Source organism: Tardiphaga sp. 42S5, from assembly GCF_034044155.1.
GTDB classification, from domain to species: Bacteria; Pseudomonadota; Alphaproteobacteria; order Rhizobiales; family Xanthobacteraceae; genus Tardiphaga; species Tardiphaga robiniae.
Genome location: NZ_CP139027.1, coordinates 4,057,359 through 4,167,401, shown reverse-complemented (window position 1 = coordinate 4,167,401; position 110,043 = coordinate 4,057,359). Strand labels below are relative to the sequence as shown.

116 protein-coding genes and 4 tRNA genes (2 of these 120 running past the window's edge) are annotated in these 110,043 nt (G+C 61.8%); 71 read left to right on the top strand and 49 right to left on the bottom strand.

Going from position 1 to position 110,043, the window contains the following annotated elements; genetic code table 11:
- On the top strand, positions 1–286 hold the 3' portion of the coding sequence (locus SFY93_RS19425; RefSeq protein WP_320444245.1) for a caspase family protein. 1,214 nt of this gene lie to the left of the window's left edge; the window shows 286 of its 1,500 coding nt (coding positions 1,215–1,500); its start codon lies beyond the left edge, outside the window; its stop codon occupies positions 284–286.
- A gap of 94 nt (positions 287–380) precedes the next feature.
- Entirely contained in the window at positions 381–1,613 is a 1,233-nt protein-coding gene (locus tag SFY93_RS19420) for an FAD-dependent oxidoreductase (RefSeq protein ID WP_320444244.1), read from the top strand.
- 6 nt (positions 1,614–1,619) lie between these two features.
- Here the strand turns inward: SFY93_RS19420 and SFY93_RS19415 are convergent, their stop codons facing one another.
- From SFY93_RS19415 to SFY93_RS19400, 4 genes are all read right to left on the bottom strand, one after another.
- Positions 1,620–2,390: an SDR family NAD(P)-dependent oxidoreductase gene (locus tag SFY93_RS19415; RefSeq protein WP_320444243.1), complete on the bottom strand. Its 771-nt coding sequence runs from the start codon at positions 2,388–2,390 to the stop codon at positions 1,620–1,622.
- 18 nt (positions 2,391–2,408) lie between these two features.
- On the bottom strand, positions 2,409–3,179 hold the full coding sequence (locus SFY93_RS19410) for an SDR family NAD(P)-dependent oxidoreductase (protein WP_320444242.1): 771 nt from the start codon (positions 3,177–3,179) through the stop codon (positions 2,409–2,411).
- Between the two features lie 92 nt (positions 3,180–3,271).
- Positions 3,272–3,463 carry a hypothetical protein gene (locus tag SFY93_RS19405; RefSeq protein WP_093759084.1) on the bottom strand — a complete coding sequence of 64 codons (192 nt, stop codon included), beginning with the start codon at positions 3,461–3,463 and terminating at the stop codon, positions 3,272–3,274.
- A 102-nt stretch (positions 3,464–3,565) separates the two neighbouring features.
- Positions 3,566–4,534, bottom strand: coding sequence for an SDR family NAD(P)-dependent oxidoreductase (locus SFY93_RS19400; protein ID WP_320444241.1), 969 nt, complete (start codon positions 4,532–4,534; stop codon positions 3,566–3,568).
- A gap of 136 nt (positions 4,535–4,670) precedes the next feature.
- Between SFY93_RS19400 and SFY93_RS19395 the strand changes: the two genes are divergently transcribed.
- Positions 4,671–5,267, top strand: coding sequence for a TetR/AcrR family transcriptional regulator (locus tag SFY93_RS19395; RefSeq protein WP_320444240.1), 597 nt, complete (start codon positions 4,671–4,673; stop codon positions 5,265–5,267).
- Between the two features lie 135 nt (positions 5,268–5,402).
- On the opposite strand, the gene parE is transcribed toward SFY93_RS19395, so the two are convergent.
- The gene (gene parE / locus SFY93_RS19390) at positions 5,403–7,451 is read right to left on the bottom strand and encodes a DNA topoisomerase IV subunit B (RefSeq protein WP_309946110.1); all 2,049 of its coding nucleotides are present in this window, start codon (positions 7,449–7,451) and stop codon (positions 5,403–5,405) included.
- A 102-nt stretch (positions 7,452–7,553) separates the two neighbouring features.
- Positions 7,554–7,934 carry a hypothetical protein gene (locus SFY93_RS19385; RefSeq protein ID WP_093758435.1) on the bottom strand — a complete coding sequence of 127 codons (381 nt, stop codon included), beginning with the start codon at positions 7,932–7,934 and terminating at the stop codon, positions 7,554–7,556.
- Between the two features lie 277 nt (positions 7,935–8,211).
- Between SFY93_RS19385 and SFY93_RS19380 the strand changes: the two genes are divergently transcribed.
- The 5 genes from SFY93_RS19380 (at position 8,212) to argC (ending at position 12,986) form a co-directional block, all read left to right on the top strand.
- A complete protein-coding gene (locus SFY93_RS19380; RefSeq protein WP_093758436.1) occupies positions 8,212–8,742 on the top strand; it encodes a DedA family protein in 531 nt (176 codons plus the stop codon).
- A 148-nt stretch (positions 8,743–8,890) separates the two neighbouring features.
- Positions 8,891–9,880, top strand: coding sequence for an MBL fold metallo-hydrolase (locus SFY93_RS19375; protein WP_120289450.1), 990 nt, complete (start codon positions 8,891–8,893; stop codon positions 9,878–9,880).
- A 142-nt stretch (positions 9,881–10,022) separates the two neighbouring features.
- Entirely contained in the window at positions 10,023–11,012 is a 990-nt protein-coding gene (locus SFY93_RS19370) for an MBL fold metallo-hydrolase (protein ID WP_320444239.1), read from the top strand.
- A gap of 232 nt (positions 11,013–11,244) precedes the next feature.
- Entirely contained in the window at positions 11,245–11,931 is a 687-nt protein-coding gene (locus SFY93_RS19365) for an FMN-binding negative transcriptional regulator (protein ID WP_320444238.1), read from the top strand.
- Complete coding sequence (gene argC / locus SFY93_RS19360; RefSeq protein WP_320444237.1) at positions 11,928–12,986, top strand: N-acetyl-gamma-glutamyl-phosphate reductase; 1,059 nt, start codon at positions 11,928–11,930, stop codon at positions 12,984–12,986. Before SFY93_RS19365 ends, argC begins: the two co-directional genes overlap by 4 nt.
- Before the next feature lie 103 nt (positions 12,987–13,089).
- On the opposite strand, the gene SFY93_RS19355 is transcribed toward argC, so the two are convergent.
- Positions 13,090–13,554, bottom strand: coding sequence for a carboxymuconolactone decarboxylase family protein (locus SFY93_RS19355; protein WP_320444236.1), 465 nt, complete (start codon positions 13,552–13,554; stop codon positions 13,090–13,092).
- A 196-nt stretch (positions 13,555–13,750) separates the two neighbouring features.
- Positions 13,751–14,785: a glutamine synthetase beta-grasp domain-containing protein gene (locus tag SFY93_RS19350; protein WP_089264165.1), complete on the bottom strand. Its 1,035-nt coding sequence runs from the start codon at positions 14,783–14,785 to the stop codon at positions 13,751–13,753.
- A gap of 500 nt (positions 14,786–15,285) precedes the next feature.
- On the opposite strand from SFY93_RS19350, the gene SFY93_RS19345 reads away from it, so the two are divergent.
- Positions 15,286–15,486 carry a DUF2735 domain-containing protein gene (locus tag SFY93_RS19345; RefSeq protein WP_089264166.1) on the top strand — a complete coding sequence of 67 codons (201 nt, stop codon included), beginning with the start codon at positions 15,286–15,288 and terminating at the stop codon, positions 15,484–15,486.
- A 113-nt stretch (positions 15,487–15,599) separates the two neighbouring features.
- Here the strand turns inward: SFY93_RS19345 and SFY93_RS19340 are convergent, their stop codons facing one another.
- The 3 genes from SFY93_RS19340 to SFY93_RS19330 form a co-directional block, all read right to left on the bottom strand.
- Positions 15,600–16,541 carry a glutaminase gene (locus tag SFY93_RS19340; RefSeq protein WP_320444235.1) on the bottom strand — a complete coding sequence of 314 codons (942 nt, stop codon included), beginning with the start codon at positions 16,539–16,541 and terminating at the stop codon, positions 15,600–15,602.
- Between the two features lie 27 nt (positions 16,542–16,568).
- A complete protein-coding gene (locus SFY93_RS19335; protein ID WP_089264168.1) occupies positions 16,569–16,970 on the bottom strand; it encodes an MAPEG family protein in 402 nt (133 codons plus the stop codon).
- A gap of 146 nt (positions 16,971–17,116) precedes the next feature.
- Complete coding sequence (locus tag SFY93_RS19330) at positions 17,117–18,856, bottom strand: PHA/PHB synthase family protein (RefSeq protein ID WP_320447804.1); 1,740 nt, start codon at positions 18,854–18,856, stop codon at positions 17,117–17,119.
- Positions 18,857–19,207: 351 nt separating this feature from the next.
- Between SFY93_RS19330 and SFY93_RS19325 the strand changes: the two genes are divergently transcribed.
- The 7 genes from SFY93_RS19325 to recJ all read left to right on the top strand — a co-directional run bounded on the left by SFY93_RS19325 (position 19,208) and on the right by recJ (position 26,446).
- The gene (locus tag SFY93_RS19325; protein ID WP_414716883.1) at positions 19,208–19,528 is read left to right on the top strand and encodes a hypothetical protein; all 321 of its coding nucleotides are present in this window, start codon (positions 19,208–19,210) and stop codon (positions 19,526–19,528) included.
- A 93-nt stretch (positions 19,529–19,621) separates the two neighbouring features.
- On the top strand, positions 19,622–20,842 hold the full coding sequence (locus SFY93_RS19320) for an LL-diaminopimelate aminotransferase (RefSeq protein WP_089264170.1): 1,221 nt from the start codon (positions 19,622–19,624) through the stop codon (positions 20,840–20,842).
- 77 nt (positions 20,843–20,919) lie between these two features.
- A complete protein-coding gene (locus SFY93_RS19315) occupies positions 20,920–22,242 on the top strand; it encodes a homoserine dehydrogenase (protein ID WP_320444234.1) in 1,323 nt (440 codons plus the stop codon).
- 57 nt (positions 22,243–22,299) lie between these two features.
- Positions 22,300–23,298 carry a class II fructose-bisphosphatase gene (glpX, locus tag SFY93_RS19310; protein ID WP_320444233.1) on the top strand — a complete coding sequence of 333 codons (999 nt, stop codon included), beginning with the start codon at positions 22,300–22,302 and terminating at the stop codon, positions 23,296–23,298.
- Positions 23,299–23,308: 10 nt separating this feature from the next.
- Positions 23,309–23,761, top strand: a complete 453-nt coding sequence (locus tag SFY93_RS19305) for a GNAT family N-acetyltransferase (protein WP_320444232.1) — start codon at positions 23,309–23,311, stop codon at positions 23,759–23,761.
- A gap of 79 nt (positions 23,762–23,840) precedes the next feature.
- Positions 23,841–24,560 carry a haloacid dehalogenase type II gene (locus SFY93_RS19300; protein ID WP_320444231.1) on the top strand — a complete coding sequence of 240 codons (720 nt, stop codon included), beginning with the start codon at positions 23,841–23,843 and terminating at the stop codon, positions 24,558–24,560.
- A gap of 47 nt (positions 24,561–24,607) precedes the next feature.
- Positions 24,608–26,446: a single-stranded-DNA-specific exonuclease RecJ gene (recJ, locus tag SFY93_RS19295; protein WP_320444230.1), complete on the top strand. Its 1,839-nt coding sequence runs from the start codon at positions 24,608–24,610 to the stop codon at positions 26,444–26,446.
- Positions 26,447–26,490: 44 nt separating this feature from the next.
- Here recJ and SFY93_RS19290 read toward each other — a convergent pair whose 3' ends face one another.
- Entirely contained in the window at positions 26,491–27,240 is a 750-nt protein-coding gene (locus tag SFY93_RS19290; protein WP_320444229.1) for a GntR family transcriptional regulator, read from the bottom strand.
- A gap of 134 nt (positions 27,241–27,374) precedes the next feature.
- Here SFY93_RS19290 and SFY93_RS19285 point away from each other — a divergent pair, with 134 nt between their 5' ends.
- The 3 genes from SFY93_RS19285 to SFY93_RS19275 are packed head-to-tail and all read left to right on the top strand — an operon-like array spanning position 27,375 to position 31,132.
- The gene (locus SFY93_RS19285; RefSeq protein WP_320444228.1) at positions 27,375–28,724 is read left to right on the top strand and encodes a class-II fumarase/aspartase family protein; all 1,350 of its coding nucleotides are present in this window, start codon (positions 27,375–27,377) and stop codon (positions 28,722–28,724) included.
- 29 nt (positions 28,725–28,753) lie between these two features.
- Positions 28,754–29,734: a tripartite tricarboxylate transporter substrate-binding protein gene (locus SFY93_RS19280; protein ID WP_320444227.1), complete on the top strand. Its 981-nt coding sequence runs from the start codon at positions 28,754–28,756 to the stop codon at positions 29,732–29,734.
- A 9-nt stretch (positions 29,735–29,743) separates the two neighbouring features.
- Positions 29,744–31,132 carry a class II fumarate hydratase gene (locus SFY93_RS19275; protein ID WP_320444226.1) on the top strand — a complete coding sequence of 463 codons (1,389 nt, stop codon included), beginning with the start codon at positions 29,744–29,746 and terminating at the stop codon, positions 31,130–31,132.
- 9 nt (positions 31,133–31,141) lie between these two features.
- Here the strand turns inward: SFY93_RS19275 and SFY93_RS19270 are convergent, their stop codons facing one another.
- Together SFY93_RS19270 and efp are read right to left on the bottom strand one after the other, a co-directional pair.
- Complete coding sequence (locus SFY93_RS19270) at positions 31,142–32,371, bottom strand: lytic murein transglycosylase (RefSeq protein ID WP_320447803.1); 1,230 nt, start codon at positions 32,369–32,371, stop codon at positions 31,142–31,144.
- 179 nt (positions 32,372–32,550) lie between these two features.
- Complete coding sequence (gene efp, locus SFY93_RS19265) at positions 32,551–33,117, bottom strand: elongation factor P (RefSeq protein ID WP_068736546.1); 567 nt, start codon at positions 33,115–33,117, stop codon at positions 32,551–32,553.
- 138 nt (positions 33,118–33,255) lie between these two features.
- On the opposite strand from efp, the gene epmA reads away from it, so the two are divergent.
- From epmA to SFY93_RS19250, 3 genes are read left to right on the top strand one after another with little or no spacing between them, the layout of a single operon-like run.
- Complete coding sequence (gene epmA, locus SFY93_RS19260; RefSeq protein WP_320444225.1) at positions 33,256–34,308, top strand: EF-P lysine aminoacylase EpmA; 1,053 nt, start codon at positions 33,256–33,258, stop codon at positions 34,306–34,308.
- On the top strand, positions 34,305–35,405 hold the full coding sequence (locus SFY93_RS19255) for a lysine-2,3-aminomutase-like protein (protein ID WP_320444224.1): 1,101 nt from the start codon (positions 34,305–34,307) through the stop codon (positions 35,403–35,405). The genes epmA and SFY93_RS19255 overlap by 4 nt, the downstream gene beginning before the upstream one ends.
- Before the next feature lie 40 nt (positions 35,406–35,445).
- Positions 35,446–35,724: a hypothetical protein gene (locus SFY93_RS19250; RefSeq protein WP_081422013.1), complete on the top strand. Its 279-nt coding sequence runs from the start codon at positions 35,446–35,448 to the stop codon at positions 35,722–35,724.
- A 23-nt stretch (positions 35,725–35,747) separates the two neighbouring features.
- Here the strand turns inward: SFY93_RS19250 and SFY93_RS19245 are convergent, their stop codons facing one another.
- Positions 35,748–36,323 (bottom strand): HdeD family acid-resistance protein, encoded by a 576-nt coding sequence (locus SFY93_RS19245; RefSeq protein WP_089264182.1) that lies wholly within the window; start codon positions 36,321–36,323, stop codon positions 35,748–35,750.
- A 122-nt stretch (positions 36,324–36,445) separates the two neighbouring features.
- On the bottom strand, positions 36,446–37,471 hold the full coding sequence (locus SFY93_RS19240; RefSeq protein WP_320444223.1) for a PrsW family glutamic-type intramembrane protease: 1,026 nt from the start codon (positions 37,469–37,471) through the stop codon (positions 36,446–36,448).
- Between the two features lie 156 nt (positions 37,472–37,627).
- On the opposite strand from SFY93_RS19240, the gene SFY93_RS19235 reads away from it, so the two are divergent.
- The gene (locus tag SFY93_RS19235) at positions 37,628–37,888 is read left to right on the top strand and encodes a hypothetical protein (protein WP_068736902.1); all 261 of its coding nucleotides are present in this window, start codon (positions 37,628–37,630) and stop codon (positions 37,886–37,888) included.
- A gap of 3 nt (positions 37,889–37,891) precedes the next feature.
- Here the strand turns inward: SFY93_RS19235 and SFY93_RS19230 are convergent, their stop codons facing one another.
- Entirely contained in the window at positions 37,892–38,182 is a 291-nt protein-coding gene (locus SFY93_RS19230; RefSeq protein ID WP_320444222.1) for a hypothetical protein, read from the bottom strand.
- A 195-nt stretch (positions 38,183–38,377) separates the two neighbouring features.
- On the opposite strand from SFY93_RS19230, the gene SFY93_RS19225 reads away from it, so the two are divergent.
- The gene (locus tag SFY93_RS19225) at positions 38,378–38,971 is read left to right on the top strand and encodes a DedA family protein (RefSeq protein WP_320444221.1); all 594 of its coding nucleotides are present in this window, start codon (positions 38,378–38,380) and stop codon (positions 38,969–38,971) included.
- A gap of 21 nt (positions 38,972–38,992) precedes the next feature.
- Here the strand turns inward: SFY93_RS19225 and SFY93_RS19220 are convergent, their stop codons facing one another.
- From SFY93_RS19220 to SFY93_RS19210, 3 genes are all read right to left on the bottom strand, one after another.
- Positions 38,993–39,229 carry a hypothetical protein gene (locus SFY93_RS19220; RefSeq protein ID WP_068736536.1) on the bottom strand — a complete coding sequence of 79 codons (237 nt, stop codon included), beginning with the start codon at positions 39,227–39,229 and terminating at the stop codon, positions 38,993–38,995.
- Positions 39,230–39,364: 135 nt separating this feature from the next.
- The gene (locus SFY93_RS19215) at positions 39,365–39,904 is read right to left on the bottom strand and encodes a hypothetical protein (protein ID WP_120290300.1); all 540 of its coding nucleotides are present in this window, start codon (positions 39,902–39,904) and stop codon (positions 39,365–39,367) included.
- A 158-nt stretch (positions 39,905–40,062) separates the two neighbouring features.
- Positions 40,063–40,137 (bottom strand) — tRNA-Glu (locus SFY93_RS19210).
- A 329-nt stretch (positions 40,138–40,466) separates the two neighbouring features.
- Here SFY93_RS19210 and SFY93_RS19205 point away from each other — a divergent pair.
- Together SFY93_RS19205 and SFY93_RS19200 are read left to right on the top strand one after the other, a co-directional pair.
- Positions 40,467–40,721, top strand: a complete 255-nt coding sequence (locus SFY93_RS19205; RefSeq protein ID WP_175368958.1) for a PilZ domain-containing protein — start codon at positions 40,467–40,469, stop codon at positions 40,719–40,721.
- A 12-nt stretch (positions 40,722–40,733) separates the two neighbouring features.
- The gene (locus tag SFY93_RS19200; RefSeq protein ID WP_089264231.1) at positions 40,734–40,886 is read left to right on the top strand and encodes a hypothetical protein; all 153 of its coding nucleotides are present in this window, start codon (positions 40,734–40,736) and stop codon (positions 40,884–40,886) included.
- Between the two features lie 21 nt (positions 40,887–40,907).
- Here the strand turns inward: SFY93_RS19200 and SFY93_RS19195 are convergent, their stop codons facing one another.
- From SFY93_RS19195 to SFY93_RS19180, 4 genes are all read right to left on the bottom strand, one after another.
- A complete protein-coding gene (locus SFY93_RS19195) occupies positions 40,908–41,555 on the bottom strand; it encodes a glutathione S-transferase family protein (protein ID WP_320444220.1) in 648 nt (215 codons plus the stop codon).
- 330 nt (positions 41,556–41,885) lie between these two features.
- Positions 41,886–42,335: a VOC family protein gene (locus SFY93_RS19190; protein WP_089264233.1), complete on the bottom strand. Its 450-nt coding sequence runs from the start codon at positions 42,333–42,335 to the stop codon at positions 41,886–41,888.
- Between the two features lie 138 nt (positions 42,336–42,473).
- Positions 42,474–42,641: a hypothetical protein gene (locus tag SFY93_RS19185; protein ID WP_244558297.1), complete on the bottom strand. Its 168-nt coding sequence runs from the start codon at positions 42,639–42,641 to the stop codon at positions 42,474–42,476.
- Between the two features lie 163 nt (positions 42,642–42,804).
- On the bottom strand, positions 42,805–43,329 hold the full coding sequence (locus tag SFY93_RS19180; protein WP_320444219.1) for a PAS domain-containing protein: 525 nt from the start codon (positions 43,327–43,329) through the stop codon (positions 42,805–42,807).
- Between the two features lie 161 nt (positions 43,330–43,490).
- Here SFY93_RS19180 and SFY93_RS19175 point away from each other — a divergent pair, with 161 nt between their 5' ends.
- Entirely contained in the window at positions 43,491–43,616 is a 126-nt protein-coding gene (locus SFY93_RS19175) for a hypothetical protein (protein ID WP_283805494.1), read from the top strand.
- A gap of 209 nt (positions 43,617–43,825) precedes the next feature.
- Complete coding sequence (locus SFY93_RS19170) at positions 43,826–44,011, top strand: hypothetical protein (protein ID WP_320444218.1); 186 nt, start codon at positions 43,826–43,828, stop codon at positions 44,009–44,011.
- Positions 44,012–44,023: 12 nt separating this feature from the next.
- On the opposite strand, the gene SFY93_RS19165 is transcribed toward SFY93_RS19170, so the two are convergent.
- The gene (locus SFY93_RS19165; protein WP_320444217.1) at positions 44,024–44,236 is read right to left on the bottom strand and encodes a hypothetical protein; all 213 of its coding nucleotides are present in this window, start codon (positions 44,234–44,236) and stop codon (positions 44,024–44,026) included.
- Positions 44,237–44,305: 69 nt separating this feature from the next.
- Here SFY93_RS19165 and SFY93_RS19160 point away from each other — a divergent pair, with 69 nt between their 5' ends.
- Positions 44,306–44,527, top strand: a complete 222-nt coding sequence (locus SFY93_RS19160) for a hypothetical protein (protein WP_320444216.1) — start codon at positions 44,306–44,308, stop codon at positions 44,525–44,527.
- 30 nt (positions 44,528–44,557) lie between these two features.
- Here the strand turns inward: SFY93_RS19160 and SFY93_RS19155 are convergent, their stop codons facing one another.
- Positions 44,558–44,725: a hypothetical protein gene (locus tag SFY93_RS19155; protein ID WP_170849665.1), complete on the bottom strand. Its 168-nt coding sequence runs from the start codon at positions 44,723–44,725 to the stop codon at positions 44,558–44,560.
- A 255-nt stretch (positions 44,726–44,980) separates the two neighbouring features.
- Between SFY93_RS19155 and SFY93_RS19150 the strand changes: the two genes are divergently transcribed.
- Complete coding sequence (locus tag SFY93_RS19150; RefSeq protein ID WP_081422012.1) at positions 44,981–45,154, top strand: DUF3606 domain-containing protein; 174 nt, start codon at positions 44,981–44,983, stop codon at positions 45,152–45,154.
- An 80-nt stretch (positions 45,155–45,234) separates the two neighbouring features.
- On the opposite strand, the gene SFY93_RS19145 is transcribed toward SFY93_RS19150, so the two are convergent.
- The 3 genes from SFY93_RS19145 to SFY93_RS19135 form a co-directional block, all read right to left on the bottom strand.
- On the bottom strand, positions 45,235–45,600 hold the full coding sequence (locus tag SFY93_RS19145; protein WP_089264240.1) for a PRC-barrel domain-containing protein: 366 nt from the start codon (positions 45,598–45,600) through the stop codon (positions 45,235–45,237).
- A 62-nt stretch (positions 45,601–45,662) separates the two neighbouring features.
- Positions 45,663–45,908 (bottom strand): hypothetical protein, encoded by a 246-nt coding sequence (locus SFY93_RS19140; RefSeq protein WP_081422011.1) that lies wholly within the window; start codon positions 45,906–45,908, stop codon positions 45,663–45,665.
- A gap of 145 nt (positions 45,909–46,053) precedes the next feature.
- The gene (locus SFY93_RS19135; RefSeq protein WP_089264242.1) at positions 46,054–46,272 is read right to left on the bottom strand and encodes a hypothetical protein; all 219 of its coding nucleotides are present in this window, start codon (positions 46,270–46,272) and stop codon (positions 46,054–46,056) included.
- 104 nt (positions 46,273–46,376) lie between these two features.
- Here SFY93_RS19135 and SFY93_RS19130 point away from each other — a divergent pair, with 104 nt between their 5' ends.
- Positions 46,377–46,706: a hypothetical protein gene (locus tag SFY93_RS19130; protein ID WP_320444215.1), complete on the top strand. Its 330-nt coding sequence runs from the start codon at positions 46,377–46,379 to the stop codon at positions 46,704–46,706.
- A 122-nt stretch (positions 46,707–46,828) separates the two neighbouring features.
- On the opposite strand, the gene SFY93_RS19125 is transcribed toward SFY93_RS19130, so the two are convergent.
- Both SFY93_RS19125 and SFY93_RS19120 read right to left on the bottom strand, forming a co-directional pair.
- A complete protein-coding gene (locus SFY93_RS19125) occupies positions 46,829–47,014 on the bottom strand; it encodes a hypothetical protein (RefSeq protein WP_139069921.1) in 186 nt (61 codons plus the stop codon).
- A gap of 223 nt (positions 47,015–47,237) precedes the next feature.
- Positions 47,238–47,405 (bottom strand): hypothetical protein, encoded by a 168-nt coding sequence (locus tag SFY93_RS19120; RefSeq protein WP_158550333.1) that lies wholly within the window; start codon positions 47,403–47,405, stop codon positions 47,238–47,240.
- Between the two features lie 282 nt (positions 47,406–47,687).
- Here SFY93_RS19120 and SFY93_RS19115 point away from each other — a divergent pair, with 282 nt between their 5' ends.
- From SFY93_RS19115 to SFY93_RS19105, 3 genes are all read left to right on the top strand, one after another.
- Positions 47,688–47,894, top strand: coding sequence for a hypothetical protein (locus SFY93_RS19115; protein ID WP_089264246.1), 207 nt, complete (start codon positions 47,688–47,690; stop codon positions 47,892–47,894).
- Between the two features lie 160 nt (positions 47,895–48,054).
- A complete protein-coding gene (locus SFY93_RS19110; RefSeq protein WP_320444214.1) occupies positions 48,055–48,303 on the top strand; it encodes a DUF6719 family protein in 249 nt (82 codons plus the stop codon).
- 116 nt (positions 48,304–48,419) lie between these two features.
- A complete protein-coding gene (locus SFY93_RS19105; protein WP_089264248.1) occupies positions 48,420–48,617 on the top strand; it encodes a DUF3606 domain-containing protein in 198 nt (65 codons plus the stop codon).
- 122 nt (positions 48,618–48,739) lie between these two features.
- Here the strand turns inward: SFY93_RS19105 and SFY93_RS19100 are convergent, their stop codons facing one another.
- Positions 48,740–49,213 carry a hypothetical protein gene (locus tag SFY93_RS19100; RefSeq protein ID WP_320444213.1) on the bottom strand — a complete coding sequence of 158 codons (474 nt, stop codon included), beginning with the start codon at positions 49,211–49,213 and terminating at the stop codon, positions 48,740–48,742.
- Between the two features lie 153 nt (positions 49,214–49,366).
- On the opposite strand from SFY93_RS19100, the gene SFY93_RS19095 reads away from it, so the two are divergent.
- From SFY93_RS19095 to SFY93_RS19075, 5 genes are all read left to right on the top strand, one after another.
- Positions 49,367–49,606: a hypothetical protein gene (locus SFY93_RS19095; RefSeq protein ID WP_093758515.1), complete on the top strand. Its 240-nt coding sequence runs from the start codon at positions 49,367–49,369 to the stop codon at positions 49,604–49,606.
- Positions 49,607–49,784: 178 nt separating this feature from the next.
- Positions 49,785–50,099, top strand: a complete 315-nt coding sequence (locus tag SFY93_RS19090) for an H-NS histone family protein (RefSeq protein ID WP_320444212.1) — start codon at positions 49,785–49,787, stop codon at positions 50,097–50,099.
- A gap of 104 nt (positions 50,100–50,203) precedes the next feature.
- Entirely contained in the window at positions 50,204–50,965 is a 762-nt protein-coding gene (locus SFY93_RS19085) for an SIR2 family NAD-dependent protein deacylase (RefSeq protein WP_320444211.1), read from the top strand.
- Between the two features lie 193 nt (positions 50,966–51,158).
- On the top strand, positions 51,159–51,818 hold the full coding sequence (locus tag SFY93_RS19080) for a cold-shock protein (RefSeq protein ID WP_170849667.1): 660 nt from the start codon (positions 51,159–51,161) through the stop codon (positions 51,816–51,818).
- A gap of 164 nt (positions 51,819–51,982) precedes the next feature.
- Positions 51,983–52,462: a DUF192 domain-containing protein gene (locus SFY93_RS19075; protein WP_093758517.1), complete on the top strand. Its 480-nt coding sequence runs from the start codon at positions 51,983–51,985 to the stop codon at positions 52,460–52,462.
- A gap of 20 nt (positions 52,463–52,482) precedes the next feature.
- Here the strand turns inward: SFY93_RS19075 and SFY93_RS19070 are convergent.
- Positions 52,483–52,559, bottom strand: a tRNA-Pro gene (locus tag SFY93_RS19070).
- A 91-nt stretch (positions 52,560–52,650) separates the two neighbouring features.
- Positions 52,651–53,835, bottom strand: coding sequence for an OpgC domain-containing protein (locus tag SFY93_RS19065; RefSeq protein ID WP_320444210.1), 1,185 nt, complete (start codon positions 53,833–53,835; stop codon positions 52,651–52,653).
- A gap of 263 nt (positions 53,836–54,098) precedes the next feature.
- Here SFY93_RS19065 and SFY93_RS19060 point away from each other — a divergent pair, with 263 nt between their 5' ends.
- The 4 genes from SFY93_RS19060 to SFY93_RS19045 all read left to right on the top strand — a co-directional run bounded on the left by SFY93_RS19060 (position 54,099) and on the right by SFY93_RS19045 (position 59,119).
- A complete protein-coding gene (locus SFY93_RS19060) occupies positions 54,099–54,404 on the top strand; it encodes an ETC complex I subunit (RefSeq protein WP_089264254.1) in 306 nt (101 codons plus the stop codon).
- 166 nt (positions 54,405–54,570) lie between these two features.
- Positions 54,571–56,175, top strand: a complete 1,605-nt coding sequence (locus tag SFY93_RS19055; RefSeq protein WP_320444209.1) for a carboxyl transferase domain-containing protein — start codon at positions 54,571–54,573, stop codon at positions 56,173–56,175.
- A gap of 2 nt (positions 56,176–56,177) precedes the next feature.
- Positions 56,178–58,190, top strand: coding sequence for an acetyl/propionyl/methylcrotonyl-CoA carboxylase subunit alpha (locus SFY93_RS19050; protein ID WP_320444208.1), 2,013 nt, complete (start codon positions 56,178–56,180; stop codon positions 58,188–58,190).
- Positions 58,191–58,222: 32 nt separating this feature from the next.
- A complete protein-coding gene (locus SFY93_RS19045) occupies positions 58,223–59,119 on the top strand; it encodes a hydroxymethylglutaryl-CoA lyase (RefSeq protein ID WP_320444207.1) in 897 nt (298 codons plus the stop codon).
- Positions 59,120–59,146: 27 nt separating this feature from the next.
- Here SFY93_RS19045 and dctP read toward each other — a convergent pair whose 3' ends face one another.
- Positions 59,147–60,169: a TRAP transporter substrate-binding protein DctP gene (gene dctP / locus SFY93_RS19040; RefSeq protein WP_320444206.1), complete on the bottom strand. Its 1,023-nt coding sequence runs from the start codon at positions 60,167–60,169 to the stop codon at positions 59,147–59,149.
- A gap of 250 nt (positions 60,170–60,419) precedes the next feature.
- Between dctP and SFY93_RS19035 the strand changes: the two genes are divergently transcribed.
- Both SFY93_RS19035 and SFY93_RS19030 read left to right on the top strand, forming a co-directional pair.
- Complete coding sequence (locus tag SFY93_RS19035; RefSeq protein ID WP_320444205.1) at positions 60,420–60,662, top strand: pentapeptide MXKDX repeat protein; 243 nt, start codon at positions 60,420–60,422, stop codon at positions 60,660–60,662.
- 125 nt (positions 60,663–60,787) lie between these two features.
- Entirely contained in the window at positions 60,788–61,276 is a 489-nt protein-coding gene (locus tag SFY93_RS19030; protein ID WP_320444204.1) for a cupin domain-containing protein, read from the top strand.
- Between the two features lie 57 nt (positions 61,277–61,333).
- Here SFY93_RS19030 and SFY93_RS19025 read toward each other — a convergent pair whose 3' ends face one another.
- Positions 61,334–61,675, bottom strand: a complete 342-nt coding sequence (locus tag SFY93_RS19025) for a DUF6481 family protein (protein ID WP_093758522.1) — start codon at positions 61,673–61,675, stop codon at positions 61,334–61,336.
- Positions 61,676–61,984: 309 nt separating this feature from the next.
- Between SFY93_RS19025 and SFY93_RS19020 the strand changes: the two genes are divergently transcribed.
- From SFY93_RS19020 to SFY93_RS19010, 3 genes are all read left to right on the top strand, one after another.
- Positions 61,985–62,146 carry a hypothetical protein gene (locus tag SFY93_RS19020; RefSeq protein WP_170849668.1) on the top strand — a complete coding sequence of 54 codons (162 nt, stop codon included), beginning with the start codon at positions 61,985–61,987 and terminating at the stop codon, positions 62,144–62,146.
- A gap of 137 nt (positions 62,147–62,283) precedes the next feature.
- A complete protein-coding gene (locus tag SFY93_RS19015) occupies positions 62,284–62,463 on the top strand; it encodes a hypothetical protein (RefSeq protein ID WP_089264262.1) in 180 nt (59 codons plus the stop codon).
- A 136-nt stretch (positions 62,464–62,599) separates the two neighbouring features.
- Entirely contained in the window at positions 62,600–63,100 is a 501-nt protein-coding gene (locus SFY93_RS19010; RefSeq protein WP_320444203.1) for an FKBP-type peptidyl-prolyl cis-trans isomerase, read from the top strand.
- Positions 63,101–63,115: 15 nt separating this feature from the next.
- On the opposite strand, the gene SFY93_RS19005 is transcribed toward SFY93_RS19010, so the two are convergent.
- The 3 genes from SFY93_RS19005 to SFY93_RS18995 form a co-directional block, all read right to left on the bottom strand.
- Positions 63,116–64,051, bottom strand: coding sequence for a TRAP transporter substrate-binding protein (locus SFY93_RS19005; RefSeq protein ID WP_320444202.1), 936 nt, complete (start codon positions 64,049–64,051; stop codon positions 63,116–63,118).
- 124 nt (positions 64,052–64,175) lie between these two features.
- On the bottom strand, positions 64,176–65,006 hold the full coding sequence (locus SFY93_RS19000; protein ID WP_320444201.1) for an FkbM family methyltransferase: 831 nt from the start codon (positions 65,004–65,006) through the stop codon (positions 64,176–64,178).
- Positions 65,007–65,334: 328 nt separating this feature from the next.
- Positions 65,335–65,763, bottom strand: a complete 429-nt coding sequence (locus tag SFY93_RS18995; RefSeq protein WP_320444200.1) for a DUF1801 domain-containing protein — start codon at positions 65,761–65,763, stop codon at positions 65,335–65,337.
- A gap of 383 nt (positions 65,764–66,146) precedes the next feature.
- Here SFY93_RS18995 and SFY93_RS18990 point away from each other — a divergent pair, with 383 nt between their 5' ends.
- From SFY93_RS18990 to SFY93_RS18955, 8 genes are all read left to right on the top strand, one after another.
- Positions 66,147–67,235, top strand: a complete 1,089-nt coding sequence (locus SFY93_RS18990) for a hypothetical protein (protein WP_320444199.1) — start codon at positions 66,147–66,149, stop codon at positions 67,233–67,235.
- 40 nt (positions 67,236–67,275) lie between these two features.
- Positions 67,276–70,050, top strand: a complete 2,775-nt coding sequence (locus tag SFY93_RS18985) for a xanthine dehydrogenase family protein molybdopterin-binding subunit (protein ID WP_320444198.1) — start codon at positions 67,276–67,278, stop codon at positions 70,048–70,050.
- On the top strand, positions 70,047–70,577 hold the full coding sequence (locus tag SFY93_RS18980) for a (2Fe-2S)-binding protein (protein ID WP_089264269.1): 531 nt from the start codon (positions 70,047–70,049) through the stop codon (positions 70,575–70,577). Before SFY93_RS18985 ends, SFY93_RS18980 begins: the two co-directional genes overlap by 4 nt.
- Positions 70,574–71,188 carry an Isoquinoline 1-oxidoreductase subunit gene (locus SFY93_RS18975; RefSeq protein ID WP_320444197.1) on the top strand — a complete coding sequence of 205 codons (615 nt, stop codon included), beginning with the start codon at positions 70,574–70,576 and terminating at the stop codon, positions 71,186–71,188. Before SFY93_RS18980 ends, SFY93_RS18975 begins: the two co-directional genes overlap by 4 nt.
- Before the next feature lie 224 nt (positions 71,189–71,412).
- Positions 71,413–72,141 (top strand): hypothetical protein, encoded by a 729-nt coding sequence (locus SFY93_RS18970; protein WP_320444196.1) that lies wholly within the window; start codon positions 71,413–71,415, stop codon positions 72,139–72,141.
- Positions 72,141–73,055 carry a ChaN family lipoprotein gene (locus tag SFY93_RS18965; RefSeq protein WP_320444195.1) on the top strand — a complete coding sequence of 305 codons (915 nt, stop codon included), beginning with the start codon at positions 72,141–72,143 and terminating at the stop codon, positions 73,053–73,055. The genes SFY93_RS18970 and SFY93_RS18965 overlap by 1 nt, the downstream gene beginning before the upstream one ends.
- A 189-nt stretch (positions 73,056–73,244) precedes the next feature.
- Complete coding sequence (locus tag SFY93_RS18960; protein ID WP_320444194.1) at positions 73,245–75,518, top strand: TonB-dependent hemoglobin/transferrin/lactoferrin family receptor; 2,274 nt, start codon at positions 73,245–73,247, stop codon at positions 75,516–75,518.
- Positions 75,519–75,607: 89 nt separating this feature from the next.
- Positions 75,608–77,356 carry an ABC transporter ATP-binding protein/permease gene (locus tag SFY93_RS18955; protein ID WP_320444193.1) on the top strand — a complete coding sequence of 583 codons (1,749 nt, stop codon included), beginning with the start codon at positions 75,608–75,610 and terminating at the stop codon, positions 77,354–77,356.
- A gap of 32 nt (positions 77,357–77,388) precedes the next feature.
- Here SFY93_RS18955 and SFY93_RS18950 read toward each other — a convergent pair.
- Both SFY93_RS18950 and SFY93_RS18945 read right to left on the bottom strand, forming a co-directional pair.
- A tRNA-Arg gene (locus SFY93_RS18950) sits at positions 77,389–77,465 on the bottom strand.
- 270 nt (positions 77,466–77,735) lie between these two features.
- Positions 77,736–78,089 carry a hypothetical protein gene (locus tag SFY93_RS18945; RefSeq protein ID WP_320444192.1) on the bottom strand — a complete coding sequence of 118 codons (354 nt, stop codon included), beginning with the start codon at positions 78,087–78,089 and terminating at the stop codon, positions 77,736–77,738.
- A gap of 509 nt (positions 78,090–78,598) precedes the next feature.
- Here SFY93_RS18945 and SFY93_RS18940 point away from each other — a divergent pair.
- Genes SFY93_RS18940 through SFY93_RS18915 form a run of 6 tightly spaced genes read left to right on the top strand, consistent with a single transcriptional unit; the run spans position 78,599 to position 89,808 of the window.
- The gene (locus SFY93_RS18940) at positions 78,599–83,818 is read left to right on the top strand and encodes an alpha-2-macroglobulin family protein (protein WP_320444191.1); all 5,220 of its coding nucleotides are present in this window, start codon (positions 78,599–78,601) and stop codon (positions 83,816–83,818) included.
- Positions 83,815–86,022, top strand: coding sequence for a penicillin-binding protein 1C (gene pbpC, locus SFY93_RS18935; protein ID WP_414716932.1), 2,208 nt, complete (start codon positions 83,815–83,817; stop codon positions 86,020–86,022). Before SFY93_RS18940 ends, pbpC begins: the two co-directional genes overlap by 4 nt.
- Positions 86,023–86,072: 50 nt before the next feature.
- The gene (locus SFY93_RS18930; protein ID WP_320444189.1) at positions 86,073–87,815 is read left to right on the top strand and encodes an ArnT family glycosyltransferase; all 1,743 of its coding nucleotides are present in this window, start codon (positions 86,073–86,075) and stop codon (positions 87,813–87,815) included.
- A complete protein-coding gene (locus SFY93_RS18925) occupies positions 87,815–88,657 on the top strand; it encodes a phosphatase PAP2 family protein (RefSeq protein WP_175368988.1) in 843 nt (280 codons plus the stop codon). The genes SFY93_RS18930 and SFY93_RS18925 overlap by 1 nt, the downstream gene beginning before the upstream one ends.
- Before the next feature lie 56 nt (positions 88,658–88,713).
- Positions 88,714–89,469 carry a glycosyltransferase family 2 protein gene (locus SFY93_RS18920; protein WP_120289651.1) on the top strand — a complete coding sequence of 252 codons (756 nt, stop codon included), beginning with the start codon at positions 88,714–88,716 and terminating at the stop codon, positions 89,467–89,469.
- Positions 89,470–89,808: a lipid-A-disaccharide synthase N-terminal domain-containing protein gene (locus SFY93_RS18915; protein WP_068736456.1), complete on the top strand. Its 339-nt coding sequence runs from the start codon at positions 89,470–89,472 to the stop codon at positions 89,806–89,808.
- A 26-nt stretch (positions 89,809–89,834) separates the two neighbouring features.
- Here SFY93_RS18915 and metC read toward each other — a convergent pair whose 3' ends face one another.
- Positions 89,835–91,031: a cystathionine beta-lyase gene (metC, locus tag SFY93_RS18910; RefSeq protein ID WP_320444188.1), complete on the bottom strand. Its 1,197-nt coding sequence runs from the start codon at positions 91,029–91,031 to the stop codon at positions 89,835–89,837.
- Positions 91,032–91,367: 336 nt separating this feature from the next.
- Here metC and SFY93_RS18905 point away from each other — a divergent pair, with 336 nt between their 5' ends.
- From SFY93_RS18905 to SFY93_RS18890, 4 genes are read left to right on the top strand one after another with little or no spacing between them, the layout of a single operon-like run.
- The gene (locus SFY93_RS18905) at positions 91,368–92,384 is read left to right on the top strand and encodes an amino acid ABC transporter substrate-binding protein (protein ID WP_093758538.1); all 1,017 of its coding nucleotides are present in this window, start codon (positions 91,368–91,370) and stop codon (positions 92,382–92,384) included.
- 14 nt (positions 92,385–92,398) lie between these two features.
- Complete coding sequence (locus SFY93_RS18900; RefSeq protein ID WP_320444187.1) at positions 92,399–93,610, top strand: amino acid ABC transporter permease; 1,212 nt, start codon at positions 92,399–92,401, stop codon at positions 93,608–93,610.
- Entirely contained in the window at positions 93,607–95,127 is a 1,521-nt protein-coding gene (locus SFY93_RS18895) for an amino acid ABC transporter permease (RefSeq protein ID WP_320444186.1), read from the top strand. Before SFY93_RS18900 ends, SFY93_RS18895 begins: the two co-directional genes overlap by 4 nt.
- A 6-nt stretch (positions 95,128–95,133) precedes the next feature.
- Positions 95,134–95,880: an amino acid ABC transporter ATP-binding protein gene (locus SFY93_RS18890; RefSeq protein WP_320444185.1), complete on the top strand. Its 747-nt coding sequence runs from the start codon at positions 95,134–95,136 to the stop codon at positions 95,878–95,880.
- Between the two features lie 137 nt (positions 95,881–96,017).
- Here the strand turns inward: SFY93_RS18890 and SFY93_RS18885 are convergent, their stop codons facing one another.
- From SFY93_RS18885 to SFY93_RS18875, 3 genes are all read right to left on the bottom strand, one after another.
- Positions 96,018–97,058 (bottom strand): cysteine synthase A, encoded by a 1,041-nt coding sequence (locus SFY93_RS18885; RefSeq protein WP_320444184.1) that lies wholly within the window; start codon positions 97,056–97,058, stop codon positions 96,018–96,020.
- Between the two features lie 125 nt (positions 97,059–97,183).
- Positions 97,184–98,413: an SAM-dependent methyltransferase gene (locus SFY93_RS18880; RefSeq protein WP_093758543.1), complete on the bottom strand. Its 1,230-nt coding sequence runs from the start codon at positions 98,411–98,413 to the stop codon at positions 97,184–97,186.
- Between the two features lie 38 nt (positions 98,414–98,451).
- On the bottom strand, positions 98,452–98,763 hold the full coding sequence (locus tag SFY93_RS18875) for a hypothetical protein (protein WP_320444183.1): 312 nt from the start codon (positions 98,761–98,763) through the stop codon (positions 98,452–98,454).
- A 368-nt stretch (positions 98,764–99,131) separates the two neighbouring features.
- Between SFY93_RS18875 and SFY93_RS18870 the strand changes: the two genes are divergently transcribed.
- The 5 genes from SFY93_RS18870 to SFY93_RS18850 all read left to right on the top strand — a co-directional run bounded on the left by SFY93_RS18870 (position 99,132) and on the right by SFY93_RS18850 (position 109,041).
- The gene (locus tag SFY93_RS18870) at positions 99,132–100,577 is read left to right on the top strand and encodes an efflux transporter outer membrane subunit (RefSeq protein WP_175368993.1); all 1,446 of its coding nucleotides are present in this window, start codon (positions 99,132–99,134) and stop codon (positions 100,575–100,577) included.
- Positions 100,567–101,955: an efflux RND transporter periplasmic adaptor subunit gene (locus SFY93_RS18865; protein WP_184516709.1), complete on the top strand. Its 1,389-nt coding sequence runs from the start codon at positions 100,567–100,569 to the stop codon at positions 101,953–101,955. The genes SFY93_RS18870 and SFY93_RS18865 overlap by 11 nt, the downstream gene beginning before the upstream one ends.
- A 62-nt stretch (positions 101,956–102,017) precedes the next feature.
- Positions 102,018–105,140 carry an efflux RND transporter permease subunit gene (locus SFY93_RS18860; protein WP_320444182.1) on the top strand — a complete coding sequence of 1,041 codons (3,123 nt, stop codon included), beginning with the start codon at positions 102,018–102,020 and terminating at the stop codon, positions 105,138–105,140.
- Between the two features lie 32 nt (positions 105,141–105,172).
- Positions 105,173–108,250 carry an efflux RND transporter permease subunit gene (locus SFY93_RS18855; RefSeq protein ID WP_320447802.1) on the top strand — a complete coding sequence of 1,026 codons (3,078 nt, stop codon included), beginning with the start codon at positions 105,173–105,175 and terminating at the stop codon, positions 108,248–108,250.
- Positions 108,251–108,306: 56 nt separating this feature from the next.
- Positions 108,307–109,041, top strand: coding sequence for a tRNA-uridine aminocarboxypropyltransferase (locus SFY93_RS18850; RefSeq protein WP_089264291.1), 735 nt, complete (start codon positions 108,307–108,309; stop codon positions 109,039–109,041).
- A 29-nt stretch (positions 109,042–109,070) separates the two neighbouring features.
- Here the strand turns inward: SFY93_RS18850 and SFY93_RS18845 are convergent, their stop codons facing one another.
- The 4 genes from SFY93_RS18845 to SFY93_RS18830 all read right to left on the bottom strand — a co-directional run.
- Complete coding sequence (locus SFY93_RS18845) at positions 109,071–109,394, bottom strand: hypothetical protein (RefSeq protein WP_320444181.1); 324 nt, start codon at positions 109,392–109,394, stop codon at positions 109,071–109,073.
- Positions 109,395–109,525: 131 nt separating this feature from the next.
- Positions 109,526–109,599 (bottom strand) — tRNA-Cys (locus SFY93_RS18840).
- A gap of 85 nt (positions 109,600–109,684) precedes the next feature.
- A complete protein-coding gene (locus tag SFY93_RS18835; RefSeq protein WP_068736432.1) occupies positions 109,685–109,864 on the bottom strand; it encodes a hypothetical protein in 180 nt (59 codons plus the stop codon).
- A gap of 175 nt (positions 109,865–110,039) precedes the next feature.
- A protein-coding gene (locus tag SFY93_RS18830; protein WP_320444180.1) for a LysR family transcriptional regulator crosses the window boundary here: on the bottom strand, positions 110,040–110,043 show its 3' portion. Its footprint extends 968 nt past the window's final position; 4 of the gene's 972 nt are visible here — the last part of the coding sequence; its start codon lies off the right edge, out of view; the stop codon is at positions 110,040–110,042.

Here is a 110,043-nt window from a genome sequence, read left to right as displayed (position 1 = left end):
AAGCTGGCTTGCCTTCGGTGGCTACAACACGCCCCTGATGTATTATACGCATCTGATGTCGTATCGCTGTGCCATTCGCGAGGCCCGCGTCGGGATCGATAGCGCCGTGCCGGACAAGCTGCTGAAATTCCCGCCCTGCGACCTGCGCGACCCCATTGCGACGCCGTCGGATGCCGAGACCTACGTCAAAATCCCGGCCTCGACGAAGTTCGTGTCGGTCGAATTGACGTTCCGGGACGGCAGCATCTCCGAAACCAAGAGCTTCCGACGTTCGGGAAATCGATGAGCATGATCGACACCGCCCTGCGAACCACGGCATTTCGACTATCGCAAGCTCGCATTCCTTGATCAAGAAATTCGACTCGCCGGAGGAGTAGCGAATGGCTGCAGGCGCGAACGAGAACTCGCTGACCGCGCGCTGCTGCATCGTTGGCGGTGGCCCTGCCGGAATGATGCTCGGCTATCTGCTCGGCCGCGCCGGCGTCGATACGATCGTTATCGAGAAACACGCCGACTTCTTCCGCGATTTCCGCGGCGACACCGTGCATCCATCGACGCTGCAGGTGATGGACGAGCTTGGCCTGATCGACGACTTCCTGAAGATCAAGCACGATCGTATCCAGAAGATGGATGGCTTCTTCGGAACGCATAAGCTGCGCATTGCGGATATCAGCCGCACCAGCGCGAAGTATCCGTTTATCGCCTTCATGCCGCAGTGGGATTTCCTCAATTTCCTGCGCGACAAAGCGCAGCGCTATCCGCATCTCAAGGTGATGATGAACACCGAGGCGACCGATCTCATCTGGTCGGGCGAGCAAGTGGTCGGCGTCAAGGCCATCACGCAGCAGGGGCCGGTCGAGATCCATGCCGATCTGACAGTGGCCTGCGATGGCCGGCATTCGATCGTGCGGCCGGCGGCGAAGCTGGAGGTCGAAGACATCGGTGCGCCCATGGACATCTTGTGGTTTCGCGTTGCCAAGGGCGCGGAGACCGAGAGCGTGTTCGCGCGGCTCGAGCCCGGCAAGATGATGGTGACCATCGATCGCGGGGACTACTGGCAATGCGCTTATGTGATCGCCAAGGGGCACTATGAGGAGATCAAGGTGCGTGGCCTTGAGGCTTTCCGTGCCGAAACGTCACGTCTGGCGCCGATCCTGAGCGCGCATATCGAAGAGCTGAAGAGCTGGGACGACGTCAAACTACTGACCGTCGCGATCAATCGGCTCAAGGGCTGGACCCGGCCGGGGCTGTTGTGCATCGGCGACGCCGCGCATGCGATGTCCCCGGTTGGCGGCGTCGGTGTGAATATCGCGGTGCAGGACGCCGTCGCGACCGCTAACCTGCTGGCGGCGAAGCTAGCGAAGGGACCGGTGACCGAGGACGACCTCGGCGCGGTGCGTCGCCGCCGCGAATTCCCGATGCGCGCAACACAGGGCATGCAGGTCGTGATGCAAAACAACATCATCAGCCGTGCACTGGCCAAGGGCGGCGAGCCGCTGACGCCGCCGCTGATCATGCGCCTGGTCAGCGCGTTTCCGCCGCTGCAGGGATTAACCGCGCGTTTCCTGGCCATTGGCGTACGACCGGAGCACGTGCAGTCGCCGGAAGCGTAGGAGAGGCTATCCCTGCACCGAGAAGCCGCCGTCGACGGGGATTGCCGTTCCGGTGACGAAGTCCGACGCGCGCGACGACAGGAACACGGCAATGCCCGCGAAATCTCCCGACGCGCCCCAGCGGCCGGCGGGCGTTCGTGCCAGTACTTTGTCATGCAGGCCGTCGATTTCACGGCGCGCATTCTGTGTCAGTTCGGTATCGATCCAGCCCGGCAGAACGGCGTTGCATTGGATGTTGTGCGGCGCCCATGCGACCGCGCAGGAGCGGGTGAACTGCACGATGCCGCCTTTGCTGGCGGCATAGGCTGGCGCGAAAGACGCGCCAAAGATCGACAGCATCGACCCGATATTGATGATCTTGCCACCGCCCGCGGCCTTCATCGCCGGATGCGCCGCCTGCGAACATACAAAGGCGCTGGTGAGATTGGTCTTGATCACGCTGTCCCATTCGTCGAGTGCGATCTCGTGCGGCGGCTTGCGGATGTTGATGCCGGCATTGTTGATGAGGATATCGATGCGGCCCAGTTCTTTCAGCACGCGTGCGATCATTCCATCGACAGCGGTCCTGTCGGTCACATCGGCCGCAATGGCGACCGCCCTGGCGCCGCTCTCAGTCAATTCCGCGACGGCATCCTTGGATTTCGTCTGGTTGCGTCCGACCACGGCGATGGCGGCGCCGGCCTGCACCAGACCCCGCGCCATGCCGAGCCCGATGCCGCCATTGCCGCCGGTGACGATGGCCACTTTGCCGGAGAGATCGAACAGTCCTGCAGTCATGGTGTTGTCCTCATTGCATCAGCCTTGAATTGAAAAGCCACCATCGACCGTGAGCGCGGCACCGTTGACGAAGTTGGAAGCCCCGCTGGCCAAGAACACGGCCGCGCCCGCAAGATCATCAGGCCTGCCCCAGCGCTGCGCCGGCACGCGCCCGAGAATGCGATCGTGCAGTTCGGGTCGGATGTCCTTGGCGCGCTTGGTCAGGTCGGTGTCGATCCAGCCTGGCAGAATGGCGTTAGACTGGATGTTGTCCGCAGCCCAGGCAGTCGCCAGCGCGCGGGTGAATTGCAGGATGCCGCCTTTGCTTGAGGTGTAGTTCGCCGCGCCGCCGGCGCCGAGCGTGGCCAACACCGAGGCGATATTGATGATCTTGCCGCGGCCTGCGGCTTTCATCGTCGGGTAGACAGCCTGCGCGCAGATGAAAGGCGCGGTCATGTTGACGTCGATGACCTTCTGCCAGTCGGCCAGCGTCATTTCTTCGATTGGCGCGGACATGCTGATGCCGGCATTGTTGACGAGGATGTCAATGCGGCCGAACGCGTTCAACGTTGCGGACACCATCTGCGCGATCGAGTTCGGGGCGGTAACATCGGTCGTCAATGCGAGTACCGGATGTCCGGACGTCTCCACTTCGGCTTTTGCTGAAGCGGCATTATCGCGGTTGCGATCGGCGATCACGAGGGTCGCACCGGCATTCGCCAGCCCGCGCGCCATGCCGAGGCCAATTCCGGTGTTGCCGCCGGTGACAATGGCGACCCTGCCGGTGAGATCGAAGAGATTACTGGTCAAAGATTGTCCGCCCCGCATGATTGTTCCTTACGCGTTCTACGGCGCGTCTGGGACGGATCATCGCAAGACTGGCGGGAAGATGGAAGGGGGCGTCAGCGCCGCACGAGCGCCAGTCCCATCAGTCCGACGCCAAGCGCGGCGAGGGCAGCGCCGTAATAGGCCCACTGCATCTGGCTGATCATGAAACTGGATTTCGGCCAGTTCACGAGCCCGGTGCCCTGGCCGATCCAGAGGGTGCCGATCAGAAAAGCGAGAATGCCGAGGGTAAGGAATGGTGCGCGCATGGGATAGATACAATGAACGGAGCCAAAGGTTTCAAGCGCCAGCTGTGGCGGTGACGAACCAACTGTTTGGTTCATCACCGCAGTTTCATTTCGGCAGGGCGATCAGAAGCGCTCACCAACCATTTCCTCACTCTTGGCCCATAGCGCCTTGGCGCGTTCGGCATCGAGCGCGTAAGCGCGCACGCCTTCGCTGGCCGGATTGATCAGCCCGTCGACGATCTCCGAGACGTGGCAGTTCTCGCAATAGCGGCCGCCGATCTCGTCCGCGCTGGCGACCACGCCGGCCCACACCGAAGTTGCAGCGCCTTGCGGAATGGTCTTCCATTGAAACAGCGGTTTACCCTCGGCAGCGAGCTCGGCATTGATGCCGTCGAGCATGGCATCGATCGTTGCTTCGCCCATATGGCGGCCGAGTTCTGTCTTGATGCCGCCGGGATGCAGCGCGGTGGCGCGCACGCCACGTGCCCGATGCCGCCGGTCGAACTCGACGGCGAACAGTATGTTGGCGGTCTTCGAGCGGCCATAGCCGATGAACGGCTCGTAGGAGCCCTTGGTGAAGTTGGGATCATCGAGATCAACATCGGCGAAGCGATGGCCGGACGAAGCGACGTTGACCAGTCGCGCGGTGGGAGACAGTAGCGACGCGATGCGATTCACCAACAAGAAGTGACCGAGATGGTTCGTGCCGAACTGGGTCTCGAAGCCGTCTACAGTGAGGCCGAACGGCGGCGCCATCACACCGGCATTGGCGATCACCAGGTCGAATGGGCGGCCCGCCGCGACCAGCGCATCGGCGCAGGCGCGGACACTGGCCAGCGAGCCGAGATCGAGTGCGATCAGTTCGAGGCCACCGCCGCCGGTGGCATCGGCGCGCACTTGCGTGGTCGCGGTTTGCGCCTTGGCGAGATCGCGGGCGGCTCCGACCACCTGCGCGCCCCTCGCAGCAAGACTGCGTGCCGTCTCGACGCCGAGCCCGGCCGAGACGCCGGTTACCAGAATGCGCTTGCCGCGGAGGTCGACGCCAACGAGCACGTCGTCGGTGGCGGAAGTGGCGCTGAAAGGTGAAGCCATGAGGAACTCCTTGTGTTGGGCACGACGCGCCTCCGAGCCGATCGAGCCTTGTCGAACCGCGCTTTGAGAGTATAAGTGGAGGCCGTCTCCGTTTAAATGCGGAGGCTTCCTCCGTTTATCAAGGGGAGACCGTAAAATGGCACAGGAGGCCAAACCGAAAGTCGTTCGCGGACCCCGGATCGACGCACAGCGGAACCGTCAGCGGCTGTTGGAAACGGCAAAGGCGACATTTGCCGAAAAGGGGGAGGCCGCGGGTCTTGAGGAGATCGCTCGGCTCGCGGGCGTTGGAATCGGGACGCTATATCGCCACTTCCCCACCCGCGACGCATTGGTCGAGGCGGTCTATCGCAACGAGACACAGCAGCTTGCCGAGGCCGCTGCGGAACTTGCGACCACACATCCTCCGGTGGAGGCCTTGCGCGCCTGGATGCGAATCTTCGTCGATCACATTGCGACGAAGCAACTGATGGCGGGTGTGCTGGGTTCGATTGTCGGCGGCTGTTCGGACCTCTATGCCGATGCTGGCACGCAGATCAAAACTGCGATGGCAATGCTGGTCGACCGCGCCGTTGCCAATGGCGACATCCGCCTCGATCTCGATCCGCTCGACATGTTGCGCGCACTGGCCGGCGTGGCCAGTGTCAGCGCAGGTCCGAATTGGGAAGCCAGCGCCAAGCGGCTCGTCGATATCCTGATCGCCGGCGTTCGCACGCCGGGCGGCGAGGGGCGATGAGTATCACAGGGAATAAAGATCGCTCCCTGGCGCTCCCCGGACGATTTTTGAAGCTTGCTCGATTCCCGCAAACCCGGCGGCGATCGCCCGGCGTTCGACTTCAGCGTAGCCCGGGCGTGTCCGAGAAATGAGCTTTTAGACGTCCAGCAATTCCTCGTTGGCGAATTCCGCCTTGTCCGAGATGAACGCAAAGCGCGCTTCGGCCTTGGTGCCCATCAGGCGCTCAACGGAGTCAGCAGTGCCGTCGCGGTCTTCCGGCAGCAGCTGCACGCGTAGCAAGGTGCGGCGCGCCGGGTCCATGGTGGTTTCCTTCAGCTGCGCCGGCATCATTTCGCCGAGACCTTTGAAGCGACCGACATCGACCTTGGCATTGGCGTTGAATTCGCTCTTCAGCAACGCGTCCTTGTGCGCATCGTCGCGCGCATAGACGGTCTTGCTGCCATGGGTCAGGCGGTAGAGTGGGGGGACTGCGAGATAGAGATGCCCTTCATCGATCATCTTTGGCATCTGCCGGTAGAAGAAGGTGATCAGCAATGACGCGATGTGGGCGCCGTCGACATCGGCGTCGGTCATGATGATGATGCGTGAATAGCGCAGGTCTTCTTCGCGGTAATGCGCGCCGGTGCCGGCGCCGATCGCCTGCATGAGGTCTGATATCTGCGCGTTGGCCGTCAGCTTTTCCTTGGTCGCCGAGGCGACGTTGAGGATCTTGCCGCGCAGCGGCAGGATGGCCTGGGTCTTGCGATCGCGCGCCTGCTTGGCGCTGCCGCCTGCCGAATCGCCCTCGACGATGAACAGTTCGGAGCCTTCGGTCGCGGTATTGGTGCAGTCGGCGAGCTTGCCGGGCAGGCGCAGCTTCTTCACCGCGGTCTTGCGCGAAGTCTCCTTTTCGGCGCGGCGGCGCAGACGCTCGTCGGCGCGCTCGAGCACGAATTCGAGCAGCTTGTTGGCCTGGACGGGATTGCCGGACAGCCAGTGGTCGAACGGATCCTTGATGGCCTGTTCGACGATCTTTTGGGCTTCGGCGGTCGCGAGACGATCCTTGGTCTGGCCCTGGAATTCCGGTTCGCGCACGAATACCGAGAGCATCACGGCGGCGCCGACCATCACGTCTTCCGAAGTGATGGTGCCAGAGCGCTTGCCCTGGCCGACGCGTTCGGCGTGGTCCTTCAACCCGCGCAGCATGGCGCTGCGCATGCCGGCTTCATGGGTGCCGCCGTCTGGCGTCGGCACGGTGTTGGTATAGGACGACATGAAGCCGTCGGCATCCGCGGTCCAGGCGACAGCCCATTCGCAGGCGCCATGGGCGCCATTGCGGCCGGATTTGCCAGAGAAGATCTCCGGATGCACCAGCGTATCGGCATGGATCGCCGCGGCGAGATAGTCCTTGAGGCCGCCGGGGAAGTGGAATTCGTCCTCGGCCGGAGTGTCCTCGAGGCCCTTGAGCAGTTCCGGATCGCACTTCCAGCGGATCTTCACGCCGCCAAACAGATAGGCCTTGGAGCGCGCCATCTTGAACAGACGCTGCGGCTTGAAGGCTGCCTTGGCGCCGAAGATGTCGGTATCCGGCTTGAAGCGCACGCGGGTGCCGCGGCGGTTATGAACCTTGCCGAGATCCTCAAGCTTGCCTTGGGGAATGCCGCGGGCGAACGTCATCTTGTAGAGCTGTTGGTTACGCGCGACCTCGACCTCGAGCAGCGAGGAGAGGGCGTTGACCACGGAGACACCGACACCGTGCAGACCGCCCGAAGTCTCGTAGACCTTGGAGTCGAATTTGCCGCCGGCATGCAGCGTGCACATGATGACTTCGAGGGCGGATTTCTTCGGATGTTTCGGATGCGGGTCGACCGGGATGCCGCGGCCGTTGTCCGACACCGACAGGAAGCCGTCGGCGGTGAGTTCCACCTCGATGAAGGTCGCATGGCCAGCCAGCGCCTCGTCCATCGAGTTGTCGATCACTTCGGCGAACAGGTGATGCAGCGCCTTTTCATCGGTGCCACCGATATACATGCCCGGGCGACGCCGGACCGGCTCGAGGCCTTCGAGGACCTCGATGTCCGCGGCCGTATAGCCGTCTTCGGCATTGGCGGAGCGGGTGGACGCCTTCGGTGCCGCAGCCGATTTTGGCGCGTTGGCGCCACCAAAAAGATCAGCTTTTGCGTTTGATTTCTGTGCCTTGGCCATATGTCTTAAAGTTTTGTCTCGGTTGGCGCCGCGGGCGGCGCGGCGAATCGTTGCTGTGACTATGCCACGTTCAGGTTGGCAATGTGGCTGCGACCTCGGGGCTCATGCGGCCGTGCCAGAGCGCTCGGTGCGTAGCACAATCACAACGAAGAGGGCCATGGCCGCGAGCATGATCAGTGAACCGATGATCGGAATGGCCATATAGGCGTGGTTGGCGAGCAGGGTGATGCCGATGCCGACAGGGAACATGATGCCGCCGACGATGTGCAGCGTGCCCTGGACCTTGGCCAGTAGCGAGCGTCCGGCCAGGGGAATCAGGCGGTAATACAACCCGAACAGGAACAGCAGCACGCCGCCGACGAGGTTGAGATGCGCATGCGCGGGGCTCAGCAGGAAGTCCTGGCGTATGCCCATCACGATGCCGGCGACCATGCCGATCAGCAATACCAGCGCACTCACGCACATCATCAGCGATCCGATCATCTTCAGTCCTTTGCGTTCTTGATTTTTGACAACCGGCGGGAAGTCAGCCGAACGGCGGTACAGAGTTGCCATTGGGTAAGCCGGTCTCTGACCTTGGACGCAGAGGCCTGGAAAAGGTTCAAATTTACCGGTGGGCACCCGCACCGCGGCTATCGGCCCTCAGATGTTGTGACTTGATGTGATCGGCGCCGCCGGATTACCTGTCGCGGGCGTTTGAAGGTTAAAGCGGTTCGCGGCCAATCCGGCCGGGCCAGAGCCGTAAAGGGACACTCTCCATATGGAAGGCTGGATGCACGGGCTGATCGAATTCGTGCGCCAGAACCAGGTCTGGGCGGCGCCGATCGTCCTGCTGCTGGCCTTCGGGGAATCGCTCGCTTTCATCTCCCTGCTGCTGCCGGCCTGGGGCGCGCTGGTGGCCATCGGCGCACTGGTCGGCGCGAGCGGCATCAGCTTCTGGCCGGTGTTGATTGCCGGCGCTCTCGGCGCGGCGCTCGGCGACTGGCTCTCCTATTGGTTCGGCTTCAGATACAAGGACCAGGTGGCGCAGATCTGGCCGCTGTCCAAATTTCCCGACCTGCTTCCGCGCGGCGAAGCCTTCGTCAAGAAATGGGGCGTGCCCAGCATTTACATCGGCCGCTTCTTCGGCCCATTGCGGGCCTCGGTGCCGCTGGCCGCCGGCATTTTCGAAATGCCCTATTGGCGCTTTCAGGTCGCCAACTTCACTTCGGCCTTTATCTGGGCGGGCGTGCTTCTGCTATTCGGCGACGGCCTGTCCGTCGCTGTCGAATGGCTCTGGAAGCTGAAGTAGTCCGGCGGGGAATAACCGCTGCGCCCGGGTGTTCAACGGGCTGACATGTCGCGGTGTCTGAATGCCGCGACATCTCGCAGAAGTCATCGAACGCTGGTAGATAGTTCCGCCAGTCCCCGCCTGTCACTGCTTCACCCCGGAGAACATCATGGACTTGTCACGCCGCCACGCCCTTGCCGGAGCCGCCGCGCTCGCCGCATCTCCATTGCTCACCGCAGGCTCTGCCAAAGCCTCCGCTCCGCCGGCCGACAAGCAGGCGCCGAGCTTCTATCGCTACAAGGTCGGCGATGCGCAGGTGAACGCGATTTCCGACGGCGCCAACACTTTCCCGCTGGCTGACACTTTCGTGCTCAACGCCAAGAAGGATGAGGTCAACGCCGCGCTCGACAAGGCCTTCCTGCCGAAGGATAAGATGACCATCCACTTTGCGCCGCTGGTCATCAACACTGGCGGCAAGCTGGTGGTGATCGATACGGGCAACGGCCCCGGAGCCCTCGCGGCGACCAAGGGCAATGTCGGCCAGTTCGCCAACAACATGGCCGCCGCTGGTATCGACGCCAAGAACGTCGACATGGTCGTGATCTCGCATTTCCACGGCGATCACGTGAACGGGCTTCTGGCCGCCGATGGCACGCCGGCTTTTCCGAATGCCGAAGTCCTCGTTCCGGCCGCGGAGTGGAAGTACTGGAACGACGATGGCGAGATGGCCAAGGCCGCCAATGACCGCATGAAGGGTCTGTTCGCCAGCAACCGCAAGCTCTTTAACGATGGGCTGAAGAAGAAGGTCACGCCCTATGAATGGGGCAAGGACGTCGCGCCAGGCCTGCTCGCCGTGGAGTCGGTCGGCCATACGCCTGGCCACACCTCGTTCGTGCTGTCGTCCGGCAGCGACAAGCTGTTCATTCAGTCCGACGTCACCAACCATCCGTCGCTGTTCGTCACCAATCCCGGCTGGCATCTGATGTTCGACCAGGACCCGGCGCAGGCGGAAACCACGCGCCGCAAGGTCTATGACATGCTGGTGGCCGAGAAGATGCGTGTGCAGGGCTTCCACTATCCATTCCCGGCCAACGGTTTCGTCGAGAAGGATGGCAGTGGTTATCGACTGGTGCCGGCGCCATGGAGCCCGGTGATCTAACGAAGCCCGACAATTCCCGGCCTGCGGTGCAGCGCAGGCCGGTTGCCCTCGCAAAGACCCGTCGCCTCCGCCGGCGTGTCGTGCCAGTCTCTGCGCCGGAGTCGCGCCAACAGCGACCATGCAAAGCAAGGGAGAAGACTTCATGGATCTGTCACGACGACACGCACTGGCGGGTGCCGCCGCGCTCGCAGCGACGCCACTGCTTTCATCGGCCCCGGCAAAGGCATCCGCACCGCCGGCCGATAAGCAGGCGCCGAGTTTCTATCGCTACAAGGTCGGCGATATCCAGGTGAACGCCATTTCCGATGGTGCGGCGACGTTTCCGCTGGCCGATACCTATATTTCCAACGCCAAACGCGATGATATCAATGCCGTGCTCGCCACGGCATTTCTGCCGAAAGATCAGATCACCAACTTCTATGCGCCGTTGGTGATCAACACCGGTGGCAAGCTGGTGGTGATCGACACCGGCAACGGGCCGGGCGCCTATGCCAGTAGCAAGGGCAATGTCGGTCAGTTCATTACCAACATGACGGCTGCAGGGATCGATCCAAAGATGATCGACATGGTCGTGATCTCGCACTTCCATGGCGATCATGTGAACGGCCTGCTGACGGCGGACGGCGTGCTGGCGTTTCCCAATGCCGAAGTGCTGGTGCCGGCAGTAGAGTGGAAGTTCTGGATGGACGACGGCGAGATGAGCCGTGCCACCGGCGATCGCATGACCGGTCTGTTCAAGAACAATCGGCGGGTGTTCGAGGCCGGGTTGAAGAAGAAGGTTACGCCCTATGAATGGGGCAAGGACGTCGCGCCCGGGCTGCTGGCTGTCGCCTCGATTGGGCACACGCCGGGCCACACGTCCTATGTGCTGTCGTCCGGATCGGACAAGGTCTTCATCCAGTCGGACGTCACCAACCTTCCGGCGCTATTCGCCGCCAATCCCGGCTGGCACGTGAATTTCGACCAGGATCCGGTGCAGGCCGAAGCCACCCGCCGCAAGGTCTATGACATGCTGGTCGCCGACAGGATGCGGGTGCAAGGCTTCCACTATCCGTTCCCGGCCAACGGTTTCGTCGAGAAGGATGGCAACGGCTACCGCGTCGTGCCGGCACCGTGGAGCCCAGTTCTCTGAGGTCTGCGCTCTGGTGATCTTGACGGATCGCGGGCGCGGCCCTATGACCGCGCCCATGATCAACCTTGCGACCAGCATCATCGCCCGCCGCCGCCGCATTCTCGCGGCAGGTGGAGATATGCGCGCATAAGCGTTTCGATCTCTCACTGCCGCCGGATATGGTCCGCGGCAGTCTTTCTCCCAAACAGCAGCGCGACCCATCCGGCGGCCTTCACTCAGGAAGGAGCCCGTCATGTATACGCCGCCCAAATTTCAGACCGACCGGACCGACGCACTTGCGTTTGCGGACGCTCGCGGCTTCGGCACGGTCTGCGCCTTCGATGGCAGGAAGCCGATCGCCTCCGCGGTGCCTTTCTGCCTCGACTACGGCAATGACGGCACGCCGCGTCTGGCCTTTCACCTTGCGCGACAAAATCCGCTGCTCAAGCTTGCAGACGGCGTGACGCCATGGGCCATGGCCATCCTGGGCGCTGATGCCTATGTGTCGGCCGACTGGTACGTATCGCCCGATCAGGTGCCGACCTGGCTCTATCAGGCGGTCCATCTCACCGGACCGGTGCGCATCCTGTCGGGTGGTGAACTGGGCGCGCATCTTGACGCGCTGAGCGCAAGGTTCGAAACACGGCTGGCGCCGAAGAAGCCCTGGACCTCCGATAAGATGGCGGCGGGGCGGCTTGAGGCGATGAAGAAGGCGATCGTCGGTGTGGTGATGACAGTGGACGAGGTGGAGGGTAGCTCCAAGCTCAACCAGCACAAGTCAGATGCCGATCATCTGGCTGTCATGAGCGCACTGGCGCTGCGGCCGCAGCCTGCCGCGTTCGAGATTTCAAATGCGATGCGCAAATTGCGGCCGCATTTGTTTGCGGAAGAGGCGACACAATTGACTGCTATGGCTGAGGCCGAAGGATTTATGGGATGAGCACGAAGAAGAAAATCGGCATTCTCGGTGCGTCCGGTTACACCGGAGCCGAACTGGTGCGGCTGCTGCTGCGCCATCCCAAGGTCGAGCTCGTGCTGCTGACGGCCGACCGGCGCGCCGGCCAGGCGATGGGCGATGTGTTCCCGCAATTCGCACCCTATGAACTGCCGACGCTCGTAAGCATCGACTCCGTCGACTGGACGACCATTGGCCTCGATCTGGTGTTCTGCGCGCTGCCGCATGCGACCACGCAGAAGGTGCTGCAGGATCTTCTGGCCAAGGCGCCCGAGACCAAGGTGGTGGATCTCTCTGCCGATTTCCGGCTTGAGGATGCGGCAGCCTATGCCAAGTGGTACGGCCACGAGCATCATGCGCTGGAGCTGCAAAAGGAAGCCGTCTACGGCCTCGTTGAGATCTATCGGCGCGACATCAAGAAGGCGCGGCTCATCGCCAATCCCGGCTGCTACACCTCATGCGCGATCCTGCCTTTGGTGCCGCTCTTGAAGGCGCGCTCCATCGAGACCGATGAGATCGTGATCGATGCCAAGTCCGGCATGACGGGCGCAGGGCGTTCGGCCAAGGAAGAGATGCTGTTCTCCGAAGTGTCCGAAGGCTTCAACGCCTATGGTGTCGGCCATCACCGGCACATGGCGGAGCTCGATCAGGAGTTCTCCAAGGCTGCCGGCAAGGAGGTTGTTGTTAGCTTCACGCCGCATCTCTTGCCGCAGAACCGCGGCATTCTCTCGACCATTTATGTGCGTGGCCGGCGGGGCAAGACGGCGCAGGATCTCCACGAGGTGCTGGTGAAGCAGTATGAGAAAGAGCCGTTCGTGCACATCCTGCCATTCGGCAAGACGCCGCATTCGCGGCATGTGCGCGGCTCCAACATGACCTTCATCGGCGTTGCCGCGGACCGTATCCCGGGCCGTGCGATCATCGTCTCGACCTTGGACAACCTCACCAAGGGCGCATCGGGGCAGGCGGTGCAGAACATGAATCTGGTGCTTGGCTTTGCCGAGACGCTGGGCATCGATCAGCCCGCGATGTTCCCGTAGAGAGCGCGCATACACCTTGGCCCGCATTGCAGGCCGGGTGACGACAGCGAGAGACAACAGAAAAGGCCCGAATTTGCGTTCGGGCCTTTTTTCTATGCTCTTGTCACCTCGCCGCTCGCGGCTTCGGTGCGCGCTCCTTGAACAGTTCACTCAGTGTCTGCGCCGCCTCAATGGCGCGCGGGAAACCGGCATGGACGGTCGTCAGATAGACGATCTCCTTCAGCTCTTCCTCTTTCACGCCGGCGTTGAGCGCGTAGTTCGCATGGATCTTCATGAACGGCCGATGCCCCAGCGCCGCGAAAGCGGCGACGGCTGCCAGCTGTCGCGTGCGTGCGTCGAGAACCGGCCGGGCCCAGACGTCGCCGAGGGCGTAGCCCGTGATCGCATCGGCGAGAAATGGAAATTCGGCGCGCAGGTCTTCGAGGGTCGGCTGGCTGCTGCCGGCATTGAGTGATCGAACAACCTCGTCGCCGCGTCGCAGGCGTTCTTCCGTCGTCTCCGCGCGAAGGCTTGCCGTGGATGCCAGCACGCAGAAAGCCGCAACGAAAGCGGTCGTTCGATATGACATGATCGCTTCTCCTTGTTTTTCTCGCCGCGTGAATGTTGCGACAGCGGACAAGCATTGGGGCATGTCGCACGGCCGGCGTTAGACCGATCCTGCCGATCTCTTGTCCAATCCTCTAAGGCGACGAAAGGACGCAGGGGCCAAACAAAACGGCCCGAACTTGCGTTCGGGCCGTTCGCTTTTGATCTGTAAGTGACGTTTACGCGGCTGCCGACTTGGCGGTCGGGACTTCCGAGATGGTCTTCAGGATCTGCGAAGCGATCTGGTAGGGGTCACCCTGGGAGTTCGGACGACGGTCTTCCAGATAGCCCTTGTACTCATTCTTGACGAAGGAGTGCGGGACGCGGATCGAGGCGCCGCGGTCCGCGATGCCGTAGCTGAACTTGTTCCACGGAGCCGTTTCGTGCTTGCCGGTCAGACGCTTGTCGTTGTCCGGGCCGTAGACGTTGATGTGGTCCATCAGGTTCTTGTCGAACTGGGCCATCAAAGCTTCGAAGTAAGCCTTGCCGCCGACCGTACGCATGTATTCGGTCGAGAAGTTGGCGTGCATGCCCGAGCCGTTCCAGTCGGTGTCGCCGAGCGGCTTGCAGTGGAATTCGATGTCGATGCCGTACTTCTCCGTCAGGCGGAGCAGCAGGTAACGCGCGATCCACATTTCGTCAGCGGCCTTCTTGGAGCCCTTGCCGAAGATCTGGAATTCCCACTGGCCCTTCGCCACTTCGGCGTTGATGCCTTCGTGGTTGATGCCGGCTTCGAGGCAAAGGTCGAGATGTTCTTCGACGATCTCGCGGGCAATTGAGCCGACGTTCTTGAAGCCGACGCCGGTGTAGTAGGGGCCCTGCGGCGCGGGATAGCCATCCTCGGGGAAACCGAGCGGACGGCCGTTCTCGTAGAAGAAGTATTCCTGTTCGAAACCGAACCAGGCGCCGGCATCGTCGAGAATGGTGGCGCGCTTGTTGGTCGAGTGCGGGGTGACGCCATCCGGCATCATGACTTCGCACATCACCAGGGCGCCGTTCTCACGGGCCGCGTCCGGATAGATCGCAACCGGCTTCAGCACGCAATCGGAGCTGTGGCCTTCGGCCTGCATGGTCGACGAACCGTCGAAGCCCCACAGCGGGAGCTGTTCGAGGGTCGGGAAATCTTCGAATTCCTTGATCTGCGTCTTGCCACGCAGGTTCGGAACCGGCGTGTAACCGTCGAGCCAAATATACTCGAGCTTATACTTTGTCATGCGGGTCTCTCATGAGTTGGCGATGCGTAGGGCGTGAGCCCTGAGCTTGCCGGCGGGCGGACGCAAATCCGCCCCCAGCGGCGCTGCATATAAAGCACGTAGTATGCCAACTTGCCGCGGTGCAACGTTTTTGTGACGAAAAGTGCGGCGCGTCCCCAACGGGGCTGTCATTCGCTGTCGGGAGAGGGCATCGGAGGCCGGGAATTGGTCCAGATTCGCGAATTTTCAGAGGAATTCGGCCGCGCGCGAAAATGCCGGCTGCCCAATTCCCTTGCAGACTATTTTTGACCGGAACTTTTCTGCCTTTCAGACGCTCAAATGAGAGGTCAGGCGCTGCGTAGTTGGCTTCAAAACCTGCGCGCCCAAAGCGCATGTCCATCGAGTGCGCATATTGTAGCCATTTAGATGCTTCTTACGATGCAGTCGGCACAAAAGAAGGGCGCCTCTGTTACAATGATGATCCGAAAGGAAAAAACAGATCAGAGGAAGGAATAGAAGCGATGCCGACGTCTCAAACGCATCACCCCCATACCGCTAAAATCTACCAATTCCCGGTTGGCGGCCGTGCATCGGTCGGACCGCGGGGACGGCTCAGCAAGCCGCTGGACCTGCGCGCCTCGACCGTAAAAACCGTGGCTGACTATGACAGCTGGTACCACGAGGCCGCCATCCAGGAAGCCAACCGGACCTACGAACATTGACGGTGCCTGGCCGGACGCAAGGTTCACCGCCCCGGGCGCGGTTTATCGACGACGATCAAGGGCTGAAACAGCGATGTTTCAGCCCTTTTTCATGACCGGAAACCGGGTTGGCGTCAGACGCCGAAGATCGACCAGCCGAGCCGCTTCGTGAGCGCTTCGAGCGCAATGCGGCCGAGATGCGAATTGCCGTGCTTGTCGAGACCCGGCGCCCAGACTGCGATCGAAGCCTTGCCGGGCGCGACCGCGATAATGCCGCCGCCGACACCGCTTTTGCCGGGCAGGCCGACGCGATAGGCGAACTCACCCGAACCGTCATAATGGCCGCACATCAGCATCAGCGCGTTGATACGGCGCGCGCGCTCCGACGACACCACCGAGAGTCCGGTCGACGGATTGCGGCCCGAATAAGCGAGGTAGCGCGTCGCCATGGCCAACTGCCGACACGACATCGCGATCGCGCAGTGGTGGAAATAGACGCCGAGCGTGAAGTCGACGGGATTTTCGACCACGCCGAACGACTTCATATAGTTCGCCAGCGCGGTGTTGCGAAAGCCGGTGCGTTTCTCGGACGAGGCGACGGTTTCATCGATCACGATGGAGCTGTCGCCGGACAGAAACTGCATGAAACGCAGGATTTCGCCGATCGCCTCGCGCGGCTGATGGCCGGACAGGATGACGTCGGTGACGGCGATGGCGCCGGCATTGATGAAGGGATTGCGCGGCACGCCGCGCTCGCGTTCGAGTTGGACGATGGAGTTGAACGGATTGCCCGATGGCTCGCGGCCGACATGTTTCCAGAGCCGGTCGCCGACCATGCCGAGCGCCAGCGTCAGCGTGAAGACTTTCGAGATGCTCTGGATCGAGAACGGCACATCGGCATCGCCGCCCGTCGCAACCTGGCCATCGGCATCGATGACCACAAGGCCGAACTGGTTGGGATCGACACCCGCCAGTTCCGGAATATAGCTCGCGACGTCGCCGCGGTCCGTTCGCTGCGCCATCTCGTCGGCAATTTCCTTGACGACGAGATCGAGACTTGGGGCAGCGTGGTTCATTGCAGATCAATCTGGCGAGAAGAAGCGTTAGTACGGAATCCGCAGGATCGCGATGGCGAGGACCGCCTGGGCGATGAAGCCGACCACGAAGGCCAGCGTGCGGAAAATCGGCAGGCCGAGTGTGTAGACGATCAGATGCACCACGCGCGACCAAAAATAGACCGCGCAGGCCAGAACAGTAGTCGGGGTCGAAACGTCCGCAGCATTCAGGATCAGCACCAGCGGCGCGAAGATGATGAGATTCTCGACGGCGTTGTCATGGGCGAACATCATCCGGTTAGCCCATTCAGCCTGCGGCCTGTCGGTGCGCGTCGGATTGGCCATGACGCCGGTGACACCGCGGACCATGATGCGGTTCAGCATATAAGGCACCCAGAGCAGGCCGGTGAGAATCACGGTCAGCGTCAGCCAGAACAATTCGCGCGTCATCCGGGTATCCTTTCAGTCGAAATTCCCGCGGAAAACGCGGAGATGGTCATGCAAAACACACGCGCCGCAAGCGGATGCGACGCGTCCTTACTGAAATCATAGACGTTTGCTGTGACGACGCCAAGCAAGCGCGGAGAGGCGGGCCGTTACGCCCGCACCCGCACATAACTGCCGGGGGCGTCTTCCAGCGCGGGGAATGCGTCGGTGCCGACATGGCGGGCAGGAACTTCCTCACCATCGATGCCGGAGAGCCACTCCCGCCAGTTCGGCCACCACGAGCCAGGATGTTCCTGCGCGGTCTTCATCCAGTCGGCAAGATCGGTGGCGTGGGCATTGTCGTTGGTCCAGTACTGGTACTTGCCGGAGGCTGGCGGATTGACCACGCCGGCGATATGGCCGGAGCCGGACAACACGTATTTCACCGGGCCGCCGAAGAATTGCGAGCCGTACAGCACCGATTGCGCCGGCGCGATGTGGTCCTCGCGGGTGGCGAGATTGTAGACGGGCACCTTGACCTTGGAGAGATCGAGCCGGGTGTTGTCGAGGATCATGTTGCCGGTCGAGAGCTTGTTCTCCAGATAGCAGTTGCGCAAATAGAACGAGTGGTTCGCCGCCGGCATCCGTGTCGCATCCGAATTCCAGTGCAGTAGATCGAAGGCCGAAGGCGGCTTGCCCTTGAGGTAGTTGTTGACCACGTAGGACCAGATCAGATCGTTCGAGCGCAGCATGTTGAAGGCCATGGCCATCTTGCTGCCTTCCAGCACGCCTGCCGCCTGCATGTCCTTTTCCAGCGCCGATATCTGATCCTCGTCGACGAACACCATCAGGTCGCCGGCATGGGTGAAGTCGACTTGCGCGGCCAGGAATGTTGCCGATGCCACGCGGACGCGGCGCTTCTCGGCCAGCCACGCCAGCGTCGAGGCGAGCAGGGTGCCGCCGACGCAATAGCCGATGGTATGCATGGTCATCTCGCCGGTGACCTTCTCGATGACGTCCATCGCGGTCAGCGGGCCTTCCTTCATATAGTCATCGAAGGTCTTGGCGCCGAGGCGCTTGTCGGGGTTGACCCAGGAGATCACGAACACCGAGACGCCCTGATCGACAGCCCACTTGATGAAGGATTTCTCGGGCTTGAGATCGAGGATGTAGAACTTGTTGATCCAGGGCGGCACGATCAGGAGCGGCGTGCGCAGCACGTTTTCGGTTGCCGGCTGATACTGGATCAGCTGCATCACCTCGTTCTGGAAAATCACCTTGCCCGGCGTCGTCGCCATGTTGACGCCGACTTCGAGGTTTTTTGGATCGGATTGGCGGATGCGGATCGAGCCGTGGCCGGCCTCGATATCTTCGGCCAGCATGGTCATGCCGCGCATCAGGTTGCTGCCGTTCGACATCACGGTCTCGCGCAGCACTTCCGGATTGGTCAGCACGAAGTTCGACGGCGCCATCGCATTGGTGATCTGCTGGACATAGAACTCCGCTTTCTTGCGGGTATGCGCATCCAGACCTTCGGCATTCTTGACGAGGTCGTGGGCCCATTGCGTGGTCAGCAGATAGGCCTGCATGACGAAGTCGAAGAACTGGTTCGATTTCCATTCGGGATCGCTGAAGCGCTTGTCGCGCGGCGCTGCCTCGATGGCGGGCAAGCTGGCTTCGCCGACCATCCGGCGCATCGCTGAGCCCCAGAGGTCGAGATAGGCCTTGCCAAGCTTCATCTGCAATTCGGCGGCGCGCTTGTCGTCGGACAGCCAGTAATTGGCGACGATGCTGAAGGTCTTGATCAGCTCCGTCAGCTCGTTCGGCGGCTTGTCGACGGTCTCGCCGGTCTGGCGTGGCTGCAGATAGGCGGCCAGCGCCTTGCCGCCATTCTCCATCGCCTTGGCCATATTGAGCGCAAAAGCTTCGGGATTGAACGGTTTGGCGGACGCGTCGCCCGAGATTTTGTCGTTAGCAGCTTTGGCGTCGGCGGCAACTTCGGTCATGGCGCAACAACAGCTTCATTCCAGTCGGGCAACGGTACGTCGCCACGCAAATCGATGATGGCACAGTTCGCGGATTGCCGCAGGATTCGATGTGCTGCACCGCGTCATGTATTCGGCTTTGGGTCTTGCTTCCGTCATATTGAAGATCCAAGCCTTTAGCGTCTTCTCCCGGAATTAATCGTTTGTGACCAGATTGGTTGGATGGTGCGCTGCGATAGGGATGAAATCGATTCTAATGCGATGTAGGGTTGTGGCGTGACGCGTAGAGGCACATTCAGGGCAATTGGTGGTCGCAGCGGGCGGGCGGCGACAGCGGCCGCCTTGCTGGTGCTGGGGCTTGGCTTGCCTCTGGGCGGCTGCGCCTCGACCATCGCCGACATGCCCATGGTGGGGACGCCGGCGGGCGCTCCGGCGCGTCCGGCCGAGGTGGGCACCTATCTGCCGGTTCATGATCTGCCGACCACCCGCGAAGGCACCGCCATGGCGCCGGCGGATCAGGCCAAGATGCAGGCCGAACTGACTGCCGCCCGCGATCGCCAGGCCGTCGTGCTGCCGGCCAAACCGGCGGCCAAATAGTCAAAACTGCCCGTCGTGACTGGTGTCACCGGGCTTCCGTGATAAAAAGAAGCGATTCAACCGCATGATGAAGCGGTTCTGGAGCCCGATCCCATGGAAGAATTCTACCGCATCCGCCGATTGCCGCCCTATGTGTTCGAACAGGTCAACCGGGCCAAGGCCGCCGCGCGAAACGCTGGCGCCGATATCATCGACCTCGGCATGGGCAATCCGGATCTTGCGACCCCGCCGCATGTGATCGAGAAGCTCAAGGAGACCCTGGGCAAGCCGCGCACCGATCGTTACTCGGCCTCGAAGGGCATCACCGGCCTGCGCAAGGCCCAGGCCGGCTATTACGAGCGCCGCTTTGGCGTGAAGCTCAATCCTGACACCCAGGTGGTGGCGACGCTGGGCTCCAAGGAAGGCTTCGCCAACGTCGCTCAGGCGATCACCGCGCCTGGCGATGTCGTGCTGTGCCCGAATCCGAGCTACCCGATCCATGCCTTCGGCTTCCTGATGGCTGGCGGCGTGATCCGCTCGGTGCCGTCTGAGCCAACGCCGGATTTCTTCGCGGCCGTCGAGCGCGCCATCATCCATTCGATCCCGAAGCCGATCGCGCTGATCGTCTGCTATCCGTCGAATCCGACGGCGCAGGTGGCGAGCCTCGACTTCTACAAGGACCTCGTGGCCTTCGCGAAGAAGCATGAGATCTACATTCTTTCGGACCTCGCTTATGCCGAGGTCTATTTCGACGACAAGAACCCGCCACCCTCGGTGCTGCAGGTACCGGGCGCGATGGACGTCACCGTCGAATTCACCTCGATGTCGAAGACATTCTCGATGGCCGGCTGGCGCATGGGCTTTGCGGTCGGCAACGAGCGCATCATTGCCGCGCTGACGCGGGTGAAATCCTATCTCGACTACGGCGCGTTCACGCCCGTGCAGGTCGCAGCGACTGCCGCGCTGAACGGACCGGACGATTGCATCCGCGAGATGCGCGATACCTATCGCAAGCGCCGCGATGCCATGGTGGAGTCTTTCGGCCGTGCCGGCTGGGACATTCCGCCGCCATCGGCGTCGATGTTCGCCTGGGCGCCGCTGCCGGAGAAATTCCGCGAAGTCGGCAGCATGCAGTTTGCAACGCTTCTCGTTGAAAAGTCCGGCGTGGTGGTATCTCCCGGCGTCGCCTTCGGCGAGCATGGCGAAGGCTATGTCCGCATCGCGATGGTCGAGAACGAACAGCGCATTCGCCAGGCTGCCCGCGGCATTCGCCGCTTCCTTGAAAGCGGTCTCGAAACGTTGCACAACGTGGTTCCTCTCGCCAACCGGCGATAGGCGTGATCCCCGAAAACCGGCAACCGGTTTTCGGACCGGTCATCGCTCAACAAGAATTCCGACAGGTCTGAAGCTTAATGGTCGCACCCCTCAAAGTGGGTATCGCGGGACTCGGCACCGTTGGTGCCGAAGTTGTCCGTCTCATCGAACAGCAGAACTCGATTTTGGCCGCGCGCTGCGGTCGTGGCGTCAAGGTGGTTGCTGTCACCGCGCGCTCCAAGACCAAGAAGCGCGGCGTTGATCTGCGCGGCATCGACTGGATGAAGGATCCGCTCGCGGTTGCGCAGCATCCGGATGTCGAGTGCTTCGTCGAATTGATGGGCGGCGTTGGCGATCCCGCGCTGTCGTCGATCGAGGCGGCGCTACGCACCGGCAAGTCGGTCGTGACCGCGAACAAGGCACTGATCGCCAAGCATGGCCTGAAGCTAGCCGCATCGGCTGAGAAGCATGGCGGCGCTCTGAACTACGAGGCCGCCGTCGCCGGCGCCATTCCGATCATCAAGACCATCCGCGAAGGTCTCGCCGGCACCGATATCAATCGCGTTTACGGTATCCTCAACGGCACCTGCAACTACATCCTGTCCCGGATGGAGCTGGAGGGCCTGTCCTTCGAGGAATGCCTTAAAGACGCGCAGCGGCTTGGCTATGCCGAGGCAGAGCCGTCCTTTGACGTCGATGGCCACGACACCGCGCAGAAGCTGGCCATTCTCGCCAGCCTCGCGTTCGGGACCAAGGTCGCGCAGAGCGCTGTTTCGGTCGAGGGCATTTCGTCCATCGCGGCGGAAGATCTGCGCGCCGCTGCAGAGCTCGGCTATCGCGTGAAGCTGTTGGGCGTTGCCATGCGCACCGCGACTGGCATTGAACAGCGCGTGCATCCAACCATGGTGCCGCTGTCATCCTCCATTGCGCAGGTCATGGGCGTCACCAACGCTGTCACGGTTGATGGCGCAGGCATTGCGCCGATCACGCTGGTCGGTCCCGGCGCTGGTGGCGCGGCGACGGCGTCTGCCGTTCTGGCGGATATCGCCGATGTCGCACGCAACGTTCGCGCGCTGCCTTTCGGGCGGCCGGTTGAGAAGCTCAAGACTACCACCAAGGCGCCGATGGAACGCCATGAAGGTGGTTATTATATCCGCCTGATGGCGCGCGATCTCGCCGGTACGGCGGCGCGTATCGCAACGCGGCTGGCCGAGCAGAAGATCTCGCTGGAGTCGATCGTGCAGCGCCATCCGAATGGCGGCATCGAGCCCGTCGGTAAGGGCACGAAATCGTCACCTGTGCCTGTTATCCTGATTACCTATGCGACCGCCGAGGATGCCATGCGCCGCGCCCTGCAGGCCGTGCAGAGTGACAAGGTAATATCAGGCAGGCCGCAGGTCATTCGGATCGAGAAGAACTAAATCCACGCGTTGAGAGTTGTACGGGGACATTCGTCCCGCCGTAGAAGGAGCCAGCCGATGTCGACCCATATTACCGTCCCGCCGCAGCAACTGCTCGAGCGCATTCTGACGCTGGAGATCGTTCGCGTGACCGAGCGCGCGGCAGTGTCGGCAGCGCGGTTACGTGGTCATGGGCAGGAGAAGGCGGCCGATCAGGCCGCCGTGGACGCGATGCGCCGCGAGCTCAACAAGATGCCGATCGACGGCACCATCGTGATCGGCGAGGGCGAGCGCGACGAAGCGCCGATGCTCTATATCGGCGAGAAGGTCGGCATCAATGCCGGCCCGAAGGTCGACATTGCCGTTGACCCGCTGGAAGGCACGACGCTGTGCGCCAAGGACATGCCGGGCTCGATCGCCACCATGGCGATGGCTGACGGCGGCACGCTGCTGCATGCCCCCGACGTCTATATGGACAAGATCGCTATCGGCCCCGGTTACGACAAGAACGTGATCAATATCGATGCGTCGCCTGAAGAAAACATCAGGCGCCTCGCCAAGGCTAAGGGCGTGCCGGTATCGGAGATCACCGCCCTGGTGCTCGAGCGGCCGCGGCACGAAGCATTGATTGCCGCGATCCGCTCGACCGGGGCGGCGCTGCGTCTCATTCCGGATGGCGACGTTGCCGGCGTCATCCACACCACCGATCCCGCCAAATCTGGCATCGACATCTATCTCGGCATTGGCGGCGCACCGGAAGGCGTGCTGGCGGCCGCAGCACTGCGCTGCATCGGCGGCCAGATGCAGACCCGATTGATCCTCGATACCGACGAGAAGCGCGAGCGCGCGCTGAAGATGGGTGTCACCGATCCGAAGATGATCTATGGCATCGAGGACATGGCGAAGGGCGACTGCCTGTTTGCCGCCACCGGTGTCACCGACGGCGCATTGCTGTCGGGCGTCAAGTTCCGCGGCGACGTCATTGAGACCGAGACCATCGTGATGCGTTCGGTGACCGGCACCGTGCGCATCATCAAGGGCGAGCATCGCCAGCTCGAAAAATTCCACCTGGATTGAGTTCGGTCACATGGCGAAGGCGAATGTTGAGATCCGCCCGGTCGGCCCCGATGAACGGGCTGCCTGGGAGCCGCTGTGGCAGGGCTATCTGACCTTCTACAAAGCGACGCTGCCACAGATCGCGACCGATACCGCGTGGAAGCGTTTCCACGACGCCAACGAGCAGATGTTTCTGCTCGGTGCCTATGTGGACGGCAAGCTCACCGGTATCGTGCAGTTCCTGTATCACCGCTCATCCTGGACGCCGGGCAACTACTGTTACCTGCAGGACCTGTTCGTCGACAACAACGCGCGGGGACATGGCGTCGGTCGCGCTCTGATCGAGGCGGTCTATGCGAAGGCCAAGGCCGATGGCTGCAGCCGCGTGCATTGGCTGACACAGAACGAGAATGCGCAGGCGCGCATTCTGTATGATCAGGTCGCGGACAATTCCGGATTTATGCAATATCGGAAGATACTCTAATTAAAGGCAATCCAAGCGCGCCAATATGCGCTCGGATTAATCGAACTAAAAACCAAGAAAACAAAATGGGGATGAGACCATGAGCGAGACCGATAACGTCAAGGCTCTGGTGTTCGACGTGTTCGGCACCGTGGTTGATTGGCGTTCCAGCCTGATTGCTGACTGTACCGCGTTCGGCAAAGCGCGCGGCATGACCGCAGACTGGACTGCGCTCGTCGATGCCTGGCGGCAGGCCTATATGCCGTCGATGGATGTCGTGCGCCATCATCCCGAGCGCGGCTTCGTCAAGCTCGACACGCTGCATCGGCAGTCACTCGATGTGTTGGTCGCCAAGTTCGGCATCAACGGGCTCTCGGACAACGATCTGCATTACATGACACTCGGCTGGCACCGGCTGCATCCGTGGGCGGATTCGGTGAGCGGCTTGACTAGGCTGAAGACAAAATACGTCATCAGCCCGTTGTCGAACGGCAATGTCGCGCTGCTGACCAACATGGCGAAATTCGCCGGCCTGCCATGGGACCTGATCATGAGCGCGGAACTGTTCGAACACTACAAGCCAGATCCGCAGGCCTATCTCGGCGCGGCCGCACTGCTCAATCTGAAGCCTGCGGAAGTCATGATGGTCGCCGCCCATAACAGCGATCTCGATGCCGCACACAAACTCGGCCTCAAGACCGCCTTCGTGCCGCGGGTCACTGAATACGGCCCGCACCAGAACCGCGATTTCAAGGTCGAGGGCCCGTGGGACGTGGTGGCCGATGATTTCAACGATCTGGCGAAGCGGATGGGCTGCTGACGGCCTGAGATTTGCCGAAAGCGGCTGCGCGGCCTATTGCTGATCCCATGACGCCACCGACCATCATTCCCGTCGAATCCCAGCAGGCCTTTCTCGGCGTTACCGAATCCGCCACCGGGCGGATCTGGCGCGACCGGGTCGACCAGCGTGGGGCGGCGCGGGCGCTCGCCATGGTGCAACGTTTTCAATTGCCGGAAATGCTGGCGCGGGTCATCGCCGGCCGCAATATCGAACTCGACGCGGTCGAAGACTTCCTCGATCCCACCATCCGCAAGCTGATGCCGGACCCGTTCACCATCACGCAGATGGAAGCAGCGGCGAAGCGCATCGCGGATGCCGCACAGCGCCGGGAGAAAGTGGCAATCTTCGGCGACTACGACGTCGACGGCGCGACGTCGTCGGCGCTGCTGGCCTGGCACCTCCGCCATTGCGGGCTCGATCCGCAGATCCACATTCCCGATCGCATCTTCGAGGGCTACGGGCCCAATGTGGATGCCATCAGGATGCTGGCCGGCAAGGGCGCGACGCTGCTCGTGACTGTCGATTGCGGCACGACCAGTTTTGAGCCGCTGGCTGAGGCCAAGAAGCTCGGCATGTCCGTGGTCGTCATCGATCACCATCAGACCGGCGAGGAACTACCTGACGTCGATGCCGTGGTGAATCCCAACCGGCTCGACGATATTTCCGGCCTTGGTCATCTCGCCGCCGTCGGCCTCGTGCTGATCACGCTCGTCGCGGTCAATCGCGAATTGCGCAAGCGCGGCTTCTGGACCGCCGAGATGCCGGAGCCGGATCTGCTCGGCATGCTGCATCACGTGGCCCTGGGCACCGTGGCCGACGTGGCACCACTGATCGGTCTGAACCGCGCCTTCGTCGCCAAGGGTCTCATCGCATTGCGCCGCCGCGATCACATCGGGCACACCGCGCTGATGGATGTGGCGCGTTTGAACGGTCCGCCGGAAGCGTGGCATCTCGGTTTCATGCTGGGACCGCGCATCAATGCCGGCGGCCGGATCGGGCGCGCAGACCTGGGCGTGCGGCTGCTGCTCGAAGGCGATATTTCCGAGGCTGCGAAGATCGCTGCCGAACTTGATCGGCTGAACATCGAACGACGCGTGATCGAGCAGGCCGCGGAAGCGCAGGCCGAAGCGGAGGCGCTGGCGTCACTCGGGCTGGAAGACAAAGGCTCGGTGATCGTGACGGCCAGCGAAGGCTGGCATCCGGGCGTGGTCGGGCTCGTCGCATCCCGGCTCAAAGAGAAATTTGCGCGGCCTGCTTTTGCCATCGCGCTGGAGCCCGGCGGAATCGGTACGGGGTCTGGCCGCTCGATCTCCGGCGTCGATCTCGGCAAAGCCGTGCGGCAAGCTGTTGCCGATGGGCTTCTGATGAAAGGTGGCGGGCATGCCATGGCCGCCGGTGTCACGCTGCGCAAGGAACGTCTCGGCGAATTCCGGGCCTATATCGAAAGCGCGCTGGCTGCCGACGTCGGCAAGTCGCGCAACGAGAAGGAGCTGTTCATAGACGGCGCCGTCACTGCGCGCGGTGTGACGACGGATCTCGTCAACACGCTCAATCGCGCCGGCCCGTTCGGGCAGGCCAATCCCGAGCCGGTGATTGCGCTGCCGGCGCATCAGCTCGTCTATGTCGATGAAGTCGGGCAGGCGCATCTGCGGCTGCGCTTCAAGGCGTCGGACGGCGCCATGGTCAACGGTATCGCGTTTCGTTCAGTAGGACAGAAGCTTGGCAATGCATTGCAGGAGCTGCGCGGTCAGCCCGTCCACGTAGCAGGCTCGCTGACCGTCGATCGTTGGCAGGGTGCCGAGCGCGTGCAGATGCGCGTGATCGATGTGGCGGCGCCGGATGCCGGGCCGAAGATGATCAGGTAGTCTCACCGCTCTCAACTTGTCGCCACCAGGCCTGGCCGGCGCACTCATCCATTTGTGTCCTGCCGGCGCAGCAATCTCGTCGAATATCGATACCGGTCCGCCGGATGAATGCTGAGCGAGACTTCAGCCAGATCGTTTGAGGCGAACAGATACTGCCGCCGAATGGACAGCGCATGCGCGCCAGCCGTTGCTTTCAGTGGCTCCGCCATCGCGTCCGACACGCCAACCGCAGAGATGTCCTGACGGATCTCGACAAAGCGTCGTCCCGAGATTTTCTCGACGAGCGTGCCGAAGATCTCGTGATGGCCGCCCATCTTCGCGCGCACCTCGTCGGCGAAGGCGCCGTCGATATAGACATCCGTCCAGCAGATCGGCGTCTGTGTGACGTCGCCGGGAATCGTGCGCAGACTCGAGATGCACAGCCAGCGGCGGCCGGCCCGGCATCCGAGCTGGGTGGCCAACTGGCTGTCCGCGACGATGTCGGTGACACGCTGCACGTGTCGTTCGGTCTCGGTGCCGAACTGCTGGACCGCCTCGATCGTATTGAGTGCCTGCGTAAAGCCATCACCGCCCTTGGCCGGAGAGGCCGCCTCGACACGCGTCCCGGCATTGCGCTTCCGGCTGACCAAGCCGGACGCTTGCAGTTCCTGCATCGCCGCGCGCACGGTTGATCGGCTCACGGCGAACTGGTCCGCCAGCTCGAACTCTGTCGGCAGCACGGACCCGACCGGATGCCGTCCGTCTGCGATGGCCTCGGTAAGTGCTCGGGCCACGAACGCGTAACGCTTTTCCACCGTCGTCCCTCGACCCTAAGTCCCTGATCGCAAGATGGAAGCCTGATTGGCGACCATCTCGTCAAGGAAGGAGATTGACACAAGGTTTATGTTCGGACAATTTAATATGTACGAACATAATAAGAGGAAGCGTTATGGGCAGCACGGTTTTCGATTCGGTCCTGTTTCGGGACATGTTCGGCACCGCGGAAATGCGGGCGGTCTTCGCCGACGAAGCCCTGGTCGGCCGCTATATCGAGGCCGAAGTCGCGCTGGCCCGCGCCCAGGTCCGTCTCGGCGTTGTCCCCAAGGAAGCCGCGCAGGCCATCGAGGCCGCCGCCAAATCGATCCGGATCGATTTCGACAAGCTCCGAGCTGAGACCGAAATCGTCGGCTACCCGATCTTGCCGCTGGTCCATCAGCTCTCCGAAGCCGCAGGAGAGGCGGGCCGCTACGTCCACTGGGGGGCGACCACCCAGGACATCATGGACACAGCCAACGTCCTGCAGATCCGCGCGGCGCTACAGATCGTTGCACGCGATCTGCGCGAGGTCCGCGACATCCTCGCTAACATGGCGAAAAAATATCGCGACACGCCAATGGCCGGGCGCACCCATCTGCAGCAGGCGCTGCCGGTGACCTTCGGCTACAAAGCCGCCGTCTGGCTGTCTTCCGTCGATCGCCACATCGAACGCGTCGATCAGGCGCTGCCGCGCATCCTGCTCGGCGAGTTCTCCGGCGCCGCGGGGACGCTCGCGTCGGTGGGCGAGGGCGGTCTCGAGATGCAAAAGCTGTTCTGCGAGGAGCTCGGCCTGCATCAGCCCTCGATCACCTGGCATGTCGCCCGCGACGGCATCGCCGAAGCGGTCACGCTGCTCGGCCTGATCACCGGTACGCTCGGCAAGATCGCCACCGACGTGATGCTGTTGTCATCGTCCGAATTCGGCGAAGTGTCAGAGCCTTTCGTGCCCGGTCGCGGCGCGTCATCGACGATGCCGCAAAAGCGTAACGCGATTTCAAGCGAACTGATGCTCGCCGCTGCCAAGGCGGTGCGCCAGCATGTCGCGACCATGCTCGACGGCATGATCCATGACCTGGAACGTGCAACCGGGCCGTGGCATCTCGAATGGGTGTCGTTGCCGGAGAGCTTCCTGCTCACGGCATCATCACTGGCCAATGCAAAGTTCATGCTGGCCGGCCTTGTCGTCCACGAGAAGCGCATGCTGGACAATCTCGATCTGACTCGCGGCTTGATCGTCGCCGAAGCCGTGATGATGGCGGCTGCGCCAAAACTCGGCCGTCAGCACGCGCATGACGTCGTCTACGACGCTTGCCGCAAGGCCATCGAAGGCGGCGGCAAGCTCGCCGATATCCTCGCCGAAGTGCCGGAGATTGTCGAAGCACTCGGCAGCAAGGACGCGATCCGCAAGCATTGCGATCCCACGAATTATCTCGGCCTGTGCGGCCCGATGGTTGATCGCGTGCTGAGCCCGTCCAAGAGTTGAAACAACAGACACACCAAGGGAGGATTTCAATGACCAGGATGATTTTGAAGACAGCAGTCGTACTCGCCGGTGCGTTGCTCGCCGGTCCCGTGATGGCGCAGGAATTTCCGACCCGCACCATCACCATGAACATGCCGTATTCGGCAGGTGGCCCCGGTGACACCATCGCGCGGCTGTTGGCGCAGGGCATGAGCGGCCCGCTGAAGCAGCAGGTCATCGTCGAGAACACGACGGGTGCCGGAGGCTCCATCGGCAGCGCCAAGGTCGCCGCCTCGCCGCCGGATGGCTACAATCTGCTGCTGATCCATATCAGCCACGCGACCAATCCGGCGCTGTATCCAAAACTCAAATACGATCCGATTAAGGACTACGAGCCGATCGGTCTCGCCGTCGATCTGCCGTCGGTGTTCGTGGCACGCAAGGATCTCCCGGCCGCCAATCTCGCCGAGCTCATCGCCTGGATGAAGACGAACAAGGAGAAAGTGAACTACGCGCATGCCGGCATCGGATCGGCGTCGCATCTGTGCGGTCTGCTGCTCAATGCAGCGACCGGTACGCAGCCGACCCAGATCGCCTATCGCGGCGCTGGTCCGGCGATGAACGACATGATGAGCGGACAGGTCGATGTCATGTGCGACCAGATCGTCAACGTGGTCGGCAATGTCGACGGCGGCACAATCAAGGGCTACGCCGTCACCAGCACCGAGAAGGCGCCGGCGCTGCCAAAACTGCCCACGACAGCCGAAGCCGGCTTGCCGGGCTTTACCTACACCGTCTGGTACGGCCTGTTCGCGCCGAAGGGCACACCCAAGCCGATCATCGACAAACTCGTTGCGGCGTTGAACGTGGCGCTGAAGGACGAGACTGTGAAGAGCCGGCTTGCCGGGCTCGGCGTGCAGCCAGTGGCGCCGGAACGGGCGACGCCCGATGCGCTGGCCGCGCATCTGAAATCCGAGATCGACAAGTGGACGCCGATCATCAAGGCAGCGGGCGTTGTCGGTGCGCAGTGAGCGAGACTCGTGAGTGACGTTCGCACGGAACATGACGCCTTCGGTGCCATCGCGGTGCCGAAGGATCGCTATTGGGGCGCGCAGACCCAACGCGCGCTTGAGGTCTTCCAGGTTAGCGATGAGCGTTTCCCGGTCGCGCTGATCCGTGCATTCGCCCTGCAGAAGATCGCGGCCGTTCGCGCCAATCTGCAACTCGGGACGATCGCGCCGGAGATCGCGGCGCCGATCGAAACAGCGGCACTGGAACTTCAGCAGGGCCGTTTCGACGATCATTTCCCGTTGCCGATCTGGCAGACGGGCTCCGGCACCCAGACCAACATGAACGCTAACGAGGTGATCGCGAACCGCGCCAATGAATTGCTGGGCCAGCCGCTCGGGACCAAATCGCCCATTCATCCCAACGATCACGTCAATTGTTCGCAGTCATCGAACGACAGCTTTCCGACCGTGATGCATGTGGCAACAACGCGGGAGTTGCGCGGGCGCTTGCTCCCGGCCTTGCAGACGCTGCGCGATGATCTTCGCGCCAAGGCGGACGCGTTCTCCGACGTCGTGAAGATCGGACGCACGCACCTGATGGATGCCGTGCCGATGACCATGGGGCAGGCATTCGATGCCTTCGCCCGCCAGATCGGCCATGCGATCGACCGCATCGAAGCCGTCTTCCCGCGCCTGCTGATGCTGCCCCAGGGCGGCACGGCCGTCGGCTCGGGGCTCAATGCACCCGCGGGATTCGACAGCGCCTTTTGCAGGCACTTGAAGGCCCTGACCGGCGTTGCGTTTGTCCCGAATCTGAGCAAGTTCGAAGGCATGGGCGCGCATGACGCGCTGGTCGAAGTGTCCGGCGCGCTCAACGGCCTTGCCGTCACGCTGCTGAAGATCGTCAACGATGTGCGCTTCCTCGGCTCGGGTCCGCGCTGCGGGTTCGGTGAGCTTGTCATCCCGCATGACGGGCTGACGTCGTCGATCATGCCTGGCAAGCGCAATCCCACCATCGCCGAAATGCTTGCGCAGGTCTGTTTTCAGGTGACGGGCAACAACGCCGTCGTCACCGCAGCCAGTGCGTCCGGCAATTTCGAGCTCAACGTTGCCAAGCCGGTCATCATCTACAACGTCTTGCAGTCAATCCGCATCCTCGCCGATGGCATCGATGTCTTTACGTCCCGATTGATCCGCGATCTCGACGTCGATCGACGACAGCTCGCTGCGAATGTCGCCAATGCACCGCTGCTCGCAACCGCGCTCAATCCGGTGATCGGCTATGACAAAGTCGCGCTCATCACAGCCAGAGCTTTGGATGAAGCTATCACACCGCGCGAAGCAGCGATCGCACTGGGGCTACTCTCGGGTGAAGACTATGATCGTTACGTCGATCCGCAGCGGATGGCGGGGATTTGACGGAGCGGCTCAGCCGCCTTGCCGCAACCGCGCGAGTACCTTCAGCCCGCCATAGCCATCCGCCGGCAGCAGCCCTGCCTTCGTCTGGAAATCACGCACCGCTTTCATCGTGTCATTTCCGACGCGGCCGTCGGTGCCGCCGGTGTCGAAGCCGGCGCGGGTGAGGCGGGTCTGCACTTCCTGCACTTCGGCGAGTGTGAGCGCGCGTTCCGAGCCGGGGAACGGCTGGATGAAAGGCGGCGCGCCGAGAATGCGATCGCCGAGATGGCAGATCGCCAGCGCATAATTCATCGACGGGTTATAGCTGCGCACGGCGTAGAAGCCCTGGCCGAGCAGGAAGGCCGGACCGCCCTGCACAGGCACCCAGAGCTTGGCATTGGCAGTGGCCTGCGGGAACGGCTGTCCATCGGCGCGCGTAACGCCGGCTGCGGACCATGCTGCAAAACTGCGATTGCTATCCGATGAGCCGGCGCCATTGGCGCGGACTTCATAGCCCCAGTGTTCGCCGCGCGGATATTTGCCGCGATTGACGAGGAAGCGTGCGCTTGAGCCCAGCGCATCGTCAGGCTTGCCGAACGGCGAGACTCGGCCGTCGCGGTCATAGTCGATGCCGACATTGAGCCAGACTTCCGGCATCCATTGCGTGTGGCCCATTGCACCGGCCCAGGAGCCGCGCATCTCGTCGGGCGTGCCCCAGCCCTTATCGACGATCTTCAGCGCGTTGATGAGTTCGGTTTCCCAATAGGCGCGGCGGCGCGGCTCGTTCCACGCCAGTGCGGCCAGCGACGGAAACACCGGGCGCATATGGTTCTGCTGCACGATGGGATCGCCATAGGCGGACTCGACGCCCCACAGCGCCAGCAGCGTGCCGCGCTCGACGCCGAAGTCGCGCTCTATGCGGTCGAACACGCCGTCATACTTGCGCAGCGCTTCCTTACCGGCGGCGATGCGCCAGTCGGAGGCGCGGCGATTGATGTATTGCCAGAGCTGCTCGTGAAATTCCGGCTGCTTTTGCATCTTGGTGAACACGGACATGTCCGGCTCGATGCGGCCCATCACGCGCGAATAGGTCGCGTCGGAGACGCCTTTGGCAGTTGCCTTTGCACGAAAGCCGTCGCGCCACGCGTCGAAGCCGGCGGGGGCCGCAAAGGCGGTCCCGGGCAGGGCCAGCAGCGCGCCGGCACCGAGGGCGGAGCGGAGCAGGCTGCGTCGGTCGATCAGGGAATCGCGCGTGGTCATGCCCCCATTGTAGCCGCATGACTTGCGCGGCGGCAGGGGCAATGCGTCGCGGCGCGGGGAGACAGTCAACATATTGAAGTCACGCATGAAAAAGACCGCCGGGGGCCTTTTTGGGCTTCCGGCGGTCTTGCGAAAAAGGTTGAGGCCGACTTGCGGCAATCTTGCGACGGCGGGAGCTTTTAGTCCTTGGCGCGTTCGATGTAGGAGCCGTCTTCGATCAGCACCACAATGCGGGTGCCAGTGCCGACATGCGGCGGCACGTTGGTGCGGACGCCGTTGGACAGCATGGCAGGCTTGTAGGACGACGATGCAGTCTGGCCCTTGGTCACCGGCTCGGTATCGACGACTTCGAGGGTCGCGCGCTGCGGCATCTGGATCGCCACCGGAACCAGACCATGCAGCGACAGCTTTACGGTCATGTTCTCCTGCAGATAGGGCTCGGCATCGCCGATGACGTCCTTCTGCACCTGAACCTGGTCGTAATTGTCGTTGTTCATGAAGTGGAAGCCGTCGGCGTCCTTGTAGAGGTAATTGAAGTTCTGGTCTTCAATCGTCGCCTTTTCCACCTGGTCAGTGGTCTTGTAGCGCTCCGAGATCTTCACACCGTCGCTGATTCGGCGCATTTCGATCTGGCTGACCGGGGTTCCCTTGCCGGGGTGGATGTTCTCCGCGGACAGAACCACGTAGAGCTTGCCTTCCTGCTCGATGACGTTGCCCTTGCGAATAGAACTGGCGATGACTTTCACAGATATGTTTCCTAGATTTCAGGCCCGGGACCGATCCGGACGTGTGTGTCCTGTGGCCAGCGAAGCGGTTTCGGGGGGCAACATACTGATTTCACGCGGCGATGCCAGCGTTTTGCAACCCAAAAGGGCCGTTTGCCGATGACTGGAACCGACCGTCCGTCGCCCTGGTGGAGCCCGGCGCGACATCAGGACCGCCGGGGCTTCCTGCTGGCGCGGGGAGCGATCACGAAGGGTATCCGGACGTGGTTCGAGGCTCAGGGCTTCCTGGAGGTCGAGACTGGCGTGTTGCAGGTGTCGCCGGGCAATGAGACCCATCTGCATGCGCCAAAGACGACATTGATCGACCGCGACGGCGAGCGGTTCTCGCGGTATCTGCGGACATCGCCGGAATTCGCCTGCAAGAAGCTGCTGGCGGCAGGGGAGACGAAAATCTTCGAATTCGCCCGGGTGTTTCGCGACCGCGAGCGCGGCGACAAGCACCTGGCTGAATTCACGATGCTCGAATGGTACCGTGCCGAGGAGAGCTATGAGGCCGTGATCGCCGATTGCGTGGCGATCATTGCATGCGCGGCGCAGGCGACAGGCATCAAGCAGTTCACGTTTCGCGGTCAGGTTGCCGATCCGTTTGCCGAGCCGGAGATGTTGACCGTGGCAGCGGCTTTCACGCGTTTTGCGGATATCGATTTGCTTGCAAGCATCGATGGCGCCGAGGGTGATCGCGCTAAGCTGGCGGCTGCTGCGACTGGCAAGGTGCGGATCAGCGACGACGACACATGGTCGGATATTTTCAGCAAGATTCTCGTCGAGCATGTCGAGCCGCATCTCGGGCAGGGACGGATGACCGTGCTGTTTGAATACCCATCGCCGGAAGCGGCATTGGCGCGCACCAAAGAAGGTGACCGACGCGTGGCCGAACGCTTCGAGGTCTATGCCTGCGGTGTTGAACTTGCCAATGGCTTTGGCGAATTGACCGACGCTGACGAACAGCGCCGCCGCTTCACGGAAGCGATGGATGAAAAGGAGCGTCGCTATGGCGAGCGCTATCCGCTCGATGAGGAGTTTCTTGAAGCCGTTGCAGCGATGCCGCCTGCATCCGGTGTTGCACTCGGCTTCGACCGACTGGTGATGCTGGCCTCGGGTGCGACGCGGATCGATCAGGTGGTGTGGACGCCGCCGGCAGGTGTGTCATGAACCGTCACGTGAAAGTTGCGACGACCCTGCGGCAAGCCAGCGACCTCATCGAAAACGGTCTCGCGCCAGCCTCGACGCTGGCTGATCTGGAGAAAGTCGCCGCGCGTTATGCGGTCGCGGTGACGCCGGCCGTAGCCGCACTGATTGACAGCAGCGATCCCGACGATCCGATCGCGCGCCAGTACATACCGAGTGTGGATGAACTGAACGCGCAGCCCGAAGAGAACGCTGATCCGATCGGTGATCACGCCCATGCGCCAATCGACGGCATCGTGCATCGCTATCCCGACCGTGTGCTGTTCAAGCTGGTACATGTCTGCGCGGTGTATTGCCGGTTCTGTTTCCGCCGCGAGATGGTGGGGCCGGGCAAGGAGACCGCGCTGTCACCCGACGCCTATTCAGCCGCGCTGGATTACATCCGCAGCCATGACAAGATCTGGGAGGTAATCCTCACCGGCGGTGATCCCCTGATGTTGTCGCCGCGACGATTGAGCGAGATCATGGCGGATCTCGCTGATATCCCGCATGTAAAGATCATTCGATTGCATACGCGGGTCCCCGTGGCTGATCCCGGTCGCGTGAGTGCGGAAATGGTGGATGCATTGAAAGTCACGGGTGCCAGCACATGGGTGGCGCTGCATGCCAATCATCCGCGCGAGCTGACGGATGCTGCACGTGCGGCCTGCGCGCTGATGGTTGATGCCGGCATTCCCATGGTGAGCCAGTCGGTATTGCTGCGCGGCGTCAATGACAATGCGGCGACGCTGACGGCACTGATGCGCGGTTTCGTTGAGTGCCGCATCAAGCCCTATTATCTGCATCACGGCGACCTAGCGCCTGGCACCGCACATTTGCGCACCAGCATCGCGGAGGGACAGGCCTTAATGCGCGCCATTCGAGGCAATGTTTCCGGATTGTGCCAGCCGGATTATGTGCTCGATATTCCCGGCGGTTATGGCAAGGCGCCGATCGGTCCCGAATATTTGTCCGAGAATTCTTCAATCAGCCTCAAGCCTGACGGTGAAGCTTCTGCGGAATCGGTCTATCGTGTTGTGGATTACTGCGGCGACGTTCATATCTATCCACCGAAGCCGTAGCGATCGGCTTACACGCGCCATCTGGTGTCGGAGACAAAAAATGAAAACATTGTTCGTGATGACGGCAGGCCTGTTCGTTCTCGGCCATTCGCTGGCTCTGGCGCAGGATTCGTCCCGCAACCTGCCACCCAAGGGCCTGCGCTCGCAGCCGACCACACAGACCAACAGCGGCGGTGCTCTGCCAGAGGCTCCCGTCGGCCATCGCCAGCCGCGGCCGGGCGATTTGCCGCCGGAGACCGGCAAGAACGATCCGTCCCGCATCGACGCGCAGGATCGCGAACTTGATCGTATGATCAAGAATATCTGCAAGGGCTGCTGAGCCCCTGCAGACAGTTGGCGGGGTCAGGCCTTCTTGCGGGCGGCCATCGCCAAGCCGATCAGCGAAGCGCCGCCGATCACCAGATTGATGCCGACCATCAAGCCGATGGCCCAGGCTGCCGTGCCGGGCAGGCCCGAGATGATGATGAAGGCGATCACGATATCCATCAGACCGGAGAAGGCCATCCAGCTCCAGCGCTCGGACAGCTCCTTGCGATGCTGGAGCGCGTACATGATGGTCGCTACGCCCTCGGCGAGGAAATAGACGCCAACCACGAATGTCAGTGTCAGCGTGCTTTCGGCCGGGCGCGTAAGCAGAATGATGCCGGCGCCGATGCCAAGGATTGCTGAAATCAGCGACCAGATGAAGCCCGGCGTCTGACGCGCCCAGAAGGTCATCAGCAGCGCGGCGACGCCCGAGATGAAGAACATCCAGCCCAGCATGACGGTGACGGCGATGCTGGCCACCTGCGGCACGATCATCGCGGCGAAGCCGAGGATCACCAGCACGATGCCCTCGATTAGAAATGCCTTCCAATGCGCGCGCACGGCGTCGCTCATCTTCGATTGCAGCTCGGCGAGGTTGGGCGGCATGGTCATGGCGGCATGTCCTGATCTGGCCGGCAGCATGCTGGCCGTACCTTGCATTTATCCGCTCACACGCGGAAGCGTGCAAGTTTGTTGATCGGGAATAGCTCGAATGTCGCGTGAGGTCTTGAACGTTACGACTGCATGGTGATGGCCGGTGCGGCCGTGCGCATGCGGTTGCGACCGAGGATATAGGCTGTCGTCGTCAGCACCAGCAGCACGGCACCGATGGCGATCGATGCCAGACCGAGCGGGATCAGCACCATGGTGACGTTGCGCGCCGGGTTCGTAAACCAGTGATGAATCGAAGTCAGCAAAAAGGCCGTGCCGGCAAAGCCCGCGCCGCCGCCGGCAACCAGTAGCGCCCACATGCCGCGCAACTGGCTGAGCCTCTCGCGTGACACCTCCGTATGCGGTGCATGATGCGCGCCGATCCGCCGGACCAGCCGCGCCGCCAGCGCAATGGTGCCGAAGCCGATCACCACGCCGGCGGCCTCGAGCACGCGGCGCATCACGCCGACGATCTCCGGATGTCGCTGCAGCGTCAGCAAAGGAAGATCGAAACAGGCATGCAGCGTCACCGGCGCAAGAACAATGAGCATGGGCGTGCGAATGAAAGCCCAGCCGTCGCGGCGATGGGCGCCGAGCGCGCGGCCGGAGCGGGTGATGGCGATATAGGCGCCGGCGATGACGCCAAGTGCACCGTGAAACGGCACGGTCAGTACGCTGCGCAGCACCGCGAGCGTCCGCCACATCTCGGGATATTGCAGGAGATAGACGAGATTCTCGTAGGCGGCGAAGCCGAGGCCGGCGGCGGCGCCATAAACCACCGTGTCCATTGGATCGGCCGTCCGGGCGCGCTGGGTGGACACCGCGATGATGACGAAGATCTTCACGATCTCCTCCGGCGCGGCGACACCAAACACGGCGTGGAGCACCATGGCCAGGGTCGGGTTGTCCGTAAGACCCGGAATTGCCGCGAACAGCGCGCGGGCATAGCCGAGTAGGGAGATGCTGGCGGCGCCCAGCAGGAATGACGCCCAGACCAGCCCGGGCGGTCCCGGCCGTTCATCGGCAGCAATCACCAGCCACAGCACCAGCAGAGCTGGTGCCACGGCGGCGATACCGATCACGGTGGGGAGCGATTCGAGCAGGTTCATGGAACTTAATTATAGACGGCCGGGCAGACCGGAAAGAGTGACTCTTGCGGGAGCCGCCTGCGACAAAAGAGAAGCTAGTGGGCCCGGGCCAGGGCCGGAACCAATCAGTGTTCGGTCGATTGGGCTGACACAGCTCATACTGCACGGGAAATGACCATGGCCGACGACGCAAAGACACCCCCCTACATCTACGAAGGCGTCGAGCCCGTGCCTGAGGCCAGGTCGACAATCACAGAAACGATCACGGATGTGAAAGAGGCGGTGACCGAGACCGCGCACCGCATCGGCGGTGCCATCGAATCCGGCAAGAAGCCAGGCATGCCCTTGAGCATCCTGGCCAATGTTGCGCGCGAAGCGCCGCTGGGATCGCTGCTGGTTGCTTTTCTGCTCGGCGTCGCCGTGGCGCGCCGGCGCTAGGCGTCAGCGAATCCGGGCCGGCACCAGATTGACCGGCTTCGTGGTCCGTAGCGATGCCGGCTGGTAGGCCGAGGCAGGCGCAAAGACCGACTTGCAGCCGTCGCTTAGCTGAGACTTGTTGCGGATCATGCAAGCCATGACGCGATCGACATCCGGGATTTCCGAACTGCACAGTCGCATCGCATCGCCCGTGCAAAGCTGTTCCTGTTCGGCGCTGTAGGCGTGGCAGACGGTGGTCAGCATGCCGAATGCAAGAACGGTGGCGGCGGCGAGCTTGGCGGTGGTGAATGTCATCTTTGTCCCTCGATCTGGTGTCCATCCGTGCGCCGATCGGCGGGTCGTTGGAACGATGGGATAGAGGGCGTTCGCTTCAGGCGGTTTGCGCGGAGGCGAGGAAACGGTTTCTTCGACCGCGGTTTTGTTTCATTGCTGGTGATGGACGAAACACTGCCTGAACGAAACACAGCGCCGGTCGGAATCCCCTCCCTGATGGACATCATTCAGAAAATCTCGGCGCTGATCGCCGCGCAAGCCGATTTGGCTGGGCCGCTTGGCTTCGTCATCGCCTTCTTCGGATGTCTGGTCGGCTCCAGTTTCGTGGTGCCGGCCGCCGCCATCGTGACGGCGACCGGTGTGCTGATCGGGGCCGGCGTGGTGTCCTGGACTTTCGTCCTTTGGGCCATCGGCGGCGCGGTGCTCGGCATGAGCGTGTCCTATGAGCTCGGCAAACGGTGCGGGCCGAGGCTGCTGGAGATGCGGATGCTCCAATCGCGTCAGCAACTGGTGGCGCGGGTGCGTAGGCTATTCGAGCGCTACGGCATCGCGGCGATCATGGTCGGCTACCATATCGGGCCGGCGCGCGCGTTGGTCACCAGCGTCGCGGGCATCGCCGGCATGCCGCGTCTGAAGTTCGAAACCGCCAGTATCGTGTCCGCCATGGTCTGGATCGTCGATCATGCCTTGATCGGCGTCATTCCCGGCACACTCATCGACGCCGACAGTCCATGGTTGCTCCCGGTGACATTGGGAGCGCCGGTCGTCGTGATCGTCCTCACCGTGTTGTTGCTGCGCAAGGCGTTCTAGCCACAGCGCCAACGCGTCGCATCACGCCGCCTTCGAGATCTTCTTCTTGAGATGTCCGGTGTCGTGATCACGGCGGAGCTGACTGAGCGACGTGTCGTTGAGCTTCGGCAGCACTTCGCTGAGCGTGAGCGTGTCGGGATGCCCGGCTGCGAAGAACTTGCCGTAGATCTTGCGGAGTGTTGCCAGTGTGGTGCTGCCGTATTTCTCGGTCATCGCGCTGTCGTGCGCGTGAAGGTGATCGCCGCCGTCATGCTTCATGTCTCGCTCCCTACCGGTATCGCATGATCTCGCACCTTGAGCAGTGCAGATTGCGTTCGGCCAGACAGACTAGGCGCGGTGCTGTGGAGAGTACAAGCAGTTCACGTGTGCTCGGGAGCAATCGCGCGGGATGGCTTAGCCGCGTGCCCCGGGGCGCTTGCGCTGCACAACGATCTTCATCTTCTGACGGCCCTTGCTCGCCGCGGCGCGGGATCGTGAGCGGCGCGGCTGCTCTCGCGCGGCAGGCTTGTCGTCAGTCGCCGAGGTGCTGGCAAAAGACTGCCGGAGAGTGTCGAGCGTGGAGGTGAGGGCGCCGACCTGTTCATTGAGCTTGCGCGCTTCGTTCTGCTGCGCCGTCATCAGACGCTGCATAGTCTGCAGCTGATCCTGCACGACCTGGAGTTGGTCGATGGACTGTTGCTGGGTGGCCTCGATGCCCTTGGTCTTTTCGATCAGCTGTTCGGACGCTTGCGCCACACGGGCCTGTTGCAGGCGTGATGCGGTGAGCCGCTCCGGCTCCGGCGTTGCGCCGCTGTAGCTGCGCCACGTGAATATGCCGCCGATGCCGATCACGACCAGAAACAGGGCCGCAGCCGCAACCATGATCGGCTGCTGGCTAATGCGCCAGGTGTGACTGGGTTCGGACGCGTAACTGTGCTGGGAAGCGCTCGGCATGATTTCGACCATGAAGCTCGAAGTCCTATGGCGTGTGATCGTTCCAATCCGCGACAAAACCATCCAGAACGCGTGAATTTCGGGAGGTTCGCGGCCAAGTTCAACGAAAATAAGGCTCGGGTGGCAATAACGTGGCCTAACCCAGGGCAGTGCGCGAATGGCGCTCCCTAGCGGAATCGAACCGCTCTCTCCACCGTGAAAGGGTGGCGTCCTAACCGATAGACGAAGGGAGCAAAAAACCCCGGCCGATCCAGCGGCCCGAAATCAGGCCAAGGATACCGCGGTTCTGCACGGCTATTTCTAAAATCGCCGCAACATCAAAGCTTTAGGGCTGATCTATCGCGGGCGGCACCGACCGAAAGCAAATCAGTTTGGTGCCAGCGGCCGAACGTATAGTGACGTTTGTTCGGGTCGGCAAGTGGGCGGTGAGGGATCAGGTGGATGATCCCCATGCGCGGAGCACGGACCTTGTGCACAGGACATTTCGAACTCTTCTGCACCTCTCAACGGTTCTTAAAGCATGCAGGCTTAAGGCTCTCTCCCGGGGGCGTGGAGTGATGCGATGGCAGTGACGAAAAAACGCGACACACGCCGGTCCGTACACCAGGCCGCATGGATCACGCTGGACGGTGGATTCGCGGCCCGGCAATGCAATGTGCTGGATCTCTCGGCCTCCGGCGCGAAAGTCGTCGTCGACGATCCCACGTCGGTCCCCAACAAGATGAAGCTGGCTTTCTCGCGCGACGCGCGCACCGGGCGTACGTGTGAAGTGGTCTGGCGCCGCGGCAAGACGCTGGGCGTTCGCTTCATCGCGTAGGGCCCCACGATCGTGCGCCCCGATATCGTCATTCCCGTATTGATGGGCTGCGCGCTGCTGTGGTGGATCGGCCGTGGCATGAACTGGTCCACGCGCCTTATCGTGGCCGCGATCACGCTGGTGGTGATCATGGGCATCCTGCTGCTCGAACGCTCGCTGAACTAACGTTCAAGCGAACGCCTGCGCTCAGGAGAGCGGCGGCGCGACATAGGTCTGGAAGCCCGGCCGTACCGAGATCGCCTGATACCAGCGTTGCAGATGCGGAAGTGCAGGGCGGATGACGCCCTCGACGCCGAACCATCGCCGCGCATAGCAACCGATGGCGATATCGGCGAGGCTGAAATCGTCGCCTTCCATCCAGGTCTGACGGGAAAGTTGCCGGTCGACCATCTCCCACAGCGCCGCATTGGCATCCGCGGCCTTCTGCAGCGCGGCCATGTCGCGGTCGGCGACGGGCGTCCGCACCAGTCCCCAGAACAACGGGCGTTCGGCCGGCTGCAATGTCGTCAGTGTCCAGTCGAGCCAGCGCTCCATCCCGGCGCGCACTTTTGGCGTGGATGGGTAGAGGCGCGATGTAGCGCCATAGGCCAGGGCGACATAGCGCATGATGGAATTGGATTCCCACAGCACGAAATCGCCTTGCACCAAGGTGGGCACGCGACCGTTGGGATTCATCGCCAGATAGTCGGCCTCGCTGTTGCGGCCAAATTGCATGCCGGCATCAATGCGCTCATAAGCGACGTCGAGTTCATGGCAGCACCACAGAACCTTTTGCACATTGACCGAATTGGCGCGGCCCCAGATCTGCAGGGATGGAGTGGGAGTCTGCGGCACGATGAACCTCGCTGGCGGATAAGCGCTGCAGGTTTAGCCAGCAACGCGCCGCCATCGCAAGGCCGGTCTCGTGCTGACCTCTCACAAAGGAGCGAGCCCGCAAACGCAACAGGCCCCGCGTGAGCGAGGCCTGTTCATGGGTTCAGCTTGGGAGGCGTCAGCGACCGAAGAAGAGCCACAGCAGAATGATCACCGGAATCGGTACACCCAGCAGCCAGAGCAGAATTCCACGTCCCATTGTCTCAGCCTCCATGAAATCAGTATCGCATCAACAACGCGGCACTGCTCATGGCGTTCCACCGCTGCACCTGCAGCGATGCGTTTTGTGAGTTACCAATGTCCGGTGTTGGGCATTGACGACCATGGCTCCTGCGGCGGCAGTGCGTCGCCTTTCTGCAGAAGCTCGATGGAATGCAGATCCGGCGAGCGAACGAAGGCCATCTGGCCATCGCGCGGCGGACGATTGATGGTGATGCCGAGCTTCATCAACCGGTCGCAGGTCGCATAGATGTCGTCGACCTCATAAGCGAGATGACCGAAATAGCGATCCTCGCCATATTTCTCTTCGTCCCAGTTGTAAGTGAGTTCGACCAGCGGCGCGCCTCGTCCCTTGGTCTTCGCAAGTAACGCCTCGTCTTCGGCGGCGCACAAGAACACCAGAGTGAATTTCGCCTTGTCGTTGTCGACCCGGCGGACTTCCTTGAGCCCGAGCGCATCGGCATAGAATTTCAGGGCCGCATCCAGATTGCGGACGCGCAGCATGGTGTGAAGGTAGCGCATTGGGATTGTCTCCATGGGATCGACACAAGCGTGCAACCACTAGGGCAGCGGCGCTTGCCATAGCAGCTAAACAAGACAAATGGCAGATGTCGTCTTGAGAAAGAGGGCGCACCATCTGAATTGTGAAGAGCGTTGCCCTCAGGCGCTGACATCCACGATGGCGGGCGTATCGATTTCCCGCTTGTGCCAGACGGTCAAATCCTTGCGCGGCTTCTCCCACGCATATTCGTCACCGTTTTTTTGCAAATGCTGAATGGCCGCCACATGGGCGTCATCGGCGCTCTTGGCCTCCACGACGATCTCCACGGATTCCTCGACGGAGCGAACGACGACGACGCTAAAAAATTTCCTTGCCATGCGGGCATAACCGGCAGCGAAAGGCTACGTTCCCGGCGACGATGTATTAAGCTGTGACCGCAGCATTTTATCGGCAACGCTGTCGTAAAGAGCAATCTCGAACCGTACGGGACTAAGTCGGGACGATGCTGAAATGATGATCATCGATCTTCTCTCGCGTAATGTCGACGATGGCGCCGGGAAACCGAACCGCCTTGCCCGACGAGTCGAGCGTGCACTTGCCGCGCGCATAGACCCAATGCGTGTCGCCGTGAGAGACGACGCGATATTCACGGGAGAAGACCTGACCGGTCGTCAGTGAACGATTGATAGCGGCGGTGACGTCATCGATGTCGTCCGGATGAATGGCATCCAGCCAGTCTTGCAACGGCGTGCCCCGCGAGGCCAAATCCGCATTGACGCCGAACAGGCGGGCGAATTTGCTGTCTGCGTAGACGCGGTCATTGGCGATGTCCCAGTCCCAGGTGCCGACCAATCGATCTTGGATACTGGAATCGCCTTCATGATGACGCACGCCGCTCTGGGCGGCTTCGAGCGAAGCCATCCGCAGGATCTGCGCGAGAACTGTCTGATGGCTCGCCTGCGCCGAGATGGCGAGCTCCCTGCAGATCTCCGAGATGGACCGACCGACAATCATCACCGCTCCCGGAACTTATTGGCCAACTGATCGTAATATTGCGTATATTGATGGGCATTCAATTCAACGTACAGGGAAAAGGTTCCGAAACCTTTCTGTACAACTTGGGAGTGTTACTCGTGTGGCGGTTTGGAAGGGCTTCGGACGAGGAGGCCTTAAAAATGGTTGTGACTTACCTCACCATTAACGAGCCGGAGCGCCGTCGCGAAATATTCGAACTCGCTGAGAAGTATGCGAAGGAGACCTGCGCTCCCCCGATCTCGCAGGACAACGTCGATAAGAAGTGACAACGGCCGGGAAATAACGAACCGGCCAGGATGGCTTCGCGATGCGGTTCTGTAGTTTAGTTTGATCGCGGGAGCGCCGGAAATTAACAGTCCACAACGGCTTCGTTAAAATCCGATCGGCCAAGTAACCTTCATCGGTTAGGTTAAAACCAGAGTATGATTGCGCGGAAATAAGAGTGAGCTATTCATTTCCCATCGAGGGAGTGACCATGTCCGCTTCGTTTCACAATGCCGACAAGCCGACGCATCGACGGGTGATGCTGGTGGGATTTCTGTTCTGCACAGCCTTTGTCGCGGTGAGCTTCTTTGCACGGCCGCAGCCGACAACCGACCATGTCCTGCTGAAAGCCGACAAGCTCACTCGCACCGCCGGCCAGCCCGTGACTGCCAACTAACCAAGCAAAGCGTCAACGCTGGCTCGGCGTGGTGTTCGGGGTGAAGGGCACGATCACGCGCACCGGCTCTTGCGACACAGGTCGTTCATAAGCGACATGCTGGGCGTTTTTGCTTGCAACAGCGGGTATCGGCTCGAGGAGCCACGGTACGAAGGCGATCATTCCGCAGACAAGCGCGACCGCGCTGAGCAGGAATACGCCATTATCTTCTTCTCTCGGTCCCATGCCATGGAAACACCGCACTGCGGCGTTCGTTCCAGCTATACGGTTGCGTAAGAGCGGCGGGGGAAGGTCATGAGAATTATCGTTGTTGGACTGCTGATCGCTGTCATCCCGCTGCAGGCCTTCGCTGCGGCGTCGAAGAAGCCAGTGGCAACGAAGCAGAGCGTGACGCCGGCATCACGAAAAGCAGATCCGTGTAAGCAATACGGCGCCGGCTTCGTCCAGGTTGAGGGGACGTCGACCTGCATCAGGGTCGGCGGGAGCGTCGGCATTGGTGGAAGCGTTTCGCAATAGAGCGCGGATCGCCGCGGACTGCTGGCTACCTCAGACCTTCTTGTCGAGCTCGACCGGCGCCTCCGGCGGCTCGTGATGGTCGTCATAGGCCCGTTTCGCCTGCAACTGGTCCCATGCCCCCGTGCGCAATGACAGCCGACCGTAAGGCGGCGGGTTCGGCCTCAGTTCGACGGTTTGAACGACAAGGGCTGTGGACATCATCTCCCATAATGCCGCGGGTGCGATTGGGTTCTCCGAGCTCTGGAAGTGCAGTTAAAGCCGGGTTGGCGGAATCTCCGGCATTTGAACAATTGCTTGTGTGGCAGGTGAGCGGCGCCCGGAACAAGTCACAGTCGTGCATGTTTTGCACTCACCAAACGGCATATGGGACACCTTGCGTGGACGAAGATTTCAATGACGCCGGCGAGCAGCTCGCCATGTACATCAACCAGTTAATTGAAGAGGCCGACGACGATGGACGACCGGAAGAACAAGGGTCAGCCGGATCGCAGCAAGATCAACATGCACGAGGCGCATGAGGTGAAATACTGGACCCATCAGCTCGGCGTTTCCCGCGAGCAGCTGCAGGCCGCGGTGGAGAAAGTTGGCAATGCGGCTGCGGCAGTGCGCAAGGAACTGGCGCACTAGAGCCGATGCATCGGACTGGGTGAACAAACAAGAACGGCACCCGATCGGGTGCCGTTCTGCTGTGTGGTATATCCCGGGCGTCAGATGCCCATGGGAACGCCGTAGTAATCGTTCACCGCGCGGGCCCGCGATGTGTCAGCCCAATTCCAACTATTGTCGTTGCCGTATTTGGGAGCGTTCTCCAGCTGCTGCTGCGTTACGCCAGTGCGATAACCGCCCAGTGCGGTATCATATTTCAGCGACTGCCAGGGCAGGGGATAGTGATCGTCGCCGATGCCGAGAAAGCCGCCAAAGCTGAGCACAGCGTAGGACACCCGGCCACTCTTCTTGTCGATCATCACGCGCTCGATCGATCCGATCTTCTGGTCGTCAGCGCCGAACACTGCGGTGCCTTCGACCTTGTCGCTGCCAATCAGGTTACCTTGTTCACTTGCTTCGATGGGCATGTAGAGCCTCCCTTTTGGTTGTGTCTGGCCAACAGGTAAAAGGGAGAAACGTTCCTGCGTCGTCAGCGACTGGCCACGAGGCGCAGGCGCGGCTTCAACGTATTTTGCAAGTCGTCAGCAAGCTTGAGGACCCGCGGATCGCTGGAGCGGGCTGCGCAGGTTGAGAACTGATTGACTGAGCGGACAAGAGCCTCGCGTTCCTCGCGCGTACGCGTGACATGCGGACTCGACAGGCGCAGCACCATCTGGCCAAGGCCGACGAGCAATTCATCGAGCGCTTTGTCGATCTTTGCGATCTGTTCGATCATCGCCATTACTCCACTACTCGCACGCGTGTCCGTGCGACACCGCGTACATTCATGGAGAGGAAAGCGTCGGCTTTGCGAGCCGTTCCGATAACCGGCCCCTCATGGTGAATGAAACGTGAAGGCGGTATGGGGGCGCGTTAAGGCTTCACCCGGAGCTAATCGGCGCCTTGTCGCGGGGGAGCGTAGCGAAGCGACGCGTATAGGGTGATGGTTTCATTTTGCGATGCGTCACGGGAATCATCTTGTCGCGTCCGTTGTGTTCATCGAAAGCGCGAAGCCGCTCTCTGATGAATTCGGGGTGCGCCGCGTGAAAGGCCTGAAGCTGGCGGGCGAGCTGCGCACGGCGATAGCGAATGGGCATCATGACGCACCTCCGGTCTGGAACCCGAGCGGTGAAATCTTACAGGCCCTGAAACCAACAAAAAAGCTTGGCGTTATTTGGCCGGTGGTGAACAGAAAGGGTATCACATGAAAAAGGCAGCATTGATCCTAGCCACTATCGCAGCCATCGGCACGACCGCCATGACGGCGCCTGCTGAAGCGCGCGGATGGGGTCGAGGTTGGGGACCGGGTCCCGCAATCGGCTTTGGTATTGCCGCAGGTGCGCTGGCCGCGGGGGCCTATGGTGCGTACGGACCGTACGGATACGGATATGGTCCACGCTATTATGGCTACGGTCCCGGCTACGGCTATTACCGACCGCGCTATTACCGTCCGGCTTACTATGGCGGTTACTATGGTCCCGGCCCCTATGCCTATGGTGGGCCGCGTTACTATCGCAGCTATGGTTATTGGTAGGGCCGAACACGGCCCGGAGCATTGCTTCGGGCCTATTGCGCTGCATGCGCGCGACGCGCATTCAATAAAAAGCCCGCCAGATGGCGGGCTTTTTATTGGTCGCTGCTGCGAGCAGATCGTAGCTAGTGCCGCACACGGCGCTCCTGACGGGGTGTCACGAACTCGTTCCAGTCGGTTGCCCGTACCTTTTCGATCGTGGTCTCGTAATAGTCTTCACGTTCGCGCTGGAACTTCGCCTGTTTCTCGCGAAATTCTGCCACCCGGCGTTCCATGTCGGCGCGTGCCGCTGAAATTCTTTCTTCGTTCATTCTCTTCTCTTCGTTTCGCTCCCTAAGGAGAGCATCGATGCCGAATGCGGCATCAATCCGATCTTTGCAAGGCGACCGGTGGATAAGTTGCAGCGCGCGACGCTCACACAAGCTGAGATCTCCCACACCGAATCACCGGCAAAACCAAACCTCGCATCACCGCTGTGAAGCGAGGTTGGATATTCCAGCGCAGACGTAACGCCGCCGACGCCAAAGGGTTCCGTTATTCAGCACTCTCCAACGCAAGCGCCTGTTCGAAATCCCGCATCCGCGCGTTGACCCAGTCTTCGTCCTGACAACTCAACAGCAGCATTTCTCGTTCTGCCTTGCGGCAGAATTCCGGATCCGGATCGATGCTTTTCCAAAGGTCGATACGTGCCTGCAAATCCATGTCAGTCTCCCTGTTTTCCAGCCGCGTATGCCCCGCCAACCCGGCGATTCCTGTGACGTCCCGATAAAACATTGGCGAATGAAGTTCTCTATTTGTTCTAGTTCAGGTCAGCCATTCTGTCCATCGGGATCTCGCTGCGGCAGATTGGAATGCACGGAAATTCTGCAGGGGAATGGTGCGATCCGGGGTCCCGATTTTGATCGCGATGGAGAGTGTCATCGTCATCGGCTATAAGGCCGCTCGCTCGGGGCGTTTTGCTTCGGCGTCTGTCAGGAGAGCTGCATGAGCAAGCAGGCAATGCGCGAAGAGGCCGAGCGTCTGATCCGCGAGACCATGGAGCGCAAGGCGCTGGTGGTGAAGCAGGGCGACACACGGATTATGACGACCTGCGGCAAGTGCGGCGCGGCGAACAAGGTCTCGGCGCCAAAGGGCGTCGCGCGGGTGTCTTTCACCTGCAAGGAGTGCGGTCACGAGCAGGTCACGCTCTGACCCTATGCTGAGACCGGAAATCGGCGCGAAAATTGCTTTGTGTTTCGCGGTGGTCCGGGGCAATAATTGCGGTAACGGCTCGGGCAGAGCTGACTGCAAAAATTGAAGGGCGTGAAGATTACCCTTGGACCGGTGCGTATTTGCTGTGTTGGGGACGACCATGCGTTTTTGGGTTTTGGGGACTTTCGGAATTTCTCTGGTGGCGTTGGCCACACCTTCCGCCGCTCAGTCCATTCGGACAGCTGAACCGCTCATCCTGGCGCCTTATGAGAGCGCGCTGGTCCAGGACGGGTCATGTGCGGCCGGCAAGATCTTGAAGGTCACCGGCGCCATTCGCGGCCTGCGCCGTAAGAAGCTGTGCATCCCGCTCAACGAGATCCAGGCCTCGCTGGGCTCGATGGTTCAGTAGCCGCTCGCGGCAAGGCTTGCTTTGGCTGGACGACTTTCCAAGATCGCATCAATCGCCTGTTAACGTTGGAGTATGCACTCGCTTGGGCTGTGCGGGCGACGTGTTACCCTGCCGGCATGATCAGTCTCGTCCCAGTGGCCGTCGTCCTGGCGTCCGAACGCGGCGTCCGGCCGGCGCCGGTGATCGATTCCAGTGACGCCACCCAGCGCGACTATTGGGCCTATCGGCTGAGTGTCTCGCCGACCGAACTGAACGCTGCAATCGAAAAGGTCGGCTCGTCGGTTGCCGCCGTACGGCGACACCTCGGCAAATAGCCAGGACCAACGGACGTCCCCTCGAGTTGAAGCTCCAGCAAGCCGAAGCCCGCAAGGCGAAAGCCCCGCCGGGGGAGGACGGGGCTTTCTGAAAACGGAGCATCGGGGAAGCTGCTCCGGCTTTACAACCGGTCGCGCCCGGAATCGTTCCGCAGCGTTGTTCGGATACGCGTCTGCATGGCTTCGTAGTAGACGTCGCGCTCGTGGATCATCTGGGCCTGGCGAGCCTTGAACGAAGCAACGCGCTTGAGGATCTCGGCCCGCTCAGATGGGCCCGAATAAAGCGGATCTCTCCGGGCAGGAGATGGCACGTTGGTTGGAACTGCAACAGGAATGTTCTGCGAACTACGCTCCGAGGTTTCAATTGCCGCGTTCGCCGCATGTACAATCAATGTAGGGGCCGTCAAGCGATCTGCCTTCATGATGGCAGGCGAGGTGACGGTTTGCGTTGAAACGGACGCGTGCGATGGCGCGTGGCTCGGCGGTTGCCAGATGTTCAGTCGCTGGGCCGCGACCGGATGCGCGGCGGCGACTTCCTGTACGAATGCGAGCGTCTGCGCGACCAGCCGGTCACGCTCTTCTTTCCAGGATGCCATGACGCGTTTCCCCAATCCCGCACCCATTCTCTGCGAAGCGTGAGCTCGACGTCAATTGAATTGCATCCATCATGATGTCTTCGGTGGATGATCGCGCTGCCGCGCTTGCGGCGCATGGATGTTGCCGCTAGTTCGGAACAAACGGAGATTTCCATGGCCAAGATCGATCTGGACTCACTGAGCATCGAGGAACTTGCGGCACTGCGCGATCATGCATCCGACAAGCTGGCGGAAAAAGTTGCTGCGCGTCAGGCTGAGCTCGAAGCCGAGCTCGATAAGCTCGCGCAGTACGGCAAGTCCGTGAAGAAGTCTCAGGCAACGCCGGTGGCAAAGCCGAAGAAGGACGATCTGCCGAAGAGCGAGCTCTCCGCCGATGTCTCGCGAGCTGCATAAAGATTTCGCAAATCGGTATTTGATTACTTAAGGGCGGAGTTCATTTCAGCTTCGCCCCGATATTTGATTTTGATGTGGTGTTTTGACACCGTCCGCATTTCATTTAATTGACGCACGCTGGCGCGTATTTTGCGCGCCTTGGGGAAGGAGTGCGGACGTATTTGATCGGAGCTTATTTATGCCGACCCTTGATATCAAATCTCTTTCGGTTCCCGAACTCCTCGCATTGCGGGAGGATATCGACGAGCAGTTGCAAGCCCACCGCGCCGAATTGCAGGCGCAACTCGCACAGATCAGAAATGTCGACGGCAGAACCAGCCGCGTCAAAGGCATCAAGGTTCCGCCGAAGTATCGCCATCCCAGGACCGGAGAGACCTGGACCGGGCGCGGCGGTGTTGCGGGGTGGCTCGCGAAGGAGATCGCAGCCGGCCGCAAGCGGGAAGACTTTTTGATCGACAAGCCCGCCAGGAACGGACGCGCCAAAGCGAAATAGATCCTGGAAACGTGGCGACGAAGCAAAACATGCGTTGATCCCGGCATGGCACCGGATCCCGGTCTGCGGCATTGTCGTCGGATCACTTCCTCTCGGACCTTCCAATGATTGCAACCGACCTTCGCACTGGCGTGGATCGTCTTGGCGAGATGATCGCCGAGGCGAGAACCATCGTGCCGTTCACCGGCGCGGGGATTTCGACTGAAACGGGCATTCCCGACTTTCGTTCGCCTGGTGGCTTGTGGACCCGCAACCAGCCAATTCCGTTCGACGAATTCGTCGCCAGCCAGGACGCACGAGATGAAGCCTGGCGCCGGCGCTTTGCGATGGAAGAGACATTCGCTGCGGCCAAGCCTGGTCGCGGGCATCGCGCACTCGCCTCGCTCTACAAGGCCGGCAAGATTCCCGCTGTGATCACCCAAAACATCGACAACTTGCATCAAGCGTCCGGCTTCAAGGCTGATGCTGTGATCGAGCTGCACGGCAATACGACCTATGCGCGCTGCATCGGTTGCGCGAGGCGCTATGAGCTCGATTGGGTGAAGAGCAGATTCGATTCCGAAAGACAGGCGCCAGACTGCACGGTATGCGGCGAGCCCGTGAAGGCTGCGACGATCTCATTCGGTCAGGCGATGCCTGAAGATGAGATGCGTCGCGCAGCTGAGCTATCGCAGCACTGCGATCTGTTCATTGCGATTGGATCGTCGCTCGTCGTGTGGCCCGCAGCGGGATTCCCGATGATGGCGAAACATGCCGGTGCACGCCTTGTCATCATCAACAATGAGGCGACCGAGCAGGACGATCACGCTGACCTTGTCATTCGCCATGATATCGGCGAAACGCTCGGACCATTCGTCGGAAATTGATGCGCATCTGATTCGTTTGAGCGCAAGCTGTTCATAGCTGTCACTGTGTTCGTTTTTTGTCTTTGCTGATCAGGCGACAGTGTTATCTTCGAATCGAAAGATTCGCACCGCGCCATCGTGAATTAGCTTCGATGGGGCATGTGAGATGGCGCTGACAGGGCTGACAGCGCAAATGATAGTGGGATCCGGGGCCATGGGGTCGGACGCATTTGAGTCCAAGCGGTTGGGGGGACTGATTCCCGGAGCGGGTGGTCCGCGACCAGGGAATGAGCTTTCAGGCAACGCAAGCCGCGACGCACTCGACCCCTTTGCGGGCGTCGGCGAAGGCAACGCCGTCGATCTCGTCGAGATCAGCGGTGTTATCAAGTGGTTCGATGCTTCCAAGGGTTATGGCTTCATCATTCCTGACAATGGCGCAGCCGACGTGCTCCTGCATGTGACCGTGCTTCGCCGCGACGGCTACCAGACGGCCTATGAAGGTGCCCGTGTGGTCGTTGAATGCACCCAGCGGTCCAAGGGCTATCAGGCTTTCCGCGTTGTCTCGATGGACGAGTCGACTGCCATCCATCCCGCGCAGATGTTGCCGCCGCGCACGCATGTCAGCGTGACGCCTACCAGTGGCCTCGAGCGGGCGCAGGTGAAGTGGTTCAACCGGCTGCGTGGCTTCGGCTTCCTCAGCTGCGGCGAAGGCACGCCGGATATCTTCGTCCACATGGAAACCCTGCGCCGCTTCGGCATGACCGAGCTGCGTCCCGGCCAGTATGTGCTGGTGCGCTTCGGGCCCGGCTCCAAGGGCATGATGGCTGCCGAGATCCAGCCCGAAGGCGGTACGCCGGGTCTTTCGTCGCACTAAGCCGTCTACGGTTTTCCAAGTTTCTTGCGGGTTTCCTGCCAGCCTTACCGTCTGAGGGCCATCACGCGGCTGTGCATCACGACCGTCTGGCGCTGGTACGCGTCGTCAGGCTAGGGTCGCGCCGCCCGGCGTTCTGACCGGGCTCTTTGCGTGGATTGCCCTTCATGAGTCTGTTCCGCTTCGCCGCCCGCTGCCGCCTCTCGATGCTGGCGGTGATCGCCGCCCTGGCCCTTGTCGGCCCTTACAAGCCAGCCGCAGCCGCCGAATTCCAGCCGCTCGAAATCGTCACCAAGTCAGGTGTGCGGATGTTCTCCGTCGAAATCGCCAAGACCGACGAGGAGCGGGCGACCGGTCTGATGTACCGCAAGGAGCTCGCGGATGGCCGCGGCATGCTGTTCGACTTCACGCCGGAGCAGCAGGTCTCCATGTGGATGAAGAACACCTTTGTTTCGCTCGACATGGTCTTCATTACCGGCGACGGCCGGGTGCTCCGGATCGCGGAGAATACCGAGCCGCAATCCCTGAAGATCATTTCATCGGGAGGCCCGGCACGGGCTGTTCTCGAAGTGGTCGCCGGCACCGCCAAAAAATATGGAATCGCGCCGGGAGACCAAGTGGTCCATCCGCTGTTCAAGAAACGCTAAGTCTTTGAATTAATGGGGGATGGTCGGGGCACTAGGATTCGAACCTAGGACCTGCGGTACCCAAAACCGCCGCGCTACCAGGCTGCGCTATACCCCGACGATGCGGTGTCGATACACGCTTAGGCCGGGGGCAGCAAGGCATCTGCCGGCGATTTCTCGCCTGTCCCGCACCATGTTCGACAACGGGTCTATTCTGCGGCTTTCGACGGCGATGCCTGCTGTTCTGACGCTGCGGGAGTAGCCGGCTTCGGCAACGGCTTGTCCTGCTTTTTCGACCAGGAGATGTAATAGGCCACGCAGGTCATGATGCCGATGCCGGCGGCGCTGACGAAGATTTGCGCCAGCAGCGAGCCCGACGACATCATCAGCTGGAAGTGGCCGACGAAGGACAGGAACACGCCGACGCAGAATACGGCGAGCGACTGCTGGCCGCATTTGATGAGCGGCTGAAACACCGGCCACTCCAGGCCCTTCCATTCCTTCGGCACGAAGCGGGTGACGAAGAAGGCGATGATCACGAAATGCAGCACGCGATAGGGCGCGAGGTTGGTCTTGTCGTTTGGATTGAACGCGTCGAACAACCAGTCCGGCATGATCATGTGGCCGGTGTCCGGGAAGCGACCGGCCATGGTCATGACAAGCGAGAACAAGAGATAGGCGATGCCGAAATACAGCAGCACCTTGGAGCGGATCACCGAGCGTGACTCGAGCGCGCCGCCGAGCGCGAACCAGGCGCCGAACACAAACAGTAATTGCCAGGTGAACGGGTTGAAGTACCAGACGCCGTAGGGATAGGCGGGCAGATTCCAGCCGAACTGGCGTGCCGCGAAATACAGCGCCAGCGACGCCAGCATTGTCAGATCCGGCTTGCGCAGCATCATCCACAGCACCGGCGGGAACAGGCCCATCAGCACGATATAGAGTGGCAGCACGTCGAGGTTGAGCGGCTTGAACTTGAGCAGCAGACCTTGCGTCAGTGTCTGGATCGGATTGTCGACCAGACCGGCAACGTTGAACTCGTTGATGATGTCGGGGTCGTTATAGCGCTGCGCCACATAGCCGATGGCGGCGATGTAGATCACGAACAGGATAACGTGGGCGACATAGAGCTGCCAGACCCGCTTGGTGAGGCGCGTAGCGCCGACGATGAAGCCCCGCTCCAGCATCATCTTGGCGTAGACGAAGGACGCCGTGTAGCCGGAGATGAACACGAACAGGTCGGCCGCGTCGGAGAAGCCATAGTTCCGGGTGGTGACCCAGTTCACCACATTGTCGGGGATGTGATCGAGGTAGATCGCCCAGTTGGCGATGCCGCGGAACAGGTCCAGCCGCAGGTCGCGGCCTTTGGGGGGAAGGATGGCGTGAATATCCATGGGTGCCGCTTCAGGAGCCCTTCGTGATGCCGAATTGCGAGATCAGATAGACCGCTTCGTGCCCCGATTGTCACGACGCCGTGGAACGAATATACACAATAACGAAGCCGCCAAACGACGGAATCACGGATCAAATTCGTGACAATTGGATATACCAGCCCCGCCGTTTTCACCAATTTGTCGCAGTGTCGCAGCTGACCAAGGCCGATCCCGAGACGCTAATCCCGAGACGAAGGCCCATCCTTAAAAGGCTATCGCATTCCATGACCGCACGTATCTTCAAAGCCCCCAAGAACGCCATGCAGGCCGGCCTCGCCAAGACCAAGGACTGGCAGCTCGATTATGAGCCGGAGCAGGCGCGGGTGATCGAGCCCCTGATGGGCTGGACGTCGTCCGGTGACATGAAGCAGCAGCTGTCCATCCATTTCGACAGTAAGGAAGAGGCGGTCGCCTACTGCGAACGCGAAGGCATTGCCTATCAGGTGATCGAGCCCAAGGTGCGTGCGCCCCGGACCATCGCCTATGCCGACAATTTTGCGTTCCGCCGCTCGGAGCCATGGTCGCACTGACGATCGGTTTGCGGGCAAATCAGCCTCCGTAACGCCCCAAATCTCACCCTGACCAGCACCGAAAGTTAGGGTTGCGTCCCGCTACGACGGGATGACACCATCATGGCAGGCCCGTTGCCGGGCCGCCGTGCAAACAAGAAACAGACCCTGCAGGAAACGGAAGCCGATGTCGCTTCGCTCCACGATCGATCCCACCTCGGCCGAGTTCAAACGCAATGTCGATGTGATGAAGGCGCAGGTCGCCGAGCTCAAGGACAAGCTCGGTGCTGTCGCCGGCGGCGGCGGCAAGGCGTCCCGCGCCAAGCACACCGCGCGCGGCAAGATGCTGGCCCGCGAGCGCGTCGATCTGCTGATCGATCCCGGCACGGCCTTCCTCGAACTCTCGCCGCTGGCCGCCAACGGCCTCTATGGCGGCGATGTCCATTCCGCCAGCGTCATCACTGGCGTTGGCCGCGTGTCGGGCAGGGAGTGCATGATCGTCGCCAATGATGCGACCATCAAGGGCGGCACTTACTATCCGATGACGGTGAAGAAGCATCTGCGCGCGCAGGACATCGCGCGGCAGAACAATCTGCCGTGTATCTACATGGTGGACTCCGGCGGTGCGTTCCTGCCGCAGCAGGACGACATCTTTCCGGATGAGCGCCATTTCGGCCGCATCTTCTACAATCAGGCGCAGATGTCGGCGCAGGGCATTCCGCAGATTGCTGTCGTGATGGGCTCTTGCACCGCCGGCGGCGCCTATATGCCGGCGATGTCCGACGAGAGCATCATCGTGCGCAATCAGGGCACGATCTTCCTCGGCGGTCCGCCGCTGGTGAAGGCCGCAACCGGCGAGGTTGTCACCGCCGAAGAACTTGGCGGTGCCGATGTGCATTCGCGGCAGTCGGGTGTCACCGATCACTATGCGCAGAACGATGGCCACGCCATCGGCATCGCGCGAAAAATCGTCGCGACGCTGAAGCCACCACAGCGGGCCACACTGAACATGCAGGCGCCCCGCGATCCCGTATACGCGGCTGAAGAACTCTACGGTGTCATTCCTGCCGACGCGCGCAAACCGTTCGACATGCACGACATCATCGCGCGTATCGTCGACGGCTCCGAATTCGACGAGTTCAAGAAGCTCTACGGCACGACGCTGATCTGCGGCTTTGCGCATATCTGGGGCTTCCCGGTCGGCATCATCGCCAACAACGGCATCCTGTTCAGCGAGAGCTCGCTGAAGGGCGCGCATTTCATTGAGCTCTGCTGCCAGCGCAACATCCCGCTGGTTTTCCTGCAGAACATCACCGGCTTCATGGTCGGCAAGAAATACGAAGCCGGCGGCATTGCGCGCGATGGCGCCAAGCTGGTGACAGCTGTCGCCACGGCCAACGTCCCGAAATTCACTGTGGTGGTCGGCGGCTCCTACGGCGCCGGCAATTACGGCATGTGCGGCCGTGCCTACAGCCCGCGCTTTCTGTGGATGTGGCCCAATGCCCGTATCTCGGTGATGGGCGGTGAGCAGGCAGCGATGGTGCTGAGTCAGCTGCGCCGCGACAATATCGAAGCCAAGGGCGGCACCTGGTCGACCGAAGAGGAGGAAGCGTTTCGCAAGCCGACACGCGACCAGTTCGAGACCCAGGGCAGCCCGTATTACGCGACGGCGCGCCTCTGGGATGATGGCGTGATTGATCCCGCAGATACGCGCCTGGTGCTCGGACTTGGTTTGTCAGCGTCGGCCAATGCGCCGATCGAGCCGACGCGCTTCGGCCTGTTCAGGATGTGATGATGGCCAAAGCCGAAATTTCAAAAGCTTTATATCGCCGCTTTCGCACGCTCCTGATCGCCAATCGCGGCGAGATAGCCTGCCGCGTCATCCGCACGGCGCGCGCCATGGGCTTGCGCACCGTCGCGGTCTATTCCGAGGCAGATGCCAATGCGCTGCATGTCGCGGACGCCGACGAGGCCGTGTTGATCGGCCCGGCGCGTGCGCGCGACAGCTATCTCAATATCGAGCGCATTCTCGAAGCTGCAAAGAAGACCGGCGCCGAGGCGATCCATCCCGGCTACGGCTTTCTCTCGGAGAGCGCCGAGTTCGCGCAGGCTTGTGCCGATGCCGGCCTGATCTTCGTTGGACCTACTGCGGAGATGATCACTGCGATGGGCTCGAAGTCGGGCTCCAAGGCGCTGATGGAGAAGGCTGGCGTGCCGCTGGTGCCTGGCTTCCATGGCGAAGCGCAAGACGACGCGACACTGGCCAAAGCCGCTGACAAAATCGGCTTCCCGGTTCTGGTGAAGGCCTCAGCGGGCGGCGGCGGGCGTGGCATGCGCGTGGTTCGTTCGGCGGCCGAACTGGCTCCGGCCATTGTCAGCGCCAAGCGCGAAGCGAAGGCAGCGTTCGGCGACGACCGCATGCTGATCGAAAAATATGTCGACAATCCCCGCCACATCGAAGTGCAGATCGTCGGTGACAGCCACGGCAATCTTGTCTCGCTGTTCGAGCGCGAATGCACGCTGCAGCGCCGGCATCAGAAGGTGATCGAAGAGGCGCCTTCGCCGACGTTGAACGGCGCGCAGCGTGAGGCGGTTTGCGCGGCCGCCCGCAAGGCGGCTAGTGCGGTGAATTATGTCGGCGCCGGCACCATCGAATTCGTCTCTGACGGCAAGGACGTGTTCTTCATCGAGATGAACACGCGCTTGCAGGTCGAGCATCCGGTCACCGAACTGATCACCGGCGTTGATCTGGTCGAATGGCAGCTCCGCGTGGCGTTTGGCGAAAAGCTGCCGCTGACGCAAAGCGAGATCAAGCTCAACGGCCACGCCATCGAGGCGCGGGTTTACGCCGAGAATCCGCACAAGAATTTCATGCCCTCGGTTGGCAGGATTCGCACTTGGCGGACGCCCGCTGAGACGAACGGCTTGCGCATCGATGCCGGCTATCGCGAGAGTGACGCGGTGTCGCCGAACTACGACGCCATGCTCGCCAAGGTGATCGCCTGGGCGCCGACGCGCGATGCAGCGATCAACCGGCTCAACCGTGGGCTGGAAGAGACCGATATTCGCGGCATCGTCACCAATACGCCGTTCCTATCGGCGCTGGTCACCCATCCGGACGTGCGTGCCAACACCGTCGACACCGGTTTCATCGAGCGTGAATTAAAAGTGTTGACGCCGGACTCGGCGGCGCCTGGCGATCTCGAACTATGCGCGGCTGTCGCCGCCATCGTCTCGAACGAAGCGCAGGCAGCACGGGCCGCCGGTACCTCGCCCTGGCAGACGGCTGGTTGGATGCCGGTTGGGCGTCGCCAGCGGGTGTTCAAATTCAAGCATGGTTCGGACGAGCAGCGCGTGACGTTGAATTACGGCAGCGGTCCTGCAACGATTTCGATCGGCACTCGCGAACTGGGGTTTGAGACGGCTGCGGCCGATGACGGGCATTTCGATCTGACGCTGGACGGAGCGCGCTCGCACATTGTTTCGGTGATCGAGGGCCACGAACTCTACCTGCGTACGCGTCACGGCCGTTTCGACATGCATTGGGTCGATCCGTTCGGCGGCGACGATGAAGAGCAAGTCGGCGAGGACAAGATCGTTGCGCCGTTGCCCGGCACCGTGGTGGCGCTGCTGGCCGAGGAGGGCGCGACCCTTGAGAAGGGCGCTGCTATCCTGACCTTGGAAGTCATGAAGATGGAGCAGACCCTGCGCGCGCCGTTCGCCGGCGTGCTCAAGCGCATCAAGTGCAAGGTTGGCGATATCGTTGGAGAAGGCGTCGAGCTTGCGGAAGTCGAGCCGAGCGCCTGATCCTCTGAAAGACACGTGAGATTGAAATTGGCATGAGTGATCTGGTTCGTATCGTCGAGGTCGGTCCGCGCGACGGTTTGCAGAATGAAAAGACGCCGGTGTCGGTCGAAGACCGCATTGCCTTCGTGAAGGCGTTGGTCGGGGCTGGCCTGCATACGGTTGAGGTCGGCTCGTTCGTGTCGCCCAAGGCGATCCCCAAAATGATGGGTTCGGATCAGGTATTTCTCGGCCTGCGCGATTTGCCCGGTGAATTCCATGTGCTGGTGCCGAACGAGAAGGGCTATGAGGGCGCGAAGGCGGTCGGCGCGAAAGTCATCGCGGTGTTCGCCTCGGCCTCGGAAGGCTTTTCGCGTGCGAACATCAATTGCTCGGTCGCCGAATCCATCGAGCGCTTCAAGCCGGTGATCGAGCGCGCCAGGGCTGACGGAATCCGCGTGCGCGGTTACGTATCCTGCGTTCTCGGTTGTCCCTATGATGGCGACGTCGCGCCGCAGGCGGTCGTCGATGTCTCAAAGACGCTGTTTGATCTCGGCTGCTACGAAGTCTCGCTTGGCGACACGATCGGTGTCGGGACGCCGTCGAAGGCGCGGCAGATGCTGCGTGCCGTTGCTGGCTCGGTTCCCATGCCGAAGCTCGCGATGCACTTCCATGACACTTATGGTCAGGCGCTGGCCAATCTCTATGCCGGGATGGAAGAAGGCTGTCGCGTTGTCGACAGCGCTGCCGGCGGTCTCGGCGGCTGCCCCTATGCGCCCGGTGCGACCGGCAATGTCGGCACCGAAGATGTGGTCTACATGCTGGAAGGCATGGGGATTGCCACAGGCGTCGATATGAACAAGCTGCTCGCTGCGACCAACGCCATCAGTGCTCTGATCGGCCGCCCGCCGGTCAGCCGTGTCGCTTCGGCACTCAACGCGAAGACGCGCTGAGAGCCACCCGGTGGACGACAGGATACGTCAGGCCGGGACGTCCATTGCGAGCTTGAGGAGGTTCGCGGTGAGTGGCGTCTTGGCGACGTAGTCCTTCCACGCCGTATCGCGCGCGATATCACGCCACTTGCCGACGGTCGCAGCGTCGAGCGCGCTGACCTTGGCACCGGCCTTCTCATAGACCCTGGACACTTCGACATCGTCCTGCTGCGCGCCCGCCTTGCCGAAGGCTTCCATCTCGGCGCCGACCGAGACCAGAATATCCTGGTGTGCTTTTGGCAACTTGTCGAACACAGCCTTGGACATTAGCAGTGGCTCAAGCATGAACCAGTAGGACGCACCCGCGCCGGAGGTCAGATGCTTGGCGACTTCGCTCAGCTTGAATGAGATGAGGCTGGTCGATGACGTGATGCCGGCATCACAGGCGCCGCTCTTCATTGCTGCGTAAATTTCGTTAGACGGCATTGAGAGCACGCGTGCGCCGGCAGTCTGCAGCATCATGTTCATCTCGCGCGAACCGCCGCGTACCGTGAGCCCCTTGGCGTCCTCAGGCACAACGAGCGGGCGTGAGCGGCTAGCCACACCGCCGGCCTGCCAGACCCAGGTCAGCAGCATGATGCCCTTGTCGGCGAGAATGTCGCTCAGTGCCTTGCCGATCGGCAGGTTTTTCCAGCGCAGGCCCTGATCGTAGGTCGAGACCAGACCGGGCATTAGGCCGATATTCGCTTCCGGCAATTCATTGCCGGCATAAGGCAAGGGATAAAGGCTGAGATCGAGAGTCCCTTTGCGCATGGCGGAAAATTGCGCATCTGCCTTGATCAGCGACGAATCCGGATAAACCTCGGCAACGAGGTCGCCGCCACTCTGCTTGGCAATGGCGGCGGCGAAAGTCCGGACCAGACGGTCGCGGAAGTCGCCGTTGTCGATGGTGCCGCTGGGAAACTGGTGCGAGATCTTCAGTGTAGTCGCTGCCTGCGCCGTACCGATACCGCAACGAAGGATCGCAGGCACGGCGAGGGCCGATCCAAGGATGTGGCGGCGAGTCAGCATGCGTAACTCCTGAAAGTGTTCGTCTGGTGCCGGGCGGGACAAAATGCGCCCGCGTCCTGTTGCTCCGTCACCGCGCGTCCCTTCGTTTATACAATCCGACCCGGCGGGCAAGTGATGTTGCGTCGCACGCAATGGCTATCGGATGCATCATCAAGACTTTTTTGATGCGACGTAACAAACCGCGACCTCCGTACGTCTGGTTCATAGCGACAGACGTCGCGCTTCAGAAATGGATCCGAGGAAAAACATCATGACCATCTCCACCAGGTTCGCGCTCGGTGTGTCGACCGCTATCGTTTCGCTCAGCCTCGCGCTGGCACCTGCCGCCTTTGCTCAGGACAAGATGAGCAAGGATGACGGCATGAAGAAGGACACCATGTCGAAGGGCGATGGAATGAAGAAGGATGCCATGTCCCACGACGGTATGAAGAAGGACGATGGCATGAAGAAAGACGGCATGATGAAGAAGGAGGACGGAATGATGAAGAAGTAACGTCTTCACACGCATCGCTGTGACGGGCCCGTCCGCGCGACGGGCTTGTCATGTTGCGCTGCTCGTTGCTGGACCTGAAAACTCGGCATAGCCTCCGCGCACAAGAAAATGCCTGGGAGGCCATGATGAAAAAAGAACGACACGTCGTCGTTGCGGCGACTTGTCTGATCGCAGCAACACTGTTTCCAAGCGTGACGACATGGAGCGCCACCGATGAGATGGGCTTCGTGCGTATCAATCAGGGCGAGGAAGTCTGGAAGAACCCGTTCGGTGTTGGCGTCGAAGTCGCGACACTTTACGGAGATCCCTCAAAGCAGGGCATCTATGTGCTGCGGATCAAGTGGCCGCCCGGCATCATGAGCAAGCCGCACAAGCATCCGGAAGATCGTCACGTCGTGGTGCTGTCGGGCACCTGGTACACCGGCACGGGCGAAGCCTTCGTGCCCGAGAAATCGATCCCGATGAAGACCGGCGGCTACATGGTGCATCCCGCCGGTGCGGTGCATTGGGACGGGACACGGGAAGAGGGGGCCGTGATCCAGATCACCGGCTATGGCCCGAGCGGCAACAATTTCGTCAAACCCGACGAGCCGCAATTCGGCAAAACGAACTGACCTCGGACAATCAATTCAGGCAGCGTGCCATCGGATGATGGCACGCTGATCTCGTGCTTATTTACGCTTCTTGCGGGCGGCGTAGCGGGCGTCGCGGGCAGCTTTCTGCTGGGCTTCCAGCGCGGCCTGGGCAAGCGCGGCTTCTTCCTTCTCGCGCGCAGCCTGGACTAGAGCAGCGGCGGCTTCCTCGGCTTCGCGGGCCTTCTGGACGGCCTTCTCAGCGTCGCGGATGGCCTTGGCCTCCGCGCGTGCGACGGCGGCGGCTTCGCGCTCGGCGGCGCGCGCCTTCACGGCAGGATCATCGGGCCCCGGTGCTGCCTTGAATTTGTTCAGAATGTTCTTCTTGGCTTCGATCGCAGCCTTCTGGCGATCCGCGAAGCTGGGTTCCTTAAATGACATGAACGAGGCCTTGTCGCTTTCTTTGGTTTGGGGTGGGTCATTGTCGGGTGCGGCAGCCGGGCAAACACCCAAGCGATGGCCGAAACTCCGCTGCGGTTTACAGCCGACAGCGCGGCAACGCATCAACTATCTGCGATTTACGGCAATCTTACGCATGATTTGCCGGCAAGGAGGCCTGCGCGAGGCTGGGGCGGAGCTTGCGCCGGGGTGATCCGCGTATATCCGCAAATCCCGGGAATCGGGCATGTTTTGGTCATCCGGCGATTTGGAGCGCGCGGAGCAGGCCGCCTGCGCGGCGCGAGGACCGACATGGATGCCCAGAAGACAGCCGTCGATGCCGTGGTCATTCTGACCGGCTGTGATCGCGACATGGTGACCCACTTCATTCGCGGCCTGTATCTGGCGGGCGTTCGCGACCCCAAGCGATTGACTTTCAAAGGGCTGCAATTCGCAGCAGAAGCAGGCGCTTAGCAACATTTGTAGCCAAAATGGCCATGTTGCGGCTTTGCAGTGGCCGTGCTGCTGCCTTGAACCTGCGGTGCCCTCCGGCTGACTGATCAGGAACTTTCCGCGAAACGCGGAGTTCCTGTCGCCATCGGGAGTTATCCATGCAAGCAGCCATCGATCGCGTCATCCGCTCGTTCAGCTTCAAACATCCGGCCTCGCTCGCAGAGCCGATGTCGGATAGTCGCTCAATCCAGGCAAGCGATGAGGCGACAGAGTTGGCGACCCGGTTGCTTGAAAATTACAAGGGTCAGCTGGCCCGACGCAGCTCGAAGCCTGACTGAGGGCCGATTCAAGCATCCTCATTGAGCGATTTCCATAGATTGCGGCATCGGGATTCGGCATTGCCAGGACTTGCGTTGTGGTGCGATGAGGGGGCATGACTGCGCCGCTCGCAGACCCAACCATCCAGGAGACATGATGCGAAACTCCCAGCGTGCCGTTAGAGCCACGGCCGTCGCGCTCAGTGCGGCCATGATCGTGGCCGTGTCCGACGTCTCCCTTTCTTCCGCCATGGCGCAAGTGCCTCAAAAACAAGCGCCGCAGAAAATGGCGCCAGCCGCAGGAAAAACCATGACCACAGCTTCAGGCCTCCAGATCGAAGACACCACCGTTGGCACCGGCGCAACGCCGGCCAAGGGACAGACCTGCGTGATGCATTACACTGGCTGGCTCTATGAGAACGGCGTCAAGGGCAAGAAATTCGACTCGTCAGTCGATCGCAACGAGCCATTCGAGTTCCCGATTGGCATGTCCCGTGTCATCAAGGGCTGGGACGAAGGCGTCGCCACCATGAAGGTCGGCGGCAAGCGCACGCTGATCATTCCGCCGGATCTCGGCTATGGCGCGCGTGGTGCTGGCGGCGTGATCCCGCCAAATGCGACGTTGATCTTCGACGTCGAACTGCTCGGCGTCAAATAAGCCCGATCAAACGACCTATGCCTGCGCGATCCTGCGCAGCAACGTCCGTGACGCTTCCTCGCCGGCATAGATGTCGGCGAGGGGCGCTGCCTTCGCGATGAAGGGGGCCTTGTCCGGCTTGACGAATGTCACGCCCATCGCCTCGACCTGCAGGCGCGTTTGCGCCTCGAATGCGGTCCACAGCTTGTTCATGTGATGATAGGACAGGGCGGCGGCTTCGCGGATGATCTCCCGCTGTTTCGCCGTCATGCTGTTGAGCCGGCCGGCGCCAACCAGCAGTACATCCGGGATCATGGTGTGTTCGTCGAACGAGTAGTGCGTTGCGACTTCGGCATGTTTGCCGACGATCAGCGCCACCACGCTGTTCTCTGCACCATCGACCAATCCCGACTTCAGCGCGACATAGACATTGCTCCATGACAGCTCGATGCCTTCGGCGCCGAACAGCTGCATGAGCTTGACCATCGTCTCGGACGGCTGGATGCGGATCTTCATGCCCTTGAGATCGTCGGGATGCAGGATCGGTTTTCGGCCATAGAAGCTGCGCGCGCCGGCATCGTAGAAGGTCAAGCCGGTGAGGCCCTTCGATGTGGTCGAGCCCAGAACGTCGCTGCCGATCTCGTTGCTCGTCACTTTCAGCCAATGGGAGCGATCGCGGAAAGTAAAAGGCAGGTTGAGAACCTTATAGGCGGGATGGAAGCGCTCAAGCACGCTGGCGCTGACTTTCAGGAAATCCAGTTTGCCGGCCTGTACCTGCGACAGCAGGTCGACTTCCTGACCGAGCTGCCCGTCCGCAAACAGCGCGATGTCGAGTTCGCCCTGCGAACGCTCGCGCGCCAGATCGGCAAAGTGCTGCATGGCCGGGTGGACGGGATGGGTGGTCGGCAGGCTATGGGCGAGGCGCATCTTCAGCGGTTCGGCGCGCAGGACTGCAGGGCAGGCGACCGCCATTCCCGCAGTCAGCAAAAGTCGGCGCCGAGAAAGCATTGTCTGCCCCGTGTCCTGGCTGGAATCTGATGCAAGCGTCGGCGCGTCCCCTGCGCCGGACACCATGTTACGTCGGAACCGGAGAAGTTTAAAGTCTGCCGCCAGCTACTTTGGGGCGATTGGCCTGGAGCAGGGCGACATAGCGGTTCTTGGCATCGGGCGCGACGGCACCGCGGCTGGCGAGATGATGCACACAGTTCAGCGCCAGATCGAACGAGCCGTAGCAATGATGCGCGATCAGTGCGAGGTGCTTGAGCTGCTCGCTATCCATCGCCTCGGCCTGGATGAAATCCCGGACATAGACGATATCGGCCTCGACGAGTTGATTAATGGCAGCAGCAGGGTTGGGGCCCATCATCGGCGCGATCATCTTCTTGTTGATGGCCGCGAACATGTGCGGAATGAAGCCGAGGCTGCGCAGTTCGAGATCGATGTCGCCGAACACCGGCTGCTTCTCATAGAGCGGCACGAAGGAGACTTCGGTCTGAATGGCGACGGCCTTTGCCAGTTTACTGCGACCGTTCCTGAACACCGACAGTTCGCCACCCTGAATGTCGATCTTCAAGAGATCGATGTGCTCGATTTCGGCGATATCGTCGAGCCGCCGTGTATCGAGCGGAAGCCTGTCGACGACACGTCCGAGTTCGGTAAAATTCGGAAAGTGCGTGAGTGTTTTCGGCTCAGGCTGCAGCAGGCTGGCAAAGCCGATGCCGCGGCAGATGTTCAGCGTATGGCTGCCGCCATCGCCGACGGCATAAGGAAGATAGGTCTCAAACGCGCCCTTGCGTGTCTGCAGTTGGGCCAATGCCTGCGGATGCGGATCGAAACCGGTAACGCGGCAAAGTCCGCTTTGCAGCATCGGCTTATAGGGCGGATCGCCATCGATGGGATTGGCGCCAATATCCACGACATCGGTCATCCGTGCTGGCTGGAGCAGCGCGGATAAACCATCATCGTTGCGTCGAATAGCGCCGTGCATGCGTACCTTTCCTGCGAATGGTGCGACAATGCGTGCTTCAGCGGGCGCGATCTGTGTGTCAGAACGTCGCGCGACAATTCGGACGGTCTGGGCGCTTGCGCCGAAAATGGGGGATGGAATGAAGCACGAACAGAGAGACGACGCCGCGCGCCGCCGCCCCATCCATCATTCGCCACTGTTCTGGATTGGCGTGGTTCTGTGCCTGGCTACGATCGTCGTCTACGTGATGTCTTACGACCTGTCGTGGCCAGTCGCTAAATAACGACGCTCACGCTTTCTTTGGCTTCTTCTTTGTGGAGGTGTTCAGCGCCACCGCGGCGCGGATAAGCGCCTTCAGCGCTTTTTCGTCGAGCTTGTCGCCCTCGTGAATATCGATAGCCCGCCGGGTGTTGCCGTCGAGGCTGGAGTTGAACAGGCCTGACGGATCATCGAGCGATGCGCCTTTCGCGAAGGTCATCTTCACGACCGCCTTATAGGTCTCGCCGGTGCAGATGATCCCCGCGTATTCCCAGACCGGAACGCCGCGCCACTTCCATTCCTCGACCACGTCCGGGACAGCCTGCTTGATGACCTTTCGGACGCGAGCGAGCATCTCGCCGCGCCAGTCACCGAGCTCCGTGATCTTCGAATCGATGAGCTGAGAGGGAGAACCTGCCTCGTTGATCTCCGTCGATTTGCTGGGCGTCTTTTTTGCCATGCGCTCCCCCTTCGACGCCCGGAGCCATACAGCTCTATTAGTGGTGCTTACCTACGTGTCGTGAAAATAACCCCGCCTGTTTCGAGCGTCCAGCCTCCGCTACAGGCGAACGAAAAACCGCTACGCGCTGCGCATTCCGGATCGCGAACCAATTCCTGTGTCACGAAATTGCGTGTAACTTTGAACCACCAGCGCTTTGCGTGATTCGTAGCGTTTTTCTTATTCAGTTCAGTTGCATTCGAGAGCATTCCGCCCGTCACGGCGGGTTTGCTTTCATCAACTATGTCGCGACCATTTCTGCTGAATGGAAAGGCAGATTTTTAAGATGTGCTGCGTTAGTCGTGACAGTAGCAATCGCCAAGATGACTCGGAGGAGTCCGGATATGACGTATCGCCACGCTGTCGCTCTTGCAGCTGTCCTGTTGGGGGGCGTCGGCGCAGCCCATGCCCAGACCCTGCCATCCTATATGGCGCCGATTTCCGGGTTGACCGCGACAACACCTGCCGAGACCGCCACCAAGGACATGCTCGCGCTCAACACCGGCATGTTCGAGCTCTACGGCGACGCAGCCAAAGTCTTCCGCGCCAATATCCTCGCCAAGCATCCCGTGATCCTCGGCCTGTTCTCCGGCGCCGGCGGCAAATTCACGCTGTACCAGCCCGGCAAACCGCCGCTCGATGCGCCCTCGGTGCCCATCGTCTATCAGCTGCTGAAGTCGGTCGGCCACAGCACCATGGCACTGGCCGAGGTGGTCGGCCCCTACGTCAACAATCCCGACAACAAATCCTGGCTCGGTTCGATGAAGGCCTATCGCAGCCGCATGCAGTCGGCGCTGGATGGCCTCGATCTCACGCCGATGCAGGCCGACTGGCGCGACAACAACCGTACCATCCTGCAGAACAACCTGGCTTTCATGGACGATTGCATCGCCAAGGGCGTCATCCCCTTCGATGTGCTGGAGACATTTGGCAAGAAGCAGGCGCCGTTCCTTGCGAAGAACGTGACTTGGGCCGCGCAGACCCAGGTCAATCACTGGATGACCGTGCTGGGCGACTGGAAGAAGATGCTGGGTCCCGATTGGGACAAGGCCTATGCCGCGAGCAACACGATTTACGTGGCACGGCAGAACAACGTGCTGTTCAGCGTGCTGGCGCAGTTCTTCCCGCCGGAGGCCATCAACGATCGTCTGCTGCTGATCGAGACCGTGTCGTTCACCACCACGCAAGCCGACATGCTGGAGTCGCTGACGCGCATCATCGCCGATCGCTCGGTGGGCTCGCTGTTCTTCGGCAACTATCATCTGATGGATTATGAATTGATGGGGGGCGACGCCCGCGCTGCCATCATCGCCGAGAGCGCCAAGCGCGGCATGACGCCCTTCCTGCCGCCCGTGGTGCCGTTCGGCTCGAACCAGTGGCCGACGCTGATCACGACTGGACCCGGGCCGGCCACCATCGCCGATCTCAAGTAATCGGCGCAGCGGCGGACGGCTGTCGATCAGGGGTGGAAGCATGCGGACTTCGCGTCGCGAGTTCATGAAATGGGTATCGGCGGGCGGTATTTCGCTCAGCCTGTCGCATCTGGCTGCGGCGGAGCCGGTGGCGTTCCCGGCACGCGAGACACTGCCGGGGCGGGACAAGTTGAATCCCGCTATCGGCGGTGCCGGTCGTGTCGATGGCGTCGCCAAGGTCACCGGCTCGAAACTCTATGCGTCGGATTTCCGGGCGAATGACCTGCCGGGCTGGCCGGCCAAGACCTCGCATGCGATTTTGGTGCGCGCGCCCGATGCCACCCATGTCTATCTTGGCATGGACCTCGCGCGGCTGAGCGGGGCGCTGAAGCCTACGGTGATCGTCACCGCGGCGGATCTCGCCAGGATCAACGTCCGCGTTCCCGCCTACTATGAAGGCGATCTGTTCTGTCCCGTCGGCAAGACGCCGCTCTATATGGGCCAGCCCGTTGCGCTGCTGATCTTTGAGCAGTTCGATACCTATGACCGCGCGCGGATCGCCTTGCGCGACGGCACCTTCGTGCAGTTTGGCGAGGAGACCGGCCCGATCGTAATGCCGAATTATGCGGCGTATCGTTTCACCCGCGTTGCCGGCGCCACGCCCGATGCGCCCGATGTCTACTCGCCGGTCCTTGCCGGCTGGGTCACGCCCGGCCGTACCCAGGCGTCCGCGCTGCCGGTATGGTCCTCGACCGCGCACAAGAACGAGGCCGGTTACGAGAAGGCTGCGGTCTATGGCGACCAGATCCGTGCCGAGATCGCCGCCAGCGAGTCTTCGGCTCTGGTGCTGGACCGCACCTTCGATACGCAGTCTGTCGATCCGATGTTTATGGAGCCGGAATGCGGGCTGGGCTGGTACAGCGCAAAAGACAAGGCGCTCGAACTGGTGCTGGGCGTGCAGTCGCCGTATGAAGCGGCGGAATCAATCGCGTTTCTGCTTGGCGAAACCAAGGCGCCGTTCAAGCCGAGTGCGATCAACGCGCAATTCGCCTATGTGGGGGGCGGTTTCGGCGGGCGCGACCATACGCCATTCATTTTCTATGTGACGCTGGCGGCGATATTCTTCCCGGACCGTCCGGTGCGGCTGGCGCACGATCGGTATCAGCAATTTCAGGCTGGCATCAAACGCCACGCCATCAAGATGCGCTCGCGCATGTCTGTCGATCGCGCCTCTGGCAAGATCATGGCCTTCGCCGCCGATCACGTGCTCGATGGTGGTGGTCTCGCCAATTTCTCGGCCAATGTCGCCACCTGCGCCGCAACGGCCGCGATTGGTATCTATGACGTGCCGAAGGTCGATGTGACGACTGTGGCAGAGCATACCCGCGGCGTGACCGCGGGCTCGATGCGCGGCTATGGTTCGCTGCAGACCATGACCGCGCTGGAAGTTCTGATCGACGAGGCGGCGCTTGCGCTGAAGCTCGATCCCATCGACTTCCGGCGACGCAATGCCCTGAAACAGGATGGCCGCACCATGACCGGCAATCCCTATATCGTCTCTGTGCGGAGCTTAGAGGTTCTCGACAAGCTCGAGCAGCACGCGATCTGGCAGCAACGAGCTGCAGAGAAGGCGCGCGCGGCCAGTGGCATACTGGTCGGCACCGGCGTCGCCTGTGTGACCAAGGACTACGGCACCGGCGGCGATAGTTCTAACGGTCGCGTTGAACTCAGCCCCGACGGCAGGATCGCGATTTTCTGCGACCATGTCGAGATGGGCAACGGCATCGGCACGGCGCTGGCCAATCGCGTCGCATTGCATCTCGGCAGCATCGCTGACGAGGTGGCGGTGTCGCAGGTCGGCGTGTTCGATGCGCTGGAGCTGGTGACCTCCGGCGATTGCTACACCATGGACCAGAAGACCCAGGACAAGGCCGAGAAGGATCCGCGCTGGGTGCCGTCGATCAGTTCGGCCACGTCAGCCTCCATCGGAGCCCATGTCGGTACCCATGCCGCGGCGGAAGCTGCGCGGGTGATCTTCCGCTTCGGTCTGTGGCCGGCGGCGCTGGCGCTATGGAATATCGGCCCGCGCGATCCACGCGCCAAGGACTTTGCCAAGGCGCAGTGGAAGGGCGGACAGCTCACGATGGCGGGCCTGCCGTCGCTGCCGTTGGACAAACTCGCCGCCGCGGCCCATGCACGCAATCTGGTCACCGGCGCCGTGGCGCACGGGTTCTCGCGCTGGTCGTGGGCACGCGCACGTTTCCCCATTAACGGCGAGCAGTATCGCGCCGAGATCGACGGGCTCGCGCTGCGTCGTAGCGCCGGCAAATTCACGCGCATCAACCGTGCCAGCGTGTTGTTCCCGCCAACCGATAACAACCGGATGGGCACGGCCTATACAGCGGCATGCGGTGCAACAGTCCGGGTCGAGATCGAGAAAGCGACCGGCATGCTGCGCATCGCCAAAGCCTATACCGCATTCGAATGCGGGCAGGCGCTGGTGCCGGAGGTCGTGATTGGCCAGGCACAAGGCGGCTTCGCCATGGGCGTCGGTTACGCACTGCTGGAAACGCTGCCGCCGTTTGAGGGCGGACCCGGCAACGGGCAATGGAATCTCGGTCAATATCTGGTGGCCAGGGGATCAGACCTGTCGCTGCGCGACGTCGAGATTGAGCTGATGCCGCCGCTGACACCGGACGAATTGCCGAAGGGCATGGCCGAGGTGGTGATGATTCCCATCGTACCGGCATTGCTCAACGCCATCCATGACGCCATCGGTCACCGCTTCGCGGCGCTGCCGGTGACACAGGCCATGCTCAAGGGAGCGCTCGCGTGACGACACTGGGCATCACCATCAACGGACAGGTCCATGCGCCCACCGAGGTGCGCGACGATCTCTCCATGAACGACTTCCTGCGCGAATATCTGGGCATGACCGGCACCAAATTCGGCTGCGGCGCCGCGCAGTGCCTGAGCTGTGTCGTGATTGTCGACGAGCCCGACGGCACCTGCCACACCAATCCGACCTGCGTGACCTCAGCGGCAAGCTTCCACGGCAAGACCATCCGCACGGTCGAGGGCCACGCCAAGAACGGCGAGCTGTCGCCGTTGCAGAAGGCCTTCATCAGGCATTTCGCGTTCCAGTGCGGTTACTGTACCGCCGGTTTTCTCAATGAAGGGCAGGTGCTGCTCGAGCAACTGGCCAGGACGCCTGTGCCGCGCGCGGGCCTTGAAGAGAGGATCGCCGAGGCGCTTGACGGGCATCTGTGTCGCTGCACCGGCTACTTCAAGTATCATGAGGCCGTGCTCGATGTGATCCTCAGCGACGCGAAGCGCTATCTTATTCAGGAGCCGCGCGGATGAGAGCCGAGACGCGCGTCAAGACTCTGGTTGTCGCCGCGACGCTCGGGATGAGCATGCTCACGGCCTATGCCGCCGGGCAGGGCGCGTCGAAAGGGCTGGCGAGCCCGGAGAGTTTCAATGGCATCGCCGATATCAATGCACGCTCGGCGGCGATCTTCACCGAACTCGGCAAGGTGCTGACGCATCCGCGCTGCGTGAACTGCCATCCCGCCGGCGACATGCCGCGGCAGGGCGATGCGCGCCGTTTGCATCAGCCGCCGGTGACGCGTGGGTCCGATGGCCACGGCACCGCGGCGATGCGCTGCAACTCCTGTCACAAGGATGCCAATTTCGAACCCGGCCGCATCCCCGGTCATCACGAATGGCATCTCGCGCCGCGCGAGATGGCATGGGAAGGCAAGACTGTTGCCGAAATCTGCGCGCAGATCAAAGACCCCGCACGCAACGGCGGCCGCAAGGTCGAGGATCTCATCGATCATATCGCCAAGGACACGCTGGTCGGCTGGGCCTGGGCGCCGGGTTACGGACGTACGCCAGCGCCGGGCACGCAGGCTGAAGCGGGCGCTCTCGTGGAAGCCTGGGCGAAGACCGGCGCGGCGTGTCCGGGCTGAGACAATCGGGAGCTCGCGTGTTCGCAAATGACGTCGCAATGATGATCATGCGCACTGCCATTTTGTCGCAGGCGTAAAATAGTTTTGATAGTTAGCATTCTTCCAAATCTAAGTCGGTTTGTGGAATTTCTCCAATGCGAGAGCTGAAGCGTCTCGGCGTGTAGACGCGCGTTGTTCCGTGCTGCAGAGACGACGTAATCGCGATTACGCGTCTTGGAAAGATCATGGACCAGCAAGCAGACCTTCGCCGCCAGCTCTTGGCGCCACCCCTCAACGTGTTCAGCCGCCTGCCATTGCTTGGCCGCATCATGATCGCGGTACGCGACGATGACGTGGTGCTCGAACGCATCGGTGTCGTGCAGAAACTCGAACGTGACGGCACCATGATGTTCTGCGTCGGTCCTGCACATGACAGCGAAATCAACCTGAACAACTTGTCGCAGGTCGTCGTCGACTATTCGAGCAAGATGAAGGACAAAGTCCTGCCGCGGATAGAATTTCAGGAACCGACCGGCAAGATCGTGTTCAGCGTAGTGGGCCTCGAAGGCGTCGAGCCGTTCGATACCGCACTCAAGGCTTTCGAAGGCGTTGCCATCGAACCGCTGGTGAAGCCGGCGTTGGAGTCTGCGCCTGCGACACTGGATGCGGATGATGTTGGCCTGCAACCGCTCAAGGCCGCGCGCGCGGCCGAAGCCGAGATCACGATCGAGATGCGTCGGCCGGGCGTGACGCAGCGCTGGCACGGGCTCGTTCCCGAGATCAATCCGGCCATGGGCTACGTCAACATCATCACATCGGACTTCCATCTCCATTTGCGCGGCGGCGGCGTCACGGCGTGGAAGCGAAGCGATGTCGCCGCTGACGGTACTGTCGAACTCGTGGCGATCGGCCCCGGCGACAAATCGCTCGGCCTGTTCCTGCGGGGTCCCGCCACGGCATTCGGAGCTGCGTGATGCGCGATCACCCGCGCGCGACCTGGCTCGATCCGACCAGTGGCGAGCATCTCGACGAGCGCGCGCTGCTCGCCGAGATGGCAACGCGGCAGGTGGTGCTTCTCGGCGAGACTCACACGGTTGCAGAAATCCATCGCTGGCAACTGCACGTCGCCACGGTGCTGCGTTTTCTCCGCCCGAATATCGCCGTCGGCTTCGAGATGTTTCCGCGCCGCGTACAGGCCGTGCTCGACGAATGGGTCGATGGAGAGCTCGGCACGGACGCGTTTCTCGACAAGGTCGAGTGGGGCACCGTTTGGGGCTTTGACGCGCAGCTCTATCTGCCGCTGTTTCACTTCTGCCGGCAGCATCGCGTGAAGATGCTGGCGCTAAACTGTCATCGCCCGCTGGTGACGCGCGTCGGTAAGGAAGGGTGGGATGCTATCCCCGAAAACGAGCGCGATGGCCTGACGCCATCGGCGGAAGCAACGCCTGCCTATCGGCAGTATCTCGCCAATCTCGGTCTCGGTCGTGGCCCCGTCGCCGACGGCGCTGCCGCGCCGCCATCTTCAGCAACGGATCGTTTCGTTCGCGCGCAGCAGACTTGGGACCGTGCCTTCGCCTGCAGCATTGCGCGGGCATTGCAGCAGCCGGAGCCGGAGCCGCCACTGGTGATCGGCATCATCGGGCGCGGCCATCTCGAATATGGCCACGGTACGCCATATCAGCTCGCTGATCTCGGTGTGACGTCGACGGGTGTGCTGTTGCCGACGACGTCCGCACAAATCGACGTCTCACATGCATCAGGAATTTCCGACGCAGTCTTCCGGCTCGATGAACCGGATCCCGAAGCGCCGATGCCGGCGAAAATGCTGAAGGCCATTGAAGAGCACAAGGCCAGAGTAGCAGCAGAGGCGAAAGTAGAATTACAATAATTAAAAGTAATATCGATGTTCTTAAATGTATTCTTTCTTCGAGGAGGCGATTTTAGGACTTTATTGAGGCGATATAATTGACTCGAATACATTAAGAAACGAAACGGTCCTCAGCGAGTACATGAAAATGCTAGGGACACTATGACCGGGACTATCCGCCGAAGGGCGACCGCCGCGCGCAGCACGACCATGCTCGCACTTGCACTTCCCATCGTGCTCATGGGCGCAGCTCATGGCCAGACCGCCGACGAGAAGAAGCGTCAGGAAGCCGCGGATCGGATTGCTGCCAGCTACGGTGTGTCGCTCGATCCGATCAGCGTCTATGCCGATCGTAACGCACGGAACGTCTTGAACCTGGCTCAGAACGTCACGGTGATCGGACGCAAGGAGCTCGACGATCGCATGGTCCGCGACGTGCAGGACCTGGTTCATTACGAGCCAGGCATTTCGGTCGCCAAAGTGACCTCATCAACCGATCCATTCGGCAATCTCGCCGGCTTCACGATCCGTGGCGTCTCGAACAACCGCGTTCAAATGCTCGTTGACGGCACGCGTGTCATCGAGAGCATTGTCGACGGTAACCGCGACTTCATCGATATGTCGAACTTGAAGGCCGTAGAAATCATGCGCGGTCCGGCCGGCGTGATGTGGGGCGCGGACGCGCTGGGCGGCGTGGTGGCCTTCGTCACCAAGGACCCCGAGGACTACCTGAAGGGCCGCAATTTTGGTGGTCAGCTCGATACGAATTACGATTCATACGACAAGAGCTGGGTGAAGACGGGCACGACCGCGTTTCGTTTCGGCGACTTCGCTGCCATGATCAGCGCCTCGCAGCGCAGCTATAGCGAGGGCACGCTGTCCAAGGCACGCGCCGACGGCGGCATCTATGGATGTCCACGTCCGGCGGCAGCTATTCGCTGTAATCAGCTGAACCCGCTGGATGGCGATGATGTGAGCGTGCTCAACAAACTGGTCTGGACACCCGACAATCAGAACGAAGTGAAGTTTACGGCAGATTTCCTTAGGAAGAGTGCCACCGTCGATCAACGGTTGGATCTCGGGCTGCAGTCGACCGGCATCACCAATCTGAGTTACATCCGAAACCAGATCCAGAGCCGCGAGCGCTATACGCTCGCGCACAAGTACACCCCGAACGCAGGTTGGATCGACCAGATCAAATGGCAGGTCTCGCATTCGGATCAGGAGCGCGACTTCACTGGCGTTCGCCAGCGCCGTCTCGCCAACGGCCAGCTAGATCGGCTGGACTTCCTGTTGGACTACAAGGAACAGTTCACCGAGGGCGATATCCAGTTCAATTCGTCCTTCAACACGCCATGGGCGCGTCACGCTTTCACTTATGGCGTCTATGCCAGCGTTGCCGAGACCGATTACCAACGACGTGACACGACAACGAACCTGACCACCAACATAACTACCGTTGCGAACGCCGGAGGCTTCAATTTCGCCGATGCGACCACAACCCGCGTCGATGGCTTCATCCAGGACGAAATATCGCTGCTCAACAATCGCTGGATCCTGACACCCGGCGTCCGTTACGCCACTTACGAGCTCGATCCGCGGCCAAATCCGTTCTATCGCGCGGTGGCGGGTAAGGAACCACGCGACGTCCAGAGTGAAAAGCTGGTGAAGCAGTTCGGCTCAGTGTTCAAGCTGGATGAGAACTTCTCGCTGGTCGGTCGCTATGCCGAGGGTTTCAAGATGCCGACGTCGCAGCAGTTGTATACGTCGCTGCCTGGTGGTGCCGGCACCAATATGGATCTGGTTCCGAATCCCGGTTTGCGTCCCGAAGAGGTCAAGAGTTACGAGATCGGTCTGCGCGGCCAGTTCACGCAGGGCTATTTCACGGCCACGGTGTTCAAGTCGGACTACACGGATTTCATCCAGAATTTCGTCAATACGCCGAGCACCAACTTCCCCGGCCTGTTCGACCTGACCTATGCCAACCTTTCGAAGGTGAATCTGCTGGGCTTCGAATTCGCCACCGAATATCACTTCACCGACTACTGGAGTGCGAACCTCTCGGTAGCCTATACCCAAGGCACACAGAAGGCGACTGCCACCAGCGCAGAAACTGCGTTCGATGGTACCACGCCGTTCTCCGGCGTGATGGGTGTGCGCTATAATGATCGGCCGAACGGCTTCGATGCACAGCTGATCTCGACCTGGTCCGCCGGTGCGTTGTCACGCAGCGATCCGACCTACTACCGGCCCGACAGCTACATCGTGTTCGATGCGATCGTTGGTTACAAGCCGCAGATCGCACCAGGCCTGACGCTGCGCGCATCGGTGCTGAATATCGGCGACGCCCGTTATTTCCCTTCGCTTGCGGGAACGACCACTTATACCAACACGGCAACCGCTGCCGTGGCGATGGCCAATCCGATCGAACTGCGGACCGCACCAGGGCGGACTTTTAAAGTCGGCGCCAGCTACGCGTTCTGATCGCGTCGGGCACATGAAATCAGCCGGAGCCGGGCACTAGTTCGGCTCCGGCTTCTGCTGTTGAACAGAGATAACGACAGGCCATCATCATGCGCGCAATCATCCATCAGATCTGGCGGTTCGTCTGGATCGCGGCGACCGGGCCGGGGAGTGGCTTCAGCCTGATGTTGCTGGTCGTCATCGTCGCCTGCCAGCTTGCGATCATTCAAGTCACGTTGCGGCAGGTGCAGTGGAGCGCCGACTTCTTCAATGCGCTGCAGAAGATAGATGGGCAGGCTGCGATCACCCAGATCGGCGTGTTCGCCGTTCTCGTCGGAATTTCTGCCAGCCTCTATCTCATCGCCAAATACTGCAAGCGGAGGCTGCAGTTTCGCTGGCGGCAAAGGCTGTCCGACACGCTGCTGGAGCGTTGGACGACCAACAAGGCGCATTGGTTTCTGCATCCAAGCCTTGGCGGTCATGCCAAGGTCGATAATCCGGATCAGCGCATTGCCGAAGATTGCAATATGTTCGCCGAGGCGATCCTGGGCAGCAAGGACGATATCCGTGCCGGTGTCCTGGATTTCATGATGAGCCTGATCGGGCTCGTGTCCTACGTCATGCTGCTCTGGCAGTTGTCGACCTTTGCGCTGCAGTTCTCGCTATGGGGCGTCGGGATCGAAATCCCGCGCTACATGGTCTGGGCCGCTCCGATCTACGTGGCACTGGCGACCACATTGACCCATGTTCTCGGGCGGCAACTGCCTGGTTTGTTGATGAATGAGCAGCGGCGAGAGGCCGATTTTCGGTTTGCGCTCGTCCATATGCGCGAGAATGCATCGGCCATTGCACTCTCAGACGGCGAGACGGCGGAGCGACGCATGCTCGCCGACAGGTTCAACGACGTGGTGAGTGTCTGGCATCAGGTGATCCGTCGCGAGTTCATCTACGGCCTGTTTACGCGGCCTTATTTCCAGAGTGTGCTGCGGATTCCAACGTTTCTGGCATTGCCGGCCTTTCTGGCTGGCAAGATCACGTTGGGAGGACTGACCCAACTCGCTGCCGCCTTTACCAACGTCGTCACGACGCTGTCCTGGTTCATCTTCAGTTATAAGTTTATCTCCGACCTTGTGGCGACGACGCGGCGTCTGCAGGGCTTCATGGATGCCATGGACGGCGCAGCGCCGGAGCCACATGCGCTGCGCCGCGAGCGATCCGGCGACAGCAGCTTGCAGATCCGCGGTCTCGGTATCCGCGCCCCGGACGGCCGTATGCTGGTTGAACTCCCGAACCTCTCGGTCGCGCGCGGGGAGACTGTCTGGCTCAGCGGCGCCTCAGGTCTTGGCAAGAGTACGCTGATCAAGGCGCTGGCCGGGCTGTGGCCGCATGCGGAAGGACTGGTGACGTTGCCGTCGGGCAAGCTCGCCTTCATGCCACAGCAGGTCTACATGCCGCTGTGTTCCCTGATGGATGCCGCGGTCTATCCCGCCGATCCTGGCAGCGTGCCGCGTGAGACCGTGGAGCGGCTGCTGCGCGGGGTCGGCCTCGGTCCGCGTCTCGACGCCGGGGACCACCGTGCCAGTGGCCTGTCGGTCGGGGAGCAGCAGCGTCTGGCGCTGGTGCGCCTGATGGTCAGCAAGCCTGACTGGATCTTTGCCGACGAGGCGACGAGTGCGCTGGATGCGGAATCCGAACGCATCGTCATGGCGCTGCTGCGCAGCGAATTGCCGGACGCCACACTCGTGATGGTGGCCCATCGCGAGCCGCACGGCTTTGCAGGCATCCGGCGCGTCGTGCTGGACACTCTTTCTGACGACGGCGCTATGGGGCCGAATAGAGGTGTTTTGCGACTGGCTTGACCGTCAGCGCGCGTCGCCAGCCTGCGCGAGGATGGCGATCCCAGCAGGATTCGAACCTGCAACCCACGGAGTAGAAATCCGTTACTCTATCCAGTTGAGCTATGGGACCGGCGCGTCGTCATATCATCGTCGGTATGGCTTGGACAGACCGGGTGAATTGGCCGGATTCGGACACGGTTTTCAAGCGTTTGGGCGGTTGGTGAGCTGGCCTTTCTCTTGCTGATTGAGCGGTGAACCCGCGATTTCAGCCAGAAAGTGTGCCGACTTGATCCGCTTTTCGTCCCAAAACCGAACGTCCGTCTGTGCCTCTGACGTCGCTTCGATTCCTGTCCCGTTCGGGGATTGTCGCGTGGCGTCGCTGTTGCCGGACTGGCGCGCCCTAAGGCTTCGACGGCGGGGGCCGCGATGGTGGCTTGCCGTCCTTGCCATTGTCATCGGAGATGCCGCGCTGGCCGGGATCGCCTGGCTCGCCGTCGACGTCATCCTCAAATAGCTGCTCCGGGAAGCCGTATTGCCTGGTTACGAAACGGCCGGCCATATAGGAGATCTGGCACGCGATCAGACATCCCGTCGTGACCGCCACACCGCCCAGCGCCGGAAATCCCTGGCCCCATGTCACGGCGGCGGACAGGACAGCGACCAGCACGGTCGTCACGACAATGACCCATACGGGGCCGACGAGTCCGACGGCGAGGCCCGCCAGTGAACTTGTCGCCAAAAGAAGTTCGATCATGATGCGATGCGCCCAGAACGACCGAGCGGGCGGGCGATCGCCGTGATCATCCGGTGCCGCAAGGCACACCCATCTGACCGCAGCTGGAAGACTTGGGTACCCGTGATCTCGCGTCGTCCCCAACAGGCTGCTTTTAGTCTTAACGTGTCGCGTTTGATTAAAACGCGTAGGGGGCGATCACGGGCCGGGCCGGCCGTTCATGCGCGTATGACCCGTTGTAAAACTGTCACCAAAATCGTGGGCGCGTGCTCGAACCGTTTCCTACACAGGCGCGACCAATCGGCGGTGACGTGGCTTTGCTTTCGACAGGGTCCGCCGCCATGATGCCCGCGGCTTGCGCGTGGGGCTGCGATTTGAGTTACCCGGGTTCGTCACATGATGTTGCCAGCAATCGTCGTGTCTCGCGTTGCGCCGGTCGAGAGACTCGCGAACAAGCTGGCCATGAGTCCGTCACCGTTTTTACGCACATTTGAATCCAGGCGGCATTCGTCCGTGCAGGGGAGTTGTCCATGATTGGTCTGGTTCGCGCCGTCACTGTCTGCGCCACACTGGCGTTCGGCCTCGTCTCGGCTCACGCGGCCGACAAGGCTTTCCGACGGGACGAGCTGGCGGATTCCGCGATCAAGCTCGAGGCGCAGATCAAGAGTGAGGCAGGGCCTGTCGCCAAGAGCGCGGCAACTTTGCGCACCGACGCGGACGCGGCCTTCAAACGCTCGGATTTCCGGGCCGGTCTGCAGACGCTGGGCCAGATCGTGGCGATTGCGCCGGATGACAGCGCCAACTGGCTGCGGCTCGCCAAGACGATCTTCCAGATCCGCCCGGCAACCTCGTCCGAAACCACCTTCCTGCGCGAGCGCGCCGCGACCGCCGCCTATATCGCCTATCAGCGCGCCGGCAATGCCGGCGAGGAGGCCGAGGCGCTGGCCGTGCTCGGCCGGGCCATGGAAGAACGCAAGCTGTGGCGCCCGGCGCTGGACGCGCTGCGCCTGTCGCTCGAGATGCGCGAGGTCGCCGACGTCCGCGGCCAATACGAGAAGCTGCGCGACGATCACGGCTTCCGGTTGCTCGATTACACCGTGGACTCGGATTCCGCCTCGCCACGGGCCTGTTTCCAGTTCTCGGAAGAACTCGCCAAGCGGGTCGATTTCGCGCCGTTCCTAGCGCTCGCCGGCAGCGACAAGCCGGCCCTGACCTCCGAGGAGAAGCAGCTCTGCGTCGAGGGCCTCAAGCATGGCGAGCGCTACAATATCAACCTGCGTGCCGGTCTGCCATCGACGGTGAAGGAGAGCCTGCCGAAATCGGCCGAGTTCAACATCTATGTGCGCGACCGCAAGCCGTTCGTGCGTTTCACCGGCCGCGCCTATGTGCTGCCGCGCACTGGCCAGCAGGGCATCCCCGTGGTCTCGGTCAATACCCAGTCGGTCACCGTCAATGTGTTCCGGATCGGCGACCGCAATCTGATCAACACCGTCATCGGCAGCGACTTCCAGACGGCACTGAGCAAGTACCAGCTCGAGAGCCTCGGCGACGAGCGCGGGATGAAGGTCTGGACCGGCGAGCTGGCCACGGCGTCGACGCTCAATGCCGACGTCACCACGGCATTCCCCGTCGATCAGGCCATCGGCGAGCTGCAGCCAGGCGTCTATGTGATGACCGCGGCGGCCAAGGGGCCGGGCTCGGGCGGTGGCGATGACGACGGCTCGCTGGCGACCCAGTGGTTCATCGTGTCGGATCTTGGTCTCACGGCTTTCTCGGGCAATGACGGCATCCACGTGTTCGTCAATTCGCTCGCTTCGACCGATCCGATGGCCAAGGCCGACGTCCGGTTGGTCGCGCGCAACAACGAGATTCTTGCGACCAGGAAGACCGACGACTCCGGCCATGTGCTGTTCGAGGCGGGGCTCGCCAAGGGCGAGGGCGGTCTGTCGCCGGCACTACTGACGGTGACATCAGACAAGAACGACTATGCGTTCCTGAGTCTCAAATCGAACGCCTTCGATCTCAGTGATCGTGGCGTCTCCGGCCGCGCGGTTCCTGCCGGTGCCGATGCCTTCGTCTATGCCGAGCGCGGCGTTTATCGCTCCGGCGAGACGGTCTATCTCACCGCGCTGTTGCGCGACGGGCAGGGCAATGCCGTGACCTCGGGCCCAATGACTCTCGTGGTCGAGCGCCCCGATGGCGTCGAGTTCCGCCGCGCCGTCCTGCCTGACCAGGGCGCAGGCGGTCGCAGCCTGACGCTGCCACTGAATTCGGCGGTTCCAACGGGCACCTGGCGCGTTCGTGCCTTCACCGATCCGAAGGCGCCGTCGGTCGGCGAGACCACTTTCATGGTCGAGGATTACGTCCCGGATCGGATTGAATTCGATATATCTTCCAAGGATAAGCTAATCAAAGCTGATGCTCCTGTAGAACTTAAAGTCGATGGTCGTTTCCTCTATGGCGCGCCCGCGTCGGGCCTGCAGCTAGAAGGCGATCTGCTTGTCAGCCCTGCCGCGAACCGCTCAGGATTCGCTGGTTACCAGTTCGGCGTTACCGACGAGGAAAGCGCCAGCAATGAGCGGACGCCGATCGAAGGCCTGCCGGAGGCCGATGCCAATGGTGTCGCGACGTTCCCGGTCAGCCTCGCCAAGCCGCCGTCCTCGACGCGGCCGCAGGAGGCGCAGATCTTCATCCGCATGACCGAAGCCGGCGGCCGTGCCGTCGAGCGCAAGTTCGTACTGCCGGTTGCGCCCAGCGCGCCGATGATCGGCGTGAAGCCGCTGTTCAAGGACAAGAACGTGGCCGAGGGGGACAGCGCCGCTTTCGACGTCGTGGTCGTGTCGCCGGAGGGAACCTCGCTGGCGCGCAGCGGCCTGCGTTATGAATTGCTCAAGATGGAATCCCGCTACCAGTGGTATCGGCAGAATTCGTCCTGGGACTATGAACCGGTCAAATCGACCAAGCGCGTTGCCGATGGCGATCTCACCGTTGCCGCCAATGCTCCGGCCCGTATCTCGCTGCAGCCGCAGCCCGGCCGCTATCGGCTCGACGTGAAATCGAATGAAGCCGACGGCCCGATCACCTCGGTGCAGTTCGATGTCGGCTGGTATTCCGACGGCAGCGCCGATACGCCGGACCTGCTGGAGACCTCCATCGACAAGCCGGAATATCTGTCGGGCGACACCATGATCGTTTCGGTCAATGCCCGCACAGCCGGCCTTCTGACAATCAATGTGCTCGGCGACCGCCTGCTGACGACCCAGAGCATCGCCGTCAAGGAAGGCCAGTCGCAGATCAAGATCCCAGTCGGCAAGGATTGGGGCACGGGCGCCTATGTGGTGGCCACGCTGCGCCGGCCGATGGACACCGCCGCGAAGCGGATGCCGGGCCGTGCCATCGGCCTGAAGTGGTTCGGTATCGACAAAAAAGCACGCACGCTCGACGTTGCACTGTCGCCGCCCGCGCTGATCCGCCCGAGCTCGACGCTGAAGCTGCCGGTGAAACTCGGCGGGCTCAACCCCGGTGAGGACGCCAAGATCGTCGTTGCCGCCGTCGATGTCGGTATTCTCAACCTGACCAATTACAAGCCGCCGGCGCCCGATGACTATTATCTCGGCCAGCGCCGCATGACGTCGGAAATTCGCGACATCTACGGGCAGTTGATCGACGGCATGCAGGGCACCCGCGGCCAGTTGCGCACTGGTGGCGATAGTGCCGGCGCTCAGATCGAGGGCTCGCCGCCGACCCAGAAGCCGATGGCGTTGTATTCCGGCATCGTCACCGTGGCCGCCGACGGCACTGCGCAGATCGAGTTCGAGATTCCCGAATTCGCCGGCACTGCCCGCGTGATGGCCGTGGCCTGGACCGCGACTAAACTCGGCCGCGCCACTGTGGACGTCACGGTGCGCGATCCCGTGGTGCTCACTGCGACGCTGCCGCGGTTCCTGCTGTCCGGCGACAAGGGCACCATGAGCTTTGACCTCGACAATGTCGAAGGCGCCCCCGGCGACTATACCATCGCTGTAAAGACCTCCGGCCCCGTCAAGGTGACCGGCAATCCGGCGACGACGATCAAGCTCGCGGCCAAACAGCGGACCTCGATGGCGCTGGCCATCGATGCATCCGGTGCAGGCACGGCGCAGTTCGACGTCGATATCAAGGGACCGAACGGGCTGACACTGGCTCGGCACTATGTGCTCGACGTCAAGGCGGCGACGCAGGTCTTGGCGCGGCGCTCGATCCGCACGCTGGCGAAGGGCGAGAGCCTGACGCTGACATCGGACATGTTCTCCGATCTCGTATCGGGCACCGGCGGCGTCTCGCTGTCGGTCAGCCTGTCCACAGCACTTGATGCAGCGACCATCCTGAAGGCACTGGATCGCTATCCCTATGGCTGCTCCGAGCAGATCACCAGCCGCGCAATGCCGCTCCTCTATGTGAACGATCTCGCGGCCGGCGCGCATCTGGCGATGGATACCGGTGTCGATCAGCGCATCAAGGACTCGATCGACAGACTGCTGGCGCGTCAGGGCTCGAACGGCTCGTTCGGCCTGTGGTCGGCGGGCGGCGACGATGCCTGGCTCGATGCTTATGTCACGGACTTCCTGACCCGCGCCCGCGAAAAAGGTTTTGTGGTGCCGGACGTGCTGTTCCGTGCCGCGCTCGACCGCGTGCGCAATTCGGTCGTCAATGCTGACGAACCGGAGAAGGATGGCGGCCGCGATCTTGCTTACGGGCTTTACGTGCTGGCCAAGAACGGCACTGCGCCAATCGGCGATCTGCGCTATCTCGCCGACACCAAGCTGAAGAACCTGGCGACGCCCATCGCCAAGTCACAGCTGGCGGCGGCGCTGGCGCTGGTCGGTGACCGTGCCCGTGCAGAACGTGTCTATGCGGCGGCCGTCGAAAGCCTCGCTCCGAAGCCGGCCATCGAATTTGGCCGCGTCGATTACGGCTCAGCGCTCCGCGACGCGGCCGCGCTGGTCTCGCTGGCCAGCGAAGGCAATGCGCCGCGGGCAACGCTGACGCAGGCGGTCCAGCGTGTCGAGGCCGCGCGCGGCCTGACGCCGTTCACCTCAACGCAGGAGAATGCGTGGCTGGTGCTGGCATCGCGTGCGCTGGCCAAGGAAGCCAACACGCTGGCGCTCGACGTCAACGGCTCGGCTGTGAAGACCGCCCTCTATCGCAGCTACAAGGCGGCGGAGATGTCCGGGCAACCGATCAAGATCACCAACACTGGCGATACGCCGGTGCAGGCGGTCGTCTCGGTGTCCGGTTCGCCGATCACGCCAGAGCCGGCGGCATCCAACGGCTTCAAGATCGAGCGCAATTACTTCACGCTCGACGGCAAGCCTGCCGACGTCACCAAGGCCAAGCAGAACGATCGCTTTGCCGTGGTGCTGAAGATCACCGAGGCCAAGCCGGAATACGGGCACATCATGGTGGCCGACTATCTGCCGGCCGGTTTCGAGATCGACAATCCGCATCTGGTGTCGTCGGGTGACAGCGGCACGCTGGACTGGATCGAGGATGGCGAAGAACCCGAGAACACCGAATTCCGCGATGACCGCTTCACCGCGGCCATCGACCGCAAGAGCGACGACAAGGCGGTGTTCACGGTCGCCTATATTGTTCGCGCGGTGTCACCCGGAAAGTATGTGTTGCCGCAGGCCTATGTGGAAGACATGTATAATCCGTCGCGCTACGGGCGGACGGGGACGGGCAGTGTCGAGGTCGCGAAGGCGAAATGAGCGAGGGCACGTCCACACCACACACTCCGTCATCCCCGGGCTTGTCCCGGGGATCCATGTATTCTTGTGTGGATCGTGGGCAAGACGTGGATGGCCGGGACAAGCGCGGCCACGACGTGAGGAGAGGCTGGTGGCTTATCCGAAAGGCTGTCGCCGCTGCCACCGTAGTTGTGGTCCTGACTGGTGCAGCGACCACCGCGTGGGTGGCCTCCCTCGGCCCTTTGCCGCTCGACCAGGCCCGCAAAATCTCCACCACCGTTATCGATCGCAACGGCAAGCTCCTGCGCGCCTATGCCATGACCGACGGACGCTGGCGGCTTCCGGTCGACGCGAGGACGTCCGTTGATCCCGGTTATCTCAACATACTGCTCGGCTATGAGGACAAGCGCTTCTACAGCCATCATGGCGTCGATCCGCTGGCGCTCGGCCGCGCCGCGCTGCAGCTCGTCACCCGCGGCGAGATCGTGTCGGGCGGTTCGACCATCACGATGCAGCTTGCGCGGCTGATCGAACCACGGCAGCAACGCTCGATATCGGCGAAGATCAGACAAGCCGTCCGTGCGCTGCAGATCGAGCGGCAGATGAGCAAGGATCAGATCCTCGATCTCTATCTGGCGCTGGCGCCGTTCGGCGGCAATCTCGAAGGTCTTCGCGCCGCGTCGATCGCCTATTTCGGCAAGGAGCCCAAACGGCTGTCGCTGGCGGAATCTGCATTGCTCGTAGCGCTGCCGCAATCGCCGGAACACCGCCGGCTTGATCGCCGTCCCGGCAATGCCCGCGTGGCGCGCGACCGCGTGCTCGAACGTATGGTCGGCGAGGGCAGGGTGTCGGCTGCCGATGCCATGCAGGCGAAATCCGTCAGCGTGCCAAAGCTGCGCAAGCCGATGCCGATCCTGGCGCCGCATTCGGCGGATCAGGCGACATCACTGCACAAGGATCGCTCGATTATCAGGCTCGCGCTCGATGCGGGTATCCAGCGTGCGCTTGAAGGCCTCGCGCGTGATCGCGCGGCGACGCTGGGCAACAATATCTCCATCGGCCTCATCGCTGTCGATAACGAGAGCGGCGACGTGCTCGCCCATGTCGGATCGCCCGATTATTTCGATGATCGTCGTGCGGGGCAGGTCGACATGACGCGCGCCGTGCGCTCGCCCGGTTCGACGCTGAAGCCGTTTATCTACGGCCTCGCCTTCGAGGATGGCTTCGTGCATCCGGAAAGCCTGATCGAGGATCGGCCGGTGCGCTTCGGCAGTTACGCGCCGGAGAATTTCGACATGAGCTTTCAGGGCACCGTGCCGGTGCGCAAGGCGCTGCAGCTCTCGCTGAACGTCCCGGCTATCGCACTGCTCGATCGTGTCGGCGCATCGCGGCTGTCGTCACGGCTCAAGCAGGCGGGTGGCAATCTGGTGCTGCCGCCCGGCGAGGCGCCCGGTCTGGCCATGGGCCTCGGCGGCGTCGGTATTACGCTGCAGGACCTCGTTCAGCTCTATACGGGCGTGGCGCGGCTCGGCAGTTCGAAGCCGCTGCGGGAGATCATGCAGGCCAATGGCGGCGGCGATCGCGAGTCGTTGCGACTGATGGATCCGGTCGCAGCCTGGCAGGTCGGCAATGTCTTGATCGGCACGCCGCCGCCGGAGAATGCCGCGCATAACCGGATCGCCTTCAAGACCGGCACCAGCTACGGCTATCGCGACGCCTGGTCGGTCGGTTTCGACGGACGCATGACCATCGGCGTCTGGGTCGGCCGGCCCGATGGCGCGCCGGTGCCCGGCTTGGTCGGTCGTACGGCGGCGGCTCCGATCCTGTTCGATGCCTTTGCCCGGACCGGCAAGCTGCCGGCTTCGTTGCCGAAGGCGCCCAAGGGCGTGCTGATGGCCAGTAATGCAAAATTGCCGCTGCCGCTGCGTCGGTTCCGCCCGGTCGGCGAGTTGATCCGTACCGGCAGCGATCAGGCCCTGCACATCCAGTTCCCGCTGAACGGTTCCCGGATCGATGCCAGTGGCGGCGAGGGGCAGCTTTCGGCCATACCGGTCAAGGTCGCCGGCGGGATGCTGCCCATGACCGTTCTGGTCAACGGCATGGCCGCCGGGGAACTCGACAGCCGGCGTCAGCGGCTGATCGACCCGCCTGGCCCGGGTTTCGTCCGGCTGACGGTCATGGACGCCATGGGCACCGCAGACACAGTTGTGGTCAGAATCCAATAAGCACGGGCTAACTGGTTGTCCGGTCGGTGGTTTCAGCGTATGCGACAGGCATGGCCGAGACCTATCCAAGACCCCGATTTGGCGCCCCGCGCGAGCCGAAAACCCGTGTCGATCCAGGCAGCAGACTGGTGCGCGTGCTTGATTTCGTCAGCTCCGGCCATGCCCGTGCGGCCGCTTTCCTGACCATTTGCGGATTCCTGTTCTTCCTGCCGGGCTTCTTCACCATCCCGCCGATCGACCGCGACGAAGCCCGCTTCGCCCAGGCGACCAAGCAGATGGTCGAGACCGGCGATTTCGTCGACATCCGGTTCCAGGACGAGGTCCGCTACAAGAAGCCGGTCGGCATCTACTGGATGCAGGCGGCCGTGGTCGAGACCGCCGACGCGCTCGGCCTGCAGAATGCTGAAGTTCGCATCTGGCTCTATCGGGTGCCGTCGCTGATCGGCGCCATTGGTGCAGTGCTGCTGACCTACTGGACCGCGCTGGCCTTCCTGACGCGGCGCGGCGCCGTGTTGGCTGCGTTGATCATGTGCAGTTCGGTGTTGCTCAACGTCGAGGCCCGGCTCGCCAAGACCGACGCCATGCTGTTGCTGACGGTCGTCGCCGTGATGGGCGCGATGGCGCGGATTTACCTGGCGTGGCAGCGCGGCGAGGAGGCCGACAAGGCCCGCTGGCAGGAGCCGGCGGTGTTCTGGACGGCCATGGCGGTCAGCATACTCGTCAAGGGACCGCTGATCCTGATGTTCGTCGGGCTGACGATCATTGCACTGGCGATCATGGATCGCTCGGCCGCGTGGCTGTGGCGATTACGGCCGCTGGTTGGCGTCGTCTGGATGTTGTTGCTGGTACTGCCGTGGTTCGTCGCGATCTTCCTGAAGTCGGGGCAAGCGTTCTTCTCCAATTCGCTCGGCGGCGACATGCTGAGCAAACTGGCAGCGCAGGAATCCCACGGCGCGCCTCCGGGCATGTATTTCCTGCTGTTCTGGATCACCTTCTGGCCCGGGGCACCGCTGGCCGGGATGGCCACGCCGGCGATCTGGCGCGCGCGACGCGAGCCCGGCGCACAATATCTGCTGGCCTGGCTGATCCCGTCCTGGATCGTATTCGAAGTCGTGATGACCAAGCTGCCGCACTACGTGCTGCCGCTCTATCCGGCGATCGCTATTCTCGTCATCGGTGCGCTCGAGCGCCAGGTGCTGGCGCGCAATTGGCTGGCGCGCGGCGCGGCTTGGTGGTTCGCGATCCCGGCGCTAACCGCTGTGGTCGCCGAGATCGGTGCCGTCGCGATCGTCCGCCACCCGGTGTTTCTGGCCTGGCCATTTGCCGCCGCAGCACTGGTGTTCGGCCTGTTTGCCTGGTGGCTGTATGATAACGCCCGCGCAGAACGCTCGTTGCTGAATGCGGTTGTGGCCTCACTGTTCATGAGCGCCGCCTTTTACGGCGTGCTGCTGCCGTCGCTCCGACCGCTGTTTCCAAGCGTGCAGATCGCACGTGCGCTGCGTAACGTGGTCTGCGTCGGTCCCAAGGCTGCGGCAGCGGGATATCACGAGCCGAGCCTGGTGTTCATGACCGGCACATCCACACAACTCACTGATGGTGCCGGCGCGGCGGATTTCCTCCGGCAGGGCAGCTGTCGCTTCGCGCTTGTCGAACTGCGTTCAGAACGCCAGTTCGCGATGCGCGCTGAGGCCATCGGCCTGCGCTACAACATGGCAACCCGCATCGACGGCTATAACTTCTCGCAGGGCAAAGCGATTTCGGTGGCGATCTATCGCTCCGAAGGGACCGAGTAATGGTAGCCCCGGACAAATCGCAGCCACAGACCTATCTGTCGCAACTCGTTGCGCTGGTCTGGCAGTCATTCGCACAGCTCGTTCGCGCACCGTCGCATTCGCGGCGAGCCGAAGCTGCTCGTTATTGGGCGCGCCGTTCGCTGGCGCTTGGCGCCGTGACAGCCGTGATCATCATCGCACTGATGTTCATCGTTGATGCCACCGAGATCGGACTGATGCCGGCGCGGGGCACGGCTGGCCTGTGGCCGCTGCGTATCTTCACTGACTTCGGCAAGGACGAATATGTCCTGCTGGCGTTGTTCGCGTTTATGATCGTTCTGGCCCTGCTGGCGCCGCTGCGGCACGGCACGTCGCGCGCCGTACTTGTCAGCTTCGGCACGCGCATTCAGTACATCTTCCTGTCGGTCGCGCTGTCGGTCTTCGTAGCTGAAATCATCAAAGGCATGCTCGGCCGTGGCCGACCTTTCGTCAGTGGCGCGGCAGACCCCTTTCACTTTTCGCATTTCGCCTGGACGCCGGCCTATGCCAGTTTCCCGTCGGGTCATGCGACCACCAGTTTCGCATTGGCTTTCGCGGTCGCCGCGCTTTGGCCGCGGCTGCGCACGGTGATGATCGTCTACGCAGTCGCGATCTGCGCTAGCCGTCTCGTCCTGCTGGCGCATCACGCCAGTGACGTGGTCGGCGGCGGGCTGGTCGGCTGGATTGGCGCCATGACGGTGCGATACTGGTTTGCGGCCCGACATCTGGCGTTCACCATTCACCAGGACGGCACGATCGACCCGCTGCCAGGGCCGTCCGCAGGCCATCTCAAAAGGGTTGCCCGCGGGACCGCGGCCCCATAATAAGCGGTCTTCGCCGGGCTGGCTGCGACAAGTTCCCGCAGGACCGCCCTCCAACCATGAGCTCCGATTTGTCCGCTCCCGAAGCTGCCCCCGTCGACGTCTCCATTGTCGTGCCCGTGCGCAACGAGCAGGACAATGTCGCGCCTTTGATCGCCGAGATCACCGCCGCGCTCGACGGCCGCTGGCCCTATGAGATCATCTACGTCAATGACGGCTCCACCGACGCGACGCCAGCACGGCTCGCCGAGTTGATGCAAACGCGCGCCAACCTGCGTCGCATCGACCACGCTGCGTCATCGGGCCAGTCGGCCGCCGTGCGAACCGGCGTGCGCAACGCCCGCGGCGCCATCGTGGCCACGCTGGACGGCGATGGCCAGAACAATCCGGCATTCCTGCCCAACCTGATTTTGGCCATTCAGGATGGCGGCGGCCGTGTTGGTCTCGCCGCCGGGCAGCGCGTTGGCCGCAAGGATACCGGCTTCAAGAAAGCCCAATCGAAGATCGCCAATGCCGTACGCAATGCGATCCTCAAGGACGGTACCCGTGATACCGGCTGCGGTCTGAAGGCGTTCCGCCGTGATGTGTTCTTGTCGATGCCTTATTTCGATGGTCTGCATCGTTTCCTTCCGGCGCTGGTGCGCCGTGAGGGCTTCGACATAGCCTATGTCGATGTCACCGATCGGCCGCGCCATTCCGGTGTGTCCAATTACGGATTTTTCGATCGGCTCTGGATCGGCATCATGGATCTCGCCGGCGTCTGGTGGTTGATCCGCCGCAAGCGTACGACGCCGGTCGCAACCGAGTTCAAATAAATGCTGATTCAATATGGTCAGGCGCTTGGCGATTATATCTACGACGTCTTCGTCGCGAAGTTCGATTTCTGGCTCGCCTTTGGCCTGATAGCGCAGCTGCTGTTTACCGCGCGTTTTCTCGTGCAATGGATTTCCAGCGAACGCGCCGGACAGAGCGTGGTGCCGATGGCCTTCTGGTTCTTCTCCATGGCCGGCGGGTTCATGACGCTGATCTACGGCATAGCCAAGCGAGAGCCGGTGATCATCCTCGGCCAGGCCTTCGCCACGGTGATCTATGTCCGCAACATCATGCTGATCATCAAGAACCGCGGCAGCGGATCGAAGACGCTCGATAGCTGAGCGTCTTCGTCTGGCGTCCTCACCGATCAAAGCGCCGCATTGAACGCCGCCAGGCCTCGCTCCAGATCGGCCTTCAGATCATCGACACTTTCCAGCCCGATATGAAACCGCAGGGCCGGACCGCCGGGTGCCCATGTCGTCGCGCTCCGATAATCCGAGCAGTCGAACGGGATGACGAGACTCTCGAAGCCACCCCAGGAGTAGCCCATGCCGAACAGCTTGACGGTATCGAGCAGGGCATCGACGGCTTTTTGCGAAGACGGCTTCAGGATGATGCTGAACAGGCCGGATGCGCCTGTAAAGTCGCGCTTCCAGATGGCGTGGCCGGGATGGCTGGGCAAAGCGGGATGCAGCACCTTCAGCACTTCGGGGCGGGTCTCCAGCCACCGGGCCATCTCCAGCGCCGAGCGCTGATGATGCGCGAGCCGGACGGACATTGTGCGTAGCCCGCGCAGCGCGAGGAAGACGTCGTCCGGGCCGGCGCATGTCCCGAGCAGCCTGATGCCTTCGCTGATCAGCGGCCAGGCTGCGTCATTGGCGGAGATGGTGCCGAACATGATGTCGGAGTGACCTCCGATATATTTGGTCGCCGCTTGGATGCTGATATCGACGCCTTGTTCGAGCGAGCGATGATACAGCGGCGTGGCCCAGGTGTTGTCGTCGAGCACCAGCGCGCCGCGCGCATGCGCGATGCCGGCAATGAGAGGCACATCCGGCATTTCGAAGGATTGTGAGCCCGGCGCTTCGACCAGGACGGCGCGGGTATTCGATTTGAACAGCGCTTCAATGCCGGCGCCGATCAGCGGATCGAAATAGGTGGTCTCGATGCCGTAGCGTGCCAGCATGCCGTTGCAGAAATTGCGTGTCGGCCGATAGGCGCTGTCGCTGACGAGGAGATGATCGCCGGCCTTGAGCACCGAGAGCAGGGCGGTCGAGATCGCGGCGAGGCCCGATGGCACGAGCCCCACGCCGGCACATTTCGGGCCTTCCAGTGCCATCAGCGCTTCCTGCAATGCCTTGGTGGTCGGCGTGCCGTGGCGGCCATACTGAAACTCGCCGCGATGCGCGTGGAGGTCGTCGGCGGTCGGATACAGCACCGTGGAGCCACGCACGACCGGTGGATTGACGAAGCCCCGCTGCGATTTGGTGTCGCGGCCGGCGGTGACGATCACGGTGTCCGTGTCGAGCGAGGTGGTGCCGTGATTATCGTTCGAAGCTGTCATAATGGGGCCGCCGGTCTGCAGGTGTTGCAAGGCCATTGGCATCTGGGTTGCCGAATGGCTGGTTCCGTCACTAAGAGGACACGGCGGATGGCCGTCAACCCCTTGACCCGGCTGGCTGATCGTTCTCTGTTGCGGACCTCGCGATCCCCCGCGGCACGTTGGGGGGCCTGCCGCGAAATCTGCGATTTCCTGCTGATTCGTGCGGTCTTTTTAGATCGTCTCTGCTGTCGTTCGCCTTTCCGGTCGGGCCATTCACGGCTATGGAACTGATCCGTAGGCTCGTCATTCAATTCTTTGCGTCGACCGAGCGTCCTGACGTCCCCAAAGAGGCCTTACATGAAACGCGCAACCTTGATGTTCTCTCTCGCTCTTGCCGCCAGTCTGACCGCGCAAGGCGCATCTGCGCAGACGCTCAAGACCGTGAAGGACCGCGGCATGCTGTCCTGCGGCGTTACCCAGGGCTTGCCGGGTTTCTCGGCGCCGGATGACAAGGGCAACTGGGTGGGCTTCGACGTCGACCTGTGCCGCGGCATCGCGGCGGCGATCTTCAACGATGCTACCAAGGTGAAATATGTGCCGCTCTCGGCGAAGGATCGCTTTACTGCCTTGCAGTCCGGCGAGATCGACGTGCTGTCGCGCAATACGACCTGGACCCTGTCGCGCGATACGTCGCTTGGCGTGAACTTCGCCGGTATCAACTACTATGACGGCCAGGGTTTTCTGGTCCGCAAGGCGCTCAAGGTGAACTCGGCGCTCGAGCTGAACAGCGCCTCGATCTGCCTACAGACCGGCACCACCAACGAGCAGAATGTTGCCGACTATTTCAAGGGCAACAACATGAAGTATGAAGTGATCGCGTTCTCGACCGCCGACGAGACTATCAAAGCCTATGAGTCGGGCCGCTGCGACGTCTTCACGGCTGATCTCTCGCAACTTTATGCAGAACGCCTAAAGCTCACAGTGCCTGCAGATCATGCCGTGCTCCCTGAGGTGATTTCCAAGGAGCCGCTTGGCCCATTGGTGCGTCATGGCGATGATCAGTGGCTCGATGTGGTGCGCTGGACGCTGTTCGCGATGGTCAATGCCGAAGAGCTCGGGATTACCCAGAAGAACGTTGATGACCAGGCGAAATCCGACAAGCCTGAGCTGAAGCGCATCTTCGGCACCGACGGCAATCTCGGTGAAACACTGGGCCTCACCAAGGACTGGTTCGCGCGCATCATCAAGGCGACCGGCAATTACGGCGAGGTGTTCGACCGCAATGTCGGCGCAGGCTCCAAGCTCGGGATCTCGCGCGGACTGAACCAGCTCTGGAACAAGGGCGGAATCCAATACGCGCCGCCGATCCGCTGAGCGCATCATCGCCCGTGGCGACATCGACCGAAGCCAGAAAACCGCCGCTGCAACTCGCTGCAAAATTGCGGCGCGTGCTGGGCGGGCAGGCGGGCTGGAGTGGCTTTGTGCTCCAGGTCGTGTTCGTCGCGGCGCTGGTCTGGATAGGCTATGAGATCGTCGAGAATGCGCGCAGCAATCTGGCCGCGCAGAAGATCGCATCCGGCTTCGGATTCCTGTCAAACACCGCGGGCTTTGCGGTCAGTCAGGCGCTGATCCCGTATTCGGAATCCGACACCTATCTGCAGGTGTTCTTTGTCGGCCTCGTGAACACGCTGGTCGTGTCGCTGATTGGCATATTCTTTGCGACCATCATCGGCTTCATCGTCGGGCTCGGCCGGATGTCGCCGAACTGGCTGCTGGCGCGGATCGCAGGCGGTTATGTCGAACTGATCCGTAACCTGCCGCTGCTGTTCCAGATCCTGTTCTGGTATCTTGCCGTGCTCGCCACGTTGCCGCAGCCGCGACAGAGTATCTCGCTGCTGGACAGTTTCTTTCTCAGCAATCGCGGCTTTGGATTGCCGAAGCCGATCGGGACGGAGGCTTTCACGGCGGTTGCGGTCGCTGTGATCGTTGCGATCATCGCCGCGATGGTGTTGCGCGTTTATGCGCGACAGCAGCTGTTCGCCAAGGGGCGTGTAATAGCCGTCTGGCCGATCACCTTGGGCTTGCTGATCGGCTTGCCGTTGCTGACGGTGCTCGTGCTCGGCAAGCCCGTGACATTCGAGTATCCGGTATTGAGAGGTTTTAATTTTTCGGGCGGCCTGCGTGTGCTGCCGGAGTTCGTCGCGCTGACACTGGCGCTCTCGACCTACACCGCCGCCTTCATCGCCGAGATCGTGCGCGCGGGCGTCCAGTCGGTGCATAAGGGACAGACCGAAGCGGGCGCATCGCTTGGACTTAGCCGGGGTGCAACGCTGCGACTGATCGTGGTGCCACAGGCGATGCGCGTGATCCTGCCGCCACTCACCAACCAGTATCTCAATCTCACCAAGAACTCGTCGCTGGCTGTTGCCATCGGTTATCCCGATCTGGTCTCGGTCTTTGCCGGGACGACCATGAGCCAGACCGGGCAGGCCATCGAGATCATCGCCATCACCATGGCGGTCTATCTCGTGATTTCGCTGGTCACGAGCGCGCTCATGAGCGTCTATGGCTGGCGGATCTCGCGGAGCATGGGCGCATGAGCGACACCAGCTTCGTTGCCAGAGAGCTGATCGCGGAGCGCGCCGCGCCGGTGCGCAGTACGGGCGTCATGGGCCTTGTGCAGGCGCGGCTGCTGAACTCACCGACCAATATTCTGCTGACTGTCGTCAGCCTGTTGCTGCTGTGGTTCACCATTGCCCCCACGGTCAAATTCCTGCTGATCGACGCCGTCTGGCAGGGGCAGGACCGCACGGCGTGCCTGCCGGAAAATACTGGCCACGCCGTCGGCGCCTGCTGGCCATTCGTGCAGGCCAAATTCACGCAGTTTATCTACGGCTTTTATCCTGAGTCGGAACGCTGGCGCGTCAATCTCACTTTCCTGCTCGGCGCGCTATTGCTGTTGCCGCTGCTGATCCCGCGTCTGCCCGCGAAGAGCGTGAATGCCGGACTGTTCTTCCTTGCCTTCCCTGTCGTGGCGTTCTTCCTGCTGTATGGCGGTGGCATCAATGGCTTCGGAATCAGTTGGGCCGCGGATTTTCTGTCGACCGTCGCGGTCCACATCACGGATGTGGGTCGCCGGCTCAGGGGCATGGGCCTTCTGTCCGATATAGCCGTCATCGGTTATCCGCTGACGCTGATAGGCGACGGCGTCGTAGCATTCGGCGACGGCCTGCAGCTTGTCGCGCGGCCGTTTGAGTGGATACGCAACGAAGGCGTCAATCGGGGCCAGGCCGTTTGGTTCGAACTGACCGTCACCGCGATCAGCGTCTCACTGCTCATCTTCGCGCTGAACGGCAGTTTCCGCAGTGGCTGGCAGGCACTCGCCAAGAGCATTTCCGTCTTTATGGGGATCGCCGCTGTCATCGCCTTGCTGCGGCTCGATCGCGGCGGATTGCCGATTGTCGATACGCGGCTGTGGGGCGGCTTGCTGGTGACGCTGGTGGTATCGATCACCGGCATCGTCACGTCGATGCCGGTGGGCATGGCGCTGGCGCTGGGTCGACGCTCGACCATACCGCTGATCCGTCTGTTCTCCATCGCCTTCATCGAATTCTGGCGTGGCGTGCCGCTGATCACCGTATTGTTCTTTGCCACCTATATGCTGCCACTGTTCCTGCCTGGCAATTTCACTGTCGATGGCCTGGTGCGTGCGCTGATCGGCATCGCGCTGTTTGCCGGCGCCTACAATGCCGAGGTGATCCGCGGCGGACTGCAGGCGATCCCCCGCGGTCAGGCGGAGGCGGCAAGTGCGCTGGGTCTGTCCTGGTGGAAGACAACGCGTCTGGTGGTGATGCCGCAGGCGCTGCGCCATGTCATTCCCGGCCTCGTCAACAGCTTCATCGCGCTGCTGAAGGATACATCGCTGGTGTCCATCGTCGCGCTATTCGATCTGCTCGGTCAGCTCCGCGCATCCTTTGCCGATCCGAACTGGTCGACGCCGACGACCTTGTTCACCGGTTTTGCCTTTACCGGCATCATGTATTTCGTGATGTGCTTCGGCATCTCGCGCTATTCGCTATTCGTCGAGCACCGGCTCAATGTGCATCGACGGAGTTGAGGTGACATGTCCGTATCCGTGAATCCCATCGTCTCGGTTGCCGGCCTCAACAAATGGTTCGGCGATTTCCACGTGCTGCGCGACATCGATCTTGCGGTCGGCCGCAGCGAGCGCATCGTGATCTGCGGGCCGTCGGGCTCGGGCAAATCGACGCTGATCCGCTGCATCAATGCGCTGGAGGAGTTTCAGGAAGGCCGCATCACGGTCGACGGCATCGAACTCGGTCCCAACCTGCGCCGCGTCGACGATATCAGGCGTGATGTCGGGATGGTGTTCCAGAGCTTCAACCTGTTTCCGCATCTGACGGTGCTTGAGAACTGCACGTTGGCGCCGATCTGGGTACGGCATATGCCGAAGCAGGACGCCGATGCTGCGGCGATGAAGTATCTGGAGCGGGTACGCATTCCGGACAAGGCCAATGCCTATCCCGGTCAGCTCTCCGGCGGCCAGCAGCAGCGTGTCGCGATCGCGCGGGCGCTGACGATGACGCCGAAGGTGATGCTGTTCGACGAGCCGACCTCGGCTCTCGATCCGGAGATGGTGAAAGAGGTGCTCGACACCATGGTCGATCTCGCCAATGAGGGCATGACCATGCTGGTGGTCACCCACGAGATGGGCTTTGCCAGGGAAGTCGCCAGCCGCGTCGTATTCATGGATGCCGGGCAGATCATCGAGGCGAATACACCGGACAAGTTCTTCGCCAATCCACAGCACGCGCGGACCAAACTGTTCCTCAGCCAGATATTGCGGTGAGCGACTAACACACCGGCGTCATGCCCGGCCAGCGCGAAGCGAGCTTCGCTAGACGTGCCGGGCATCCACGTCTTCTTCAGTGCTGAAGACGTGGATGGCCGGGACAGGCCCGGCCATGACGGAGTTCGGCCAGAGCCTCAGACTTTCTCGAACGGCACCGAGATATCGCTCTTCGTCTCCAGCCATGCCGGCACCGGCAGGTTCTTGCTGCGCATGAAGTCGGGATTGAACAGCTTCGACTGATAGCGGCCGCCGGAGTCGCAGAGAAGGGTGACGATGGTCTTGCCCGGGCCCAACTCCTTCGCGAGACGGATCGCGCCGGCGATGTTAATTCCGGTCGAGCCGCCGAGACAGAGGCCTTCGTGCTGGAGCAGGTCGTAGATGACGGTGACGGCTTCCTCGTCAGGGATCAAGAAGGCGGTATCGACCTTCGCGGTCTCGATGACCGGCGTCACGCGGCCAATCCCGATGCCTTCCGTGATGGAATCGCCGGGCGTGGACTTGGCTTCGCCATGCTTGAACCAGTTATACATCGCAAAGCCATTTGGATCGGCGCAGGCCGTAACAATGTTGTTGTTCTTTTCCTTCAGGTAGCGGGTCGTGCCGGCTAGCGTGCCGCCGGTACCGACTGCCGAAATGAAGCCGTCCACCTTGCCGCCAGTCTGCTCCCAGATCTCGGGGCCCGTCGATTCATAATGGGCTTTGGCATTGTCGAGATTGTTCCACTGGTCGGCAAACAGAACGCCGTTCGGCTCGGTCTTGCGCAGCTGATCTGCGAGCCGTCGTCCGACATGCTGATAGTTGTTCGGATTGGCGAACGGCAGTGCGGGCACTTCGATCAGCTCGGCACCGTTGAGCCGCAGCATATCTTTCTTTTCCTGGCTCTGCGTCTCCGGGATCACGATTAGCGTGCGATAGCCGCGCGCGCTCGCCACCACGGCGAGACCGATACCGGTATTGCCCGCAGTCGACTCGACAATGAGACCGCCGGGCTTCAGATCGCCGCGCTTCTCGGCTTCAAGGATCATCCATTTGCCGGCGCGGTCCTTCACCGACTGGCCGGGATTCATGAATTCGGCCTTGCCGAGAATGGTGCAGCCGGTCAGTTCGGATGCGCGCTTCAGCTTGATCAGAGGCGTGTTGCCGATCGCCTCGACGACGTCTTTGTTGAAGGTCATGGTGCTGAAATTCTTCGCTCGGGTTGTCGATCTCGCGGCGACCCTAGTGGAGGCCGCCGGGCCAGACAAGGGAAGGGTCTGGCCTCAAGATCTGGTGCCGCAGTGCGGAAAGTCCAGAGCGCGGACTATGGGGCTTTTGCGAATACGACCTGGCGAACGTCGATATTCCCCGACAGGAAACCGGCCTCGCAATAGGCCAGGTAGTATTCCCAGAGCCGCCGGAATCGGTCGTCGAAACCGAGCGGCGTCAGGCTTGGCCAGGCCGCGCGGAAACTATCTCTCCAGGTCGCCAGCGTCTTGGCATAATCCAGTCCGAATATGCGTTCCTTGATGACAGGAACGCCGTATCTGGCCCCGAGGGATTTCAGGATTTCCGGCGACGGCAGCATGCCGCCGGGAAAGACGTAGCGCTGAATGAAGTCGACCTCGCGCCGATAGGTCTGGAAGAACTTGTCTTGGATCGTGATGGCCTGGATACCGATCAATCCGCCGGGCAGCAGCCGGTCGCGCAATTGTGAGAAATACTGCGGCCAGAACTGTTCGCCGACGGCCTCGATCATCTCGATCGAAGCGATGCGGTCATACTGTCCACGTTCGTCGCGATAGTCCTGAAACTTGATCTCGACCTTGTCGCCAAGGCCCGCGTCCTGCATCCGCTTACGTGCGAAATCGCGTTGCTCGGTCGAGATGGTGAGACCGGTGACATGCGCGCCGTAGTTTTTCGCGGCATATTCGGCAAAGCCACCCCAGCCGCAGCCGATCTCCAACACCTTCTGGCCGGGCTTCAGATCGATTGCTTCTGCAAGCCGGCGATATTTGTTGTTTTGCGCGGCCGTGAGATCCTGCGTACCGTCTTCGAAAATCGCGGACGAATAGGTCATGCTCGGATCGAGCCACGCAGAATAGAACGCGTTGCCGATGTCGTAGTGCGCGTAGATGTTCTTGCGAGCTTGCCGCTTGGTGTTGCGATTGAACCAGTGACGAACGATCTGGACGAAGCGCATCAGCGGATTGTTGCCGAGCATCACCTGAATGAGATCGTGATTGACGCAGAACAGATACAGGAATTGCGTGAGATCCGGCGTGTCCCATTCGCGGTGTAGATAGGCTTCCGCGATGCCGATATCGCCGCCATTCACAAGACGCGACGCGAACGCATAGCTGGTGATCGTCATCTCCGCGGCAGGACCAGGTTCCATGCCGCCGAGGCGGACACGCCGGCCATCGGGAAGTGTCACGTCGAGCGTGCCGCGGCGCAGACGTGAGCCGAAGCCCAATGCCAGCCGGACGATGCGCGGCAGATCGGGCAGCGCCTTGTCGACATTTTCCGGAGTGAGAACGATCAGATCAGACATGTGCAGATCCAGGGGAGTTCGTGGTTCTGTGCCCGAATTCAAGTCGCATGGAAGGATGTGGCCGCCGCTCTTTTGTCGAACAGGATCGTCTTTGTGCGCTGCGAAATTCGGTCAACGCGCGGACGATTTTGCAGGAGTATAAGCGCGGCCTTGTTTGCTCGCCAAGCGGGTATTTCTTGCATGGTTTGCTTCACGCGACACCAGGCGTATGCACCCTTGATCCAATAACCAGTCCATGCGTCGCAGAACCTGGTGCGGTGCTCGCCCTGAATCTGGTCGAGGCGCTTTCGCGCCGCGAGCGCCCTGGCGTCATCGTCGGCAATGCCCTGCAAACGGTTCATCCAGGTCACGGTTGGCATCCCCAGCGGTTTTCAAAATGGCGTCGACGGCGCAGGTGAACGCAATCCGGATGTCAGCAACAAATGAACACATGAAATCTTCGTAAGCCTGACCTGCCGGCGCTTCTGTCAGGGACCAAAAAACCCCACAAAATCGGGAGAATCTGTGCAAATCCACTCATTTGCGGGCATCCAGCATTCGTGTCGCTTGCACGTTGCGACACGTAAGAACACTGTCCGCAGGATGATTGGGCCGCTAGAATGCGGGCTCGCTTCATTGACCAGCATCACCCGGTGAACGTGTCTCAGGCTGCATACTCCAACGCCCCGAATCTCGGCGCAAAGCGCGCGCGGCGGAGCCTTGTCCGGATGTTCGTGCGGTGAATCTCGTGTTCGCGAAAAAGATTGGGCGTTCGGTCGTCGCCTTTGCCGTTGCTGCCAGTTCGGCAGGCTGCATTTTGACCAAGGATCTGCCTGATCCGGCCCTCGATATTCCCGAGGGCTATAAGGCGGCACGGCTGGCCAATCCGAACGGCGCCACGCCGACACTGGACTGGTGGCGCGGCTTTCGCTCCAGGGAACTGACGCAGCTGATGGAGGAGGCCCAGACGGTCAACCTCGATATCGCTGCGGCAACATCGCGAATCATGCAGGCCGATGCGCAGGCACGAATCACCGGCGCAGCGCTGCTGCCCAGCGTGAGCGGCGGCGGGCAGGAGACCTATTCGCGGACCTCGGGCTCAAGCTCTAGCGGCCTAACCAATGGCGGCCGCGAGGTGGTGACCTATTCTGCCTCGCTCTCGGCCAGCTATGAGATCGACTTCTGGGGCAAGAACCGCGACGCGGCGCTGGCTGCGGAAGAAACCTCGACGGCCAATCGCTTTGACCGCGACGTGGTGGCGCTAACCACTATGGCGGCTGTCGCCAATGCCTATTTCCAGGTGCTGACCTCGCAGGACCGCATTCGCACAGCGGAGCGCAACATCGCCAGCGCGCAGCGTATCCTTGATGCGATCAAACAGCGCTTCAGTGCCGGCACCGGCACCGATCTCGATGTCGCGCAGCAGGAAAGCGTGCTGGCCAATCAGCGCGCTGCGGTGCCGCCGCTGCGGACCACGCTGGCGCAGAACGTCAATGCGCTCGCGACGCTAGTGTCCCGCCCCCCTGAAAGCGTGCGCGTGGCCGGCGGGTCGCTGAACAATATCGCAGCCCCGCGCGTCACGCCCGGCCTGCCGTCAGAGCTGTTAACCCAGCGGCCGGATATCCGCCGGCAGGAGGCGCAATTGGCCTCGGCCACGGCCAATGTCGGCAGCGCCCGGGCGCAGTTCTTTCCGAGTATCCAGTTGACCGGCTCGGGCGGTTATCAGAGCGCAGCGCTGGCCTCGCTGTTCCAACCCAATGCCGCCTTCTTCAGCCTCGTCGGCGGCCTGACACAGCCGATCTTCGATGGCGGGCGCATCCAGGGCAATTTCGAGCTGACCCAGGCACGGCAGGACGAGCTCCTGCAGACCTATCGCAAGACGGTCGTGCAGTCCTTTGCCGACGTGGACAACGCGCTGGTCGCGATTCGCCAGACCACCGAGCGGCTGCGGCTGCAGCGTGAGGTGGTCCGGGCGTCCCGGCGGGCCTTCGAGCTGTCCGAGCAGCAATTGCGCGCCGGAACCGCTGACATCGTAACTGTGCTAAACACCCAGCTGACGCTGTTCCAGGCGGAAGATGTCCTGTCGCAGGCGCAACTGGCGCGACTGCAGGCGATCATCAGCCTCTATCAGGCGCTGGGGGGCGGCTGGGAGCCGAAAATGGAAAGACCGGTCAATGCTCTTTAAGCCGGAGTTGAAAGAGGCCGCGAAAGCGACGGGCGATGGTGTCGCCAAGGTCGCCGGCAAGGCGCGCCGCCGTACTGTGTCGATCGCCGTGACGCTGCTGATCCTCGGCGGGCTCGGCTATATCGGCTGGAACGCCTTCCAGCAGCGTCAGACCGCCAACCGCGGCGGTTTCCGGCCGGACATGATGACGGTGCCGGTGCTTGCGGCGATGCCGAAGATCCAGGACGTGCCGGTCTATCTCGATGGCGTCGGCTCGGTGAAGGCCTTGAACAACGTCACCGTGCGCGCGCAGGTCGACGGCAAACTGATCAAGGTCAATTTCAAGGAAGGTCAGGACGTCAAGGCTGGCGATGTGCTCGGCGAGATTGACCCGGTGCTCTACAAGGCACTGTACGATCAGGCTGTTGCGAAGAAGGCGCAGGACGAGGCGACGCTTGCCAATGCGCGGCTCGACCTGATCCGCTACCAGCAGCTCGCAACGTCAAACGCCGGCTCCAAGCAGCAGGCCGACACCCAGAAGTCTCTCGTTGCCCAGCAGGAGGCTCTGGTGAATGCCGATCAGGCTGCCATCGACAATGCCGCCGCAACGCTGAGCTACACCAAGATCATCGCGCCGCTCTCTGGCCGGGCCGGCCTGCGTCAGGTCGATCAGGGCAACATCATCCACGCGTCCGATACCACGGGCCTCGTGGTGATCACGCAACTGCAGCCTATCGCAGTACTGTTCAGCCTGCCGCAGCAGCAAATCGTTCGCGCCAACGCCGCTGCTGCCAAGGGCACGCTGATGGTCGATGTGTTCGGCAATGACGGCGTGACCGTCATCGACACCGGTACGCTCACCGGCATCGACAATCAGGTCGATACAACCACCGGCACAGTGAAGCTGAAGGCCGAATTCCCGAACCCGAATTATCAGCTCTGGCCCGGTCAGTTCGTCAATGTGCGGCTGAAGGTCGAGACCCTGAAGGATGCGATGGTGGTGCCGACCTCGGCCGTACAACGCGGTCCCGCCGGTACGTTCAGTTACGTGATCGAGGAGGGCGACATCGTCAAGGCGGTGCCGGTCACCGTAACGCAGCAGAACGAGACCACGGCCGTCATCGCCAAGGGCCTGTCGGCGACCGAGCGTGTTGTCACCACGGGCTTTGCCAATCTCGCAGAAGGATCGAAGGTGTCTGTCGGCACCAACGATCAGGAGCCGACCGCCGACTTGGCACCACGTAAGCGTGGCGGGGGCAAGGGCAATGATGCTGGCGAGCGTCGTGGCAAGCGCGGCCAGAATTCAGGTGGTGCGGGTGGCCAAGGCAATCCGCAGGCACCGATTGGCCAGACGCCGCCTCCAGCCAGCCCGAGCGCTGCGCCATCGGGAGCGAAGTAGCCATGATGTTCGCACGATCGATCGCCTGAGTTGATGACTTCTATACCAAAGAGCGCACAGTCATGAGCGTCTCGGAACCCTTCATCCGCCGGCCCATCGCGACGTCGTTGCTCGGCATCGCGTTGTTGATCGGTGGCGCGCTTGGCTATTTCGGGCTTCCGGTGTCGGCGCTGCCGCAGGTCGATTTCCCGACCGTGCAGGTCTCGACGCAATTGCCGGGCGCGAGCCCCGAAGTGACAGCGTCGCTGATCACCGCGCCTCTGGAGCGTCAGCTCGGACAGATTCCGTCGCTGTCATCGATGACCTCGACGAGCTCGTTCGGCGTCAGCCAGATATCACTGCAATTCGATCTCAACCGCGATATCGATGGCGCGACCCAGGACGTGCAGGCGGCGATTAATGCCGCCGCCGGTGTGCTGCCGAAGAACCTGCCATACCCGCCGGTCTACGCGAAGGTCAATCCGGCCGACGCGCCGGTGATGACATTGGCGCTGACCTCGGACACCATCTCGCTGCGATCGATGAGCGACCTGTCCGATACATTGCTGGCGCAGCGGCTCAGCCAGATTTCGGGTGTCGGCAAGGTTGCCGTGCTTGGCGGCTTGAAGCCAGCGGTGCGGGTGCAGGCGGATCTGGCGCGGCTCGCTGCCTACGGCATCGCGATGGAAGATCTGCGCGCAGCGATCGCCGGCGCCAATGTGTCGGGTCCCAAGGGCTCGCTCGACGGAGCGCAGCAAGCTTACACCATCGCAGCGAACGACCAGATCGCGGCGGCGGATCAGTATCGGCCGATCATTATCGCTTATCGCAACGGATCCCCTGTCACCATCGGCGACATTGCGCAGATCGTCGACGGGCTGGAAAACGACCGTACTGGCGGTTGGTATCAAGGCACGCCAGCGGTGATCATCGAGATCCAGCGCCAGCCCGGCGCCAATGTTATCGAGGTCGTTCGCCAGATACGCGAGGAAATTCCGAAGGTTCAGCGGTCCATGCCCGCCGGCGTCAAGCTAACCATTGTCAGCGATCGCACTGTGACGATCCGCGCCTCCGTGCATGACGTGCAATTCACGCTGGTCCTGTCCGTCATCTTGGTGACGCTGGTGGTGCTGCTGTTCCTCCGGTCGCTGCGTGCAACGCTGATTGCCGGCGTGGCGCTGCCGCTGTCGCTGATCACCTCCTTCGGCGTGATGTATTTCGCCGGCTTCAGTCTCGACAATCTCAGCCTGATGGCGCTGACCATCGGCACCGGCTTTGTCGTCGACGACGCCATCGTGATGATCGAGAACATCGTCCGCCACATGGAAGAGGGCGAAAGCCCGATGGAAGCGGCGCTGGCGGGCGCGAAGGAAATCGGCTTCACGGTGATCTCGCTGACGGTGTCGCTGATCGCTGTCTTCATCCCGCTGCTATTCATGTCCGGCCTCGTTGGCCGCATGTTCCGCGAATTCGCGATGACGCTGACCATTGCCGTGGTGATGTCCGCCGTGGTCTCGCTGACGTTGACGCCGATGATGTGCTCGCGGCTTTTGAAGCACACCAAGGATGAATGGCAGGTGCCCGGTCTCGGCGCCGTCAGCCGCGGTATCGACCGGATGGTGGCGTTTTATCATCGCACGCTGCTGTGGGTGCTGCAGCATCAGCCGGCGACGCTGGTCGTCACGTTCCTGACCATCGTCGCAACGCTGGGTCTCTATGTCATCGCCCCCAAGGGCTTCCTGCCGCTGCAGGACACGGCCTCGATTACTGCGGTGACAGAAGCCGGCGCCGACGTGTCCTTCACGGAAATGCAGAGCCGGCAGGGCGCGGCAGCCGCAGCAATCCAGAGCGATCCGGATGTTACCGGCATCATCTCTGTGATCGGCGGCGGCTCGGTCAATCCGACCACCAATGTCGGCCGGCTGGTGATGACCCTGAAGCCGCGCGGCGAGCGCAAGGACGACATGAACGCCGTGATCGCGCGGCTCAAGGATCGCGTCGCCGCGATCCCTGGCATGACCGTGTATTTCCAGCCCGTCCAGGACATCCAGATCAGTACGCAGAGTAGTCGCTCGCAATATCAATATACGTTGACCGGGACTGATGCGGCCCAGGTGACCGAGTGGTCACAGAAGCTGGTTGCTGAATTGCGCCGCGATCCGATGTTTCGAGACGTATCCTCGGAAGCCCAGACCGGTGGATTGCGAGCCTCGCTCGACATCAACCGGCAGCGTGCCGGTCAGCTCGGCGTCAATCTACAGGGCGTCACCGACACGCTGAATGACGCCTTCGCGCAGCGCCAGATTTCGACCATCTACGGTCAGGCCAATCAGTACCGCGTTGTGCTGGAAGCATTGCCGTCGCAGCAGCGCGATCCCGATGTGCTGTCGAAACTGTATCTGCCCGGTGCGGCAGGCGCGCAGGTGCCGCTGTCTGCCGTAGCCACATTGACGCGTACCACGGCGCCACTGGCGATCTCGCATCAGGCGCAATTCCCCGCGATCTCGCTCAGCTTCAACCTCGGGCCTAACGAGGCGCTCGGCGATGCGGTCGACGAAGTGAAGAAGATCGAGACCCGGATCGGCATGCCGACCAGCATTGTCGGGATGTTCTCCGGCGATGCTGCGGAATTCTCCAAGTCGCTGTCAGGGCAGCCCTGGCTGATCCTCGCGGCGCTGGTGACGATCTATATTGTGCTCGGTGTGCTCTATGAGAGCTACATTCATCCGATCACCATTCTCTCGACGCTGCCGTCCGCCGGTGTCGGTGCGATCCTGGCCCTGATGCTGACCGGGCAGGACCTGTCGGTGATCGGCCTGATCGGCATCATCCTCCTGATGGGCATCGTCAAGAAGAACGCGATCATGATGATCGACTTCGCACTGGATGCCGAGCGGAATCGTGGCATGGCGCCCGAAGCCGCCATCGTGGAAGCCTGCCTGCTGCGATTCAGGCCTATCATGATGACGACGCTGGCGGCGCTGTTCGGCGCATTGCCGCTTGCGATCGAAAGTGGCACCGGCGCAGAGCTGCGCTTCCCGCTCGGTGTGTCGATCATCGGCGGTCTGCTGCTCAGCCAGATACTGACGCTCTACACCACGCCGGTAATCTATCTGGCGCTGGATCGCATCAATCGCCGGTTCGAGAAGAGTGCACCGCCCGTCGCGGGTGCAGCCGGAACGGCGGGAGCAGGGGGGCCGCCCTAGTGGCTTCCATCTCCATCTCAGCGCCATTCATCATGCGGCCGGTCGGCACCACGTTGCTGGCGATCGGACTGTTTCTTCTCGGCGTCGTCGCTTATCATTTCCTACCGGTCGCTGCGACGCCCAATGTCGATTTCCCGATGATCCGCGTGCAGGCGTCGCGTCCCGGCGCCGATCCGTCAATCATGGCGGCGACCGTTGCTGCGCCGCTGGAACGACGTCTGGGCATCATCGCCGGCCTCGATCAGATCACCTCGACGAGTTCGCTAGGCTCGACCAGTATTCAGTTGCAATTCGCCATCGGCCGCGATGTCGATCGCGCCGCGCGTGACGTGCAGGCCGCAATCAACGCGTCCATGGCGGATCTGCCAACCGATCTTCCGACACTGCCTACGTTCCGCAAGGCCAACCCGTCCGCCGCGCCTGTCTTCATTCTCGCTTTGACGTCGCCAACGATGTCCGCGTCCGCGATCTACGACGTCGCCGACACCGTGATCGTACAGCGGCTGTCGCAGGTGCCGGGGGTCGGCGAAGTCACTGCCAGTGGCGCCGACCAGCCCGCGGTGCGCATCCAGCTCAATCCGGTCGCGCTGTCGAATGCCGGGATTGCCACCGACGACGTGCGCACCGCCATCGTCAATGCGAATCCACTTGGCCCAGTCGGCATCTTCCAGGGATCGCGGCAGAGCGAGACGATCTCGATGAATCCGCAGATGCGTACGGCGGAAGAGTTTCGCGAGATCATCGTCAAGAGTTCGAACGGCAATTATCTGCGGCTGTCCGATGTCGCCGATGTTCAGGATGCGACGCGCAACAGTCGCTCGGTTGCCTGGTTCAACAAGCAGCCGGCGGTGCTGATCCAGATCACCAAACAGGGCGACGCCAATGTCATCGACACCGTCGATCGCGTAAAAGCGCTGATCCCCGATCTGAAACAATGGATTCCTGCCGGGATCGAGATTTCGGTTCTGACCGACCGCACGGGTACCATTCGCGCCTCGGTCGAGGACATGGAGTGGACGCTGTTTGCCACGGCCGTGCTGGTGATGGCCGTGGTGTTCCTGTTCCTCCGCAGGGGCACACCGACCATCGCGGCCGGCGTCTCGGTGCCGCTGGCGCTGGCCGGCACCTGCGTCGGCATGTGGCTGGCCGGCTTCTCGATCAACAACCTGTCACTGATGGCGCTGGCGATCTCTGTCGGCTTTGTGGTCGATGACGCCATCGTCATGATCGAGAACATGTACCGCAATCTCGAGGAGGGCATGGCGCCGATGCAGGCGGCGCTCGCAGGCGCCAGGCAGATCGGCTTCACGGTGCTGTCGATCAGCCTGTCGCTGATCGCTGCCTTCATCCCGCTGATCTTCATGGATGGTCTGGTCGGCCGATTGCTGCGCGAATTCTCGCTGACCCTGACGTTTTCAATCGTCGTCTCGACACTGGTGTCGTTGACCGTGACGCCGATGATCTGTGCGCAATATATCAAGAGCGGCCTGTCGAGCACCGAGACCCGTTTCGACCGTATCGTCGAAGGCACGCTGTCACGCGTCGTGGCGTTCTATGAACGCACGCTGCATGTGGTGCTGGGTTTTCCGCTCCTGACGCTGTTGGTGTTCTTCGCCACCATCGCGCTGACGGTCACACTCTACATCAAGACGCCGAAAGGTTTTTTCCCGAACGACGACAGTGGCTTCGTGATCGGTGCAACGCGCGCATCGGCCGATGTCTCGTTTCAGGCGATGCTCGGATTACAGCAGCATATGGCTGATCTCGTGCTGAGCGATCCTGGCGTGGCCAGTATCGGTTCGTCGCTTGGCGGCACTGGCGGGCCGGGCGGCGGCGGCGCCAACCGGGGCACCATGTTTATCGCCTTGAAACCACCAGAGGAGCGCAACGGAGCCTCGACTGAAGACGTCATCAATCGGTTGCGTCCGAAGCTCAGCGCGGTCCCGGGTATCCGTCTCTTCATGTTTGCCGCGCAGGATCTGCGCGCCGGCGGACGCCAGAGTGACTCCAATTATCAGTACACGCTGACCTCGACCAATCTCGATCTCCTGCAGAAATGGGCACCGCTGGTCGGCAAGCGGCTGGAGAGCGTCGAGGGCATCACCGACGTGTCGAGCGACCGCGATCCCGGCGGACTGCAATTGACGCTGACCATCGACCGCAAGATGGCATCGAGCCTCGGCGTCAAGGTGCAGGACATCGACAACGCTTTGAACAACGCGTTCTCGCAGCGGCAGATCTCGACGATCTACACCCAGCGTAACCAGTACAAGGTCGTGCTGGAAATCGATCCGAAATTCCAGAACGATCCGTCCGATCTCGATCGCATCTATGTTGCAGGCCTGAATGGGTCGCAGGTGCCGCTGTCGGCGGTTGTGCGCATGTCGCGCACGTTGTCGGCGCTGGCGGTGTTCCACTCGCAGGGTTTCCCGTCGACGACGGTGTCGTTCAACACGCTCCCCGGCGTGCAGCTCGATGCCGTGACAGGCAACATCCAGCGCGCGGTCGACGAACTGCATATGCCGGAAGGCATTCGCGGCGGCTTCGATGGCAATGCCGGTGACTTCAGCAAGACGACGGGGCGGCAGCCGCTGCTGATCCTTGGCGCACTCATCGCGATGTATATCGTGCTCGGGGTGCTCTATGAGAGCCTCGTGCATCCTCTGACCATCATCTCGACACTGCCCTCGGCGGGGCTCGGCGCGTTGCTGGCATTGCAGATCACCAATACGCCGCTGACCGTGATCGCCTTCGTCGGCATCATTCTTCTCATCGGCATCGTCAAGAAGAACGGAATCATGATGGTCGATTTCGCCATCGAGGCGGAGCGGCATCGCGGACTGTCGCCGGCCGAAGCCATCTTCGAGGCCTGCACCGTGCGCTTCCGCCCGATCCTGATGACCTCGCTGGCGGCGGTATTCGCGGCGATCCCGCTGGTAATTGCGACCGGGCCGGGCACCGAGCTGCGGCGGCCGCTGGGCATCACCATCATTGGCGGCCTATTTGTTTCGCAGGTGCTGACGCTCTACACGACGCCGGTGATTTACCTGCTGATCGACCGGCTGCGTAACCGCTTCCGCCCGGCGCCGGTGCCGGCCCCGGCTGAATAGCCAGATCCGGGCGTCACGGTGGTTGAAGCCTCGGGCCGCGCGGCGTATAGCGGGCAATGTCCAAGAAATCAGATCTGCAAGCCGCTGAGGTCGCTGAAGCGATCCCGGAATGTCCGCATTGCCACAAGCCGATGCCGCTGTGCATCTGCGACAGCATTACGCCCATCGACAACAAGATCGAGCTCCTGATCCTGCAGCATCCGCAGGAACAGGACAGGGCGCTGGGCACCGCCCGCGTCGCCGCGCTACATTTCAAGAAGGCCACGGTCAAAATTGGCCTGTCCTGGCCGAGCCTCGCCAAGGCGCTGGGCAAGCCGGTCGCCGATCCCGCCCGCTGGGCGATCCTCTACCTTGGCTCGGCCAAGGTCACCGATTACGAGACCGATCGCGACATCCTGGCCATCGATCGCAAGGGTCAGGCTGAGGAAAACCAGCGCGCCTTGCTGAAGGACATCCAGGGCATCGTGCTGCTCGACGGCACCTGGAGCCAGGCCAAGGCGCTGTGGTGGCGTAATGCCTGGATGCTGAAATGCCAGCGCGTCATTCTTGGACCAGCCAAACCGTCGCTCTACGGCAAGTTGCGCCGCGAACCGCGCAAGGACGGCCTGTCGACCATCGAAGCCGCGGGGATGCTGCTCGCCAGCCTCGAACGGAAACCGGATATCGAAGCGACGCTGAACGAGGCCTTCGAGCGGATGCTGGCGAAATATCGCGAAGCCCAGACTGTCATGCCGGAACTGGCGCCAAAGCCCAAACCCAAGCGCGACTGGCGGCGTAAGAAGCACGCCTGATCGCGTTCGGTCTTGATTGATCTCGGGGCCTATCGGCTGCCGGGCGGAGGACCGACGCCGGCTTCACGCTCGTCACTCGATGATGACGGCCTGACGAGCGACGGAAACGGATTGCGGAACAGTCCGCCGCGCGCTTCTTCCACGACGGGTGCGGGAGGCGGTGCCGGGGCTGCTGCCTGCGGCGGCGGCACGGGAATCGGCAACTTCTCGCACTTCATGGAATAGACCAACTGGCCGTCGGCGGTCCGGCCAATCGGCGCGCAAGGATCGGTGCGAGCCGGAACGGGCGGTTTGGCCTGGGCCCAGCCTGGCGAGGTCATCAGCAATGTGGCGATCAAGACCCGGATGTTCATCGTGCCCCCTAGGGTTGGCAGGATGCTACGATCAATACTCCAATCGTGCCAAGCGAAGTGTTGCAGCGCACCACTCATAGCAGTCGCGCCCCGATCACAGGTCTGGCAGGCTAAGTTATTGATTGGATTGATGGAGGCCACGTCGGGAATCGAACCCGAATAAACGGTTTTGCAGACCGGCGCGTAACCATTCCGCCACATGGCCCCATAGCGGGTTAGTTACAGACCATCAGCCATTTAGGCAATGCCCGGCTGAAATCTTTCATGGGTTCCGACATACCGACACAAGGTCAGCAGGAGGCCTGCCAACCATCCGGAAACGGAATCAGCGGCCAAGGGCCGTCATTGTCGTTCGCAGCGGTCGGAATCGGGGCGAAGAACATTTCCTGGCTGCGCAGATCGTCCCGCACATCGGCCTCGATTTCGGCCCGGACTGTCTCCAGCAGATAGTCAAATTCGGCTTCGCTCATCTTTTAGCTCCCTGTCTTGGGAGCAATCTGACGCAAAGCCTTTGTTGGGCTGTTGAATGGATCGTTCAAATTGTACCGATCCACACGGGAGACCCGTCATGGTTACCGAGACGTTTACCTCACTGGATCAATGGCGTGGCTCGCGAACGCCGATCACGCATCGTCGACGGTAACATTAA

Bases quoted from the DNA above. Each gene is read 5' to 3' on its own strand.
- SFY93_RS18970 (WP_320444196.1), top strand. From the start codon at position 71,413: ATGGACCAGCAAGCAGACCTTCGCCGCCAGCTCTTGGCGCCACCCCTC.
- SFY93_RS19005 (WP_320444202.1), bottom strand. From the start codon at position 64,051: ATGGCGGTCGCCTGCCCTGCAGTCCTGCGCGCCGAACCGCTGAAGATG.
- SFY93_RS19125 (WP_139069921.1), bottom strand. From the start codon at position 47,014: ATGAACGAAGAAAGAATTTCAGCGGCACGCGCCGACATGGAACGCCGG.
- pbpC (WP_414716932.1), top strand. From the start codon at position 83,815: ATGAGCGAGGGCACGTCCACACCACACACTCCGTCATCCCCGGGCTTG.
- SFY93_RS19255 (WP_320444224.1), top strand. From the start codon at position 34,305: ATGAACCGTCACGTGAAAGTTGCGACGACCCTGCGGCAAGCCAGCGAC.
- SFY93_RS18990 (WP_320444199.1), top strand. From the start codon at position 66,147: ATGACGTATCGCCACGCTGTCGCTCTTGCAGCTGTCCTGTTGGGGGGC.
- SFY93_RS18855 (WP_320447802.1), top strand. From the start codon at position 105,173: ATGCGGCCGGTCGGCACCACGTTGCTGGCGATCGGACTGTTTCTTCTC.
- SFY93_RS19240 (WP_320444223.1), bottom strand. From the start codon at position 37,471: ATGAACCTGCTCGAATCGCTCCCCACCGTGATCGGTATCGCCGCCGTG.
- SFY93_RS19330 (WP_320447804.1), bottom strand. From the start codon at position 18,856: ATGGCCAAGGCGATGGAGAATGGCGGCAAGGCGCTGGCCGCCTATCTG.
- SFY93_RS19100 (WP_320444213.1), bottom strand. From the start codon at position 49,213: ATGGCATCCTGGAAAGAAGAGCGTGACCGGCTGGTCGCGCAGACGCTC.
- SFY93_RS19370 (WP_320444239.1), top strand. From the start codon at position 10,023: ATGGATCTGTCACGACGACACGCACTGGCGGGTGCCGCCGCGCTCGCA.
- SFY93_RS19020 (WP_170849668.1), top strand. From the start codon at position 61,985: ATGGATGCCCAGAAGACAGCCGTCGATGCCGTGGTCATTCTGACCGGC.
- dctP (WP_320444206.1), bottom strand. From the start codon at position 60,169: ATGCTGACTCGCCGCCACATCCTTGGATCGGCCCTCGCCGTGCCTGCG.
- SFY93_RS19235 (WP_068736902.1), top strand. From the start codon at position 37,628: ATGGCCGACGACGCAAAGACACCCCCCTACATCTACGAAGGCGTCGAG.
- SFY93_RS19110 (WP_320444214.1), top strand. From the start codon at position 48,055: ATGCGTTTTTGGGTTTTGGGGACTTTCGGAATTTCTCTGGTGGCGTTG.
- SFY93_RS19215 (WP_120290300.1), bottom strand. From the start codon at position 39,904: ATGCCGAGCGCTTCCCAGCACAGTTACGCGTCCGAACCCAGTCACACC.
- SFY93_RS19285 (WP_320444228.1), top strand. From the start codon at position 27,375: ATGGGCAGCACGGTTTTCGATTCGGTCCTGTTTCGGGACATGTTCGGC.
- SFY93_RS19030 (WP_320444204.1), top strand. From the start codon at position 60,788: ATGAAAAAAGAACGACACGTCGTCGTTGCGGCGACTTGTCTGATCGCA.
- SFY93_RS19400 (WP_320444241.1), bottom strand. From the start codon at position 4,534: ATGGCTTCACCTTTCAGCGCCACTTCCGCCACCGACGACGTGCTCGTT.
- SFY93_RS18965 (WP_320444195.1), top strand. From the start codon at position 72,141: ATGCGCGATCACCCGCGCGCGACCTGGCTCGATCCGACCAGTGGCGAG.
- SFY93_RS18925 (WP_175368988.1), top strand. From the start codon at position 87,815: ATGGTAGCCCCGGACAAATCGCAGCCACAGACCTATCTGTCGCAACTC.
- SFY93_RS19225 (WP_320444221.1), top strand. From the start codon at position 38,378: ATGGACATCATTCAGAAAATCTCGGCGCTGATCGCCGCGCAAGCCGAT.
- SFY93_RS18865 (WP_184516709.1), top strand. From the start codon at position 100,567: ATGCTCTTTAAGCCGGAGTTGAAAGAGGCCGCGAAAGCGACGGGCGAT.
- SFY93_RS19075 (WP_093758517.1), top strand. From the start codon at position 51,983: ATGAGTCTGTTCCGCTTCGCCGCCCGCTGCCGCCTCTCGATGCTGGCG.
- SFY93_RS18985 (WP_320444198.1), top strand. From the start codon at position 67,276: ATGCGGACTTCGCGTCGCGAGTTCATGAAATGGGTATCGGCGGGCGGT.
- argC (WP_320444237.1), top strand. From the start codon at position 11,928: ATGAGCACGAAGAAGAAAATCGGCATTCTCGGTGCGTCCGGTTACACC.
- SFY93_RS19000 (WP_320444201.1), bottom strand. From the start codon at position 65,006: ATGACCGATGTCGTGGATATTGGCGCCAATCCCATCGATGGCGATCCG.
- SFY93_RS19140 (WP_081422011.1), bottom strand. From the start codon at position 45,908: ATGATCGAACAGATCGCAAAGATCGACAAAGCGCTCGATGAATTGCTC.
- SFY93_RS18960 (WP_320444194.1), top strand. From the start codon at position 73,245: ATGCTCGCACTTGCACTTCCCATCGTGCTCATGGGCGCAGCTCATGGC.
- SFY93_RS19160 (WP_320444216.1), top strand. From the start codon at position 44,306: ATGAGAATTATCGTTGTTGGACTGCTGATCGCTGTCATCCCGCTGCAG.
- SFY93_RS18885 (WP_320444184.1), bottom strand. From the start codon at position 97,058: ATGACCTTCAACAAAGACGTCGTCGAGGCGATCGGCAACACGCCTCTG.
- SFY93_RS18905 (WP_093758538.1), top strand. From the start codon at position 91,368: ATGAAACGCGCAACCTTGATGTTCTCTCTCGCTCTTGCCGCCAGTCTG.
- SFY93_RS19090 (WP_320444212.1), top strand. From the start codon at position 49,785: ATGCCGACCCTTGATATCAAATCTCTTTCGGTTCCCGAACTCCTCGCA.
- SFY93_RS19355 (WP_320444236.1), bottom strand. From the start codon at position 13,554: ATGTCATATCGAACGACCGCTTTCGTTGCGGCTTTCTGCGTGCTGGCA.
- SFY93_RS18940 (WP_320444191.1), top strand. From the start codon at position 78,599: ATGATTGGTCTGGTTCGCGCCGTCACTGTCTGCGCCACACTGGCGTTC.
- SFY93_RS19270 (WP_320447803.1), bottom strand. From the start codon at position 32,371: ATGACCACGCGCGATTCCCTGATCGACCGACGCAGCCTGCTCCGCTCC.
- glpX (WP_320444233.1), top strand. From the start codon at position 22,300: ATGTCGACCCATATTACCGTCCCGCCGCAGCAACTGCTCGAGCGCATT.
- SFY93_RS19385 (WP_093758435.1), bottom strand. From the start codon at position 7,934: ATGATCGGATCGCTGATGATGTGCGTGAGTGCGCTGGTATTGCTGATC.
- SFY93_RS18835 (WP_068736432.1), bottom strand. From the start codon at position 109,864: ATGAGCGAAGCCGAATTTGACTATCTGCTGGAGACAGTCCGGGCCGAA.
- SFY93_RS19315 (WP_320444234.1), top strand. From the start codon at position 20,920: ATGGTCGCACCCCTCAAAGTGGGTATCGCGGGACTCGGCACCGTTGGT.
- SFY93_RS19280 (WP_320444227.1), top strand. From the start codon at position 28,754: ATGACCAGGATGATTTTGAAGACAGCAGTCGTACTCGCCGGTGCGTTG.
- SFY93_RS19340 (WP_320444235.1), bottom strand. From the start codon at position 16,541: ATGAACCACGCTGCCCCAAGTCTCGATCTCGTCGTCAAGGAAATTGCC.
- SFY93_RS19080 (WP_170849667.1), top strand. From the start codon at position 51,159: ATGGGGTCGGACGCATTTGAGTCCAAGCGGTTGGGGGGACTGATTCCC.
- SFY93_RS19180 (WP_320444219.1), bottom strand. From the start codon at position 43,329: ATGATTGTCGGTCGGTCCATCTCGGAGATCTGCAGGGAGCTCGCCATC.
- SFY93_RS19010 (WP_320444203.1), top strand. From the start codon at position 62,600: ATGCGAAACTCCCAGCGTGCCGTTAGAGCCACGGCCGTCGCGCTCAGT.
- SFY93_RS19350 (WP_089264165.1), bottom strand. From the start codon at position 14,785: ATGACAAAGTATAAGCTCGAGTATATTTGGCTCGACGGTTACACGCCG.
- SFY93_RS19415 (WP_320444243.1), bottom strand. From the start codon at position 2,390: ATGACTGCAGGACTGTTCGATCTCTCCGGCAAAGTGGCCATCGTCACC.
- SFY93_RS19035 (WP_320444205.1), top strand. From the start codon at position 60,420: ATGACCATCTCCACCAGGTTCGCGCTCGGTGTGTCGACCGCTATCGTT.
- parE (WP_309946110.1), bottom strand. From the start codon at position 7,451: ATGGCCAAGGCACAGAAATCAAACGCAAAAGCTGATCTTTTTGGTGGC.
- SFY93_RS18930 (WP_320444189.1), top strand. From the start codon at position 86,073: ATGGCCGAGACCTATCCAAGACCCCGATTTGGCGCCCCGCGCGAGCCG.
- SFY93_RS19375 (WP_120289450.1), top strand. From the start codon at position 8,891: ATGGACTTGTCACGCCGCCACGCCCTTGCCGGAGCCGCCGCGCTCGCC.
- SFY93_RS19220 (WP_068736536.1), bottom strand. From the start codon at position 39,229: ATGAAGCATGACGGCGGCGATCACCTTCACGCGCACGACAGCGCGATG.
- metC (WP_320444188.1), bottom strand. From the start codon at position 91,031: ATGACAGCTTCGAACGATAATCACGGCACCACCTCGCTCGACACGGAC.
- SFY93_RS18845 (WP_320444181.1), bottom strand. From the start codon at position 109,394: ATGAACATCCGGGTCTTGATCGCCACATTGCTGATGACCTCGCCAGGC.
- SFY93_RS19320 (WP_089264170.1), top strand. From the start codon at position 19,622: ATGGAAGAATTCTACCGCATCCGCCGATTGCCGCCCTATGTGTTCGAA.
- SFY93_RS18920 (WP_120289651.1), top strand. From the start codon at position 88,714: ATGAGCTCCGATTTGTCCGCTCCCGAAGCTGCCCCCGTCGACGTCTCC.
- SFY93_RS19115 (WP_089264246.1), top strand. From the start codon at position 47,688: ATGAGCAAGCAGGCAATGCGCGAAGAGGCCGAGCGTCTGATCCGCGAG.
- SFY93_RS19335 (WP_089264168.1), bottom strand. From the start codon at position 16,970: ATGACGCGCGAATTGTTCTGGCTGACGCTGACCGTGATTCTCACCGGC.
- SFY93_RS18890 (WP_320444185.1), top strand. From the start codon at position 95,134: ATGTCCGTATCCGTGAATCCCATCGTCTCGGTTGCCGGCCTCAACAAA.
- SFY93_RS19015 (WP_089264262.1), top strand. From the start codon at position 62,284: ATGCAAGCAGCCATCGATCGCGTCATCCGCTCGTTCAGCTTCAAACAT.
- SFY93_RS19250 (WP_081422013.1), top strand. From the start codon at position 35,446: ATGAAAACATTGTTCGTGATGACGGCAGGCCTGTTCGTTCTCGGCCAT.
- SFY93_RS19175 (WP_283805494.1), top strand. From the start codon at position 43,491: ATGGTTGTGACTTACCTCACCATTAACGAGCCGGAGCGCCGTCGCGAA.
- SFY93_RS19205 (WP_175368958.1), top strand. From the start codon at position 40,467: ATGGCAGTGACGAAAAAACGCGACACACGCCGGTCCGTACACCAGGCC.
- SFY93_RS18850 (WP_089264291.1), top strand. From the start codon at position 108,307: ATGTCCAAGAAATCAGATCTGCAAGCCGCTGAGGTCGCTGAAGCGATC.
- SFY93_RS19145 (WP_089264240.1), bottom strand. From the start codon at position 45,600: ATGCCCATCGAAGCAAGTGAACAAGGTAACCTGATTGGCAGCGACAAG.
- SFY93_RS19345 (WP_089264166.1), top strand. From the start codon at position 15,286: ATGCCGACGTCTCAAACGCATCACCCCCATACCGCTAAAATCTACCAA.
- SFY93_RS19170 (WP_320444218.1), top strand. From the start codon at position 43,826: ATGTCCGCTTCGTTTCACAATGCCGACAAGCCGACGCATCGACGGGTG.
- recJ (WP_320444230.1), top strand. From the start codon at position 24,608: ATGACGCCACCGACCATCATTCCCGTCGAATCCCAGCAGGCCTTTCTC.
- SFY93_RS18975 (WP_320444197.1), top strand. From the start codon at position 70,574: ATGAGAGCCGAGACGCGCGTCAAGACTCTGGTTGTCGCCGCGACGCTC.
- SFY93_RS18880 (WP_093758543.1), bottom strand. From the start codon at position 98,413: ATGTCTGATCTGATCGTTCTCACTCCGGAAAATGTCGACAAGGCGCTG.
- SFY93_RS19065 (WP_320444210.1), bottom strand. From the start codon at position 53,835: ATGGATATTCACGCCATCCTTCCCCCCAAAGGCCGCGACCTGCGGCTG.
- SFY93_RS19045 (WP_320444207.1), top strand. From the start codon at position 58,223: ATGAGTGATCTGGTTCGTATCGTCGAGGTCGGTCCGCGCGACGGTTTG.
- SFY93_RS19230 (WP_320444222.1), bottom strand. From the start codon at position 38,182: ATGACATTCACCACCGCCAAGCTCGCCGCCGCCACCGTTCTTGCATTC.
- SFY93_RS18860 (WP_320444182.1), top strand. From the start codon at position 102,018: ATGAGCGTCTCGGAACCCTTCATCCGCCGGCCCATCGCGACGTCGTTG.
- SFY93_RS19305 (WP_320444232.1), top strand. From the start codon at position 23,309: ATGGCGAAGGCGAATGTTGAGATCCGCCCGGTCGGCCCCGATGAACGG.
- SFY93_RS19085 (WP_320444211.1), top strand. From the start codon at position 50,204: ATGATTGCAACCGACCTTCGCACTGGCGTGGATCGTCTTGGCGAGATG.
- SFY93_RS19095 (WP_093758515.1), top strand. From the start codon at position 49,367: ATGGCCAAGATCGATCTGGACTCACTGAGCATCGAGGAACTTGCGGCA.
- SFY93_RS19135 (WP_089264242.1), bottom strand. From the start codon at position 46,272: ATGATGCCCATTCGCTATCGCCGTGCGCAGCTCGCCCGCCAGCTTCAG.
- SFY93_RS19120 (WP_158550333.1), bottom strand. From the start codon at position 47,405: ATGGATTTGCAGGCACGTATCGACCTTTGGAAAAGCATCGATCCGGAT.
- SFY93_RS18955 (WP_320444193.1), top strand. From the start codon at position 75,608: ATGCGCGCAATCATCCATCAGATCTGGCGGTTCGTCTGGATCGCGGCG.
- SFY93_RS19130 (WP_320444215.1), top strand. From the start codon at position 46,377: ATGAAAAAGGCAGCATTGATCCTAGCCACTATCGCAGCCATCGGCACG.
- SFY93_RS19365 (WP_320444238.1), top strand. From the start codon at position 11,245: ATGTATACGCCGCCCAAATTTCAGACCGACCGGACCGACGCACTTGCG.
- SFY93_RS19025 (WP_093758522.1), bottom strand. From the start codon at position 61,675: ATGTCATTTAAGGAACCCAGCTTCGCGGATCGCCAGAAGGCTGCGATC.
- SFY93_RS19420 (WP_320444244.1), top strand. From the start codon at position 381: ATGGCTGCAGGCGCGAACGAGAACTCGCTGACCGCGCGCTGCTGCATC.
- SFY93_RS19060 (WP_089264254.1), top strand. From the start codon at position 54,099: ATGACCGCACGTATCTTCAAAGCCCCCAAGAACGCCATGCAGGCCGGC.
- SFY93_RS19055 (WP_320444209.1), top strand. From the start codon at position 54,571: ATGTCGCTTCGCTCCACGATCGATCCCACCTCGGCCGAGTTCAAACGC.
- SFY93_RS18945 (WP_320444192.1), bottom strand. From the start codon at position 78,089: ATGATCGAACTTCTTTTGGCGACAAGTTCACTGGCGGGCCTCGCCGTC.
- SFY93_RS19190 (WP_089264233.1), bottom strand. From the start codon at position 42,335: ATGCGCTACCTTCACACCATGCTGCGCGTCCGCAATCTGGATGCGGCC.
- SFY93_RS19380 (WP_093758436.1), top strand. From the start codon at position 8,212: ATGGAAGGCTGGATGCACGGGCTGATCGAATTCGTGCGCCAGAACCAG.
- SFY93_RS18995 (WP_320444200.1), bottom strand. From the start codon at position 65,763: ATGGCAAAAAAGACGCCCAGCAAATCGACGGAGATCAACGAGGCAGGT.
- SFY93_RS18895 (WP_320444186.1), top strand. From the start codon at position 93,607: ATGAGCGACACCAGCTTCGTTGCCAGAGAGCTGATCGCGGAGCGCGCC.
- SFY93_RS19245 (WP_089264182.1), bottom strand. From the start codon at position 36,323: ATGACCATGCCGCCCAACCTCGCCGAGCTGCAATCGAAGATGAGCGAC.
- SFY93_RS19105 (WP_089264248.1), top strand. From the start codon at position 48,420: ATGATCAGTCTCGTCCCAGTGGCCGTCGTCCTGGCGTCCGAACGCGGC.
- SFY93_RS19395 (WP_320444240.1), top strand. From the start codon at position 4,671: ATGGCACAGGAGGCCAAACCGAAAGTCGTTCGCGGACCCCGGATCGAC.
- epmA (WP_320444225.1), top strand. From the start codon at position 33,256: ATGACTGGAACCGACCGTCCGTCGCCCTGGTGGAGCCCGGCGCGACAT.
- SFY93_RS19300 (WP_320444231.1), top strand. From the start codon at position 23,841: ATGAGCGAGACCGATAACGTCAAGGCTCTGGTGTTCGACGTGTTCGGC.
- SFY93_RS19150 (WP_081422012.1), top strand. From the start codon at position 44,981: ATGGACGACCGGAAGAACAAGGGTCAGCCGGATCGCAGCAAGATCAAC.
- SFY93_RS19050 (WP_320444208.1), top strand. From the start codon at position 56,178: ATGGCCAAAGCCGAAATTTCAAAAGCTTTATATCGCCGCTTTCGCACG.
- SFY93_RS19155 (WP_170849665.1), bottom strand. From the start codon at position 44,725: ATGTCCACAGCCCTTGTCGTTCAAACCGTCGAACTGAGGCCGAACCCG.
- SFY93_RS18915 (WP_068736456.1), top strand. From the start codon at position 89,470: ATGCTGATTCAATATGGTCAGGCGCTTGGCGATTATATCTACGACGTC.
- SFY93_RS19165 (WP_320444217.1), bottom strand. From the start codon at position 44,236: ATGGGACCGAGAGAAGAAGATAATGGCGTATTCCTGCTCAGCGCGGTC.
- SFY93_RS19405 (WP_093759084.1), bottom strand. From the start codon at position 3,463: ATGCGCGCACCATTCCTTACCCTCGGCATTCTCGCTTTTCTGATCGGC.